Below are 109,510 nucleotides of genomic sequence, written 5' to 3'. Positions count from 1 at the left end.
TCATCTCGTGCTCAGGGCTGAAAAATGCCATCTGACCGCTGTCGAGGCGACGCATTGCACGCTGGATCGGATGTGCATATTCGGTGACCGGGTAGACGAAGTCGGCATCCCGCTCCAGGCATAGCCGCAGCGCGCGCTCCATGTCGTCGCCGCTGAGCAGTGGCACGCAAGGATAGATGCAGCACGCATGTTCGACTGGCCAGCCGAGGTCGCGGCAGGCCTGCACCGCGTGAGCGATCACCGGCACGGTTGGCGTGAGATCGTCGGCGAGGTGGGCCGGCCGGACGAACGGCGTCTCGGCGCCGGCCTCGCGCGCGGTTTCGAGGATTTCGGTGTCGTCGGTCGAAACCACCACGTGCTCGAACAGGCCGCTCTGCAGCGCCGAGGCGATCGTGCGTGCGATCATCGGAACGCCGTAGAAGGGTTTGATATTCTTGCGCGGGATGCGTTTGCTGCCGCCGCGCGCGGGAATGACGGCGATCCTCATACCTCGATCTGTCCCACTTGCTCGCCGATCAGCCGCTTGAGCTGATCGATGCTGAGGTAGTCGGGGTTGCTGCCGCTGTTGTAGGCGAAGCCCGGCTCCACCACGCGTGCATTGAACGCTTCGCAGTACTCCCCGAGCGTGAACGCGCCGGCGGAAGGCAGGATCGCGTAGTAGCCGCCGAGGTCGACGGTGTTCGGACTGTCGCTGGAGGTGATCATTTCCTCGTGGATTTTTTCACCAGGACGGATGCCGATGATTTCCTGGCGGCACTCCGGCGCGATCGCTGTGGCCACGTCGGTGATGCGGTACGACGGGATCTTGGGCACCAGCACTTCGCCGCCCCAGGCGCTTTCGAGCGACCACAGGACCATGTCAACGCCTTCCTGAAGCGAGATGTTGAAGCGCGTCATGCGCGCATCGGTGATGGGCAGCACGCCGGTCTTGCGCCTGTCAAGGAAAAACGGAATCACCGAACCCCGGCTGCCCATGACGTTGCCGTAGCGCACCACGCTGAAGCGGATGTCGCGGTCGCCCTTGATGTTGTTGGCCGCGATGAACAGCTTGTCCGAGCAGAGCTTGGTGGCGCCGTACAGGTTGATGGGCGCGGCGGCCTTGTCCGTGGAGAGCGCCACCACGCGTTTCACGCCGTTGCTCAGGCAGGCTTCGATCAGATTCTGCGCACCCAGGACATTGGTCTTGATGCATTCGAAGGGGTTGTACTCGGCCGCGGGCACCTGCTTGAGCGCGGCGGCATGGATCACGATGTCGATGCCTTCGAGCGCCCGGCGCAGGCGGGCTTCATCCCGGATGTCGCCAATGAAATAGCGCAGCCCCGGGTGTTCGCGCTCCGAGAAGGTCTGGGCCATTTCGAACTGCTTGAGTTCATCGCGGGAGTAGATCACGAGGCGCTTGATGCCCGGGTACCGGGCCAGAACGGTCCGGACAAAGGCTTTTCCGAATGAGCCGGTGCCGCCGGTGATGAGGATGGACTTGTCTATCATGGTGTGAAGTAGCACAGGCAACCGCCCTTGCGCAGGTATTATCAATGACCGAGGACGTTTTCCCCTCTGGTTCCTCAGAACAAGACTTTCGATGCGTTCCCGACCGTTAATTTTGCCCGCCCTGGACCTGCTGCTCGTGGCATGGGCCTGGCTGCTGGCGTTCTGGTTCCGGTTCAACCTGGATATCCCGGAGGAATTCCTCGACCTGCTGCTGGCCACGATCTACTGGCCGGTCGGCGCCTATGGCGTCGGCCTCGCGGCCTTTCGCGTTCATCGCCAGATCTGGCGCTACACCAGCGTGACCGATCTGAACCGGCTGGCATTCGCGATCTCCTCGGCCGCGCTCTTCACGGCGGCGGCGATCCTGATGATGCGCTACCCCTCGTTTCCGCGCTCGGTGCTGCTGCTGCACCCGCTGCTGGTGGCGCTGCTGCTGGGCGCGGCGCGCGCGGGCTGGCGGACCTGGAATGACCGCGGCAACCAGGCGGCCGCCGATGGCAAGCCTCTGGTCGTCATCGGCTCCATCGCGGATGTCGCCGCGACCTTGGGGACCTTGCGGGCCTCCCGCCAATGGGCGCTGGTCGGCATCGTGTCGCCCGATCCGCTGGAGACGGGCCGGTCGCTCCAGGGGCTGCCGGTCCTGTCCCGTCTGCAGGATCTGGGCGATGCGATGCGCAAGACCATGGCCACCACGGCCGTGGTGGCGGCGGCGCCCGGATCCGCCGCGCGGCGCGAGGCCCTGATGCGCGCAAGCGACCTCGGCGTTTCGTTGCTGACCTTGCCACGCCCCGACGAATGGCTGCATGCACAGGGCTCCACCGAGCCCCGCAAGGTCGAGCTGGAGGACCTCCTGGGCCGCCTGCCGGTGCAGCTCGACGTGGCCGGCCTGGCGGATCTGTTCTCGGGCCAGACAGTGCTGGTGACCGGCGCCGGCGGTTCCATCGGCTCGGAACTGTGCCGCCAGATCGCCCGCTTCGGTGTGGGGCGGCTGGTTTGCGTCGATGTGTCGGAATTCGCGATCTACCAGCTGGAGCAGGAGCTGCGCGCGGCGCATCCGCAGATGCAGGGCCTCTACTACACCGCCAACGTGCGCGAAGCGGCGCGGCTGGGGGCGATCGCCCAGCGGCACCGGCCGGCCGTGGTGTTCCATGCCGCCGCGTACAAGCACGTGCCGCTGATGGAGGACCTCAACGAGATCGAGGCGCTGCGCACCAATGTGCTGGGCACGATGAACGTGGCGCGCATGGCGGGGGAGTGCGGTGCCAGCCGCTTCGTGCAGGTGTCCACAGACAAGGCCGTCAATCCGACCAACGTCATGGGCGCGAGCAAGCGGCTTGCCGAGCTGGTGGTACAGGGCGTGGCGCGCGAATTCGCGGCAACGCAGTATGTCTCGGTGCGCTTCGGCAATGTGCTGGGGTCCAGCGGTTCGGTGGTGCCGCTGTTCACAAACCAGATCGCGCGCGGCGGGCCGGTGACGGTCACGCACCCCGACATCGTGCGCTACTTCATGACCATTCCCGAAGCCGCGCAACTGGTGCTGCAAGCCGGGCTGATGGGGCAGTCGGGCCAGATCTTCGTGCTGGACATGGGCGAGCCCGTGAAGATCGTGGAGCTGGCGCGCATGCTGATCCGGCTGAGCGGCAAGACCGAGCAGGATGTGCCGATCACCTACAGCGGCCTGCGGCCCGGCGAGAAGCTGTTCGAGGAGTTGCTGGCCAACGACGAGACCACCGAGCCGACGCCTCATCCCAAGCTGCGGGTCGCGAAGACGAACGGCCAGCAGGCGGTCGAGATGGCGGCCCTCGTGCACTGGATCGCCGAAGCCGGCCCTGCGCCCTCGGGCACCGAGCTGCGCGCCTGGCTGCGTGCCCAGGTCCCCGAGTACGTGGCGCGCTGATTTTTCAGTCAAACAGCCCGGAGGTCCAGGCCGGGTGGTCGAAGGTTGCTCTGCTTTTGATAGCGCCCGGGTTCAGCCGGCGCCCGCGATACCGGTGCGCCCCAGCACATCATTGACCAGCTCGAGCCGCACCAGCGGGTTCTCCAGCTCCATCAGCCGCTGCTTGAGCTCGGCCGGCAGCGGCAGCAGCTCGCACCAGCGGTTGGCCACCCAGCCGCTGTCGTCGAGCCGGTAGGGGCCGGCCAGCGGCATCTGGTCTTCGGGCTGCTGGCGGGCCTGCAGCGACTCGATGAGCTTGCGCAGGGCGTCGGCGGCACCCTGCAGGTCGGCCGGGATGGGCACGTGGCGGTCGTCCTCGATGCGCTCGACCTCCGCCACCCACAGGCCATGCCGCAACTGCTCGCTGGCGGCGATGCGAAAGCGCTGCGCGCCGCTGCAGCGGATCATCATCAGGCCGGGCTGGGGTGTTTCCAGGGCCGTGATGGTGGCGAGCGTGCCGACGGCGCTGAAGGACTCGGCGCCCGCGCCCGGCAGGCGCACTTCGGCCCCCTTTTTGAGCGTGACCACGCCGAACGGCGCCCCGGCCTTGTGGCATTTGCCGATCATGTCGAGGTAGCGCACCTCGAAGATCCGCAGCGGCAGCAGCCCGCCCGGAAAAAGCACGGTCCCCAGCGGAAAGAGGGGGAGGGAAGAAAGGGTAAGGGGGTTCGGGCGCATGAAAAAAGGCGTCTGCCCGCTATCATCCCACGACACGCTTGACCCGCACCCATGCTCTACCAAATCATTTCCTTTCTGCTCGACGTGGCGGCCGGCCTGCTGGGCGGCGCCTGCCTGCTGCGGCTGTACATGCAGCACCAGCGCGTGCCTTTCGGCAACCCGCTGGGTCGCCTGGTGTTCGCGCTGACCAACTGGCTGGTGCTGCCGCTGCGCCGCATCGTGCCGGCGGCCGGGCGCTGGGACACGGCGAGCCTGCTGGCGGCCTTTCTGGTGCAGCTCGCGCAGTTCGTCCTGCTGTGGCTGCTGACCGGTGCTGGCGCCGGCTGGACGATGCTGCCGGTGCTGGCAGCCTTCGGCCTCGTGCGGCTGGCCATTTCAGGGCTGACCGGGCTGCTGATCGTGTATGCCGTGCTGTCGTGGGTGCAGACGTCTTCGCCGCTGACGGGGGTGATCGATCGCCTGTGCGAGCCGCCGCTGCGGCCGATCCGCCGCATCATCCCGCTGGTGGGCGGGGTGGACCTGTCGCCGCTGGCTCTGCTGGTGCTGCTGCAGGTGGCGGCCATCGTGCTCGGCTCGCTGCAGTCGGCGCTGCTGCGCTAGCGCGGTTTTTGGCCCCGGGGCGCTGAATTTTCAGTCAAATGACCCCGATGTCCGCATCGGGTGGTCATTGTTTGCTATTGATTTTATAGTGACGACGGTCAGTCCACCGCGTCGGCGGGCTGGCGCTGCAGCATGGCGAGCGTGCTGGCCACCGTCTTGCGCAACTCACGGCGATCGCAGATGAAATCGATGGCGCCCTTGGTTTGCAGGAACTCCGCACGCTGGAAGCCTTCGGGCAGGGTCACGCGCACTGTCGACTCAATCACGCGCGGGCCGGCGAAGCCGATCAACGCCTTGGGCTCGGCAATCACCACGTCGCCCACGAACGCGAAGCCGGCGCTCACGCCGCCCATGGTCGGGTCGGTCAGCACGCTGATGTAGGGCAGGCCCTTCTTGGCCAGGCGCGTGAGCGCGGCGTTGGTCTTGGCCATCTGCATCAGCGACAGCAGGCCTTCCTGCATGCGCGCGCCGCCGGTGGCGGTGAAGCAGACGAAGGGCACCTTCTGCTCGATGGCGGCTTCCACGCCGCGCACGAAGCGCTCACCGACGACCGAGCCCATGCTGCCGCCCATGAAGTCGAACTCGAAGCAGGCGGCCACCAGGCTGATGCTGTGCACCGCGCCGCCCATCACCACGAGCGCGTCGGTCTCGCCGGTGTTCTCCAGCGCTTCCTTGAGGCGTTCGGGGTACTTGCGGCTGTCCTTGAACTTGAGCGCGTCGACCGGCAGCACTTCCTGGCCGATCTCGTAGCGGCCCTCGGCGTCGAGGAACGCGTTCAGGCGCGCACGCGCGCCGATGCGGTGGTGGTGGCTGCAGGTCGGGCAGACGTTCTGGTTCTGCTCCAGGTCGGTCTTGTACAGCACGGTGTCGCAGCTCGGGCATTTGACCCACAGGCCTTCGGGAATGCTGCGGCGCTCGGTCGGGTCGGTTTGCTGGATCTTCGGGGGAAGCAGTTTTTCTAGCCAGGACATGGGGTGCTCCTTGGAATCGGGGCCATGGCGGGCCGGGCCCGCCACGGGATGGGTCACATTATGCGTCGAGCGCGGCGCGGATTTCCCGCAGGAAGGCGGCGGCCGCGGCCACCACCTGGCCGCGCGGCTGGTTCTCGATCAGCTGGATGATCTTGCTGCCGATCACCACCGCATCGGCCACCCGGCCGATGGCCCGGGCCGTGGCCGCGTCGCGGATGCCGAAGCCCACGCCCACCGGCACGCTCACGTGGCGGCGGATGCGCGGCAGCATGGCTTCCACCGCGCCGGTATCGAGCGTGCCGGCGCCGGTCACGCCCTTGAGCGAAACGTAGTAGACGTAGCCGCTGGCCACGCGCGCCACCTGCTGCATGCGCTCGTCGGTGCTGGTGGGGGCCAGCAGGAAGATCAGGTCGAGGCCGTGGCTTTTGAGCTGGGCGGCGAAGTCCTCGCATTCCTCGGGCGGGTAGTCGACGACCAGCACACCGTCCACGCCGGCGGCAGCCGCGTCGCGGATGAAGGCGTTGCTGCCATGGACCAGGTCGTAGCGCTCCACCGGATTGGCGTAGCCCATCAGCACCACGGGCGTGGTGCTGTTGCGCTGGCGGAATTCGCGCACCATGGCCAGCACCTGCGCGGTGCCGATGCCCAGAGCCAGCGCCCTGTCGCCGGCCTTCTGGATCACCGGGCCGTCGGCCATCGGATCGGAGAAGGGCACGCCGAGCTCGATGATGTCGGCACCGGCCTCGACCATGCCGTGCATCAGCTCCGGCGTGATGTCGGCGAACGGGAAGCCGGCCGTGACGTAGGGAATCAGGGCCTTGCGGTTGCGCGCCTGGAGGGCGGAGAGGGTGGATTGGATCCGGCTCATGCCTGCGCTCCCTTCACTTGCAGGCCGCGCCTCGAGGGCCGGTCGTAGAAGTCCACGCCCGACAGGTCGGCCACGGTGCCGATGTCCTTGTCGCCGCGGCCGGACAGGTTGACCAGCAGCGTCTGCTCGGGCGTCATGGTCCTGGACAGCTTCATGGCGTAGGCCACGGCGTGGCTCGATTCGAGCGCAGGGATGATGCCCTCGGTGCGGCACAGGTAGTGGAAGGCCTCCAGCGCCTCGGTGTCGGTGATGCCCACGTACTCGGCGCGGCCGATGTCCTGCAGGAAGGCGTGCTCGGGGCCGACGCCGGGGTAGTCCAGGCCGGCGCTGATGCTGTGCGTCTCGGTGATCTGGCCGTTGTCGTCCTGCAGGATGTAGGTGCGGTTGCCGTGCAGTACGCCCGGGCTGCCGCGCTGCAGCGAGGCCGAGTGTTTTCCGCTGTCCAGCCCCTCGCCGGCCGCCTCCACGCCGATCAGGCGTGTGCTCTCGTGCGGGATGTAGGGATGGAAGATGCCCATGGCGTTGCTGCCGCCGCCCACGCAGGCGATCACGGCGTCGGGCTGGCGGCCGCCCGTCATCTCGGGCATCTGCGTCAGGCATTCCTCGCCGATCACGCTCTGGAAGTCGCGCACCATCATCGGGTAGGGGTGCGGGCCGGCCACGGTGCCGATGATGTAGAAGGTGTTGTCCACGTTGGCCACCCAGTCGCGCATGGCCTCGTTGAGCGCATCCTTGAGCGTGCGGCTGCCGGACTCCACCGGCACCACCGTCGCGCCCAGCAGCTTCATGCGGTAGACGTTGGGGCTCTGGCGCTTGATGTCCTCGCTGCCCATGTAGACCACGCATTCGAGGCCATAGCGCGCGCAGATGGTGGCCGTGGCCACGCCGTGCTGGCCGGCGCCGGTCTCGGCGATCACGCGCGGCTTGCCCATGCGCCGGGCCAGCATGGCCTGGCCGATGGTATTGTTGACCTTGTGCGCGCCGGTGTGGTTGAGGTCCTCGCGCTTGAGGTAGATCTGCGCGCCGCCCATTTCGCGGCTCATGCGCGCGGCGTGGTAGATCGGCGAGGGGCGGCCGACGAAGTGCTTGAGCTCATGGTGGAATTCGGCGAGGAATTCCGGGTCGTGCTGGTAGCGGGCGTAGGCCTCGCGCAGCTCGTTGATGGCGTGGGTCAGCGTCTCGCTGACGAAGCTGCCGCCGTAGATGCCGAAATGGCCCCGGGGGTCAGGCTGGTGGTACTCGTACATGATGGTTCTCTGCAAGTTGGGGGTCGGCGGCCCGCACGGCCGCGACGAACCGATGGATCTTTTCCGCGTCCTTGATGCCCTTGAGGGTCGTCCCTCCGCTGGACACCTCGACGCCGGAGCTCACATCAACGGCCAGCGTGGTGCAACGCGGCCGCACTTGCAGGATGCCATCGGTCACGTTTGCAGGCGTGAGTCCACCAGACAAAACGAGATGACAGTTGACGCTTGGTGGAAGACGTGACCAATTGAATGCTTTTCCGCCGCCGCCGTAACCCTCGACGTGGGCGTCGAGCAGGATGGCCTGGGCACTTGAATAGTCCGAAGCGAATTTTACCAAGTCGAACGGCGCGGCCCCGTCGCCCAGCGGAATGCGTGCGGCGCGCAGGTAGCGGCGCTGCGCGGCCCGGGCGGCGGTCTCGCAGTCCTCGGGCGTTTCTTCGCCATGGAACTGCAGCAAGGCCCCGGGGATGTGGGCGCTGGCAGCGGCGATTCTGGCTGCATCCTCATTGACGAACAGCAGCACCGGCGTCACGAACGGCGGCAGGCGGCGCGCCAGTTCGCCGGCGCGCTTGGGCGTCACGTGGCGCGGGCTTTTCTCGTAGAGCACGAAACCCACGGCGTCGGCGCCGGCGGCCACGGCCGCGTCCACGTCCTGCTCGCGCGTCAGGCCGCAGATCTTGATGCGGGTGCGGGAAGCCGAATTCATTTCATTTCACGTTGCATGGGCCAGGAACACCGCGGGACCGGCTCTGCCGGGCCGCAGGTGTTGCCCCCGGTCGGGGGAGGCGCAGCGAAGCGAAGCCTGGGGGTGAGGGTCATGGAATCCAATCATACGCAGCCGTGCGCTCGGGCAGGCCCCAGTGGGCGTCATACACCGGCCCGAGGAAGTACAGGCCGTCCGGCGAAAACGTGGGCGCCGCGGCGTCGCGGCGGCGCGCGGCCAGCACCTGCGCCATCCAGCCGGGGGCCTGCTGTCCCTGGCCGATGGCCACCAGGCAGCCCATGATGTTGCGGATCATGTGGTGCAGGAAGGCATTGGCCTCGAATTCGAAGCGCCAGTAGGCGCCGCGCCGGTGCAGGTCGAGCCGGTGCAGGGTCTTGACCGGCGTGCGGGCCTGGCACTCGGAGGCCCGGAACGAGGTGAAATCGTGCTCGCCGATCAGATGGGCCGCCGCTTCGCGCATGGCGTTTTCGTCCAGCGGGCGGAACACCCAGCCGACGCGCCCGGCATCCACGCTGGGCCGCACCGGCGACTCCCGCAGCACATAGGCGTAGCGGCGCGCGGTGGCGCTGGCGCGTGCATGGAAGGCCTCGGGAACCTCGTGCGCCCACTGCACGGCGATGTCGGGTGGCAGGAAGCGGTTGGTGCCGCGAATCCAGGAAAAGGGCTCGCGCCGCAGCGGCGTATCGAAATGGACGACCTGCATCAGGCCGTGCACGCCGGCATCGGTGCGGCCGGCGCACAGCGTCGAGACGGGAGCGGTGGTGAACTGCGCCAGCGCGCTTTCCAGGTGATCCTGCACCGTGCGGCCCGACGGCTGGCTCTGCCAGCCGTCATAAGCCTGCCCGTTGTAGCTGATGCCGAGCGCCAACCTCACTGCAGAACCAGAGGAAATGAGGCGGCCGGCGTGCGGGCCGGGGCTCAGCCGAGCTCGGACAGGAAGCGCTGCGCCTTGGCCTTCAGGCTGCCAGAGGCCTCGGCAACGACTTCCTGCACCAGGCTGCGCGCGCCGTCGGCATCGCCGATGGCGTGGAATTCCTGCGCCAGCGCGAGCTTGGTGGCCAGCGGGTCGTCGGTGGAGTCGAGCGCCGCACCGGCCGTATTCGGGGACTCCGTGTCCGGGGACTCCGTGGTGGGGCCGAGATCCAGCGACAGGGAATCGAGATCGAATTCGAGCATGCCGGGGTCTGCCGCGGGGGCCATGGCAGGCGCAGAGGCGATGATGATGGGTTCGGGCTCGGGCGTGAAGCTCAGGCCGTTGTCGGCATGGGACGGAGTCTCCACGGCGGGCAGCGGCAGGTCGAAGTCCATGTCCAGGTCGGGCATCGGCGGTGGAGTCCGGAACGCGATCGTGGGTTCCGGGGCGGCCCCGGAGGCGCTGGCGGACAGGCTGGCCACTGGAGGGGTGGTCACCGGCTCGTCGCCGAGCGAGAAGTCCAGGTCGAGGTCCAGGTCGGCAGAGGCGGGCGCTGGCGCGGTTTCCGGGTGGGCCAGCTGGGGGATGGTGCTCACGGCGAAGCCGGCTGCGGCCGTACCGACGGTCGCCAGTCCGATGGCGCCGCTGGGCTGGCCGCCGGGCCGGTACATCGGGTTGGCGGCATCGAGCTCGTGCCCGAGTTCGCAGATGCGCTCCCACTCCGGGCCTTCGCCCCGGGTCAGGCCGTAGGCTTCGGTGGCGACCAGCTCGAAGGCCTTGGCATCGCGCCGCTTGGCATAGATTTCGAGCAACTTGCCGTGGATGGCCACGCGCGACGGGTTGGTGCGCATGGCCTCCTTGAGGATTTCCTCGGCCTGCAGGTCGCGGCCGTAGGCCAGGTAGACGTCGGCCTCGGCCACCGGGTCCACATCACCCGCCGCGTCGAGCTGGCTGGGGGAATAGACCATGGACGAGCCCGTGGCGGCACCGGCGTCGTTGGTGTCGATGTGCTGGCCGCCGCTGGCGCCGAAGAAGGAGTCGGGCTGCAGCCGGCTTTCGAGGAACGAGCTGTCGACCTGGGTGGCCTTCTTGCGCTGGCGCAGGCGATAGAAGCCGAAGCCGCCCAGCAGCGCGAGCAGGCCGACGGCGGCGGCCGGGATGACCGGGTTCTCGATCAGGTCGTCGACGAAGCTGGGCTCCGGCAGCGGGGCGGCGGCCGGCTTGGCGACGACGGCAGGCTTGGGCGCCGAGGCCGGCGCGGCACTGGCCGCAGCCACCGGCTCCGCCACGGCGGCAGCCGAGGCAGGGGAGGAAGCCGCTGCCAACGGGTCGGCTGCGGCTGAAGCGGCCATCGAAGGCGCGGCCGCAGCGGTGGCGGCCGAGGCAGCCGCGACGGTCGCCGTGGCCGCAACAGGAGCGGTTGCCGCCGCGGAGGCGGCGGCTGCCGGCTTGGCTGCGCTGGCGACAGCGGCCGACGCCAGCGCACCGGCCGGCACCGTGACACTGCCCGGCGCCGCGCTGGCGGGGCTGGCCGGTGCCGCGCTGCTGCCGGTGGAAGCGGTGCCGAGCTTGTTCAGTTCGGTGATGTTCTTGGATAGCTCGGCCACGCGGTCGGAGGCTTCCTTGGCCTGGCGGTCCTTGGCGATCTTGTCTTCCGAGGCCTTGGCCTGCACGGCGCCCTTGGACAGGGTCAGCTTGTCGGGTGTCGCGGTCGATGGCTTCTTGTCCTCGACCCGGGCCTGCAGCTTGCCGGCGGCCTGCCGGTCGGCGGCCGCGAGCTGGGTGGCGGGCGCGCCTTCGGCCAGCTTGCGGCGGAATTCGTTGAAATCCTTGCTCTGTGCCACCACGGTCTGCGTGGCTTCGCCGGCGCCGATGGCCGAGGCCTGTTCGGCGCTGGGAATGTCCAGCACGGCGCCGGATTTCAGCCGGTTCACGTTGCCGCCGATGAAGGCTTCGGGGTTGGCGCGCAGCAGGGCCACCAGCATCTGGTCCAGCGACACGCTGGCGGGCTTGTTGGCCGCTGCGATCCTGCCGGCCGTGTCGCCGGCATGCACGGTCACCTGCTGGCCGCCGGCCGCGGAGGCCGGCTTGGCCGCCACGGGAGCGGGGCGCGCCGGAACTGCCTGGCGCGCCGGGGCCGGGCTGGCGGGCGCGGTAACCGGTGCCGCAGGCCGCACAGCCACGGCAGGCGCCGGCAGGGGCGCAGGCGCCGGGGCGGCCGACACCATCGGCGCGGTGGGGCTGGCGGGCTGCCGCATGCTGGGCGGGTCGAACAGCATCGTGTAGTCGCGCACGATGCGGCCGGAAGCCCAGTTGGCCTCGAGGACCAGATCGATGAAGGGGTCGTTGACGGCGCGCGGGCTGCTCAGGCTCAGGTACATGGTGCCGTCGGCGCGGCGCTGCAGCGAGATCTGGAGATTGGCGACCGATGAGTTGTACTCCAGCCCGGCAGCGCGGTAGGCGCTGGGCGGGGCCACCGTGGCCTTGAGGCTGCCGGCTTCGTCCGCGTTGATCTCGGGGATGTCGATCTCGGCGCGCAGGGGCTCACCCAGCATGGACTGGATCGTGATGCGGCCCAATGCCAGCGCGTTGGCGTCAGAACCGTGGAGGCCCAGCACAACCGTTGCCGCGACCGCCAGAGCGGATGCCTGCCAACGTGGTGTTTTCCCCATCAATTTATGAGCCTCCAATGCGCGGGCGGCGGGCAAATTTTTTCTCATCATGCGGACAAGCGCCTCGACGCTGAATTTTGAAAAACGAACATAACATCAATGTCTTAGCCTGACAAGCTAAGGAAGCTCTTAACTTCCCGGGCCTTGCCGAGGCGGGTGTTTGCGCGTTCTTCTCTGTTGCCTGACGACAACGGCCTGTAACCCTGGGTTACAGGCCGTTATCGAATGCATCCGGCGTGGCTCAGGCGTCGAGCAGGATGCGCAGCATGCGGCGCAGCGGTTCGGCGGCACCCCAGAGCAACTGGTCGCCGATGGTGAAGGCGCCGACGTACTCGGGGCCCATGGCCAGCTTGCGGATGCGGCCCACCGGGATCGTCATGGTGCCGGTCACGGCCACGGGCGTCAGGTCCTTGAGCGTGGCTTCCTTGGTGTTGGGCACGACCTGCACCCAGGCGTTGTCGGCCGCGATCATGGCCTCGATGTCGGCCACCGGCACGTCCTTCTTCAGCTTGAAGGTGAGGGCCTGGCTGTGGCAGCGCATGGCGCCCACGCGCACGCAGAAGCCGTCCACCGGCACCGCCTGCGGCGAGTTCTTGCCGAAGCCTTCGCCAAAGCCGAGGATCTTGTTGGTCTCGGCCATGCCCTTCCATTCTTCCTTGGACATGCCGTTGCCCAGGTCCTTGTCGATCCAGGGGATCAGGCTGCCGCCCAGCGGCACGCCGAAGTTGGCGGTTTCGGCGGCAGAGAGGGCGCGCTGCTTGGCGATCACCTTGCGGTCGATTTCGAGAATGGCGCTCTTGGGGTCGTCCAGCAGGGACCGGACCTCGGCGTTCAGCGTGCCGTACTGCGTGAGCAGCTCGCGCATGTGCTGGGCGCCGCCGCCGCTGGCAGCTTGGTAGGTCTGGGTGCTCATCCACTCGACCAGGCCGGCCTTGTAGAGCGCGCCCACGCCCATGAGCATGCAGCTCACGGTGCAGTTGCCGCCGATCCAGTTGCGGCCGCCGTCCTTCAGCGCCTTCTGGATCACGGGCAGGTTGACCGGGTCGAGCACGATGACGGCGTCGTCCTTCATGCGCAGCGTGGAGGCCGCGTCGATCCAGTGGCCGTTCCAGCCGGCGGCGCGCAGCTTGGGGAAGACTTCGGTGGTGTAGTCGCCGCCCTGGGCCGTGATGACGATGTCGCACTTCCTGAGCGCGTCGACGTCGTAGGCGTCCTTGAGCGTGGTTTCGTTCCTGGCCTGCGCCGGGGCCTTGCCGCCAGCATTGGAGGTGGAGAAGAACACCGGCTCGATCAGGCCGAAGTCGCCTTCCGCCTGCATGCGGTCCATCAACACCGAGCCGACCATGCCGCGCCAGCCGACCAACCCTACCAACTTGCTCATTTCAACGCCCTTTCGATGTGAAAACAGTATCCGACCGGACTGCTCGCCTGGCTCGTCTGGCCAGGAGGGGCGCACGACGAACCAGGCTGGATCAGCCCTTAATGGTCGTGGTTTTGGTGATGGTTGCGCGCGCGGCCACGCCTGCCAAAGGGGCAGCGGCGGTGTTCGGGGCGAACGGGCGGGCGGCAAACATAGGCGGATATTGTAGCGGATGCGGGTTTGCCGGGGTTTGCGCGGAAGAAGGCCGCCAGCAAGGCGTCCCGCGGACCGAGCGTGCCGGCCGTCCGCAGTCACCCTGGCATGAAACGCCCCATGAAAAAAGCAGCCCCGCGGACTGCTTTTTTCCTGCCGAGGCGGCGCTTTGCAGCGCCGCCGGCATCACCCCAGCGCCTTCACCACCGCATCCCCCATCTGCGCTGTGCCCACCTGGGTGGTGCCTTCGCTGTAAATGTCGGGGGTGCGCAGGCCTTGGGCCAGCACCTTCTGCACGGCGGTCTCGATGCGGGCGGCGGCTTCTTCCTGGTTCAGGCTGAAGCGCAGCATCATCGCGGCGCTGAGGATGGTGGCCAGCGGGTTGGCCACGCCCTTGCCGGCGATGTCGGGCGCGCTGCCATGGCTGGGCTCGTACAGGCCCTGCTTCTTGTCGTTCAGGCTGGCCGAGGGCAGCATGCCGATGGAGCCGGTGAGCATGGAGGCCTCGTCCGAGAGGATGTCGCCGAACATGTTGCCGGTGACCACCACGTCGAACTTCTTGGGCGCCTTCACGAGCTGCATGGCGGCGTTGTCCACGTACATGTGGTCGAGCGCGACGTCGGGGTACTCCTTGCCGACCTCGGTGACCACGTCCTTCCAGAACTGGAAGGTTTCGAGCACGTTGGCCTTGTCCACGCTGGTGACCTTCTTGCTGCGCTTGCGGGCCGCCTCGAAGGCGACGCGCGCGATGCGCTCGATCTCGGGGCGCGAGTAGCGCATGGTGTCGAAGGCTTCCTCGGCGCCGGGGAAGTGGCCGTCCACCGCCGTGCGGCGGCCGCGCGGCTGGCCGAAGTAGATGTCGCCGGTCAGCTCGCGGATGATCAGGATGTCCAGCCCGGCCACGAGTTCGGGCTTGAGGCTGGAGGCGCCCACCAGCTGCTCGTAGCAGATCGCGGGGCGGAAGTTGGCGAACAGGCCCAGGTGCTTGCGCAGGCCCAGGATGGCCTGCTCGGGGCGCAGCGGGCGGTCGAGCTTGTCGTATTTCCAGTCGCCGACGGCGCCGAACAGCACGGCGTCGGCGGCCTGGGCCAGCTTGAGGGTGAACTCGGGCAGCGGATGGCCGTGGGCCTCGTAGGCGGCGCCGCCGACCAATGCGCTTTCCATCTCGAAGGAGAGGCCCAGCGCCTTGAGGACCTTGACGGCCTCGGCCACGATTTCGGTGCCGATGCCGTCACCGGGAAGAACTGCGATTTTCATGGTTGCTCTTTTTTTGATAGCTAGAAATGACCGCGCCACCTGGACCTGGAGGCGTTTTGATCTGAAAAATGGCTCAGCCGGCCAGCGTGTGGGCCAGCCAGGGCTTCTGCACCAGGCGCTCGGCCTCGAAGGCCCGGATCTTGTCGCTCTGGCGCAGCGTCAGGCCGATGTCGTCGAAGCCGTTGAGCAGGCAGTACTTGCGGAAGGCCTGCACCTCGAACGGAATCTCCTCGCCCTGGGGCTTGACCACCACCTGGCGTTCGAGGTCGATGGTGAGCGCATAGCCGGGAAACGCGGCTGCCTCGTCGAACAGCTGCGACACCGTGGCCTCGGGCAGCACGATGGGCAGCAGGCCGTTCTTGAAGCAGTTGTTGAAGAAGATGTCGGCGTAGCTGGGCGCGATCAGGGCGCGAAAGCCGTACTGGTCCAGCGCCCAGGGCGCGTGTTCGCGGCTGGAGCCGCAGCCGAAGTTCTTGCGCGCCAGCAGCACCGAGGCGCCCTGGTAGCGCGGCTGGTTCAGCACGAAGTCGGGGTTGGGCTTGCGGCTGGCCGGGTCCTGGCCGGGCTCGCCGTGGTCCAGGTAGCGCCATTCGTCGAACAGGTTCTGGCCGAAGCCGGTCTTGCGGATCGACTTGAGGAACTGCTTGGGGATGATGGCGTCGGTGTCGACGTTCTCGCGGTCCATGGGGGCGACGAGGCCCTTGTGCACGGTGAATTTCTGCATGGCGTTCTCAGGCGAATTTTCGAATGTCTACAAAGTGGCCGTGCACTGCCGCAGCGGCAGCCATGGCCGGACTCACGAGGTGGGTGCGCCCGCCGGCGCCCTGGCGGCCCTCGAAGTTGCGGTTGCTGGTGGAGGCGCAGCGCTCGCCGGGCTCGAGGCGGTCGGCGTTCATGGCCAGGCACATCGAGCAGCCGGGCTCGCGCCACTCGAAGCCGGCGGCCTTGAAGATCTCGTGCAGGCCTTCGCGCTCGGCCTGTTCCTTGACCACGCCCGAGCCGGGCACGACCATCGCGAGCTTGACGTTCCTCGACACCTTCTGGCCGAGCTTGCGCACCATGGCCGCGGCCTCGCGCATGTCCTCGATGCGGCTGTTGGTGCAGGAGCCGATGAACACCTTGTCGATGGTGATGTCTTCCAGCGCCTTGCCGGGCTGCAGGCCCATGTAGGTGAGCGCGCGCTCGATCGCGCCGCGCTTGCTGGCGTCCTTTTCCTTGTCGGGGTCGGGCACGTGGCCGTCCACGCCGAGCACCATCTCGGGCGAGGTGCCCCAGGTGACCTGCGGGATGATCTGCGCGGCGTCGAGCTGCACCACGGTGTCGAACGTGGCGTCGGCATCGGACTGCAGGGTCTTCCAGTAGGCGGCGGCCAGGTCCCATTCGACGCCGGTGGGCGCCAATGGGCGGCCCTTGACGTACTCGATGGTCTTCTCGTCCACCGCCACCAGGCCGGCGCGCGCGCCGGCCTCGATGGCCATGTTGCAGACCGTCATGCGGCCTTCCATCGAGAGCGAGCGGATCGCCGAGCCCGCGAACTCGATGGTGTAGCCGGTGCCGCCGGCGGTGCCGATCTTGCCGATGATGGCCAGCACCACGTCCTTGGCGGTGACGCCCCTGGCGAGCGCGCCGTCAACCCTGACCAGCATGTTCTTGGCCTTCTTGGCCAGCAGCGTCTGCGTGGCCAGCACATGCTCGACCTCGCTGGTGCCGATGCCGTGCGCCAGCGCGCCGAAGGCGCCGTGGGTGGAGGTGTGCGAGTCGCCGCAGACCACGGTCATGCCGGGCAGGGTGGCGCCCTGTTCCGGGCCGATCACGTGCACGATGCCCTGGCGCTTGGACAGGAACGGGAAGAATGCCGCCGCGCCGAACTCGGCGATGTTGCTGTCCAGCGTGGTGACCTGTTCCTTGCTGATCGGGTCGGTGATGCCGTCGTAGCCGCGCTCCCAGCCGGTGGTGGGCGTGTTGTGGTCGGCCGTGGCGACCACCGAGCTGATGCGCCAGACCTTGCGGCCGGCCTGGCGCAGGCCTTCGTAGGCCTGCGGGCTGGTGACTTCGTGCACCAGGTGGCGGTCGATGTAGAGGATGGCGGTGCCGTCTTCCTCGGTGTGGACGACGTGTTCGTCCCAGATCTTGTCGTAGAGGGTGCGTCCCATGGTGGTCCTTCGTGGCTCTGTGATTTTAGGTGGGTGGGGAGGAACTGTTGGCTGCGAGGTGATCGACCAGCAGGCGGGCGGTCACGGGCAGGGTGGAGAAGTCGCGCGCCACCAGCTGGAGCTGGCGCAGCGCCCAGGCGTCGGTGAGCGCCACGGATTCGAGGTCGCCCACGCCATGCATGAGCTCGAAGGCGCGCTGCGGCATGACGCCGACGCCCAGGCCGTTGTGGATCATGCGGCACATGGCGTCCAGGCCGGTGACGTGGATGCGCAGCCGGATGGTGCGGCCTGCTTCGGCGGCAGCGGCGCGCATGGCCAGGTAGATCGAGCTGTTGGCGTGCAGGCCGACCTGGTCGAACTCCAGGCTGGCGGCAAAAGGGACGGCGGCTTCGGCGGCCAGCGCGTGGCCGCGCGGCACGATCAGCACCAGCCGGTCTTCGCGGTAGGGCAGGGCCTGCAGCTCGCCGATGCCGACTGCCGTGTTGCAGATGCCGAGGTCGGCCGCGCCCTCCTGCACGGCGCGAACCACCTCGGTGGAAAGGTGCTCCTCCAGGTCGATCTTGACCTGGGCGTGCTCGCGGATGAAGGCGCCCAGGTCCTCGGGCAGGAACTGCACGATGGCCGAGATGCTGGCGTGCACGCGCACATGGCCGCGCACGCCGTCGGCGTATTCGCTGAGCTCGCCCTGCATCTTCTCCAGGCTGAACAGCACCGAGCGCGCATGGTGCAGCAGGCTCTCGCCGGCCGGCGTGAGGTCCACGCCGCGGGTGTGGCGGTACAGCAGCGGGGTGTCGAGCGCGGCTTCGAGATCACTCAGGCGCTTGCTCACGGCCGAGGCCGCGATGAACTCGCGCTCGGCCGCACGGCCGATGCTGCCGAGCTCGCACACCGCCACGAACAGTTGCAGCGAGGTGAGGTCGATCCGGCGGGCGAAGTTGCGTTCGGAGCTTTTCATGGTGGGGCGGGAATCCAGGGCTTCAGGCCCTGGGCATCGCGTTTCACGATGCATCGGTATTTTCGCCCTTATAAAGCCTTCTTGTCATCGCAAACCGAGATGATGGGCTTGCCGAAGGGGGAAACACGCTCCAGCCGTGCGCCAACGGGCTTTTTGAGAGCCTTTTAGGGCCAAGGTCCAGGTGCAGCAGTCGTTTGATGCTATGAAAAAAGGAGCAGTGCGATCAATCGGCGATCAAGGCCGGGTCGAGCGCGCGCACCCGGTGATCGACGTAGTAGCCGCCGAACTCGGTGTAGCGCAGCAGGTGGCGGTGGCACTGGCCGCAGCGCCACAGGTCGCAGCGGTTGTAGGGGAAGAACGAGACGGCCACCGGGGCGGCGGGCGAGTCGTAGCGGGTGCCGCCGGGATGGTGCTCTTCGAAGCTGGGCTCGTCGAGGGCGGGGTCGCGCAGCGTGGCGAGCCGGGCCATCTGCGCGGCGGGCCAGCGCTCGTCGGTCACGCTCTCCCAGCCGGGGCAGGGGCCGAGGCTGCAGCGGCAGGCCTGCGGCGGCGGGCCGTCGGCGGCGGTCTGCCGCAGTTCATCGGCGCTCTGGATCAGTTTCATGGGGCGGGCCTTGATGAAAAAAGCCCGCCGGCAGGGCTGCCAGGCGGGCGTCTTGCGGTGCCGTCGGGACGGATCAGCGTTCTGCGAGGGGCTTGACGTCGCGCTTGACCGAGCCGGTGAAGAGCTGGCGCGGGCGGCCGATCTTGTACTCGGGGTCGCCGATCATCTCGTTGAGCTGGGCGATCCAGCCGACGGTGCGGGCCAGCGCGAAGATCGCGGTGAACAGGCTCACCGGGATGCCGATGGCGCGCTGCACGATGCCGGAGTAGAAGTCCACGTTCGGGTAGAGCTTGCGCTGCACGAAGTAGTCGTCTTCCAGGGCGATCTTCTCAAGCGTCTTGGCCAGCTTGAACAGCGGGTCGTTGCCCAGGCCCAGCTCGTCGAGCACCTCGTTGCAGGTCTGCTGCATCAGCTTGGCGCGCGGATCGTAGTTCTTGTACACGCGGTGGCCGAAGCCCATCAGCTTGACGTTGGAGTTCTTGTCCTTGACCTGCTTGATGAACTCGCCGATCTTCTCGATGCCGCCGTTGCGCTGGATGTCTTCCAGCATGTTGAGCGCCGCCTCGTTGGCGCCGCCGTGGGCCGGGCCCCACAGGCAGGCCACGCCGGCCGCGATGGCGGCGAACGGGTTGGTGCCGGAGGAGCCGCACAGGCGCACGGTGGAGGTGGAGGCGTTCTGCTCGTGGTCGGCGTGCAGGATGAAGATGCGGTCGAGGGCCTTCTCGATCACCGGGCTGACCTTGTATTCCTCGCAGGGCGTGCCGAACATCATGTGCGTGAAGTTGCCGGCGTAGGACAGCGAGTTCTTCGGGTACATGAAGGGCTGGCCGATGCTGTACTTGTAGGCCATGGCCACGAGCGTGGGCATCTTGGCGATCAGGCGGATCGCGGCGATCTCGCGGTGCTCGGGATTGTTGATGTCGGTGCTGTCATGGTAGAAGGCCGACAGGCCGCCCACCAGGCCCGTCATCACGGCCATCGGGTGCGCATCGCGGCGGAAGCCGCGCAGGAAGAACTGCATCTGCTCGTTGACCATGGTGTGGTTGGTCACGAGCTTGGTGAAGTCGGCCTTCTGCGTCGCGTTGGGCAGCTCGCCGTACAGCAGCAGGTGGCAGGTTTCGAGGAAGTCGCAGTTCACCGCGAGCTGCTCGATCGGGTAGCCGCGGTACAGCAGCTCGCCCTTGTCGCCGTCGATGTAGGTGATGGCCGACTGGCAGGACGCCGTGGACAGGAAGCCCGGGTCGTAGGTGAACATGCCGGTCTGGGCGTACAGCTTGCGGATGTCGATCACATCCGGACCGATGCTGCCCTGGTAGACCGGCAGCTCGACGCTGGGGCTGCCGTTACTGAACGACAGGGTGGCTTTGTTGTCAGCAAGTTTCATTTCTACTTTCCTTGAGTGATTTGCCCATCATCCGGTGGCTTGCGGCTTCTTCGGCGCCTGGCGCGTCAGGCCCGCAACATCCCCAGCACTTCACGTACGTCGTGTGTATTCATGTCGCCCTGCGGTTCCTGGCGCCGAAGCAGCAGGTCCAGCAGGTCGTTGTCTGCCAAATCCATTAAAGCATTCAAGCCTTGTGCCTGCCTGACCGTCAGGGCGGACTCATGGCGTGCGAAGAACTTCTCGATGAACAGGTCGTTTTCCAGCAGGCCGCGGCGGCAGCGCCACTTGAGCTTGCTCAGTTCCCGTTCACCCAGGCGTTCTTCAGCCATGTTCGTTGCCCTGGCCGGTCAAACGGCCCGGCGGACCATCAGTTCCTTGATTTTGCCGATGGCCTTGGTCGGGTTCAATCCCTTGGGGCACACGTCCACGCAGTTCATGATGGTGTGGCAGCGGAACAGGCGGTACGGGTCCTCGAGGTTGTCCAGGCGCTCGGCCGTGCCTTCGTCGCGGCTGTCGGCGATGAAGCGGTAGGCCTGCAGCAGGCCGGCCGGGCCGACGAACTTGTCGGGGTTCCACCAGAAGCTCGGGCAGCTCGTGGAGCAGCTCGCGCACAGGATGCACTCGTACAGGCCGTTGAGCTCCTCGCGCTCCTCGGGCGACTGCAGGCGCTCGCGCTCCGGCGCCGGGGTCTCGGTGATCAGGTAGGGCTTGATCGAGTTGTACTGGTTGAAGAACTGCGTCATGTCCACGATCAGGTCGCGGATCACCGGCAGGCCGGGCAGCGGCTTGAGCACGATGGTGCCCTTGAGCGTGTTCATGTTGGTGAGGCACGCCAGGCCGTTCTTGCCGTTGATGTTCATCGCGTCGGAGCCGCACACGCCTTCGCGGCAGGAGCGGCGGAACGAGATCGACGGGTCCTGTTCCTTGAGCTTGACCAGCGCGTCCAGCAGCATGCGCTCGTGGCCGTCGAGTTCGATCTCGATGGTCTGCATGTAGGGCTTGGCGTCCTTGTCCGGATCGTAGCGGTAGATCTGGAATGTGCGTTTTTGCATGTTTCTTCTCTCGTGAGGCTACTGGTCTGAATCAGAACGTACGGACCTTCGGGGGGACGCTGTCCACCGTCAGGGGCTTGAGGTTGACCGGCTTGTAGTCCAGGCGGTTGCCCTCGCTGTACCACAGCGTGTGCTTGAGCCATTCCTTGTCGTTGCGGCCCAGCGGGAACTCGGCGTGGTCGGCCGGGTGCTCGTAGTCGTACACCGTGTGGGCGCCGCGGCATTCGGTGCGGGCGGCCGCCGACACCATGGTGGCCTGGGCCACCTCGATCAGGTTGTCCACTTCCAGCGCCTCGATGCGGGCCGTGTTGAACACCTTGGACTTGTCCTGCAGCGTGACGCTGCCCACGCGCTCGCGGATGGCGGCGATCTTCTGCACGCCCTCGTCCATGCTGGCCTGGGTGCGGAACACGCCGGCATGCTGCTGCATGGTGGCGCGGATGTCGGCCGCCAGGGACTGCGAATAGGTGCCTTCGCTGGACTGCTCGAGCTGGTTCAGGCGGGCCAGCGTGCGCTCGGCGGCGTCCTTGGGCAGGGGCTTGTGCTCGCGGTTCTTCTCGTTGAACTCCACGATGTGGCGGCCGGCGGCCTTGCCGAACACCAGCAGGTCGAGCAGCGAGTTGGTGCCCAGGCGGTTGGCGCCGTGCACGCTCACGCAGGAGCATTCGCCCACCGCGTACAGGCCGTTGACCACGGCGCTGTTGTTGCCGCCCTGCTGCGAGACGACCTGGCCATGGATGTTGGTCGGCACGCCGCCCATCTGGTAGTGGATGGTCGGCACCACGGGAATCGGCTCCTTGGTGATGTCGACGTTGGCGAAGTTGACGCCGATCTCGTACACCGAGGGCAGGCGCTTGTGGATGGTTTCGGCGCCCAGGTGGTCGAGCTTGAGCAGCACGTAGTCCTTGTTCGGGCCGCAGCCGCGGCCTTCCTTGATCTCCTGGTCCATCGAGCGCGAGACGAAGTCGCGCGGCGCCAGGTCCTTCAGCGTGGGCGCATAGCGCTCCATGAAGCGCTCGCCGTTGCTGTTGAGCAGGATGGCGCCTTCGCCGCGGCAGCCTTCGGTCAGCAGCACGCCGGCGCCGGCCACGCCGGTCGGGTGGAACTGCCAGAACTCCATGTCCTGCAGCGCGATGCCGGCGCGCGCGGCCATGCCCAGGCCGTCGCCGGTGTTGATGAAGGCGTTGGTGGAGGCCGCGAAGATGCGCCCGGCGCCGCCGGTGGCCAGCAGCACGGTCTTGGCCTGCAGCACGTACAGGTCGCCGGTTTCCATCTCCAGCGCGGTCACGCCGACCACGTCGCCGTCGGCGTCGCGGATCAGGTCCAGCGCCATCCACTCGACGAAGAAGTTGGTCTTGGCCTTGACGTTCTGCTGGTACAGCGTGTGCAGCATGGCGTGGCCGGTGCGGTCGGCCGCGGCGCAGGCGCGCTGCACCGGCTTCTCGCCGTAGTTGGCGGTGTGGCCGCCGAACGGGCGCTGGTAGATCGTGCCGTCGGGGTTGCGATCGAACGGCATGCCGAAGTGCTCCAGCTCGTACACGACCTTGGGCGCCTCGCGGCACATGAACTCGATCGCATCCTGGTCGCCGAGCCAGTCGGAGCCCTTGATGGTGTCGTAGAAATGGTAGTGCCAGTTGTCCTCGGACATGTTGCCCAGCGAAGCGCTCACGCCGCCCTGCGCGGCCACGGTGTGCGAGCGGGTGGGGAACACCTTGGAGAGCGAGGCCACGTTGAGGCCAGCGCGGGAGAGTTCCAGCGCGGCGCGCATGCCGGAACCGCCGGCCCCGACGATGACGACGTCGAACTTGCGCGTGGTGATGTTGGCGTTGGTGTAGCTCATGTTGACTGCCTCAGGAATTCGGACGCAGCATCAAAGACGCCACAGAACTTGGATCGCCCAGCCCGCGCAACCCACGAGCCAGACGATGGTGACGATTTGCAGGGCCAGGCGCACGGCGACGGGCTGGACATAGTCCATCCAGATGTCGCGCATGCCGACCCACACGTGGTAGAGCAGGGCCAGGATGACCGTGAAGGTCAGCACCTTCATCCACTGGGCGGCGAAGATGCCGGCCCACTTGTCGTAGCCGATCGGGCCGCTGGTGAAGATCACCTGGGCCAGCACGATCACGGTGAAGAGCGCCATCAGGGCACCGGTGGCGCGCTGGGCCAGCCAGTCGCGCAGGCCGTAGTGGGCACCGACGACGGTGCGCTTGGAGCCGTAGTTCACGGACATGTTTCTTGCTCCTTCGATTTTTAGTACAGGCCGAACAGCTTGGCGCCCAGCACCACGGTCAGGCCCAGGCTCAGCACCAGCGTGACGATGGCCGAGGACTTGCCGAATTCCTTGCTCACCGCGGCGTGGCTCACGTCCATCCACAGGTGGCGCAGGCCGGCGATGAAATGGTGCAGGTAGGCCCAGATCAGCGCCAGCGCCACCAGCTTCAGGAACCAGCCCGGCAAAAAGCCAAGGCCGCTGTTGAAGGCGGCTCTGAACTTGGCGAACGAGATTTCGGAGGAGACGGAGGTGTCGAACATCCAGATGATGAAGGGCATCAGCAGGAACATGACGGCCCCGCTGGCGCGGTGCAGGATGGACACCCAGGCGGCCGGGGCCATGCGGTAGGTGGTCAGATCCTTGAAGGCGTTGATGTTGCGGAACTCAGGCCGCTTTTTGGCAAGCTCGGTCATGGGGGGCTTTCTTGGAAGGAGGTAACCGCTTTGTAATTCGAAAAATGCAAACAACCCAAAATTCTATTGCAACGCAGCAGATCGGCGCGGCGGATGCTACTTATCCGAGCAAACAGGTCAAGGCACGCGAGCCCGGCGCGCCGCGCATGGCCGCTCAGCTGAGCTCGTTGCGGTAGTGGTGCGTGTCGGTGCGGTAGAGGCCGCGGCGCAGCTCCATGGGCACGTCGTTGTAGGTGTAGGCGACGCGCTCCACGCTCAGCAGTGGCGTGCCTTGCTCTGTTTTCAATAGCAGGCTTTGCCCGCTGTCTGCGGACACCGCGCGGATTTTCTCCTCGGCGCGGACCATGCGCACGCCGAAGTCGAGCTCGAACATCGCATAGGTCGGGCCGTGGTAGTCGGCCATCTGCTCGGCCGTCAGCCCCTTGAAGGCGTTGCCCGGCAGCCAGAGGTCTTCCAGGATCGCGGGGGTGCCGCCGAACGACAGCACGCGGCGCACCTGCAGCACGGCGTCGCCCGGCCGCATGGCGAGCGCGCGGGCCACGTCGGCGCTGGCGCGCACGCGCCGGCACTCGATGATGTGGCGCTGCGCCGGGCCTTCGCTGTCGAGGTCGCCGCTGTCGGGCACCAGCTTCAGGAAGCGGTACTGCACATGCTGCTCGGCATGGGTGGCGACGAAGGTGCCCTTGCCCTGGCGGCGCACCACCAGGTTCTCGGCCGCCAGCTCGTCGATCGCCTTGCGCACCGTGCCCTGGCTCACGCGAAAGCGCGCGGCCAGCTCCATCTCGCTTGGAATGGCTTCGCCGGGCTTCCATTCGCCGGCCTGCAGGCTTTGCAGGATCAGCCCCTTGATCTGCTGGTACAGCGGGCTGAAGGCCGGCGTCGGCGACGCGCCGGCCGCGGGCGGCGCCCGGTCGACGCTGGCGGCGGGAAGGGGCTGGGGCGAGGGCATGGGCGGGTGGGCGTGGGAGGAGGTGAAAACTGCTTCGATCATATCTTATATAAGACATAAGACAAGTTGACGGCCCCCGGGTTTCGAGAGTAAACTCGAAGGCTGTTTCGCAGTGTTCGGGCTCCCGTGCGGAGCCTACCGCACCCTCGGTTTTACATCACTTCTTCGGAGATTTTTCCATGAGCAAAAAGCCCGTCCGCGTTGCCGTCACCGGCGCCGCAGGTCAAATTGGTTACGCCCTGCTGTTCCGCATTGCCTCGGGCGAAATGCTCGGCAAGGACCAGCCGGTCATCCTGCAACTGCTTGAAATCCCCGACGAGAAGGCCCAGAAGGCGCTCAAGGGCGTGATGATGGAGCTGGACGACTGCGCCTTCCCGCTGCTGGCCGGCATGGAGGCCCACGGCGACCCGATGACCGCCTTCAAGGACGCCGACTACGCGCTGCTGGTCGGCTCGCGTCCGCGCGGCCCCGGCATGGAGCGTGCCGAGCTGCTGGCCGTCAACGGCGCCATCTTCACCGCCCAGGGCAAGGCCCTGAACGCCGTTGCCAGCCGCAACGTCAAGGTGCTGGTGGTCGGCAACCCGGCCAACACCAACGCCTACATCGCCATGAAGAGCGCGCCCGATCTGCCGCGCAAGAACTTCACCGCCATGCTGCGCCTGGACCACAACCGTGCCGCCAGCCAGCTCGCCGCCAAGACCGGCAAGCCGGTGGCCGACATCGAGAAGCTCACCGTCTGGGGCAACCACTCGCCCACGATGTACGCCGACTACCGCTTCGCCACCATCAACGGCGAAAGCGTGGCCAAGATGATCAACGACCAGGAATGGAACGCCAACGTGTTCCTGCCCACCGTGGGCAAGCGCGGCGCCGCCATCATCGATGCGCGCGGCCTGTCGTCGGCCGCCTCGGCCGCCAACGCCGCGATCGACCACATGCGCGACTGGGCCCTGGGCACCAACGGCAAGTGGGTCACCATGGGCATCCCGTCGGACGGCCAGTACGGCATTCCCAAGGACGTGATGTTCGGCTTCCCCGTGACCTGCGAGAACGGTGAATACAAGCTGGTCGAAGGCCTGGCCATCGACGCCTTCAGCCAGGAACGCATCGACAAGACGCTCAAGGAACTGACCGACGAGCAAGCCGGCGTCGCCCACCTGCTCTGAGTCCACGCAACCGGCGCCTCGCTCCATCCTCTCCATGGCTGACTGGAATCCCGATCTCTACCGGCGCTATGAGGACGAGCGCACGCGCCCGGCGCGTGACCTGCTGGCGCAGGTGGCGCTGGATGCGCCGCGCCGGATCGTGGATCTGGGCTGCGGCCCGGGCAACTCCACCGAGCTGCTGGTGCAGCGCTTCCCGCAGGCGCAAGTCACCGGCACCGACAATTCCGAGCCCATGCTGGCCAGCGCGCGCGAGCGCCTGCCCGGCGTGGCGTTCGAGCTGAGCGACATCGCCACCTGGCAGCCGGCCGAGGCGCCCGACCTGATCTACGCCAATGCCGCGCTGCAATGGGTGGGTGGGCACGAGGCGCTGATCCCGCGCCTGTTGGCCGCGCTGGCGCCCGGCGGCGTGCTGGCCATCCAGATGCCGGACAACCGCGAGGAGCCTTCGCACCGGCTGATGCGCGAGGTGGCGTCCGAGGCACCGTTCTCGTCCCACATCGCCGATGCGCGCGCCATGCGCACCGCCATCCTGCCGCTGGCCGGCTACTACGACCTGCTGGCGCCGCAGGCGGCCGCCATCGACGTCTGGCACAGCATCTACCAGCACCCGATGGCCTCGGCCGCCGCCATCGTCGAATGGGTGCGCGGCACCGGCCTCAAGCCCTTCGTCGAGCGCCTGCCGGCCGAACTGCAGCCGGCATTCCTGGCCGAGTACGAGCGCCGCATCGACGGCGCCTATGCGCCGCGGGCCGACGGCCGGCGGCTGCTGGCGTTTCCGCGCCTGTTCATCGTGGCGCGGCGCAAGGCATGAGTCTCGCCGCGGCTCCCCGCCACCCGCGCGAAGCCCTGCTGGGCGCCCAGGCCGGCGCCGTGGTGCTGCCGGTGTGTGACCACTACAGCGGCGTCGAGGTGCGCATGCGCAAGAGCCTGCAGCTGCAGGCCGAGATGACCGAGGAGTTCGGCACCTGCATGTTCGACGTGACGCTCGACTGCGAGGACGGCGCGCCCGTGGGCGGCGAGGCCGACCATGCGGCGCTGGTCATGACGCTGGCGCTGCTGGCCGACGAGAAAGCCCGCGTCGCGGTGCGGGTGCACCCGGTCGACCATCCGGCGTTCGAGCAGGACATCGCCACCATCGCCGGCAAGGCCGGGCACCGGCTGGCGCACGTCATGATTCCCAAGGTGGAGTCGGTCGACGACGTGATTCGGGCCGAAAAAGCCCTGGAGTCCGCGTCGGCTGGTCATTTGCCGCTACAAGTTTTGATTGAATCGCCGGCCGCGGTGCAGCGCGCCTTCGACATCGCGGCCCATCCGCGGGTGCAGTCGCTGAGCTTCGGCCTGATGGATTTCGTGTCGGCCCATGGCGGCGCGATTCCCGCCGACGGCATGAGCGCCGCGGGCCAGTTCACCCACCCGCTGGTGGTGCGTGCCAAGCTTGAAATCGCCGCGGCCTGCCATGCCGCGGGCAAGGTGCCCTCGCACTGCGTGGTCACGGAATTCAGCGATGCGGCAGCCATGCAGGCAGCGGCCGGCAAGGCGGCCCGCGAGTTCGGCTACACCCGCATGTGGAGCATCCACCCGAGCCAGATCCGCCCCATCCTGGAGGCCTTCGCGCCGCCGCCGCGCGAGATCGAAGTGGCTTCCCGCATCATCGCCGCCGCGGCCCAGGCCGACTGGGCACCCATCAGTTTCGAAGGCCAATTGCACGACCGCGCCAGCTACCGCTATTTCTGGCAGGTGCTGGAGCGTGCGCACCAGACCGGACGGGCCCTGCCCGACGAGATGCAGGCCTACTTCCTTCAGGCGTACCGCCGCCCATCCCTCACGGAGACCATCACCCCATGAAACGCATCCTCACCGCCACCCTGGCCCTGCTGGTGTCCAGCCTGCTCATGGCGCAGACCGACGCGCCCGCCAAGGCCCCGGCCAAGAAAAAGCCCAAGCCCAGCGCCAGCCGCGTCGAGATCAAGAGCACGGCCAAGAACATGGCGGCCGGCATCCAGGCCGCCGAAGCCGCGCTGACGCCGGCCGAACTGGCGATCGCCGAGCGCGTCTACGTGGGGCGCATGCCTTGCGAGCTGGGCGCCTCGGTGACGCTGACGCCCGACCCCAAGTCGCCCGGGTATTTCGACGTGCAGACCAAGAACCTCAAATATCGCATGTTCCCGGTCGAGACCAAGACCGGCGCCATCCGCCTGGAGGACCCGCAGGCCGGCGCCGTGTGGCTGCAGATCGCCAACAAGTCCATGCTGATGAACCACAAGCTGGGCCAGCGGCTGGCAGACGAGTGCATGAGCCCGGCCCAGGTGGTCGTGGCCGAAGCCCTGAAGAAGAACCCCGCGCCCAGCGTGCTCGAGCCGCTGCCGTCGGCGCCCGCGGCTGCGGCCGCCGCGCCGGCTGCCTCGGCCGCGCAGTGACCGCGCACCCCCCGATTGCCCACGATTTTTGAATGACAGGAGAAAAAAGATGTTGAAAGCCTACCGTGACCATGTGGCTGAACGCGCCGCGCTCGGTATCCCGCCCCTGCCGCTGTCGGCCAAGCAGACCGGCGAGCTGATCGAACTGCTGAAGAGCCCGCCCGCAGGTGAAGAGGCAGCCCTGGTGGAGATGATCACGCACCGCGTGCCCGCCGGCGTGGACGATGCGGCCAAGGTCAAGGCTTCCTACCTCGCCGCCGTGGCGCATGGCACCGAGAAGTGCGCGCTGATCAGCCGCGCCAAGGCCACCGAACTGCTGGGCACCATGCTCGGCGGCTACAACATCAGCCCGATGGTCGATCTGCTGGACGACGCCGAAGTCGGCGCAGTGGCCGCCGATGGCCTCAAGAAAACCCTGCTGATGTTCGACCAGTTCCACGACGTCAAGGACAAGGCCGACAAGGGCAATGCCAACGCCAAGGCCGTGCTGCAGAGCTGGGCCGATGCCGAGTGGTTCACCAGCCGCCCCGAAGTGCCGCAGAGCATCCAGCTCACCGTGCTCAAGGTCACCGGCGAGACCAACACCGACGACCTGTCGCCCGCGCCCGACGCCTGGAGCCGCCCCGACATCCCGCTGCATGCGCTGGCCATGCTCAAGAACAAGCGCGACGGCATCACGCCCGAGGAAGACGGCAAGCGCGGCCCGATCAAGTTCATCGAGGACCTGCGCGCCAAGGGCAACCTCGTGGCCTACGTGGGCGACGTGGTGGGCACGGGCTCGAGCCGCAAGTCGGCCACCAACTCGGTGCTGTGGTTCACCGGTGAAGACATCCCCTTCGTGCCGAACAAGCGCTTCGGCGGCGTCTGCCTGGGCGCCAAGATCGCCCCGATCTTCTACAACACCATGGAAGACGCGGGCGCGCTGCCGATCGAGCTCGACGTGAGCCAGATGAACATGGGCGACACCGTCGAGCTGCGCCCCTACGAAGGCAAGGCCCTGAAGGACGGCAAGGTGATCGCCGAGTTCACCGTCAAGAGCGATGTGCTGTTCGACGAAGTGCGCGCCGGCGGCCGCATTCCGCTGATCGTCGGCCGCGGCCTCACGGCCAAGGCGCGCGAGGCGCTGGGCCTGCCGGTGTCCACGCTGTTCCGCCTGCCGCAGAACCCCAAAGCCACGGGCAAGGGCTTCACGCTGGCGCAGAAGATGGTCGGCCGCGCCTGCGGCCTGCCCGAAGGCCAGGGCGTGCTGCCCGGCACCTACTGCGAACCCAAGATGACCTCGGTCGGCTCGCAGGACACCACCGGTCCGATGACGCGCGACGAGCTCAAGGACTTGGCTTGCCTGGGCTTCAGCGCCGACCTCGTGATGCAGTCGTTCTGCCACACCGCGGCCTACCCGAAGCCGGTGGACGTGAAGATGCACCACGAGCTGCCCGAGTTCATCAGCAACCGCGGCGGCATCTCGCTCAAGCCCGGCGACGGCATCATCCACAGCTGGCTCAACCGCATGCTGCTGCCCGACACCGTGGGCACGGGCGGCGACAGCCACACCCGCTTCCCGATCGGCATCAGCTTTCCCGCCGGTTCGGGCCTGGTGGCCTTCGCCGCCGCCACCGGCGTGATGCCGCTGGACATGCCGGAATCGGTGCTGGTGCGCTTCAAGGGCACCATGCAGCCCGGCGTCACGTTGCGCGACTTGGTGCACGCGATCCCGCTGTACGCCATCAAGGCCGGCCTGCTGACCGTCGAGAAGAAGGGCAAGAAGAACATCTTCTCGGGCCGCATCCTGGAAATCGAAGGCCTGCCTGATCTGAAAGCCGAACAGGCCTTCGAGCTGTCCGACGCTTCGGCCGAGCGCTCTGCCGCTGGCTGCACGATCAAGCTCAACAAGGAGCCGATCATCGAGTACATCAACAGCAACATCGTGCTGCTGAAGAACATGATCGCCCAGGGCTATGCCGACAAGCGCACCATCGGCCGCCGCATCAAGGCCATGGAAGCCTGGCTGGCCAATCCGCAATTGCTGGAGGCCGACAAGGACGCCGAGTACGCGGCCGTGATCGAGATCGACCTGAACGAGATCACCGAGCCCATCGTCTGCTGCCCGAACGACCCGGACGATGCCAAGACGCTGTCCGACGTGGCCGGCGGCAAGATCGACGAAGTCTTCATCGGCTCCTGCATGACCAACATCGGCCACTTCCGCGCAGCCTCCAAGCTGCTCGAAGGCAAGCGCGACATTCCGGTCAAGCTGTGGATGGCGCCGCCCACCAAGATGGATGCGCAGCAGCTCACCGAGGAAGGCCACTACGGCGTGTTCGGCTCGGCCGGCGCCCGCATGGAAATGCCCGGCTGCTCGCTGTGCATGGGCAACCAGGCACAGGTCAAGGAAGGCGCGACGGTGATGTCCACCAGCACCCGCAACTTCCCCAACCGCCTGGGCAAGAACACCAACGTGTACCTGGGTTCGGCCGAGCTCGCCGCGATCTGCTCCAAGCTGGGCCGCATCCCGACGCGCGAGGAGTACCTGAGCGACATCGGCGTGATCAATGCCAACAGCGGCAAGATCTACCAGTACATGAACTTCGACCAGATCGAGGAATTCAAGGACGTGGCAGACGCCGTGGCCGTCTGATCCCGGTAAGCCATCTCGCGCAAAGCGGCCTTCGGGCCGCTTTTTTTCTGGAAGCTCAATCAGGCCGGCGCGAGCTGCACCGGCACGCCGCTGAGCACGGCGTTGCCCGAGAGCGGGTCGCGCCAGTCCTCGTCGAGCAGGGCGTTGAGGTTCACGCCGGGGCGCGCGGCCGCCAGCGAGAGGCGGGTACCGGGCAGGCTGTGGCCCCAGCCGTGCGGCAGGCTCACCACGCCGGGCATCATCTCGTCGCTGAACTGCACCTGGGCCTCGATGCTGCGGCCTTGGCGGCTGATGCGCGCGGGGGCGCCGTCGGCCAGGCCCAGGCGCCGCGCATCGGCGGGGTTCACCAGTGCCGTGCAGCGCATCGGCCCCTTGGCGAGCACCGGCAGGTTGTGCATCCAGCTGTTGTTGGAGCGCACGTCGCGCCGGCCGACGATCACCATGTCGGGCACCGGCTGCGCGAGGTCGGCGGCGGCGCGCTGCAGGTCCTGCAGCAGCGAGGGCGGTGCGAGCTCGATCCTGCCCGAGGGCGTGCGCAGCAGCTCGGGGATGCGCGGGCCCAGTTCGCCCAGGTCGATGCCGCCGGGCGCGGCCTTCACCTGGGCCAGCGTCAGGCCTTGTGCCTTGCGGCCGAACTGGTCGCCGTAGGGGCCGGTGCGCAGCGCGAGCTCGAGCCAACGGTCCGGCCCGCTCAGGCCCTGCGTGGCGGCAACCATGGCCGGCGCGTGCTCGCCGAACAGCTTCCTCGCATCCTCGGCGAAATTCTCGCCGTCGATCTCCCGGGCATCTGCCGCCGCGCCTCTGCCCTGCACGATGGCTGCGAGCTTGAGCAGGGTTTCCCATTCCTGAAGCTGGCCTGCCGGCGCCTCGAACACCGGCGCGCTGTAGCGCGCATGGTTGCGCCACGAGAGCTGCGGAAACGCCATGTCGTAGTGCATGTCTTCCAGCGGCGACAGGCCGGGCAGGATCACGTCGGCGTGGCGCGTGGTCTCGTTGAGGTAGATGTCCATGCTGACCATGAAGTCCAGGCGGTCGAGCGCGCGGGCCAGCCGCGCGCCGTTGGGCGAGGACAGCACCGGGTTGCTGGCGATGGTGACCAGCGCGCGCACCTGGCCCTGGCCTGGCGTTTCGATCTCCTCGGCCAGGCAGGTCATGGGCAGCTCGCCGAACACCTCGGGTGCGCCGCTGACGCGGCTGTGGTGGCGCCCGGTCGCGATGCCGCGGCCGCGGCCCGGCGGGCCGGCCGTGTTGTGCGCGAACGCGGCGGCCCGGGGGAACATGGCGCCGCCCGGCTCGTCGAGGTGGCCGGTCAGCACGTTGAGCACGTCGACCAGCCAGCTCGCCAGCGTGCCGTAGGCCTGCGTGCAGGTGCCCAGGCGGCCGTAGACCGCGGCGCGCGGCGCCCGCGCCAGTTGGCGCGCCAGGTCGCGCAGCGTGGCGGCCTCGATGCCGCAGCGCAGCGCCACGGCTTCGGCGGCGAAGGGCTGCACGGCGGCCTGCAGCTGCGCCACGCCGCTGGTGAATTCCGCCAGGCGGCCGAGCCGCACGAGCTGCTCGTCGAACAGCGTGTGCACCAGCCCCAGCAGCAGGAAGACGTCGCCGCCGGGGCGGATGAAGTGGTGCGCATCGGCCATCGCGGCCGTCTCGGTGCGGCGCGGGTCGATCACTACCAGCTTGCCGCCGCGCGCCTGCATGGCCCGGGCCTTGCCCTTGAAGTCGGGCACGGTCCAGAGGCTGCCGTTGCTGGCCAGCGGGTTGGCGCCCAGCATCAGCAGGAAGTCGCAGCGCGCGATGTCGGGCACGGCAATGCTGAGCCAGTGGCCGAACATCAGGCCGCTGGACAGCTGCTTGGGCATCTGGTCCAGCGTGGAGGCTGAGAATACGTTGCGCGAGCCCAGGGCCTTGGCCAGGCGCGAGAAGTACAGCAGCAGGCCGATCTTGTGCGCCGAGGGATTGCCCACGCTGATGGCCGCCGCGTCGCGGCCGTGCGCGGCCAGGATCGGCGGCAGGCGGCGCTCGATTTCGGCAAAGGCCTCGTCCCAGCTCGCCTCGACGAACTCGCCGTTGCGCTTGATCAGCGGCGTGCGCAGCCGGTCGGGGTCTTCGTGCAGGTCCTTCAGTGCCACGCCCTTGGGGCAGAGGTAGCCGGCGCTGAAGACGTCGGCCTCATGGCCGCGGATGCTCACGACCCGGCCGTCGCGCACCTTCAGTTCGAGCCCGCAGCAGGCCTCGCACAGGGGGCAGATGCGGTGGTGGACGGTGTCGGTCATGGCGTATAGGTCTCCTGGGCTCTGCATGCTGAGCGAAATACCGGGGCCGCGCGATCACGCGGGCGACAGCAGCCGGCGCAGCACCTCGCCGGTGAAGGCGTCGCCGGGGAAGAAGGTCTCCAGCATCAGCTCCTGCAGCGTCACGTCCACCGGCGTGCCGAAGATCGTGGTGGTGCTGATGAAGCTCAGCACGCCATGCTCGGTGCGAAACAGGAAGGGCATGGCCACGCCCAGGTGCTCGCCCTGCAGGTGCAGCTCGTCCGCGCCCTCGGGCAGGGGATAGCTGCGCAGCTCTTCCAGCAGATCGGCCAGCACCGGGTCGGCGGTGGCGGCGATCTGCTGGCGCAGGCGCTCGAACAGGTGGTTGCGCCACTGAGCCAGGTTGGCGATCTTCCCGACCAGGCCGCGCGGATGCAGGCTCAGCCGCAGCACGTTCACGGGCGGCTTCAGCAGTTCGGGGTCGGCGCCGGCCAGCAGGTAGGGCAGGGCGGCATTGCCGGCCACCACGTTCCAGTGCCGGTCCAGCGCCAGCGCCGGAAAGGGTTCGTGGCTCTTGAGGATCAGCTCCACGGCCTGGCGGGCCGAGGCCAGCGCCGGGTCGTCCAGCGGCCGCTCGCGGTACATGGGCGCATAGCCGGCCGCCACCAGCAGGGTGTTGCGCTCGCGCAGCGGGATGTCCAGCCGCTCGGTCAGGCGCAGCACCATCTCGCGGCTGGGCACGGAGCGGCCGGTTTCCATGAAGCTCAGGTGCCGCGTCGAGATGTCGGCCTCGTCGGCCAGCGCCAGCTGGCTCAGGCGGCGGTGCTGGCGCCAGTGGCGCAGGTGCTCGCCGAAGGGCTGCGCCGCGGCGCGCGGCGTGCGCGAGGGGGTGGAAGAAAGGTCCATCATGGCTGCATCGTAGGGGCATTCCGGCCCCTTGCCCATGACCTCGCAGGTCATGGACGGGCGGCCGGGGCGCGGGAATCATGGGCTGCGGTGCTGTCCCGGTTGTGTGCCGCGGCGGTGTTTCTTCCCCCTTGTTCAAGGAGCTCTCCATGTCCCTGCTGTCTTCCCCCCATTTCCTGCGCAACGTGCTGTGGGCCGATGCCGTTTCCTGCCTCGCCACGGGCCTGCTGCAGGTGCTGTTCACCGGCGCGGCGGCGCAATTGCTCGGTCTGCCGGCGGCCTTGCTGGCCTGGAGCGGGCTGTTCCTGCTGGCCTATGCGGGCGCAGTGGCCTACCTGGCCACGCGCAAGCCGGTGCCGCGCGCGGCCGTCTGGGCCATCGTGGCCGGCAACCTGGGCTGGGCCGCGGGCTGTGTGGGGCTGCTGGCCGGCGGCTGGCTGGCGCCGACGCTGCTGGGCCAGGCGTATGTGGTGGTGCAGGCCCTCACGGTGGCGGTGCTGGCCGAGCTGCAGTTTTTCGGGCTGCGCAAAGGGGCTGCGCGCGCGGCCTGGTGAAGATTTGGCGGGACGCTGCCAGAATAGGCCTCGTTGAACCCATTCAAGGAGTCCCCCATGGCTAACCAGGCCCCCCACGCTTTTGCCTCCACCCTGAAGAGTTTCAAGACCGCCTCCGGCAAATCGGGCAAGCTCTACTCGCTGCCGGCGCTGGCCCGGCAGTTTCCCAATGTGTCGCGGCTGCCGGTGTCGATCCGCATCGTGCTGGAGTCGGTGCTGCGCAACTGCGATGGCAGGAAGGTCATGCCCGAGCATGTGGAGCAGCTGGCCAACTGGCGCCCCGGCGCCGTGCGCACCGACGAGATCCCGTTCGTGGTGGCGCGCGTCGTGCTGCAGGACTTCACCGGCGTGCCGCTGCTGGCGGATCTGGCCGCGATGCGCAACGTGGCCGCGCGCATGGGCAAGAACCCCAAGGCGATCGAGCCGCTGGTGCCGGTGGACCTGGTGGTGGACCACTCGATCATGATCGACCACTACGGCAATAACCGGGCGCTGGACCTGAACATGAAGCTCGAGTTCCAGCGCAACCGCGAGCGCTACCAGTTCATGAAATGGGGCATGGACGCGTTCGACACCTTCGGCGTCGTGCCCCCGGGCTTCGGCATCGTGCACCAGGTCAACCTGGAGTACCTCGCGCGCGGCGTGCACCAAGCCAAGAACGGTGTCTACTACCCCGACACCCTGGTCGGCACCGACAGCCACACCACCATGATCAACGGCATTGGCGTGGTCGGCTGGGGCGTGGGCGGCATCGAGGCCGAGGCCGGCATGCTGGGCCAGCCGGTGTACTTCCTCACGCCCGACGTGGTGGGCTTCGAGCTGACCGGCCAGCTGCGCGAGGGCGTGACCGCCACCGACCTGGTGCTGACGGTGACGGAAATCCTGCGCCGCGAGAAGGTGGTGGGCAAGTTCGTCGAGTTCTTCGGCCCCGGCACGGCCACGCTGGCCTTGCCCGACCGCGCCACCATCGGCAACATGGCGCCCGAGTACGGCGCCACCATGGGTTTCTTCCCGGTGGACGGCAAGACCATCGACTACTTCAAGGGCACCGGCCGCACACCGGCCGAGATCGAGGCCTTCGAGGCCTACTTCAAGGCACAGGGCCTGTTCGGCGTGCCGCAGGCCGGCGAGATCGACTACACCCAGGTGGTCAAGCTCGACCTGGGCAGCGTGACGCCCTCGCTGTCGGGCCCCAAGCGCCCGCAGGACCGCATCGAGATCGGCAGCGTCAAGAGCCGCTTCACCGCCCTGTACAGCCAGCCTGCGGCCGACAACGGCTTCAACCAGCCGGCCGACAAGCTGGGCCGCCGTTTTCCGCTGAACGGCGCCGGCGAGGCGCCCGCGGCCCCGCCGCTGCCGCTGGGTTCGTCCCGGGCCGTGGTCGAGATGGTGGGCAACCGCTCCACGCTGGAGGCGGCGCGTTCGGGCCATGAGGTGAGCATCGGCAACGGCGACGTGCTGATCGCGGCCATCACCTCGTGCACCAACACCTCCAACCCGAGCGTGATGCTGGCGGCCGGCCTGCTGGCCAAGAAGGCGGTGGAGGCCGGCCTCAAGGTGCAGCCGCACATCAAGACCTCGCTGGCGCCCGGCTCGCGCATCGTCACCGAGTACCTCGAGAAGACCGGCCTGCTGCCCTACCTGGACAAGCTCGGCTTCAACCTCGCGGCCTATGGCTGCACCACCTGCATCGGCAACGCCGGCGACCTGACGCCCGAGATCAACGAGGCGATCACCGCGAACGACTTGGTATGTGCCGCCGTGCTCTCGGGCAACCGCAACTTCGAGGCCCGCATCCACCCGAACCTCAAGGCCAACTTCCTGGCCTCGCCGCCGCTGGTGGTGGCCTATGCCATCGCCGGCACCGTGCTGCGCGACCTGATGACCGAGCCGGTCGGCAAGGGCCGGGGCGGCAAGGACGTCTATCTCGGCGACATCTGGCCCACGAGCGAGGAAATCCACGCGCTGATGAAGCACGCCATGAACGGCAAGGCCTTCAAGAGCAACTACGACAAGGTCAAGACCGATCCAGGCCCGCTGTGGGAGAAGATCCAGGGCGTGAAGGGCAACGTCTACACCTGGCCGCACAGCACCTACATCGCCGAGCCGCCGTTCTTCCAGGACTTCACGATGGAGCCCGCCGTGAGCCTCCCGGGCGTGAAGGGCGCGCGCATCATGGGCCTGTTCGGCGACTCCATCACCACCGACCACATCTCGCCCGCCGGCTCCTTTCGCGAGACCTCGCCGGCCGGCAAGTACCTGCTGGAGCACGGCGTGATGAAGGCCGACTTCAACAGCTACGGCTCGCGCCGCGGCAACCATGAGGTGATGATGCGCGGCACCTTCGCCAACGTGCGCATCAAGAACCTGATGATCCCGCCGAGGGCCGACGGCTCGCGCGAGGAAGGCGGCCTCACGCTGTTCCAGCCCGGCGGCGAGAAGATGGCGATCTACGACGCCGCCATGAAGTACGTGGCCCAGGGCACGCCCACCGTGGTGTTCGGCGGTGAGGAATACGGCACCGGCTCCAGCCGCGACTGGGCCGCCAAGGGCACGCAGCTGCTCGGCATCAAGGCCGTGGTGGCCAAGAGCTTCGAGCGCATCCACCGCTCCAACCTGGTGGGCATGGGGGTGCTGCCGCTGCAGTTCAAGGGCGGCGATTCCTGGGAAAGCCTGGGCCTGAAGGGCGACGAAACCATCGACGTGGTGGTTGGCGGCGACCTGCGGCCGCAGGCCGACGTGACACTGGTGATCCACCGCGCCGACGGCCGGCGGCAGGAGGTGGCCGTGCGGCTGCGCATCGACACGCCGATCGAGGTGGACTACTACCAGCACGGCGGCATCCTGCCCTTCGTGCTCAGGCAACTGCTCGCGGCCTGACCCAGGTCAAGCCCGTGTAAAGAAACCGGCGTCGAGCCGGTTTTTTCATGCCCATCATGGCAGGAGGGGGCTTTTTCGAGAATAATTCTCATTACTAAATCGCCGAACCTCGCAACCCATGTCCGCTTCCCCTCCCGTTCCCGGCGCCCCGTCCTCGGTGGGCCTGGACCAGCTGGCGCGCCACGCCGTGGCCACGGTGGTGGGCATGCAGGCGCCCGCCGCCGAGCATGACCGCGAGCTCGTGCTGCGGCTGCTGGAAATCGGCTTCCTGCCCGGCGAGCGCGTGCGCGTGATCGCGCATGGCTACCCCGGCGGCGAGCCGGTGGCGGTGCGCCTGGGGCATACCACCTTTGCGCTGCGCCGCCACGAGGCGGCCTTCATCCGCGTGGTGCCGGAAGGGCGGCCCGCATGAACAATGCATCGGCACCGGCCCTGCGCATCGCCCTGCTCGGCAACCCCAACTGCGGCAAGACGGCGCTGTTCAACCTGCTCACGGGCAGCCGCCAGAAGGTGGCCAACTACGCGGGCGTGACGGTCGAGCGCAAGGAGGGCAGCCTGCGCACGCCGGCCGGGCGCCGCGTGCAGGTGCTCGATCTGCCGGGCGCCTACAGCCTGAATGCGCTCAGCGCCGACGAAGCCATCACGCGCGACGTGGTCACCGGCCAGCGCGCGGGCGAGCCGCTGCCCGACCTGCTGGTGTGCGTGACCGATGCCACCAACCTCCGGCTCAACCTGCGCCTGGTGCTGGAGGCGCGCCAGCTCGGCCTGCCGATGGTGATGGCGCTCAACATGAGCGACATGGCGCTCAGCCAGGGCATTGCCGTCGACCGCGCGGTGCTGGCGCGCGAGCTCGGGCTGCCGGTGATCGAGACCGTGGGGGTGCGCCACGACGGCGCGCGCAGCCTGCTGGCGGCGCTGGACGCCCATGTGCCGCCGGGCCCTCCCGCGCTGCAGCCCTGGCGCGCACCCGGCGTCGACGACGTGCTGGCCACCCAGGCCGAGGTGCGCCGCATCCTGGCGCTGGCAGTGCACGAGCCGGCGATGGACCTGCACGTGGACGACGCCATCGACCGCGTGGTGCTGCACCCGCTGTGGGGCATGGCGGTGCTGGCGGTGACGCTGTTCCTGATGTTCCAGGCCGTGTTCAGCTGGGCCGAGGTGCCGATGGACGCGATCAAGGGCGGCATGGACTGGCTGGGGCAGGCGGTGCAGGCCCACATGGGCGAGGGCCTGCTGCGCAGCCTGCTGGTGGACGGCATCATCGCCGGCGCGGGCAGCGTGCTGGTGTTCCTGCCGCAGATCCTGATCCTGTTCCTGTTCATCCTAGCGCTGGAGGATTCGGGCTACCTGCCGCGCGCGGCCTTCCTGCTGGACCGCGTGATGGGCACGGTGGGCCTGTCGGGCCGCTCCTTCATTCCGCTGCTGTCGAGCTTCGCCTGCGCCATTCCCGGCGTGATGGCCACGCGCACCATCACCAACTGGCGCGACCGGCTGGTCACCATCATGATCGCGCCGCTGATGACCTGCTCGGCGCGCCTGCCCGTGTATGCCCTGCTGATCGGTGCCTTCATCCCGGCCCGCACGGTGGGCGGCGTGTTCAACCTGCAGGGCCTGGTGCTGTTCGCGCTCTACCTCGCGGGCATCCTGTCCGCGATGGGCGTGGCCTGGGTGTTCAAGCGCTGGCGCGGCGGCGCCGGCCCCACGCCGTTGCTGATGGAGCTGCCCACCTACCGCTGGCCCAACCCGCGCAACCTGGCGCTCGGCCTGTACGAGCGCGCCATGATCTTCCTCAAGCGCGTGGGCACCATCATCCTGGCGTTGATGGTGCTGCTGTGGTTCCTCTCCACCTTTCCCGCGCCGCCCGAAGGCGCCACCGGCCCGGCCATCCAGTACAGCCTGGCCGGCATGATCGGGCGCGCGCTGGAGGTGGTGTTCGCACCGATCGGCTTCAACTGGCAGATCTCCATCGCACTGGTGCCCGGCCTGGCGGCGCGCGAGGTGGCCGTGGGCGCTTTGGGCACGGTGTACGCGCTGTCGGCCACGGGCGATGACGTGGCGGCGCAGCTGAGCCCGATGATCGGCGGCAGCTGGCCGCTGGCCACCGCGCTGTCGCTGCTGGTCTGGTATGTGTTCGCGCCGCAATGCATCTCCACGCTGGCCACGGTCAAGCGCGAAACCAATTCCTGGCGCTACGCGCTCATCATGGCCGGCTACCTGTTTGCGCTGGCCTATCTCGCGAGCTTCGTCACCTACCGCGTGGCGCTGGCCTGGAGCGGGGGCTGACCATGGGCCAGCAACTCGCCGTGGGCCTGATCGTGCTGGCGGCCGCGCTTTACGCGCTGTGGCACTGGATGCCGGCGCGCTGGCGCCGCGCACTGGCCGCACGGCTGGCCAGCGGCTCGCGCCGCCTGGGCGTGCAGGAAGAGCAGGCGCAGCGCATGGCGGCCGCGCTGGGCAGCACGCCCGGCTGCGGCGCCTGCGACAGCTGCGGCAGTTGCGCCACGCCCGGCGCGCCGCCGGCGCCGCCGGGCGAGCCCCGCATCGTGCAGCCGCCGCAGCCGCACCGGCCGCGCCACTGACCCCCGCCTTCGTGCAAAAAAAGGCGTTCACGCGAAGGCACAATCGCGTGAATGCAAAAGCAGTTTCTTGTGGCGGGTGGCGGCATCGGCGGGCTGGCGGCGGCGCTGGCCTGCACGCGCGCGGGTTGGCAGGGCCGGCTGTTCGAGCAGGCCGAGGCGTTCAGCGAGGTCGGGGCCGGGCTGCAGCTCGGCCCCAACGCCACCCGGCTGCTGCAGGCCTGGGGCCTGGACGGCGCGCTGGCGCAGGTGGCGGCGTTTCCCGACCAGCTTCGCGTGCGCAGCGCCCTCGATGGCCGCGAACTGGGCCGCCTGCGGCTCGGTGAAACCATCCGCGCCCGCTACGGCGCGCCCTATGCCACGGTGCACCGCGCCGACCTGCATGCCCTGCTGCTGGCGGCGGCCGGGTCGGTGGTCAGCCTCAACCCCGGTACCCGCATTGCCGGGGTCAATGCCTCCGAGCATGCCGTGGTCTTGCGCACCGCCGCCAACAAGGAGGTGGAGGGCGAAGCCCTGATCGGGGCCGACGGCCTGTGGAGCACCGTGCGCCGCGTGGTCTGGGGCGACGGGCCCGCGCAGCCGACCGGCCACCTGGCCTACCGCGCGCTCGTGTCGCAACAGGCGCTGCCTGCTGCCTTGCGCAGCACCCAGGTCACGGCCTGGCTCGGGCCGCAGCTGCATGTGGTGGCTTACCCGGTGCGCCAGGGCGACGCGCTCAACGTCGTCGCCATCGTGGAGCGCCGGCCCGGTGGCGAGGCCGCCGCGGCGGCCGAGAGCTGGGACCAGGCGGGCACGGCCGCCGAGCTGCTGGCCGCCCTGGGCGAGATGTGCGCGCCGCTGCGCGAGCTGGTGCAGGCCATGCCTGGCTGGCGCCTGTGGGCGCTCAACGACCGGCCGCCGCTGCAGCGGCCCGAGCAGATGGTGCGGGGCCGCGTGGTGCTGCTGGGCGATGCGGCGCACCCGATGCGGCCCTACCTCGCGCAGGGCGCGGGCATGGCGCTGGAAGATGCCTTCGAGCTGGCGCACCTGCTGGCGATGGAGGCGCTGGACGTGCCGACGGCGCTGCGCCGCTACGGCCTCAACCGCTGGCAGCGCTGCGCGCGCGTGCAGGCGCGCTCGCAGCGCAATGGCCGTATCTTCCACGCCGCCGGCCCGCTGGCATGGGGCCGCGATCTGGCGATGCGCGCGCTCGGCGAGCGCCTGCTGGATCTGCCCTGGCTGTACCGGGGCGCACCGTGGAGCGGCTGATCCGACGCTCTTGTTTTGATAGCATGAAATGACCGTGCGACAAGGACATCGGCCGGATTTCTTTTGAAATTCTCAGAAAATGGGCGCTGCGAAGCGGCTGCAGGCCTTCGGGAGAAGGCGAGGCCCGGTGTTCAGAGCCAGCGGCGCACGCGGCGCAGGTACCCGGCGTAGTCCGCACCAAAGAGTTCGGCCAGCACCCGTTCCTCGGGCCGTATCTGGAACCGCGTGATGTAGGGGACGAAGACGAGCGGGCCCGCCAGCACCAGAGGCGACGCCAGCCAGACGCTCCAGGCAATGAGCACGAACAGCAGGCCCACGTACATCGGGTTGCGCGTGACGCGGTAGACGCCCGAGGTGACCAGCGCCGAGGCCTTGCGGGGCTCCAGCGGGTTGACGGTCGTGTGCGCACGGCGAAAGGCCATCGCGCCGCCGACGCTGAAGACCGCGCCGATGAGCGCCACCGCCAGGGCGGCACCCAGGCGCACTTCGAAGCCCAGCGGCACGGACGGCAGATGCCTTGCCGCCCACCCCATCGCCAGCGCCAGCAGCAGCGCCACCAGCGGGGGCGGGATTTTGAGTTCGAGGCGGTCCATGGGGGCATGGTACGCCGGGAACTGCGGGCTGTGGAAGCGGGCTGCGGCGGCCGGGGTCAACGTCTGGCCAGGCCCTCCGGTGCTGTTTTCATCGCTACCATTGGAACGATGAGCCAGTTTGCCTCGTGGGATGCCAGCAGTGCCCTGGCTGCGGGTTGGGCCGCCGCTGCCGGGCCGGGCGCGGCGATGCGGGCCGGCGCGGGCGCCCTGATCTATGCGCAGGGCGATGTGGACCCGCGGTTCTACCTCATCCGCAGCGGCTTCGTGCAGGCCTCCATCGAGCGGCCCGACGGCCAGCCGCTGCTGCTTGAAATCTTCGGCCCCGGCACCTTGTTCGGCGAAGGCGCGGCCTTCGACGGGCTGCGCCGCTATGTGACCACCACGGCCGTCACCGAGTGCGAGCTCGGCGTGTACGAGGCCCCCGCGATCCAGCGCCGCATGGCCGCCGAGCCGGCCCTGGCGCTGGAGCTGATCCGCATCATGAGCGCCAAGCAGCGCACCCTGGCGCAGAAGCTGGCGGGGGTGACGGCGGCGCTTCCCGCCGACCGGGTCTGCGAGCTGCTGCGGCGCATCGCGCGCATGCCGGGCCGCGGCGCCGGCGGCTGCCACGTCGACCTGACCCACGAGGAGATCGGCGCCATGACGGGGCTGTCGCGCGTCACCGTGACGCGGGTGCTGCGCCAGCTCGCGGCGCAAGGCCTGGTCGTCACCGGCCTGCGCCGCATCGACATCCCGCCGGGCAGCGCGCTGCTTGGTATCGCCAGATACTGACAGCCGGTGCCGGCGGGGCCATGATGGGCGCCATGACCCACCATCAACGCAAGGTGTTCGCCACCCTGGGGCCGGCCGGCAGCAACCACGACCTCAACACGCGGCGCTACATCGGCTTCCACGGCCTCGACGCGGACATCCGCTACGTCGAGCATTTCTTCGACGCGCTGAGCTTGATGCGCGAGGGCGTGGTGGACTTCACCATCCAGGTCTGCGCGCATCCCGACGTGGCGCTGACCATCGAGCGGCACCATCGCGAGATCTTCCTCATCGACAGTTTCATCGGCCCGACCCGGCCGATGGGCGTGCTCACGCGCAAGGACGTGGAAAAGCCGCGCAGCCTGGGCTACATGGTCGCGACGCGCGGCTACTTCGACCCCGGGCAGTGGGAGACGCGCACCGAGGTCATCTCCAACTCGCGCGTGGCGCAGGGGCTGCTCGCGGGCGAATACGACTCCGGCTTCACCTCGACCGACCTGGCGCAGGAATACCCCGACCGATTCCGCATCGACCAGGTGATCGGCGAGGTGGACGTGGTGTGGCTGGTCTACGGCATGCAGCGTGTGCGCACGCAAGAGCTGCTGGCCTGGAAGGACGCCCCCGCCGCCCGGCTGCTGCGGGCCTGAGGCCGTGCCATGCACCGGCTGACCGCCTGCGAGATCGCCGCCCAGGTGCGGCAGCGCCGCATCAGCGCGCTGAGCACGATGGCGCATTTCCTCGACCGCACCGCGCGGCACGAGCCGCAGCTCAACACCTATGCGGCGCTGGACGCCGAAGGGGCGCTGGCGGCCGCGCGCGAGATCGACCGGCGCATCGCTGCCGGAGAAGACCCGGGGCCGCTGGCCGGCGTGCCCGTTTCGGTGAAAGACCTGATCGCGGTGCAGGGCCTGCCGCAGGCCTTCGGTTCGCGCCTGTTCGCCGGCAGCCTGGCCGCGCACGACGCGCCCTCGGTGGCGCGCATCCGGCAGGCCGGCGGCTGCATCGTCGGCAAGACCACCACCAGCGAGCTGGGCTCCAAGGCCGTCGGCAGTTCGCCCCTGACCGGCACCACGGTCAACCCCTGGCGCCCGGCCCACACGCCGGGCGGCTCCAGCGCGGGGGCGGCGGCGGGCGTGGCGGCCGGGCTCGTGCCGCTGGCGCTGGGCACGGACGGCGGCGGCTCCATCCGCATCCCCGCATCGTTTTGCGGGCTGGTGGGCATCAAGGGCTCGTATGGCCGCGTGCCGGTGTGGCCGGCGTCGGCCACGCCGGGCCTGGCGCATGTGGCACCGCTGGCCCGCACCGTGCGCGATGCCGTGCTGCTGTTCAGCGTGGTCGCCGGCCCGCACCCCGGCGATCCGTCCTCCGAGGGGTTCGCGCCGCTGCGCTGGGAGGAGGGCGCGCATGCCACGCCGGGGCTGCGCCTGGGCTGGTGCGAGGATTTCAGCTACGGCTGGGCCAGCGGCGAGGCGCGCGCCGCGGCCTGGCACGCCGCCGGGGTTCTGGGCGCGGCACTGGGCGCCGCGACGAGCCGCTGGCAGGGCCTCGCCGACGATCCGGTCGAGGCGTGGTCCACCGAGTTCTACCGTGGCATCGCGCAGCGCGTGGGCGTGGCCGATGGCGCGGACCGCGCCATCGAAGCGCAGCTCGACCCCGCGCTGGCCGCGCAGATCGCGCTCACGCGCGAGCGGGGCCGGCAGGGCCTGCGCGAGGCGAGCGAGGCCCGGCAGCGCTGCATCGCCGACATCGACCGGGCTTTCGAGCGCTTCGACCTGCTGCTCATGCCCACCACGCCGGTGGCCGCCTTCGAAACCGGCCGCGATGCGCCGGCGGGCCGCGAGGCCTGCGGCGCGGTGGGCTGGAGCTATTTCACCTACCCGTTCAACCTGGCCGGCCATCCCGCGGCGTCGTACCCGATCGGGCTGGACTGCGGCGGCCTGCCCCTCGGGGTGCAGCTGGTGGCGCGCCGGGGCGATGAAGCCCTGCTGTTCGACGCGCTGCTCGCGCTGGAGCGCGCCGCACCGCCGCCACCTCTGCCGTCTTTCTGATCGACGCAATGGAGTCCATGGAGTACCTATGAAACGCATCTTCCTCAAGGCCGTGCTCGCGGCCGCCGCCGCGGGATTGTCGGTGTGCGCGCTGGCGCAGGACTACCCGCTGGCCAAACCCGTCACCGTGATCGTGCCCTACGGCGCCGGCGGCGGCACCGACGCGCTGGCCCGGCTGGTGGCCAAGGAGCTCGGGGCGCGCATGAACCAGTCGTTCGTGGTGGAGAACGTGGCCGGCGCCGGCGGCGTCATCGGAACGCAAAAGGCGATGGCCGCCCCCGCCGACGGCTACACCCTGCTGGTGGGCAGCGGCAGCGAGCTGGAGATCACGCGCCTGACCGACCCCGCGGCCGTGCCGGGCCGGTGGACGCCGCTGGCGGCGCTGGGACTGATCGGCACGCAGCCGATGGTGCTGGTCGGCAAGGCCGCGCTGCCCTTCAACACCACCGACCAGCTGATCGAGCACCTGCGGCAGCACCCCGGCTCGCTCAGCTACGCCTCGGCCGGCGTGGGGACGCAATTGCACCTGCTGGGCGAGCTGACCCAGCAGGTGGGCGCGTTCGGCATGGTGCATGTGCCCTACAAGAGCGGCGCGCAGATCGCCACCGACCTCGTGGGCGGGCATGTGGACCTGGCGGTGATGGTGCTGCCCACGGTGCTGGCACAGATCAAGGCCGGCAAGGTCAAGGCCTTCGGCGTCAGCGACAACGTGCGCTCGGCCGCGGCCCCGGAGGTGCCCACGCTCAACGAGAGCCGCTATCTCGACGACGTGGACATGAAGGTCTGGTATGGCCTGTTCGCCCCGGCGGGCACGCCCCCGGCCGTGGGCCAGGCCATCGCGCGGCAGATGGTGGCCGTGCTGCAGGCGCCCGAGGTCAAGGCCAAGCTGGCGGACCTGGCGATCACGCCGGCGGCAGACACCTCGCCGGCCGCGCTGGCCGCGCTGAAACAGTCGCAGCTCGCGCGCATCGGCAAGGTGATCGAGGCCACGAAGCGGGCCTCGCCTTCGACAACAAAGTAGCGATGGAGCTCGACCGCGACCTACGCATCGAGCAGGAGGTCGCGGCCGATGCGTGCCGTTGAGGTGACGCCCAGCATCGCCATGTCCCGCGACACCTCGTCTCGCAACAAGGCGATGCCTCTGCGCACCCCGGCTTCTCCGGCCACCGCCGCTGCATAGTTGAACGGGCGGCCGACAAACACGAATCTGGCGCCCAGAGCCAAGGCCTTGAGCACGTCCGTCCCCCTGCGAAAGCCGCTGTCGATCATCACCGGCACTTCGGGGCAGGCCTGCACGATATCGGGAAGCACACGCATCGGCGATGTGGTGCCATCGAGCTGGCGGCCGCCGTGGTTGGACACGATGATGCCGTCCGCCCCGGCGGCTACGGCCGTCCGCGCGTCGCGTACGTCCAGAATGCCCTTGAGGATCATCTTGCCGGGCCACATCTGCCGGATCATCCGGATGTCAGCCCAGCCCAGGTGCCCGCGGTCCGAGAAGTCGCGCAGCACGTTGGCCGACAGGATCGGTGCTCCGCGGTGCGCATGGTTGTTCTCGAAATGCGGCATGCCGTGCCGCACGAGCGTCCTGAGGAACGTGCCCAACAGCCAGCGAGGATGGGTGAGGCCCTGCCATGCCAGGCGTGCGCTGGGCCGCAGCGGGGTGGAGAACCCGGCGCGGACGTTGTTCTCCCGGTTCGCGGCGATGGAGGCGTCGAGCGTGACAACGAGCGTGCCGTAGCCCGCGGCCTTGACTCGGTTGACCAGGGCCACGATGTCCTCCTTCCTGCCCGGCAGGTAGGCCTGGAACCAGGCGTTGGGGTTGGCCTGGGCGATCTCCTCCATCCGGATGAGCGAGGAGCCGCTCATGATCATCGGAACGTTCTCGTTCGCTGCTGCGCTCGTGAGCACCAGGTCGCCGCGGTAGGCCGACAGGGCCGAGATGCCCATCGGCGCGATGCCAAAAGGCGCGGACCACGTTTTACCCAATAGAGTGGTGTCGGTGGAACGCTTCGACGTGTCCACGAGCACCCGGGTCACGAACTCGTGCTTCTCGAAAGCCGTGGCATTCGCCCGGAGCGACTGATTGCGCTCCACACCTCCCGCGACGTAGGCAAACACGGGGGCCGGCAGGTGCCGGCGCGCCGCCGCCTCGAAATCGTCAAGACAAAGAAAATGGCCCAGCGAAGGCCGAGCCTTGGATCCGCCGCTCATCCGCAGCTTACTTGTCGGTCCAGGGGTTGGCCTGCCACAGCTTCTTGAACTCCGCCTCGCCGTCTTTCAGTTCCGTGGCGTAGGCGGTGGGAGCGAGGTACCGGATGGGCGCAAAGTAGCCGGCGGCCTTCTGCCGGAACTCGGGATCGTTCACGGCCTTGTGCACGGCGTTCACCAGTTGCTCGCGGATGGCCGGCGGAAGGTTCTTCGGGGCGGCGACGCCGCGCAGGGAGGCCATGATCACATCGAAGCCCTGCTCCTTGAACGTGGGCACGTTCGGTGCGAGCGTGGACCGCTTGTCGCTCATCTGCCCCAGATGGCGCAGGGGCGTGCCGCCCTTTTCGTACTGGAGCGCTTCGCCGATGTTCATCGCGGCCAGCATGATCTGCTTGCTGGCGATGGCGTTGTGCACCTCCGCCGCTCCCTTGAACGGCACGTGCGTGAGTTTCACGCCCGCGGCCCGCTCGAACATCAGGGCCGCAAGATGGTCGTCCGAGCCGATGCCCGTCGTGCCATACGTGACCTTGCCGGGATTCGCCTTGGCGTAGGCGACGAGATCCGCCAGGTTCTTGATGGGCGTATCGGCATGCACGGAGAAGTTGCCCGGGTCATCGACGATGTTGCCGATGAGGTCGAAGTTCTGCCAATGGAAGCTGGACTTGCGCTCGATCGGGATGGTGAGCACGTTGGGCGTGTTGATGAAGCCGATCGTGTAGCCGTCGGGCTTCGCATTCGTCAACTCGGTGAACCCGATGCCGCCGCCGGCGCCGGGGCGGTTGATGACCACGATGGAGGCGTCGCCGCCGAGGTGCTTCTGCGTGTACTGCGCCAGCAGGCGCGCGGTGATGTCCGTACCGCCTCCGGCGGCGTAGGCGACGATCATCTTGATCGGCGCTTCGGGGTAGGCGGCACTGGCCAGTCCGGGCGCCATGGCCGCGGCGCACAGGGCGAGCGCCGGCAGGAGCCTGCGAAGGAACGAAGAGGGGCGATGCATGGGAATGTCTCCTTGAATGGATGGGGTGGTCAGGCGTGCCCGAGAATTCGGGCGCGCCGCTGCTCGAATGCGGGCCAGGCCTCCGGGTTGATCAGGCGCGGCGGGCGTTCGCCACGCAGCACGCCGGCGATCTGTTCCGCGCTGATGGCAGCGATGTTGCGGCGTCCTTCGTGCGTGACGCCTGCGGTGTGGAAGGTGGCAAAGACGTTGTCCATGGCCAGCAGCGGGTGGTCGAGCGCGGGCGGCTCCTGGTCCCAGACGTCGATGCCGGCGCCTGCGAGATGGCCCGCCTTCAGCGCCTCGACGAGCGCGCTTTCGTCGTGGATGCCGCCGCGCGCGGTGGTGATGAAGATGGCGCCCCTCTTCATGCGGCCGAAGGTCTCGGCATTCATCATCCTGAGGGTCGTGGCGTCACGCGGGCAGTGCAGGGAGACGAAGTCCGACGCCGCGAGCAGCTCGTCGAACGGCACGGCCCTGGCGCCGCGCTGGGCGATCTGCTCCGCTGACAGCAAGGGGTCCGTGGCGATCACTTCCAGGCCAAAAGCGCGCGCAAGCGCGGCAACGCGTGTGCCGATGTGCCCGATGCCGACCAGGCCCAGCGTCTTGCCCTGGATCTCGTGGCCCATCACGTCCTCGCGCGCGTAGCCGGTCTCGCGGCGCATGCGGCGGTCGCCCTCCAGCATCCTGCGGGAAATGCCCAGCATGAAGCCGAGGGTGTGCTCGGCGACCGAGACGGCGTTGCCGCCCGACTGGTTCACCACGATGATGCCGGCCGCCGTGCAGGCCGCCACGTCGACGGTGTCGTAGCCCGCACCGCCGGCCGAGACGCAAAGCAGGTCGGGACAGCGGGCGATCAGATCGGAGCGCACGAACCATTCCTTCGGCAGCTCGTCCTTGGCGGCGGACACGTGGTAGACATGCGCTTGGGCGAGCGCATCCCACGCCACAGAGGGATTGCCTTGCACGGTGAAGACGCTCAGCGACACACCGGGTTCACGAGCCAGCCGTTCGTCGAACGCCCGATCGATCCACAGGTCCGACCGGACCACTCGTTTTTCGATAGCCATCACTTCGGCTCCGTGTTGCAGCCGAGGCGCTGGAGCGCCGCGTCGATCCAGGACGTATCGAGCTGGCCTGCCGCGATGTCCGCCAGCATCTTCTTCTCGGCCTCCATCTTGCGATGCGTGGCTGCCAGGATGTCCTCGGCGTCGTCGAACGGCACGCACAGAAGCCCGTCGGCGTCGCCGAGGATCAGGTCGCCGGGATGAATCACCATGCCGTCGATCGAAATCGGGACGTTGATCTCCCCGGGGCCGTCCTTGTAGGGTCCGCGGTGCGTGACGCCCGCGGCATACAGCGGAAACTCGCCCTGGCCGATCTCTTCGGCGTCGCGGACCGCGCCGTTCAGCACCACGCCGGCCACGCCGATCTTCACCGCCGTGGCGGTCATGATCTCGCCGAAAAGCGAATTGGTCAGGTCGCCGCCCGCGTCGACCACGATCACGTCGCCCGGTTGCGCCATCGTCAGCGCCTTGTGGATCATCAGGTTGTCGCCCGGGCGTGTCTTCACCGTGAGCGCCGGCCCGGCGAGATAGGCAGACTTGTGCATCGGGCGAAGGCGCGCGCCGGCGGACGTCATGCGCGCCATGCAGTCGCTGACGTTGGCGACGGGCAGGCCCTTGAAGGCCTGCACGAGTTGCGGCGAAACTTCGCGGCGCCGCTTGAGAATCTGGAGTCCGACCATGGCTGGAGTGGAGGGTTGGTAATGGGAGGGAGGAAATGTACAATAAAAAAACAAAATGGTCCAGAATGGGCTTCAAGGGTTATTGTGTACAGAGGAAAATGAACCCTGCATCTCATCGGTAACGTACAAAATAGGAACAAACCAGGAGCAAACATGGCTGCCGCATCCGACAAGGCCTATGAGACGCTGAAGCAGCGGGTGGTCGGGGGGACCTACGCCCCCGGCGAACAGCTCAAGGAAGAGCGCCTGGCCCGCGAACTCAACATCAGCCGCACGCCGGTGCGCGCGGCCCTCAAGCGCCTGGTCGACGACGGGTTGGCCACGGCCGACCCGAACCGGGGGGTTCGCGTGGCCGAGTGGACGGAGTTCGACATCGAGGAGACGTTCGACCTCCGAGGGCTGCTGGAAGCGCATGCGGCCGAACTGGCGGCGCGGCGGGGCGAGGAGGCGCTGGCGGACAGGCTCGACGCCTTGAACGACGAGATGGGCCGTGCGATCGCCAAAGGGGGGGCAGAGCTGGCGGAGCGGCTGCAGAAGATCAACTCCGCCTTCCACTGGGCCATTCTCGAAGGCAGCGGATCGCCGCGGTTGCGCAGCATGCTGGCCAGCCTGATTGACATGCCCATCGTCATCCGGTCGCACTTCATCAGCACGCGGCAGGACAAGCTGCAAAGCATGCAGCACCACCGCGACCTCGCCGCCGCGATCCGTGCCGGCGATGGAGAGCTCGCCCGCCAGGTGATGCAGCTGCATCTGCGCGTGGCGGCCCATCGGTTCAAGCGGCAGCGCATCGAGTTCGGCGGATCGCGCGCCGGCGGGGGGCGTTCGTGATTCCTGCGCTCCACGCCGGCGAAAGCCCGCCAACGATCCTCTCGGAGTACCTTGCCGAACTGCGCCTGCGCGGCTTCGAAGGCGACATGGCGTCGTCGCACGCCGATCGCACGGTCTTCTCGACCGACAACTCGATCTACCAGGTGCCGCCCCAGGTGATCCTGTTTCCGCGCCACGACCAGGACGTGGTGCGCATCGCCAAGCTGGCGGGCGAATCCCGATTCCGCGCCCTGCAGTTCACACCGCGCGGCGGCGGGACGGGAACCAACGGCCAGTCCCTCACGGCGGGTCTTTCAGTCGACCTGTCGCGCTACATGAACGCCATCCTCGAGCTGAATCTGGAGGAAGGCTGGGCGCGCGTCCAGGCCGGGGTGGTGAAGGACCAGCTGAACGCCGCGGTGGCTGCCAGCGGCCTGTTCTTCGCCCCCGAGCTGTCGCCCTCGAACCGCGCCACCATCGGCGGCATGATCGCGACGGATGCCTCCGGGCAGGGCTCGGTACTGTACGGAAAGACCCGCGACCACGTGATGGAGCTGCGGGCGGTTTTCATCGACGGCACTGAATGGCAGTCGCGCCCTCTGAACGCCGCGGAGCTCGAAGCCGCCAAGGGCCGCAGCGACCGCGTGGGCCACGTGCTGCGGGTGCTCGACCGCATCCGCCAGGACGACGCCGAGCTCATTGCACAGCGCTTTCCCAGGCTGAATCGCTGCGTCACCGGGTACGACCTGGTGCACCTTTGCGATTGCAACGGGCGCTTCGATCTGAGCTCGGTCATCTGCGGCGCCGAGGGGAGCCTCGCCTTCGTGACGGAGGCGAAGGTCCGGCTCACGCCCGTCCCGCGCTTTACCGGCCTGCTCAACATCCGCTATGCGACGTTCGACTCCGCGCTGCGCGATGCGGGCGTGCTGATGAAGCTGGAGGCAGCGTCCAGCGAGACCGTCGACGCCACCGTTCTGGCCCTTGCGCGGCAGGACGCCATCTGGCTGAAGGTCCGCGAGTTCTTCCCTGAAGATCCAGAGGGGCCGGCCGAGGGCGTGAACATCGTGGAGTTCGTGGCGGCCGACGAGGCGGAGCTCGAAGCCAAGCTGGCGCGCGTCGAGCGTGCGCTGGCCGGCGGCGGCGCGGGCCGCCGGGGCTACACCGTCGCGCGTGGCTCGGCCGCGGCGGCAGCGATCTGGTCCATGCGCAAGAAATCGGTGGGGCTTCTGGGCAACATGCAGGGCGAGCGGCGACCCATGCCGTTTGTGGAGGACACCGTGGTGCCCCCCGAATGCCTGGCGGACTACATTCTCGAGTTTCGCGCGGCGCTGGACCGCCGCGGGCTGGTGTACGGGATGTTCGGCCACGTGGATGCAGGCTGCCTGCATGTGCGGCCGGCGCTCGACATGAAGGACCCCGAGCAGGAAAAACTCGTGCGCGAGATCTCGGACGAGGTCTTCGCGCTCACGCAGAAGTACAAAGGCGTGCTCTGGGGAGAGCACGGCAAGGGCTACCGGTCCGAGTACGCCGCGGAATTCTTTGGCCCGCTGTACCCGCGCATGCAGGAGATCAAGGCCGCATTCGATCCGCACAACCAGCTCAATCCCGGCAAGATCGCGTCTCCGCCCGGCCTCGCGCTGACGCGGCTCGACGAGGTGCCGACCCGGGGCCGGTTCGACCGGCAGATTCCCATCGCCGTGCGGCGCGCGAACGAGGATTCCCTGCATTGCAATGGCAACGGCGCCTGCTTCAACTTCGACCCTGACGATGCGATGTGCCCCTCGTGGAAGGCCACGCGAGACCGCAGGCATTCGCCCAAGGGCCGGGCCTCCCTCATGCGGGAGTGGCTGCGGCTCCTGGCCGAAGCCGGGGTGGACCCTGCATCCTCGTCACGTGGCACATGGCTGGAGATGCCCGCGCGCGCAGTGAACACGTGGAAGGCGAGGCGAGCGGGCGGCGACTTCTCCCATGAAGTCAAGGAAGCCATGGACGGCTGCCTCGCGTGCAAGTCCTGTGTGGGGCAGTGTCCTGTCAAGGTCGACGTCCCTGCCTTTCGGTCCCGGTTCCTCGAGGCCTATCACGGCCGCTACCTGCGGCCGGCGAGGGACTACCTGGTCGGAGGCTTGGAGGCGATGCTGCCCTGGGCCCTGAAGACCCCGCGGCTCGCCAATGCGCTCACGCACAGCCGCCTGGGCCACCGCGTGGCGCGGAGTCTGGGACTGGTGGCGCTGCCGGCGCTTGGAACGAGCGATTTGCGGCAGGCGCTGCAGGCGCGTGGCGTTCAGGTTGCGACGGCAGCAGCGCTGCGCGCACTTTCCGGGGACGAGCGCCGAAAGAGCGTCGTGGTGGTCCAGGACGCGTTCACGACGCACTACGACACGCGCGTTGTGCTCGATTGGTTCGAGCTCCTGGAACGCCTGGGCTTCCGGCCGTGGCTCGCACCTTTCTTGCCGAATGGCAAGCCGCAGCATGTCCTGGGGATGCTGGGCACCTTCGGGCGCACTGCGCGCCGCAACGCCGGCATGCTCAATGCGTTGGCCGAGACGGGCGTGGAGCTCGTGGGCATCGATCCCTCGATGACGCTGGCGTATCGCGCCGAATACCGGGCCGCACTGGGTGCGGACGCGGCACCGAAGGTCGCGCTGCCCCAGGAGTGGCTGGCCGGGAGACTCCGCGACCTCCCGCAGCGACGCGCAGGGGACGGGGCCGAATGGTCACTGCTTCCGCATTGCACCGAGCGCACCAATGCCCCGGCTGCGACCTCCGAGTGGGTGCGGGTGGCGCGGCATCTGGGGGTGAACCTGCAGGTCGTCGCGAGCGGATGCTGTGGCATGGCGGGCCTCTATGGACACGAGCGGGCGCACCGGGCCACCTCGGAGGCGATCTACGGCCAGAGCTGGAAACCGATCCTGGCGGAGCGTGGCCGTCTCGGCCGCACGGTTGCGACGGGGTATTCGTGCCGCTGCCAGGCCTCCATCGTCGATGGGCTGGACCTGATGCATCCCGTGCAGCTCCTGCTTCGTGCGGTGAAGTCCGAGCCGCCCCCACTGAGAGCGTCCCACGCCGCGTTGGCGCTGCGCACGGCGCAGCATGAGGCGCTCTGAGCTGGCGGGCGCCTGCCTTGGGGCGGCACGCGCGTCGTGAAGCGGCCGGTTCATTGCTCTTGTTTTGATAGCAAGAAATGACCGTGAGACAAGGACATCAGCCTGTTTTTTTTCGAAAATCTTGGAAAATAGGCGTTGCGACACGGTTGCAGGCTTGTGAGCAAGCCGCTGGACTGAGGTGCTTGGCCCGGGAGGCGCGCACAAGGTCTGCGAGGGCGATGGGGGCACATTCCATTGCGGCGTTCAGGGCGCGCGGCTGGCGCGGGGCGCGGGCCGGCGCTCCGGCTCGTTGAGCCACTGGATCAGCGAGCAGCCCGCGGGGCCGGGCGGCGCGTCCTTGCGGTGGACCGCGCGCATGGACAGCACCTGCATCCGCGCAGGCGCGCCTTCGACCCGGATCTTCACGAGGCTGCCCAGGCGGATGTCGCTGTCCACGAGATGCCGCGGCATCTGCCCCCAGCCGAACCCCGCCTTCAGGAAGGCGTGCTTCGACCCGAGGTCGGACAGGCGCCAGGTCCTCTTGGAAAGCACGCCGAAATTGTGGCCCTGCGACAGCTCCGTGGGATCGGTCAGGACGAGCTGCACATGCTTGATGATTTCAGACTCGGGCACGACCCCTTTCCAGCTCGACAGCGGATGCGTCGGCGCCACGACGCTCACGAACGGGATGTCGAGCGAGGGCGCCGACTGGAGCTGATCGGGGATGGTCGGCAGCGTGCCCACGATGCCGACGCGGCAGCGCCCGTCGAGCACGAGCTGCGCCACGCCGCCCAGCGCCTGCACATAGAGCCGCAGCGGCGTGTTCGGATAGCTGGCCCTGAACCGGCCCACGGCCCTGGTGAGAGCGGCCATCGGATAGACCACATCGACCACCACGGAAAGCTCCGGCTCCAGTCCCTCGCGCATGGTGCGGGCGCGCGCCTTGAAGGTGTCGATGTGGTCGGCCACGCCGCGCGCCGCGAGCAGAAGCTCCTTGCCCTGCGCGGTCAGGCGCGGATAGCGCGAACTCCGGTCGAACAGGGGCACGCCGATCTGCGCCTCGAGGTTCGCGAGCGTGTGGCTCACCACCGACTGCGCCCGCCTGAGCTTGCGGCCGGCCGCGGAGAAGCTGCCTTCTTCGGCGGCGGCGATGAAAGTGCGCAGCTGGTCCAGGGTGAGGCCGTCGAGCATCTATCAATCCTGACGATGGAATCCATCGAATGATATCGGCTTCCGGCTATGGAATCGAGGGCGCATTCTCGGCCTCACCTCAACCCCCCAACGGAGACAAGCCCATGGAAACACAGCACAACCCGAAGGCCGGCCTGCAGGCCATGCTCACGCCGGACAACTGCGTTCTCATCCTGATCGACCACCAGCCGTTCCAGTTCGCGGGCCTGCGAAGCCATGACACGCAGACGGTCATCAACAACGTCGTGGGGCTGGCCAAGTCCGCCAAGGCGTTCAACGTGCCGACCCTGCTCACGACGGTGGTCGAGGACAAGGGCGGGCTGCTCCTCAAGCAGCTGCAGGACGTCTTTCCGGAGCAGAAGCCGATCGACCGCACCTTCATCAACACCTGGGAGGACGAGCGCGTCGTGGCCTGGGTGAAGAAGACCGGGCGCAGGAAGATCGTGATGGCGGCGCTGTGGACCGAAATCTGCCTGGCGTTCCCCGTCGTCCACGCGCTGGGCGACGGCTACGAGGTGTACTTCGTCACCGATGCGTCCGGCGGCGTCAGCCTGGAGGCGCACGAGATGGCGGTGCAGCGCATGATCCAGGCCGGCGGCGTGCCGCTCACCTGGACGGTGTTCGCCTCGGAGCTGCAGCGCGATTGGGCCCGCACGGCAACCGTGCCCGCGCTCGGGCAGATGCTGGTCGAGCACATGGGCAACGTTGGTACCAGCCTGTTGTGGGAGCAGCAGTTGCTCAATACCCCGCGGGCGGGCCAGTCATGAAGATCGGCGTCATGGGGGCGGGCGGCATCGGACAGGCCTTTGCGGGCCATGCCGCGAGGGCCGGCTACGAGGTGATCCTCAGCAACAGCCGGGGCCCCGAATCGCTGGCCGCTGCCGCGCGCGAGATGGGGCCGAACGCCCGGGCCGGCACGCGCGAGGAAGCCGCTGCGGCCGACGTGGTGTTCCTGGCGGTGCAATGGCCGCAGGTGCCGGAAGCCCTGGCCGGCCTGCCGGCCTGGAACGGGCGTGTGCTGATCGACGCGACGAATGCCGTCGGCCCGGGGTTCTCCACCCTGGACCTGGGCGGCAAGAATTCGAGCGAGGTCGTCGCCTCGCACGCGCCCGGCGCGCGCGTCGTGAAAGCGGGCAATACGCTGGTGCGCGCCATGCTGGCTGCCGACCCGCAGGTGGCCGGCGGGCGCCGCGTGCTCTTCCTCTGTGGCGACGACGTTGCGGCAAAACAGGCCGTCGGCGAGATCCTCGGCCGCTGCGGCTTCGCCACCATCGACCTCGGAACCCTGGCCAGTGGCAGCCCGCTTCAGCAGTTTCCGGGGGGCGTGCTGCCCACCTTGAATCTGGTCAAGCTGGGCTGAAGGCGGAGCAGGCACATGCCCACCCCATTCGAAGGCAAGGTGGTCCTGGTCACGGGGGCAGGATCCGGCATCGGGCGCGCGGCGGCGCAGCTATTCGCCGCGCGCGGCGCGCTCGTCTATTGCGCCGGGCGGCAGCAGGCGAAGCTGGCACAGACGCAGGCGATGATCGAGGCCGCCGGCGGCCTGGCACGCATTGCGGCGGCCGATGTCTCCCGCGAAGAGGAGGTTGCCGCACTGCTTGCGCGCATCGACCGCGAACAGGCCCGGCTCGACGTCGCCTTCAACAATGCCGGCATCACCGGCGGCGCGCATCGCGTCGAGGACTACCCGGTGCCGGACTTCGACGAGGTGATGCGCGTGAACCTCACGAGCGTCTTTCTCGGCATGAAGTACGAGCTGCCGCTCATGAAGAAGACCGGTGGCGGTGCGATCTGCAACACCGCTTCGGTCGCCGCGCTCACGGGGCCGGGCGGCATGTGCGCCTACGCCGCCTCCAAGCACGGGGTGCTGGGCCTGACCCGCGTGGCGGCGATGGAAAACGCAGCCCACGGCGTGCGGGTCAACGCACTGGCACCGGGCTGGACCGAGACGCCCATGGTCGCCGCCAACAGCGCGCAGAACCCGGCCTTTGCCAGGCTGGCGCTGTCGGCGATTCCGGCCCGACGCGGTGCGCGCGCGGAAGAGGCGGCGGCCGCCGCGGTGTGGCTGTGCTCGCCGGAGGCCAGCTACGTCCTGGGGCAGATGCTGGTCGTCGACGGCGGCATGACCATTGGCGGCTTCGAGTTCTGAGGGCGCACAGCGGCGGCCGCTGACAGGCGCAGGCGATGAGGCAAGCCACTCGCGTCGTCATCGTCAGCGACAGCTCCCGGCCGCCGTATTACCAGGAAATCCAGTGCGGCCGCCACGCGCTGGTCGCGGACGAGCCGGTGGATCGTGGCGGTCTCGATGCCGGGCCCTCGCCGTTCGCCTTGCTGCTGTCGAGCCTGGGGGCGTGCACGGCCATCGCGCTTCGCAGGCATTGCGAGCGGAGGGCCTGGCCGCTCGAGCGCCTGATGGTCACGCTCGAGCTGCGGGGCGCGCCGCGTTCGGCGCACATCGCCCGGGAGATCCACATCCTCGGCGCGTTGACCGACGCGCAATGCGCGCGGCTGGCCGCGGTGTGCGAGCGCACCCCGGTCACGCTGGCGCTCAAAGGCGGCATCAGAATCAAGACCCAGCTGCTGGTGCGGCCACTGGCGTTGTAGAGGGTGCTCGGAGCTTCCGAGTCACAGATCCGTGCGCAGCTTCCATATTTCCGGGAACAGCACCACGTCGAGCATCTTGCGCAGGTAGCCCACGCCGCTGGTGCCGCCGGTGCCGCGCTTGAAGCCGATCACGCGCTCCACCGTGGTCACGTGGCGAAAGCGCCAGAGGCGGAAGGCGTCCTCGAGGTCGGTGAGTTCCTCGCCGAGCTGGTACAGGTCCCAGTACTGCTGCGGGTTGCGGTAGGCCACGAGCCAGGCCTGCTCCACCGCATCGCTGCTCTCATAGGGCCGGGTCCAGTCGCGCTGCGTGTGGCTGGCGGGCACGGGCAGGCCGCGACGCGCCAGCAGGCGCAGCGCCTCGTCGTAGAGCGAGGGGGCCTCGTAGGCGGCCTGCACCTGGGCCAGCAGGTCGGAGCGGTGCGCATGCGGCTTGAGCATGGCCGCGTTCTTGTTGCCCAGGGCGAACTCGATGCAGCGGTACTGCGCGCTCTGGAAGCCGCTGGAGTTGGCGAGGTAGGGCCGGATGGCGCTGTACTCGGGCGGCGTCATGGTGGCCAGCACGTCCCAGGCGTGCACGAGCTGCTCCATGATCCGGCTCACGCGCGCCAGCATCTTGAAGGCGCTGCCCAGCTCGTCCTGCGCCACGCAGCGGACGGCGGCATGCAGCTCGTGCAGCATCAGCTTCATCCAGAGCTCGCTGGTCTGGTGCTGAATGATGAACAGCATCTCGTTGTGGTCGGGCGAGAGCGGCTGCTGGGCGTTCAGGATCGCGTCCAGGTGCAGGTAGTCGCCATAGCTCATCGAGCGGCTGAAGTCGAGCTGGGCCTTTTCGTCGCGGACGATGTCCTCGGGTTTTGGCGATGTCATGTCAGGTCACCGCCTGTTGTTGGTTGAATTCAGGTTGGCGCCACTCGCCGGTTTCGAGCACCTGGCGCAGGTGCTCCACCGCGTGCCACATGTCCTCGAAGCCGATGTACAGCGGCGTGAAGCCGAAGCGCAGGATGTCCTTGTGGCGGCCGCCGTCGCCCGCGCGAAAGTCGCCGATCACGCCGCGCGCGATCAGCGTCTGCACGATGGCATAGGCGCCGCTGCCGGCGCCGTCCACGCCCGCGCCGGGCTCGCGCGTGAGGCAGGCCTGCGAGCCGCGCCGGGCCGGGTCGCGCGGCGTGGCCAGGCCCAGGCCGTGGCCGGCGCAGCGTTCCTCGACGAGGCGGATGAACAGGTCGGCCAGGGCCAGCGACTTGCTGCGCAGCGCGGCCATGCCGCCCAGTGGCGCGGCGGCCAGCAGCGTGTCCAGCCCGCAGTCGAGCGCCGCCAGGCTCATGATGGGCTGGGTGCCGCACAGGTAGCGCGCGATGCCCGGCGCGGGCCGGTAGTCGGGCGTGAACTCGAACGGCGCGGCATGGCCCCACCAGCCGGCCAGCGGCTGCCAGAAGCGGTCGGCATGGCGCGGGTGCACCCAGACGAAGGCCGGCGCGCCGGGGCCGCCGTTGAGGTACTTGTAGCCGCAGCCAACGGAGAAGTCGGCATCGGCGCCGTGCAGGTCCACCGGCACGGCGCCGGCGCTGTGCGCGAGGTCCCACACCGTGAGCACGCCGGCCGCATGGGCCGCCGCCGTGACGGCCGCCATGTCGTGCATGGCGCCGGTGCGGTAGTTGACATGGGTGAGCATCAGCACGGCCACCTCGGGCGTCAGGGCGCCGGCGATCTCCTCGGGCTCGACCAGCCTGAGCGTCAGGCCGTGCTGGCGGCACAGGGCCTGGGCGATGTACAGGTCGGTCGGGAAGTTTGAGCGCTCGGAGAGCACGCAGGTCCGCGCCGGGTGGTCTTCTCTTGCTATCAAAATTGCAGCGCTGAGCACCTTGAAGAGGTTGACCGAAGTGGAGTCGGTGGCCACCACCTCGCCGGGCCGTGCCCCGATCAGGCCGGCGATCTTGTCGCCCACGCGCTGCGGCAGCTCGAACCAGCCGGCCGTGTTCCACGAGCGGATCAGGCCTTCGCCCCATTCGCGCTGCACCACCTCGGCCACGCGCTGCGGCGTGGCCCGGGGCAGCACGCCGAGCGAGTTGCCGTCAAGATAGATCACCCCTTCGGGCAGGGCGAACAGCTGGCGCAACTCGCGCAGCGGGTCTTGCGCATCGAGGGCGCGGCAGTCTTGCAGGGTGGTCATGGCGTGGGGCGAAAAGGAGGGTTCGGTGGCGCGGCGCTCAGGCGAGGGCGCGCAGCACGGCGCGCACCGGCGAGGCGTCGGCCGTCATCAGTTTCAGGGGCAGGGCGATCAGCTCGTAGTCGCCCTCGGGCACGTCGTCGAGCACCAGGTTCTCGAGCACGCGCAGGCCGTGGCGCCGGATCACCTGGTGGCTGTCCAGCGTCTTGCTGTCGGCCGGGTCGATGCTGGCGGTGTCGATGCCGATCAGCGTCACGCCCAGCGCGGCCAGCCGCGCCACGGTGTCGGGCGCGTAGGCCGCGAGCTGCGGGTCCCAGCGGTCCACCGGCATGCGGTCGTAGGTGCGCACCAGCACGCGCGGCGGCAGCTGGTGCAGCGCGTGGGCCAGGTGCACCCAGCGCACCAGCGGGCCGCAGCCGATGGCGTGGATCACGCGGCAGCGGCCGAGGTAGGGCGACAGGTCCACGCTGCCGATGGCGGCGCCCTGCGGGTCGTAGTGCAGCGGCGCATCGGCGTGGGCGCCGACATGGGGCGACAGCGTGAGCGCGCTGACGTTGACGGGGCAGCCGGGGCCGAGGGTGGCGCTCCATCGCTGCGTGTACGGAGTGTCACCGGGAAAGACGGGGCTGCCCGCCAGCACAGGCGGCGAGATGTCCCAGACGGTGAGGGCGGTGCTTGGCATGACGCAAAGGTAGCACCGCGAAAAAAGCCATGGTGTCGGTTATTTCCAACACCCATGAAAATACTTGAAACCTAAAGAATTTTGTCGTCCAGCGGCGGCAGCCCGTGGCGGCGGCGCGCAACGCCGCAGGCATCGCTGCCGGCTTCGAATTCGCGGCAGGGCGACGGGCGCCATTCGTAGATGCCGCAGGCCACCGGCTGGCCGATCCGGCCGGTCAGGGCCGCGCAGCGGGCCGGCGCGTGGTCCGTGCCCCGCATGCGGCAGAGGCTGTCGTTGAGCGCCACGGCCAGCCCGGCCGGCACGGCGCCGCCCCGGTCGTCGAGCTCATGCACCGAGAAGTCGACGCGAAAGCTGGCGCAACAGGCGCCGCAATGCTGGCAGGGGGAGAGGGCGGGCATGCGTGGGTTCAAGCGGGCGGGTTGGGCAGGAGCCGGAATGCTAACGAGAAATCCCAATCCCAGGCCTTCTTTGGCGGCGCTGGAGCAGGGATGCGCCACAATGCGCTGCTTTCTGCATGCATGGCATGAACGTCGAGGGAGGCTTTTTCATGCGTTTGGAGTTTCTGTTTTCGCCGGCCCGAAGCGGGGCGGCGGGCGAGCGGCCGGCTGCGCGGCGCGCCGAGTGGCCGCTGCGCGAGATGCTGGTCACCACCGTGCTGACGCACGCGGTCGCGGCCTCGGCGCAGGGCATGCCCGATGAGCGCGGGGCTTCCGATGCGCCGCAGCTCGAGGCGGTGACGGTCACGGCGCGGCGCTCGATCGAGCAGCGCTTCTTCGCGACCGGTTCGCTGGTGGTGGTGGACCGCAAGGACATCGAGAACCTGGGCGCCTTCTCGGTGGCCGACGTGCTGCGCCAGCTGCCGGGCGTGCAGGTGACGCCCACCGCCGACGGCGGCGTGGAGATCCGCATGCGCGGCATGGACCGCAATGCGACGCAGCTCTTGATCGATGGCCAGCGCGTCGCCAGCGGCAAGTCGCAGCTGCCCATCGACCAACTGCCGTCGGAGCTGATCGAGCGCATCGAGGTGGTTCGCGCCCCGACGGCCGAGTTCTCGGGCGCCACTGGCGGCACGCTCAACATCGTGCTGCGCCAGGCCACCATCCAGCGCGAAACCGTGATCCGCCTGACCGACAACCATGTCTGGGGCCGCAATGCGGGCCAGGCTTTCTTCTCGAAAACCGGGCCGCTGGGTGGCGGCGGCGCTGTGCCTGCGTTGCGGGCGGCACCGGCGGCCCCAGCGCCCGCAGCACCCGCGCCGAAGGCCGCCGAGGCGCCGGCTGCTGCTGCCGATTCCGGCGCACCGGCCACGGCCCAGGCCGAGGAGCGCGCCCCGGCCGCAACGGACACGGCGCCGGCGGCAGCCCTGCCGTCGCTGCCGGCCGATGCGCAGCCCTGGTCGTACTTCCTGGCGGTGTCCAGCACGGGCTACGTGGTGGGCTCCGACACGCACCGGCGCACCGTGGATGGCGGCAGCGTGGTGGCCGAGTCCGACGCCAGCGGGCGCTACCGGCGCTCGGACTTCTCGCTGGTGCCGCGGCTCAACGGCCGCCTGAGCGCCTCGGACCAGCTGGCGCTGCGCGCCACCATCACGCGTGGGCGCTTCTCCGGGCGCTACGACAGCCAGGGCACGGGCGTCGATGCCGGCGGCGCCTACAACGCGCTGACGGCCGAATCCTACGGGTACGAGCGGCGCTACCTGCAGGCCGGCGCGGACTGGACGCACCGCTTCGCGGACAGCAAGCTGGAGACCACGCTGTCGGGCAGCCAGTCCCGGGACGAGGTCGACCGCGCGGGTAGCTTCACCCAGAGCTACGGCGCGGCCTCGGCCACCAGCCCCTACAGCTTCCTGGACAACCGCCAGGAAGACCTCTGGTCGCTCAGCAGCAAGCTCACCGGCACCAGCAGCGCCCTCCTATGGAGCCTGGGCGCGCAGGCCGAGTACCGCAGCCTGGGCGTGAACACGCTCAGCAGCGGCGCGGCGCCGGTGAGCCTGAATGTCGACATGAAGCGCCATGTGGTCTGGGGCCAGAACGAATGGGAGCTGCCGGCCAACACCACGCTGACCGCGGGCCTGCGCGCGGAGACGCTGCTGATCCAGGGCGCCGATGCCGGCCTGCCGGACGGCCGGCGCATGAGCTTCCTGCAGCCCTCGCTGCACACGCGCACGCCGATCAACGACGACCTGCAGTTTCGCGTCAACCTGGCCCGCGTGACGCGCAACCCGAGCATCTGGAGCCTGATCGACCGCAGCACGCCGAGCCAGGGCAGCAACAGCATCAGCAACCCCGACACGATCGGCAACCCGAACCTGCGCTCCGAGGTGGCCTGGACGCTGGACGCGGGCTTCGAGCGCCGCCTGGCGCCCCAGGGCCAGGTGGGCGTGAACCTGTTCGTGCGCAGCGTGAAGGACACCATCGCGGCCCTGACGACGCTGGTGGGCAACCGCTGGGTCGAGCAGCGCAGCAACGTGGGTGACGCCACGGTGTGGGGCCTGGAGGCGGACGCCAAGACCGGCCTGGGCTGGCTGGGCCTGGGCAGCGACTGGACGCTGTCCACCAACGCCAGCCTGCTGCAGTCGCGCATGACCAGCGGCCCGAACCAGGGCAGCCGCATTCCCGGCCAGGCCCGCTACACCGCGAGCATGAACGTGGCCAAGCCGATGCGCCGCACCGGCGGCCTGTTCGGCGGCGTGGCGCTGTCGCTGACCGGCCCCGCGCAGCTCAACACTTCGCCGGGCATCACGGGGCGCGACAACGCGCGCGCGATGCTGGATGTGTACCTGGGCGGCGTGGTGCCCAAGCTCGGCTACTGGCGCATCGGTGTCTACAACATCGGCAACGCCCGCTACGACCGCGAGCGCAGCTACCCGGACGGTGCCGGCGGCTTCGCGCAGAACAGCTCGGTCATGACCCTGACGCCGCGCGTGTACCTGACGGTGGGGACTCAGTTCTGAGCGTCCTGGGCCCGGCCCGGCGTTCTCTTGAGCGGGTTTCAGCAGTTTTTCAAGAAGAATCGCGCCAATGTCCAGGTAAGGCGGTCATTGTTTGCTATCAAATTTGAAGCAATCACCGTGGCCGCCCGGGGCACGGGTGCGCCGGCCCTCAGCGGGCGGCTCTTGCCAGCGCGGTTTGCCGGATGCGCCTCAGCAGCCGCAGGCGGATCAGCCCGCTGACGGGCCGTATCAGGTACCAGTAGGGCGTGAAGCGCCGCAGCATGGCCGCATCGGGGCAATGCACGCGGGTCTGGGTTTCGAGCCAGCAGCCCGCGCCGCGGGGGCTGGCCGTGAAATTCATTACCAGGCGGGGCTGATCGTTCCTGTCGCGAAAGGCCTGGGCGTCGGGCAGGTGCACCAGTCCGTAGTCGGCCTGCCAGAAGCAGCCCGCCAAGCCGAACGCGATTTCGCGGTCGCCATCGCGGCCCAACGCGACAAGGTCGGCCGGGCTGAAGGCGCGTTTGGGCAGCCGGGACCGCCCTCCCAGGCGGGCCAGCAGGCGTGCGGGGAGTTCGCGCAGCGCGATGAAGAAACGGGCCAGCGGGTCGGAGGCGAGCAGCGCGGGTGCGATGGCGTCCAGCACCTGTGCCGGCGGCACGGGCACCTCGATGGCGTGCCGCTCGGCGAACTGGTAGTGCGGCAGGTAGCTGTCGATCAGCGCCATGGAGCGGCGGTCAGAGCCGTCCCAGCAGCAGGTACTCCATCAACGCCTTCTGCACATGCATGCGGTTCTCCGCCTCGTCCCACACCACCGACTGCGGGCCGTCGATCACGTCGGCCTCGACCTCCTCGCCGCGGTGGGCGGGCAGGCAGTGCATGAACAGCGCATCGGGCCGGGCGGCCTTCATCATGTCGGCGTCCACGCACCAGTCGGCGAAGGCTTTTTTGCGCGCCTCGTTCTCGGCCTCGTAGCCCATGCTGGTCCAGACGTCGGTGGTCACGAGGTCGGCACCGGCGCAGGCCGCCATCGGGTCCTTGAACACCTTGTAGCTGTCGCCCGAGCGCAGGCCGGCCACGGCCTGGTCGACCTCGTAGCCGCTGGGCGTGCTCAGGTGCACCGTGAAGCCCAGCAGCTCGGCGGCCTGCAGCCAGGTGTTGGCCATGTTGTTGCCGTCGCCGACCCAGGCCACGACCTTGCCCTTCAGGGAAGCCGGGTCCGGCTTCCCTTCCGAGTTCGTGCCGCGGTGCTCGAGAAAGGTGAAGATGTCGGCCAGGATCTGGCACGGGTGGAACTCGTTCGTGAGGCCGTTGATCACCGGCACGCGCGAATGCTCGGCGAAGCGCTCGATCTTGTCCTGCCCGTAGGTGCGGATCATCACGAGGTCGACCATGCGGCTGATCACCTTGGCGCTGTCCTCGATCGGCTCGGCGCGGCCGAGCTGGCTGTCGCCGGTGGTCAGGTGCACCACCGAGCCGCCGAGCTGGTACATGCCGGCCTCGAAGCTCACGCGCGTGCGCGTGCTGGCCTTCTCGAAGATCATCGCCAGCGTGCGGTCGGCCAGCGGGTGGTGCTTCTCGTAGGCCTTGAACTTCTTCTTGATGAGGGCCGCGCGCTCGAACAGGTAGGCGTATTCGTCGGCGCTGAAGTCGCTGAACTGGAGGTAATGCCGGAGTGCCATGGTCATGCCGCTTCTGCGAGGAACTGCCGGATCAGCGGCGCCAGCAGGGCCACCACCTCGTCGGCCTCGGCGGCCGTCATGATCAGCGGCGGCAGCAGGCGCACCACGCTGTCGGCCGTCACGCTGATGAGCAGGCCCGCGTCGGCGGCGCGCTGCGTCAGCACGTTGCAGGGGCGCGCCAGCTCGATGCCGATCATCAGCCCCTGGCCGCGGATTTCCTTGACGCCGGCCAGGCCCGCCAGCTCGCGCTCGAGCGCGGTGCGCAGGTGCGCGCCCACCGCGGCGGCATTGGCCAGCAGGCCGTCTTCTTCCATGATGCGGATGGTTTCCACCCCGGCGCGCATGGCCAGCGGGTTGCCGCCGAAGGTGGTGCCGTGGTTGCCCGGCTGGAAGATGCTGGCGGCCCTGGGGCCGGCCACCACCGCGCCGATCGGCACGCCCGAGCCCAGGCCCTTGGCCAGCGGCATCACGTCGGGCACGATGCCGGCCCACTGGTGGGCGAACCACTTGCCGGTGCGGCCCATGCCGCACTGCACTTCGTCGATCATCATCAGCCAGTCGTTGGCGTCGCACAGCGCACGCACCTGCTGCAGGTAGTCCACGCGCATCGGGTTGATGCCGCCTTCGCCCTGGATGGTCTCGAAGAACACGGCCACCACGTTGGGGTTGCCCTGCGTCGCCTTCTTGAGGGCCTCGATGTCGTTGAGCGGCACGCGGATGAAGCCCTCGACCAGCGGGCCGAAGCCCTTTTGCACCTTCTCGTTGCCGGTGGCCGACAGGGTGGCGATGCTGCGGCCGTGGAAGGCATGCTCGTAGACCACGATCTCGGGCCGCTCGATGCCCTTGTCATGGCCGAACTTGCGCGCCAGCTTGAGCGCGGCCTCGTTGGCTTCGAGCCCGGTGCAGCAGAAGAACACGTTGCTCATGCCCGACAGCTCCACCAGCTTGGCGGCCAGCTTTTCCTGGTTGGGCACGTGGTAGTAGTTGCAGCTGTGGATGATCTGGGCCACCTGGTCCTGCAGCGCGGGCACCAGGCGGGGGTGGTTGTGCCCCAGCGTGTTGACCGCGATGCCGGCCAGCGCGTCCAGGTAGGGCTTGCCGTTGACGTCCCACACGCGCACCCCCTGGCCACGCGACAGCGCAATGGGCAAGCGCCCATAGGTGTTCATGGTGTGCGGCGAGGCGGCTTCGATGAAGGGGGACACGGCAGCGTTCATACACTCTCTCCTGAGAACTCAAAACAAAGCGGCCCAACGAAAGGTTGAGCCGTTGAAGTACGATTTTAGGCGCAGAGCCAGCCCGGTTTTTTGACAATTCCGCATCACTGCAATGCCCCCGGATGGCCGAGGCCAGGTCTTATATAAGATAGAATACTTGTGCAATGCAGCAATCAGTGATCCTGATGCGCAGCCACCCTGAAAGCACCGCCATCCGATGGTTTCATCCACTGCTAAAGAAGTCTTCATCCAGGGCATCACCCGGGACGGCAGGACCTTCCGCCCCAGCGACTGGGCCGAGCGGCTGGCCGGGGTGATGAGCTCCTTTCGCCCCGGCGGGCCCCAGCCCGGCAGCCACCTGGGCTATTCGCCCTGGTGCATCCCGACCACGCTCAACGGCGTCAAGTGCGTGGTGGTGAACCGCGAGCTGCGCGACTACGAGCCCATGGCCTGGGATTTCTGCATCAATTTCGCCAAGGACAACGACTTGCAGGTGGCCGAGGCCTGCCTGCTGCCTGAACTGCCTCGGCAGGGGTGATTTCCAAGAGAAATCGGGCGGATGTCCTTGTCGGGTGGTCTTTCCCTGCTATCAACTTAGGAGTTCCTGCTCTTTGGCCTGGATGGCTGGCTTGCAGGCCATCCGACCCGGCCATTCAAGCAGCAGGAAACTCCTGAATCGATAGCAAGAAACGACCGCAGGACAAGGACATCTGCCCGATCCAAGCTAGAAACCAGCCGGAAGCCAGCCCTCGGCCAGCTCCCGGCTTATTCGTTCAGGCCACACGTCCCCCCATCGCCTCGGCCATGCGCGCAGGCACGACCGCATAGTGGTCGAACTGCATCGTGAAGCTGGCGCGGCCCGAGGTCATGGCGCGCAGCTGGCCGATGTAGCCGAACATCTCCTGCAGCGGCACATGGGCCTCGATCACGGAGCCGCTGCCGCGCAGCTCCTGGTGCCGCACATGGCCGCGCCGGCGGTTGATGTCGCCGATGCAGTCGCCCACATGCTCGGTGGGCGTGATCACCTCGACCGCCATCACCGGCTCGATCAGCGCCGGCGCGGCCTCGCCCGCGGCCTCGCGGAAGGCGGCGGCCGCGGCGTACTCGAACGCCATGGTGGACGAGTCGCGCTCGTGGAAGCTGCCGTCCTCCAGCGTGGCCTTGAAGTCCACGCAGGGGAAGCCCGCCAGCACGCCGGCCTGGGCGGCCCGGCGGATGCCGGTCTCGACCGAGGGGATGTACTCGCGCGGCACGGCGCCGCCCGTGATGCGGCTCTCGAACACGAAGCCCGCGCCGCGCTCCAGCGGCTCCAGCAGCAGAACCACCTCGGCGAATTGGCCGGGGCCGCCGCTCTGCTTCTTGTGCAGGTAGCGCACGCGGGCGGGCCGCGTCAGCGTCTCGCGGTAGGCGACCTGCGGCTTGCCCACATGGACCTCGACCTTGTAGCGCGTGCGCAGCTTCTCCAGCGTGACTTCCAGCTGCAGTTCGCCCATGCCGGACAGGATGGTCTGGCCGGCTTCGGCGTCCTGGCGCAGATGCAGGCTCGGGTCTTCCTCGAGCAGCGCGTGCAGGCCCTTGAGCAGGTTCTGCTGATCGGCCTGCGTGAGCGGCTCGACCGCGACGTCGATTACCGGCTCGGGCGCCACGATCTGCTCCAGCACCAGCGGATGCGCCGGGTCGGCCAGGGTCTGGCCCGTCACCGTGGCCTTGAGGCCCGCCACCGCGACGATGTCGCCGGCCACGGCCACCTCGCGCTCCTGCTTGCGGTTGGCGTGCATCTCGTACAGCCGCGAGACCCGCTCGCGCTTGCCGGTGATGGTGTTGAGCACGGTGTCGCCGGTTTCCAGGCGCCCGCGGTAGACGCGCAGGAAGGTCAGCATCCCGTGGTCGTCATGCACCACCTTGAAGGCCAGCGCCGCGAACGGGCCGGCGGGGTCGGCCTCGACGTCCTGGCGGGGCACCTCCTCGGGCGCCGGCAGGTAGGCCACGACCGCATCCAGCAGGGGCTCCACGCCCTTGTTCTTGAACGCGGAGCCCAGCAGCACGGGCACGAAGGCGCCGGCCAGGGTGCCGCGGCGGATCGCCGGGCGCAGTTCGGCGGCCGACAGCGGCTGGCCTTCGAGGTATTTGCCGAGCAGGGTGTCGTCCTGCTCGGCCGCGGCCTCGGCCAGCCGCTGGCGCCAGGCTTCGGCCTGGGCCTGCAGCTCGGCCGGGATCGGCAGCACCGCGGGGGGGCTGGTCTCGCCGTTGTGCCAGACCAGGGCGTGCATCTCCAGCAGGTCCACGAGGCCCGTGAACCCGCCTTCGGCCCCGATGGGCAGCTGCAGCACCAGCGGCGCGATGCCCAAGCGCTGGCGGATCATCTCCACCACGCGCAGGAAGTCCGCGCCCACGCGGTCCATCTTGTTGACGAAGCACAGGCGCGGCACGCCGTACTTGTCGGCCATGCGCCAGTTGGTTTCGGTCTGCGGCTCCACGCCGGCCACGCCGTCGAACACCACCACCGCGCCGTCGAGCACGCGCAGCGAGCGGTTGACCTCGATGTTGAAGTCGATGTGGCCGGGCGTGTCGATCAGGTTGATCTGCGTGCCGCGCCAGAACACCGTGGTGGCCGCGCTGTTGATGGTGATGCCGCGCGCCTGCTCCTGCGGGTCGAAATCCATCGTCGCGGTGCCCTCGTGCACCTCGCCGAGCCGGTAGTTCTCGCCGGTATAGAAGAGGATGCGTTCGCTGGTCGTGGTCTTGCCTGCATCCACGTGCGCAATGATGCCGATGTTTCTGAGTTTTCTTGTTTCCATGATGTGCTGCCCCAAAAGACAAAACCCTGGCGCGGGCAAGCCGGCCAGGGTCGTCGTGACGTGAACCCTTCGAAAAGGCTATGCCGAATCTTGCGAGGCGGTGCGGGACGCATGCAGCGCACGCGGGCCGGACACCGCAACTCCGCCAAAGGACGGGCGCAAGCCCCCGTTCCCCTGGCCGGAGTGAATCGTGGCGATCAGCTTGTCGTAGGTACGCATGGCAGGCTCCTGCACGGGCAATCAAAAAACAAAACCCCGGTGGGGGCCTGCCCAGCGGGGTTTGATTGCGGTCCCCGGAAGGCAGTGGCCTCCCGGAGGGTGAGTCCGGAAGGTCAGCGGCGGAACGCCAGCAGCGCGTGCCTGCCCCTGGGGCTGCGGGCGCGCATGTCGGTCTGGCGGATCTGTCGGTTCATGTGGGGTTGGATTGTACGCAATTCAATGCCGGCGCGCAGCAGCCGCGCAGAAACGAAAAAACCGCCCGAAGGCGGTTTCTCGCTTTTTGCTGACAGCGCACCCGTTGCAAACGGCGGGTTGGTTCGTTGGACGAATCAGCCCGGGCGGTTTGCCTGACTCGGTCAGGCGGCTGCGGTGGCCAGGGCTTTCACCTTGGCGGACAGGCGGCTCTTGTCGCGAGCGGCCTTGTTCTTGTGGAAGATGCCCTTGTCGGCGACGGTGTCGACGACGGCCTGCATCTTGCCGAACAGTTCGGCGGCTTTGGTCTTGTCACCGGCTGCGACGGCCTTCTCGACGTTCTTCACAGCGGTGCGGTACTTGGAGCGCAGGGACGTGTTGGCTGCATTCAGCTTGACGTCCTGGCGTGCGCGTTTACGGCCCGACGCGAGGCGCGGGTTCTTTTTCTTGGGTTTGGCTGAGGCCATGTTCGTGTTCCTTGGTGTCTGAGGATGTTGTCAGCAAAGCCGAATATTATAGCTCGCCCCCAGGCTGCGCGCACTTTGTGCGCTGCGCCTCCCCCGGCCGGGGGCGATGCCGATGGGCCGGCGGAGCCGGTTCCATGGCATCCCTGGCGGGGCACGGCGGACCGGCGTGGCCGGGTCCGCCGTGCTTTTGGGGAGGCATGGCCTGATGGGTTCGGGTGGGCGCGGGGCCGGAAGGTGGGGTTCGGCTGCCACTACACTCGCGGCGTGTCCCTGTTCAAATCTGCTTCCACGGTCTCCCTGCTGACGCTGGCCTCGCGCATCACCGGCCTCGTGCGCGAGCTGCTGATGGCCTCGGTGTTCGGCGTCAGCGCGATGACCGACGCCTTCAACGTCGCCTTCCGCATTCCCAACCTGTTCCGGCGGGTGTTCGGGGAGGGCGCGTTCAGCCAGGCCTTCGTGCCGGTGCTCGCGGCCTGCCGCACGGAGCGCGGCGAGGAGGGCGCCCGGGCGCTGATCGACCATGTCGGCACCCTGCTGACCTGGACGCTGGTGCTGCTGTGCGTGGCAGGCGTCGCCGCCGCGCCGCTGATGGTCTGGGCCATGGCCAGCGGCCTGCAGCAGACGCCGCAGGGCGGGTATGACGCGGCGGTCGTCATGACGCGCTGGATGTTCCCCTACATCGGCTTCATGTCGCTGGTCGCGCTGGCCGGGGGCATCCTCAACACCTGGCGCCAGTTCGCCGTGCCGGCGGCCTCGCCGGTGCTGTTGAACCTGGCGCTGATCGTGTCCATCGTGCTGGGCGCGCCCTGGTTCGCGCGCTGGGGCATCGAGCCGATCTATGCCCAGTGCGTGGGCGTGATGGTCGGCGGCGTCCTGCAACTGGGCCTGCAGCTGCCCGCGCTGAAGCGGCTGGGCCTGCTGCCGCGCATCGGCCACAGCCTGTCGGCCCTGCGCCGGGCCTGGGCCGACCCCACCACGCGCCAGGTCACGCGGCTGATGCTGCCGGCGCTGCTGGGCGTCAGCGTGGCGCAGATCTCGCTGCTCATCAACACCCAGATCGCCTCGCACCTGGCCTCCGGCAGCGTGAGCTGGATCGCCTATGCCGACCGCCTGATGGAGTTCCCCACCGCCCTGCTGGGCGTGGCCCTGGGCGTGGTGCTGATGCCGCAGCTTGCCGCGGCGCGCGCCGGGCAGGACGATGCGCGCTACTCGGCCATGCTGGACTGGGGGCTGCGCCTGGTGGTGCTGCTGTCGGTGCCGTGCGCGGTGGCGCTGCTGGTGTTCTCGCAGCCGCTGGTGGCGGTGCTCTACCACTACGGCGCCTTCAGCGACCTCGACGTGCAGCGCACCACCGCGGCGCTGGTGGGCTATGGCGTGGGGCTGCTGGGCATCGTGGCGGTCAAGGTGCTGGCGCCGGGCTTCTACGCCCGGCACGACATGCGCACGCCGATGCGCATCGCGGTCTGCGTGCTGGTGTTCACGCAGGTGCTCAACTACTTCCTGGTGCCGCTGTTCCAGCATGCGGCGCTGACGCTGTCGATCAGCATCGGCGCGCTGGTCAACGCCCTGTGGCTGCTGGTCGGGCTGGTGCGCCGCGGCAGCTTCAGGCCGGCGCCGGGCTGGTGGGCATTCCTGCTGCAGGTGGTGGCCGCCAGCGCGCTGCTGGCGGTGTTTCTGATGTGGGCGGCCGGCGCGGTGCCCTGGCTCGCGATGCGCGGCCAAGGTTTCACGCGCATCGGGATGCTGGCCCTGGTGCTGGCGGCTTCGGCTGCTATCTATTTCGTAGCATTGTGGGCCGCGGGTGTCAAGCTCCGGCAGTTTGTGCGGCGCTGAGCCGGGCCTGCTTGACGCCCGGGCGGACGTCCATTACAAAGCTTCATGCAGTTCAGTTTTCGTGCCTCCACCCCGCTCGAATACTTCGCCTCGCTGGTCCAGAGCGACGAGCACTTTCCCTTGCTGGAGGCCGCCGCCAGCCTGGCCCAGGACGAGTACCCCGAGCTCGACATGCAGCAGGTGCTGGGGGACGTGGACCAGCTGCTGGCGCGCCTGAAGCGCCGTCTGCCGGGCGACGCCACGCCGCTGCACCGGCTGCGCATGCTCAACCAGTTCTTCTTCCGCGACCTGAGCTTCGGCGGCAACATCAACGACTACTACGATCCCGACAACAGCTACCTCAATGCCGTGCTGCGCACCCGCCGCGGCATTCCGATCTCGCTGGCCGTGCTGTGGATCGAGCTGGCCCAGGGCCTGGGGCTGAACGCCCGCGGCGTGGGGTTTCCGGGGCATTTCATGGTCAAGGTCAACCTGCCCAAGGGCCAGGTGGTGATCGATCCGTTCAACGGCCAGTCGCTGAGCCGCGAGGAGCTGGGCGAGCGGCTGGAGCCCTACAAGCGGCGCAGCGGGCTGGTGGATGAATTCGATGTGCCGATGGGCCTGTACCTGCAGGCCGCGCCGCCGCGCGACATCATCGCCCGCATGCTGCGCAACCTCAAGGAAATCCATCGCACGCAGGAAGACTGGCAGCGCCTGATCGCGGTGCAGAACCGCCTGATCGTGCTGCTGCCCGAAGCCTGGCCCGAGTACCGGGACCGCGGTCTGGCCCACGCGGAGCAGGGCAGCGCCGCGCTGGCGGTACCCGACCTGGAAACCTATCTCGCGCACGCGGAAGACGCGCTGGACATCGACGCCATGGCCGACCGCGTGGCCGAACTGCGCCGCGCCAAGAACTGAGAGCCTGTCGGTGGCCTGAAGAGGCGCCTCAGGCGCCGCGCCTGAGGAAGTGCGGAATGCCCGGCCCTGCGCCGCCCGGCAGCAGGCTGCGCGGGAGCGCCGCCCTCGTGGTGGTGGCGGGTGGCGCGCTCGCCGCCGCAGGCACGGCCAGGCGCCCGCCATGCACCAGCGATTCCTGCGCCGGCATCAGGCTGTTCGGGCGTGAGCTGCCGAGCCGGCCGGGCGGGACCGGCTCGGCGGGCGACGGGTCGTTGGCGGCCTGGGCCGCAGAGAGCAGCGGCGCCAGCCACGCCAGGATGGGCTGCCACTGCGCGAGGTCGGCCGCGGCCTGCGAGGCCGGCAGGTCGAAGACCGTCAGGCCGCGCTCCAGGCTGCGCACGTAGAGCTGCGTTTCGCGCAGCACGCCCAGAAAGGGCAGGTTCAGCGCCTCGCTCCAACTGCGCAGCGCCTGCGCGGCATGGGTGCGCGCGTCGATGCGCATGCCCACTGTGGCGAGGCGGCAGCGGCCGCTGGCCACGCGCGGCAGCGTCATCAGCTCGGCGTGGCAGGCCGCGGCGGATTCGCAGTCGAACATCGAATGGCACACCGGCATCAGGATGGCGTCGGCGAACATCACCACGCGGGCCAGCTCGAAGCCCTGCAGGCCGCCGGGTGTGTCCAGCACCACATGGGTGATGCCGGTGGGCACGCGCAGCATGTTCTTCTGGTCGAGCGCCCAGGGGGCGATGGCGGGCAGGGCCGGATCGCGCCGGCGCAGCCAGGCGCGGGTGGATTGCTGGCGGTCCACGTCGCCCAGCATCACGGCGCTGCCGTTGCGGGCGCACCAGGCCGCAACGTGGGCGGCCAGCGTGCTCTTGCCACTGCCGCCCTTGCGGTTGACGACTGCGATCACCGGCATGAGGGCTCCAAAACCTGGGGAGAGTTGCAGTTTGATGCAAAAAGGGCCGGAAGTCCAGGTCCTGCGGTCATCGGGTGCTAGTATTTTTGTAGCAAACCAGTGCGGAGGCCGCGGCGCGCCGCGGGCCCGATCCGTTGCGGAGTGGGCGCGCGATGCGCTATGCTGGCCCGCCGCCCGCGCCGCGCGTGCGCCATTCTCCTTGCCACGGGCTCTCGACCACCGGTGTCTGCCGCACTGATCAACCGCAACGACGACTTCCTGCCGCGCAGTCCATTCTGGATCCGCGACCAGGCGACCGCCGTCGGCCAGCCGCCGCTGCACCGCCACGAGTATTTCCAGATCTACGTGAACTTCGCAGGCCGCACCGAGCATGTGCTCGGCGCCGTGACCCGGCCGATCGTTCCCGGCACGCTGAGCTTCATCATGCCGTTCCGGGTCCATTGCCTGCGCCATGCCGAGCCCGCCGAATTCTTCGTCATCAATTTCAGGCATGACTTCCTGAGGCCCGGCTCGCGCGTGGACGCGCTGGAACTCGAGGAGGTGCCGATCAGCGCGATGCCCGAGCTGGCGCCCTTCCTGTTCCAGGAGCACCTGGATTTCGTGCTCGGCGGCGCCGATCTCGCGGCGGTGCGCGAGCTGTGCCTGCGCCTGCAGGCCGAGCACCGCGGCGGCGGCTTCTACGCCACGGAATTCATCCGCGCCGACCTGTTCCGCCTGATCGGCCTGGTGTGCCGGCGCCACCAGGACGAACTGCAGGCGCTGGCGCAGGCCAACACGCTGCGCGGCAGCCGCCGCGCTTCGCTGGCGCGGGTGAGCCGCTACATGCGCGAGCACCTGGGCGAGCCGATCACGCTGGCCGATGCCGCCGCGGCCGCCTTCCTCTCGACGAACTACCTGGCCCATCTGCTGAAGAAGGAAACGGGCCGCACCTTCGTGGACATCCTGACCGACCAGCGCATGGACCTGGCCTGCCGGCTGCTGCTGGGCTCGAGCCGGCCGATCGCCGAGATCGCCGCCCGCGTCGGCTTCCAGGACGAGGCCTATTTCGCCCGGCGCTTCCGCCGGCTGCAGGGCATGAGCCCGAGCGGCTACCGCAGCGCCGGGGCGAAAGGCGGCGGCGCGCCGCCCCCCGCATAGGCGCACCAAAAAAATCCAAATTGCGGCCAATCCAGTCCATGTTCTTCGCGCGGCCCGCTTCCTATACTTTTCAGCACCGGCCCGCGAACGAACCGCTCCTGCCGGCCATTTGACAAGGGGATTCCATGGACTCTTTGCTGCGCCGCCTGGGGGCCGCCCTGTGCATCGCCATGTGCGGTGCGGCAACCGGGGCCTTCGCCGCCGACGACTACCCGAGCCGGCCGATACGCATGATCGTGCCCTACGGGCCGGGGGGCAGCACCGACCTGCTCGGCCGCATGCTGGCGCAGCGCCTGGGCACGGTGCTCGGGCAGCAGGTCGTCATCGAGAACAACGGCGGCGCCGGCAGCACCATCGGCACCGGCGTGGTGGCGCGGGCCCAGCCCGACGGCTACACCCTGGGCCTGCTGGACACCGCCTTCGCGATCAATCCGAGCCTGTACGCCAAGCTGCCCTATGACAGCCTGCGCGACTTCGACTTCCTCTCGGTGGTGGCCACGGCCACGGGCGTGCTGGTGGTGAATGCCCGGCGCGTCAAGGCGAGAACGGTGGCCGAGATCGTGGCCCAGGCCAAGGCCAATCCCGACCAGCTCAACTTCGCTTCGGCCGGCGCCGGCACCGTCATCCACCTGCACGGCGAGACCTTCAAGACGGCCGCCGGCATCAAGCTGTTGCACGTTCCCTACAAGGGGGCCGGCCCGGCCACCGCCGACCTGCTGGGCGGCCAGGTCGACATGATGTTCTCGCTGCCGGGGCTGGTGGTCCAGCAGGTGCGCACCGGCGTGCTCGCGCCGATCGCCGTGACGGGCAACCGCCGCTCGCCGCTGATGCCCGAGGTGCCCTCGTTCGCCGAGGCCGGCTACCCCAGTGTCGACGCGGTCTCGCTGTGGGTGGTCGCGGCGCCCAAGGGCTTGCCGAAGGAGCGCCACGACCGGCTGGTCGAGGCGATCGGCAAGGCCCTGGAGGGGCCGGACATGCAGGCCAGGCTGGCCGAGAGCGCCTTCGAGCGCACGGTCGTGCCGCATCCGCAGAGCGTGGTGTTCGTGCAGCAGCAGATGAACAAGTTCGCGGCCGCGGTCAAGGCCTCGGGCGCCACCGCCGAATAAGCCATGCGCATCACCCGCATCGTCGAGCGCGCCGTCCCCTTGCAGACGCGGCTGTCCAACGCCCGGTCCGATTTCAGCCAGATGACCACCACCGTGGTCGCGGTGGTGTCGGACGTGATCCACGAGGGCCGGCCCCTGGTGGGCTACGCCTTCAACTCCTTCGGGCGCTACGCCTGCGGCGAGCAGATCCGCGAGCGCATCGCGCCGCGCATCCTGGCGGCCGATCCGGACAGCCTGCTGGACGAGGCGGGCGAGAATTTCGATCCGGCCGCCATCATGGCCTGCGGCCAGCACCGCGAGCGGCGCGGCGGCTATGCCGAGCGCGCGATCCCGATGGGCACGGTCGACGTGGCCGTGTGGGATCTCGTGGCCAAGGTCGCGCAGCAGCCCCTGCACCGGCTGCTGGCCGAGCGCTACAGCGGCGGGGCGGTGCGCGAGCGCGTTCCCACCTATGTCGGCGGTGGCTGGTACTTTCCCGGGCAGACCGCGGACGATCTCAGGGCCGAGATGGCGCGCCACCGCGAGGCCGGCTACACCATGGTCAAGATGAAGGTCGGCGGCCTGCCGGTGGCCCAGGATTGCCGGCGCATCGAGGCCATCCTGAGCGTGATGGGGGAGGGTCGCAACCTGGCCGTCGACGCCAGCTGCTCCTTCGGTCACGAGGCGGCGCACGCCTACGCCCGGGCCATCTCGCCCTACGGCCTGCGCTGGTTCGAGGAGCCCTGCGATTCGCTCGAGTACGGAACCTATGCCGCGCTGGCGCAGGCCTACGAGGGGCCGCTGGCCACCGGCGAGAACATGGCCTGCGCGCTCGAACTCGATCATTTCCTCACCTACGGCGGCTTTCGCCCCGACCGCGACATCATCCAGATCGACCCGCCGCTGGCCTTCGGCATCACCGAGTACCTGAAGGTGGTCGCCGTGGCCGAGGCGCACGGCTTCACGCGCCAGTCCCTGTACCCGCACGGCGGCAACATGATGTGCCTGCATCTCGCGGGCGGCCTCGGGCTGGGGGCCTGCGAGTCGTATCCGGACACCTTCGGCCTCTTCAGCGGCTTCAGCGACGAAGTCCGGATCGCCGACGGCCAGGCCAGCCTGCCCGAGACCCCGGGCATCGGCTTCGAGCGGCAGCCGGCCCTGTACGAGGTGATGCGGGACCTCGCCGCCTGAGGGCGGCCCGGCGCCCCTGTCGCGGCCCCGGCCCCGGGCCGCTCTCCATCCAACCAACCATCCAACAACTCAAGGAACGGGTATGAAAATAGCGCGCATGGCCACGGTGGCCGGCCCTCACGTCTGCGTGATCGAACAGGACCGCGTCGTCGACCTCGCGGTCGCGGCCTGCGAAAGCGGCCTGGACTGGATGGCGCCCTGGTTCCGCGACCTGCGGCTGTTCCTGGCCGGCGGCGACCCGGCGCAGCGCGCCGCCAGGCAACTGGCCGTGGCCGGCCGGGCCCGCAGCCTGCCGCTGGAGGCGGTGAAGCTGCTGGCGCCCATCGAGCCCGGCTCCAAGATCCTGGCCCATGTCGTCAACTATGCCGACCATGGCGCCGAGGGCAAGCTCATCCCGCCCGAGCAGCCCTTTTTCTTCACCAAGCTGCCCGGCACGACCGTGGCCCACGGCGACCCGATCTGCGGCCACGATTTCTCGCACAAGCTGGACTACGAGGTGGAGCTGGCCGTCATCATCGGCCGCGAGGGCCGCGACATCCCGGCAGCCGACGCCTACGGCCATGTGGCCGGCTACACCATCTGCAACGACATCAGCTACCGCGAGCTGCAGGCCAACGAGGCCGCGCCGACCCTGACCGGGCGCTACGGCCAGAACTGGCTGCAGGGTAAGAGCCTGGACCGCTCCTGCCCGCTGGGCCCGGCCATCGCCCTGGCCGACGAGTTGCCCGATCCCTATCCGCTGCAGATCGTCTGCCGGGTCAACGGCGAAGTGCGGCAGAACGCGTCGACGCAGCAGATGATCTTCAGGATTCCCGAACTCATCGCCAACATCTCGCGCGCCATGACGCTGTACCCCGGCGACGTCATCGCCACCGGCACGCCCTCGGGCTGCGGCGTGGCCGACGGCCGCTACCTGCAGCCGGGCGACGTGGTCGAATGCGAGATCGAGAACATCGGCAAGCTGGTCAATACGGTGATGCGGCCCGCCTGACGGCCCGCCTGACGGCCCGCCTGACGGCCCGCCGGCCCGGCCTTTTCGCCTCACCGGACGGAGCTGGCCGGGCGCGCGGTGCGCCTCAAAACCGCCGAGGCCGGTGTCCGCACCGGCGGAATCGGGGCGATGGAAGGGTTCCCGGCGTCTGGCCGGCCGGATGAGGCCGCCCGGCCCGATAGAATTTGCCCCTTGGCTTCAAGGGCCGCCCCCCAACCACCGCATGGAATTCACCACCGCTCAAAAACGCGCCGCCGCCTGGGGCCTGATCGCCATGCTGGTGGCGCTCGTGCTGTGGCTGCTCGGGCCGGTGCTCACGCCCTTCGTGGTGGCGGCAGTGCTGGCCTATGCGCTCACGCCGCTGGTCAACTGGCTGGACGACCTGGGCCGCGGGCGGATACCGCGCGTGGTGGCCGTGCTGCTGGTCGAGCTGCTGTTCATCGTGGCGCTGCTGAGCGTGCTGCTGCTGATCGTGCCCATCCTGGCCAAGGAGCTGCCGCTGATGCGCGAGCAGGTGCCGATCCTGGCCGACCGGCTCAACGCCTGGCTGTCGCCGTGGCTGGCGCAGTACGGCTTCAAGGTGTCGCTCGACGTGGCCAGCATCAAGACGTTCGTGCTCAAGTACCTCAATGCCAATTTCGAGGACGCCTTCGGCTCGCTGATGTCCTCGCTCAAGCTCGGCGGCAGCGTGGCGCTGGCCGTGATCGGCAACGCGGTGCTGATTCCGGTGGCGCTGTTCTACCTGCTGATGGACTGGGACTCGTTCGTCGGCCGCGTGCAGGCGCTGGTGCCGGTGCGCCTGCGCGGGCCTTACGAGAATTTCACCCAGGAAGCGGACCTGGTGCTCGGCCAGTACCTGCGCGGCCAGTTGCTGGTGATGCTCACGCTGGCGGTGTTCTACAGCGTCGGCCTGGCCCTGTTCGGGCTGGACGTGGCCCTGCCGGTCGGCGTTTTCACGGGCCTGGCGGTGTTCGTGCCGTACCTGGGCTTCGGGCTGGGCCTGACGCTGGCCACGCTGGCCGGGCTGCTGCAGTTCGCCTCGCTCAAGGCGGTGGTCATGGTGGCCGTGGTCTACGGCCTGGGCCAGGTGATCGAGAGCCTTTACCTCACGCCGCGCCTGGTGGGTGAGCGCATCGGCCTGCACCCGCTGGTGGTGATTTTTGCCCTGCTGGCCTTCGGCCAGCTGTTCGGCTTCGTCGGCGTGCTGGTGGCGCTGCCGGCCAGCGCCGTGCTACTGGTGGCGGTGCGCCGCCTGCAGGCCGGCTACATGGCCAGCCGGCTGTACCAGGGCTGAGTGCAGGGTGACTGGAAGACGACGTTGGCGGGCATGAAACAGATCGCACTCGACATCGGGCTGGCCACGGGGCCGACGCTGTCCCGTTTTTTCGCCGGCCCGAACGAGGCCGCCCTGAAGCACCTGCAGCTGTGGGCGGGCAATCCGACGCGCTCGCCGGTGCCCACCTACCTGTGGGGCGCCGGCGGCAGCGGCAAGACGCACCTGCTCAAGGCCGCCCGCGAGGCCCTGCGCGAGCAGGGCGCCACGGTGGGCTGGCTGGACGCCGGCACGCACGAGCCGCCCGAGTTCAACGAGGCCTGGGCCGCCGTGCTGCTGGACGAGGTGCACCTGTACACCGCCGTGCAGCAGCACACCGCCTTCAACTGGTTCGTCAACGCGCAGACGCACCAGCGCTGGGTGCTGGCCGCGGGCGAGCTGCCGCCGGCCGACCTCAGGCTGCGCGAGGACCTGCGCACCCGGCTGGGCTGGGGCCATGTGTTCCACCTGCAGGTGCTCAGCGAGCCCGAGCGCCGCGCGGTGCTGCGCCAGGAGGCCGATGCGCGCGGCGTGTTCCTGGGCGACGAGGTGATGGATTTCATGCTCACGCGCTTCTCGCGCGACCTGGGCAGCCTGATGCAGCTGCTGGACCAGCTCGACGGCTATGCGCTGCAGACCAAGCGCGCCATCACCATTCCGTTGATCAAATCGATGCTGGAGAACGAGTGAGCCAAGGCAAACTGACACTGGCGCTGTTCGACCTCGACCACACGCTGCTGCCGATCGATTCCGACTACGCCTGGGGCGTGTTCACCACCACCATCGGCTGGACCGACCCGGTGGCGTTCGCGCAGCGCAACGACGAGTTCTTTGCCCACTACAAGGCCGGCACCCTCGACATCCACGACTATGTGCGCTTTGCCACGGACGCGCTGCGCCAGCAGGGCGCTGCCAACGCGGCCCAGGCGCACGACCGCTTCATGGACACGGTGGTGCGGCCTGCCATCCGGCCCGAGGCGCTGGCGCTGGTGCGCCGGCACCAGCAGGCCGGCGACGCGGTGGTGATCGTCACCGCCACCAACGAATTCGTCACCCGCCCGATCGCCGGCGCCTTCGGCGTGGACGAACTGATCGCCGTGGAGCTGGAGCGCGGCCCCGACGGCTGGATCAACGGCGAAATCCGGGGCGTTCCCTCGGCCCGCGAGGGGAAGGTGGCCCGCGTGGAACAATGGCTGGCGGCGCGCGGCCTGGGCTGGCGCGACGTGGAGAGCACTTTCTACACCGATTCCATCAACGACCTGGCCCTGATGGAGAAGGTGGACCATCCGGTGGCCACCAACCCCGACGACCGGCTGCGCGCCGTGGCCGCCGGGCGCGGATGGCGCATACTGGACCTGTTTCCTAAAATCAGCTGAGGACGCGGCCTGTCCGGACCTGCCCGGGCCCATGGCAGCCAGCCTTTCAAAGTTTCATGATCAAAAAATTCATCGACAAGCTGCTGGGCAAGACCGCAGCGGCTTCCAGGGGCAAGGCGCCCAGGTTCGGCAAGCGCGAGGAAATCGGCCCCGACGTGCACGGCATCGACCCGGCGCTGGTGGACGAACGCGCGCTCAACGTGGTGCACACCCTCAAGCAGGCCGGCCATGAGGCCTACATCGTCGGCGGCGCCGTGCGCGACCTGCTGCTGGGCCTGAAGCCCAAGGATTTCGACGTGGCCACCAAGGCCACGCCCGAGCAGGTCAAGGGCCTGTTCCGCCGCGCCTTCATCATCGGGCGGCGCTTTCGCATCGTGCACGTGGTCTACGGCCGCGGCCGCGAGCACGAGGTGATCGAGGTGTCCACCTTCCGCGCCTACCTCGACAATGCGGCGGCCGAGCAGGTGGCCGGCAACGAGAAGACCAGCAAGAGCGAACTCGCCGGCATGAAGCACGCGGTGGATTCGAGCGGCCGCGTGCTGCGCGACAACGTCTGGGGCCCGCAGGACGAAGACGCCACGCGGCGCGACTTCACCATCAATGCCATGTACTACGACCCCGAGACGCAGATCGTGGTCGACTACCACGGCGGCATCAAGGACGCCAAGAAGAAGACGCTGCGCATGATCGGCGACCCGGTGGCGCGCTACCGTGAAGACCCGGTGCGCATCATCCGCGCCGTGCGCTTCGCCGCCAAGCTCAGCCCGCTGGGCTTCAAGCTCGAGGCCAAGACCGCCGCGCCGCTGGTCGAGTCGCAGGCGCTGCTGGCCGATGTGCCGCAGAGCCGGCTGTTCGACGAGATGCTCAAGCTGCTGCAGACCGGCCATGCGCTGGCCACCATCGAGCAGCTCAAGAAGCTGGGCCTGGCGCGCGGCATCTACCCGCTGCTGGACGTGGTGGTGGAGCGTGCCGAGCAGACCTTCGTGAAGGCCGCGCTGCAGGACACCGACCGCCGCGTCGGCGAGGGCAAGCCGGTGGCGCCGAGCTTCCTGCTGGCCTGCGTGCTGTGGGCCGACGTGCGCGACGGCTGGGCGGCGCGCCTCAAGCAGCGCCAGCATTCGTTCCCCGCGCTGCAGGACGCGATCGACGACGTGTTCAACGCCCGCATCGGCGACGTCTCGGGCCGAGGCAAGCTGGCCGCCGACATGCGCGAAATCTGGATGATGCAGCCGCGCTTCGAGAAGCGCACCGGCAGCACGCCGTTCAGCCTGGTGGATCAGCCGCGCTTTCGCGCCGGCTTCGACTTCATGCGCCTGCGCGCCGATGCCGGCGAAGTGGACGAGGCGCTGGCCGACTGGTGGCAGGAGTTCAGCACCGCCAGCGACGCCGGGCGCGAGGACCTGGTGCAGCAGGCCAAGGCCGGGCAGCCCCGGGCGCCGGCCAGGGCGGCGCGCGAACCTCGCGAGCCGCGTGAACCCCGCGTGCACCGTGTGCCTGCCGACCCCGCTGCCGGCCCGGCGCCAGAGGCCGGCGAGCCGCCCGCCACCGAAGGTGACGCACCGGCCCGCAAGCGCCGCCGCCGCCGGCGCAAGCCGGGCGGCGGCGAGGGCGCAGGCGCCGGCAGCGAGCCGGCCTGACGCCAGAAGCCGGGCGAGGGCGGTGCCGTGCATCGGCCGGACCCGCCGCCCATTCCCTCCATGACCCGCATGCCGCCGCGCGTTCCCGTCACCGCCTACGTCGCCCTGGGGGCCAACCTGGGCGACGCCGCCGCCGCGGTGCGGCAGGCGCTGCAGGCCCTTGGCACGCTGCCGGCCACGCAATGCACGCGGTGCTCGTCGCTCTACCGCACGGCGCCGGTCGATGCCGGCGGCCCCGATTTCATCAACGCCGTGGCCGAGGTGTCCACCGGCCTGAGCGCGCCCGAGCTGCTGCGCGCGCTGCAGGCGCTGGAGCAGGACGCGGGCCGCGAGCGGCCCTACCGCCACGCGCCGCGCACGCTGGACCTCGACCTGCTGCTGTACGGCGACGGCCGCATCGACAGCCCCGCGCTCACGCTGCCGCACCCGCGCATGGGCCAGCGCGCCTTCGTGATGGTGCCGCTGGCCGAGATCGCGCCGCACTGGCGGGCGGCGGCCCGCGATCCGGCGCTGGCCGGCCAGCGCATCGAGCGGCTCTGATCCGGCGGCCGCAGCCGGTGCTGCGGCGGCTCCGGGCGCCGTCCGGCGGCTTTTTCTCCTTTTTTTGAATCAAATAGCCCCGATGTCCTTGTCGGGTGGTCATTGTTTGCTATTGATTTTGTAGCGATGGGTGTACCGCCCCGAGTCTGGCCCCGTCGCGAGCGGATGGTATAAACACAGACGCCCTGGCCGCGTGCCGGCCGCCTGCCTTCACCCCCGTCCCAAGATTTGCCGCGCGCATGCGATTCGTTCTTGCCTTTCTCCTCGCCTGGCAGCTCGCCGCGCCGGCCGCCGCGCAGGACCGCGTGGTGTCGGTCACCATCGACGACCTGCCCTTTGCCACGGCCGCGCCGGCCGGCTCGCTGGCGCAGGCCGGCAGCGCAACGCAGGCGCTGCTGGCGGCGCTCTCGCGCAACAAGGTGCCGGCAGACATCTTCATCACCGGCAGCCTGGTGGAGGTCGAGGGCGAGGCGCCGGCGCGGCGCGCGCTGCTCCAGGCCTGGGCCGACGCCGGGCACCGCCTGCACAACCATGGCTACGGCCACTCGCGTTTCAGCGCCATGCCGGCGGCCGACTACCTCGCGGACGTGCGCCGCGGCCAGGCCGTGGTGGCCGAGCTGCGCCGGGCCGGCGCGGGCGGGGTGGCCTATGACGGCTTCTTCCGCGCGCCCTACAACGACCTGGGGCAGACGGCCGACGACCGCAAGGCCCTGCTCCACGTCCTGGCGGCGGACGGCGTGCGGCTTGCGCCCTTCACCGTGGAGCACCAGGACTGGCTGTTCGATCAGGCCTACCAGCGCGCCCTGGGCCGGCAGGACGAGGCGCTGGCCAAGCGCATTGCCGCCGCCTACCTGGCCCAGCTCGACGCGGCGCTGGCGTTCGCCGAAACGCTGTCGGGCGATACCTTCCAGCGCCATGTGCCGCAGGTGCTGCTGATCCATGCGAACCGCCTCAACGCCGACTACCTGGACGTCATGCTGGCCTGGCTGCGCGCGCGCGGCTACCGCTTCGTGACGCTGCAGGACGCGCTGTCGGACCCGGCCTATGCCAGCACCGACGGCTATGCCGGCAAATGGGGCTTCTCGTGGCTGCACCGCTGGCGCATGGCGATGGGCCTGAAGAACCGGCTGCGCGACGAGCCCGAGGCGCCTGACTGGGTCGGCGCCGTGGCCGAGGGGCGCGAGTAGCCGCGCCGGGGGCGGCGGATAATCGAGCCACCATGCAAGCCCTCCAGTCCCTGCCGGTCCTGCTGCAGACCGTTCTCCTGCTGATCGCCAGCAACGTGTTCATGACGTTCGCCTGGTACGGCCACCTGAAGAACCTGGCGGCCTCGCCCTGGTACGTGGCGGCGCTGGTGAGCTGGGGCATCGCGCTGTTCGAGTACCTGCTGCAGGTGCCGGGCAACCGCATCGGCTACACGCACTTCAACGTGGGCCAGCTCAAGATCCTGCAGGAGGTGATCACACTGAGCGTGTTCGTGCCGTTCGCGGTGTTCTACCTCGACCAGCCGCTCAAGTGGGACTACCTGTGGGCCGGGCTGTGCATGGTGGGCGCGGTGTACTTCATCTTCCGCGGCGCCTGAATTTTTCCGGCGCGGGGCTCGCCGCAAAGCGGGCGGTTAAACTCCCGCCTGTCACAAAAACGTCACATTCCCGACATAACTCCCCCAGGAGCGATTGATGCTGTTTGGCAAGCTGTTGCCGCGCGAAGGCAATTTTTTCGAGATGTTCAACCAGCACGCCGACCGCATCGTGGAGGCGGCGCGAGCCTTCTCCCAACTGGTGGCGAACTACAACGACGCCCATCTGCGCGAGCAGTACAACCGCGATGTGGACAACGCCGAGCGCGCCGCCGACCGCGTGACGCAGGAGGTCAACCGCCTGCTGCACAAGACCTTCATCACGCCGATCGACCGCGAGCAGATCCACTCGCTGATCAACACCATGGACGACGTGGCCGACCTGATCCAGGACTCGGCCGAGACCATGGCGCTGTACGACGTGCGCCACATGACCGACGAGATCACGCGCCTGACCGACCTCAGCGTCAAGTGCTGCGAGCGCGTGAAGGATGCCGTGCGACTGCTCGACAAGATCGCCGATCCGAGCACGGCCGAGGCCGCGCTCAAGACCTGCGAGGAGATCGACCGGCTCGAATCCGACGCCGACCGCGTGATGCGCGCGGCCATGAGCAAGCTGTTCCGCGAGGAGCCGGACGTGCGCGAGGTCATCAAGCTCAAGGCGATCTACGAGCTGCTGGAAACCATCACCGACAAGTGCGAGGACGTGGCCAACCAGATCGAGGGCATCGTCCTCGAGAATTCCTGAAGAACATGGCTTGGGCGCCCGCCGCTGCGCGGCCTTCGCGGATCCCCGTTGGGGCCGCGCATGGCCTGGGGCGGCCCGGCGCGGCGTTCGAGCGAGGCTGAATTCCTATGCAAACTGTGCAAGTCGCCCTGTGGGTTGTGGTGGTGCTGGTGTTCCTGGCGCTGGCCTTCGATTTCATGAACGGTTTCCACGACGCGGCGAACTCGATCGCCACCGTGGTCTCGACCGGCGTTCTCAAACCCACCCAGGCCGTGCTGTTCGCGGCCTGTTTCAATTTCATCGCCATCTTCATCTTCCACCTGAGCGTGGCCGCCACCGTGGGCAAGGGCATCGTGCACCCGGGCGTGGTGGACGTGCACGTGGTGTTCGGCGCGCTGGTGGGCGCCATCACCTGGAACGTGGTGACCTGGTACTACGGCATCCCGAGCAGCTCGTCGCACGCGCTGATCGGCGGCATCGTGGGCGCGGTGATCGCCAAGGCGGGCGCCGGGGCGCTGGTCGCCGGGGGCATCTGGAAGACCGTGGCCTTCATCTTCGTGTCGCCGCTGCTCGGCTTTCTGCTCGGCTCCGTGATGATGGTGGCCGTGTCCTGGGCCTTTCGCAGCGCCACGCCCTCGCGGGTGGACCGCTGGTTCCGCCGGCTGCAGCTGGTGTCCGCCGGCGCCTACAGCCTGGGCCACGGCGGCAACGACGCGCAGAAGACCATCGGCATCATCTGGATGCTGCTGATCGCCACCGGCTACGCGGCCGCGGGCGAGAGCACGCCGCCGCTGTGGACCATCGTGAGCTGCTACATCGCCATCGCCGCCGGCACCATGTTCGGCGGCTGGCGCATCGTCAAGACCATGGGCCAGAAGATCACCAAGCTCAAGCCAGTGGGCGGCTTCTGCGCCGAGACCGGCGGGGCGCTCACGCTGTTCCTGGCCACGGCGCTGGGCATTCCGGTGTCCACCACCCACACCATCACGGGCGCCATCGTCGGCGTCGGCTCCACGCAGCGCGCCAGCGCGGTGCGCTGGGGTGTGGCCGGCAACATCGTCTGGGCCTGGATCTTCACGATCCCCGCCAGCGCCTTCGTGGCGGCGATCGCCTACTGGGTCAGCCTGCAGGTGTTCTGAGGCGCAGCCTCAGCCCGCCAGCGTCGGCGGGTTCGGGTGCAGGCGCGCCATCGAGAGGCTGTCCACGTAGCGGCCATGCTTGAGCGCATAGCCCCTGTGGCGGCCTTCCTCGACGAAGCCCAGGCTGCGGTAGAGGGCCGCCGCGCGCTCGTTGTCGGCATGCACCTGCAACTCGATGCGCAGCACGCCGGCCCAGTGGTCGGCCCAGTCCAGCAGCCGCACGATGAGCTCGCGGCCCAGGCCCCGGCCCTGCCAGCCGGGCGCCAGGCCAATGGCCAGGCTGCGCACATGGGCGCGCCGCAGGCTCGGTTGCGGCGAATGCAGGCTGGCCATGCCGATCACCTGGTCGCTAGCCACCGCCACGAGCCTGCAGCCTGAGGAGTCAACCCGCTGCAGCATCTCCAGGCGCGAGGCGATGGGCATGTCGGGCAGCTGCAGCGTGCCCTCGAAGGTGCCGGGCTGGCCCAGCAGCGCGGACATCGCCGCCGCATCGGCCGGTTCGGCGCTGCGGATCAGCCATGCCGGGGTGCTTGCCGGGTGGGCGGTCTTCTCCATGTCGGTCCTTCGGGGCAGGTCAGGGGCGGGCGGTGGCCCTTATTGTGAGATCTTGCGCGCTTCCTCGATCTGGTATTCGAAATAGCGCTGGAAGCTGAACACGATGCTGGCCATCAGCACGCCTGCGCCGACCATCAGGGCGAGCACGAGCGCGCCGACGGTGAGCCAGTTGGTTTGGCCCGGTGCCGCGTCCGGCGCCGCGGTGGGATTGAATTTCGCGTTCCATTTCTCGGGCGTCATGAGCCCGTAGAGGATGGCCGTGAGCGCGCAGCCTGCGAAGGTGAAGCCCAGCAGGGGGATCAGCACCCAGCTGAACTGGTCGTCCAGCCCGAACTGCTGCACGCGCTGGATGCCATACACCCCCAGCGCGGTGGGGATCGGCAGCAGCCAGCCCGGCAGGTCGCCCAGGCCGTAGAGGTAGAAGCGGTGCAGGCCCAGCGGGCCGCCGAGAAATGCCAGCCAGGCGGCGACGGTCTTGTTTTTCATGAGAGGGATTCCCGGGTTATTGCAGCGGCGGGCGGCTGTCGCCGGCGCCCAGCGCTTTTTCCATCAGCACCACGTCGCGCCACTGGCCGAATTTCCAGCCGCAGGACTTGAGCACGCCCACCGAGGTGAAGCCCGCCGAGCGGTGCACGCCGATCGAGCCCGCGTTGGCCGAGTCGCCGATCACGGCGATCAGCTTGCGGATGCCGGCCGCCTCGGCGCGGGCCGACAGTTCGGCCAGCAGCGCGCGGCCCAGGCCGCGGCCATGCGCGTCGGGCGCGAGGTAGATCGAGTCTTCGGCCGAGAAGCGGTAGGCCGGGCGCGGCTTGAACCAGTTGCAGTAGGCAAAGCCCAGCAGCCGGCCGCCGTCCTCGGCCACGAGGTAGGGCAGGCCCTTGGACAGCACGTCGGCGCGGCGGGCGGCCATGTCCTCGGGGGAGGGCGCTTCGGTTTCGAAAGAACCCGTGCCATGCAGCACGTGGTCGGCGTAAATGGCGGCGATGGCGGCAATATCTTCGTCGCGACTGGGGCGGATGATGGTCATAAAGACTTAAAACGATATAATGGAAAGCTTTTCAGCGTGTCGCTGGCCGGGTGGCCATGTCGCGTGTCTCAACGTTGGAAGAAAACTGCTGGAAGAAATTCCACCACCCGAAGGATAAATCATGGTCGTCATTCGACTCTCCCGCGGCGGCTCCAAAGGTCGTCCGTTCTTCAACATCGTTGTGTCCGACAAGCGCGTGCGCCGTGACGGCCGCTTCATCGAGCGCATCGGTTTCTACAACCCGATCGCCAAGGACAACGAGGAAAGCATCCGCATCGCCCAGGACCGCCTGACCTACTGGAAGGGCGTGGGCGCCCAGGCCTCCCCCACGGTGGACCGCCTGATCAAGCAAGCCGCCGCCAAGGCCGCCTGACTGCACTGATGCTGCCCGGCCTCGAAGCCGCCGCATTGCCGGCGGATGCCATCGAAGTCGGGCGCATCGCCGATGCCTGGGGCATCAAGGGCTGGTTCAAGGTCCTGCCCTACAGCGCCGATCCCGAGGCGCTTTTTTCATCCAAGCGCTGGTACCTGCTGCCGGCCGAGAAGGGCGCCAAGACCTTCGCCGGCACGGCCCTGTTGCGCGTGCGCGAAGCCAAGACGCATTCCGACACCGTGGTCGCCAGCGCCCATGAGGTGGACGACCGCGCCGCGGCCGAAGCCCTGAAGGGCGCGCGCATCTTCATTCCCCGTTCGAGCTTTCCCACGGCAGCGCCGGACGAGTACTACTGGGTCGACCTGCTCGGCCTGGACGTGGTCAACCGCGAAGGCGTGGCGCTGGGCCGGGTCCGGGACCTGCTGTCCACCGGCCCGCAGACCGTGCTGGTGCTCGACTATGCGGGCGAGGACGGCAAGGCGCTGGAGCGCATGATCCCGTTCGTGTCCGCCTACGTGGACGGCGTGGACCTCGCTGCCCGCCGCATCACGGTCGACTGGCAGGCCGACTACTGAGCCGCAGCCGGCCCAGCCGGCCCGCGCCCTGTTTACCATTGCGCCATGCGCTTCGACGTCGTCACCCTGTTTCCTGAACTGTTCGAGCCGTTCCTCGCAAGCGGCGTGACGCGCCGCGCCTACGAGACCGGCCTGGTGCAGGTGCGGCTGTGGAACCCGCGCAACTTCGCCCAAGGCAACTACCGTCGCGTCGACGACCGCCCCTTCGGCGGCGGGCCGGGCATGGTGATGATGGCCGAGCCGCTGGCGCTGTGCCTGCAGGCGATCCGCGCCGAGCGGGGCGACGCAGCGCCCGTGGTGCTGTTCTCGCCGATCGGCCGCGCGCTGGACCATGCGGGCGTGGCGGGCTGGTCGGCCAGCGCCGGCGCCGTGCTGGTGTGCGGCCGCTACGAGGGTATTGACCAGCGGTTCATCGACGCCCATGTGGACCTGCAGATCAGCCTCGGCGATTTCGTGCTGTCGGGCGGCGAGATCGCCGCCATGGCGCTGCTCGACGCGGTGGCGCGGCTGCAGCCCGGCGTGCTCAACGACGAGGGCAGCCACCAGCTCGACAGCTTCAACCCGGCCCTCGACGGCCTGCTGGACTGCCCGCACTACACGCGCCCGGAAACCTGGAAAGGCCAGAAGGTGCCCGAGGCGCTGCTGTCGGGCCACCATGCCCAGATCGAGCGCTGGCGGCGCGACCGGCGGCTGGAGCTCACGGCGCGCCACCGACCGGACCTGATCGCGGCCGCGCGGGCCGCCGGCCGGCTCGACCGCGCCGACGAGGCCACACTGGCCCGCGCCGGCACGGCTGGCCACGAGCGCGCGTAACTTGTTATAATCAAAGGCTTTTCGATCCTCTGGCCGGCCGCCGGCACCTCTGGGTGCAGGCCTTTTGCGTAGCGCGGACATGATCATCTGAGGAAACCATGAACCTGATCCAGACCCTCGAGCAGGAAGAAATCGCCAAGCTCGGCAAGAAAATCCCCGAATTCGCACCCGGCGACACGGTCATCGTGAACGTCAACGTGGTCGAAGGCACGCGCAAGCGCGTGCAGGCCTACGAAGGCGTGGTGATCGCCAAGCGCAACCGTGGCCTGAACAGTGGCTTCACCGTGCGCAAGATTTCCAGCGGCGAAGGCGTGGAGCGTACGTTCCAGACCTACAGCCCGCTGATCGCCAGCATCGAAGTCAAGCGCCGCGGCGATGTTCGCCGCGCCAAGCTGTACTACCTGCGTGAGCGCAGCGGTAAGTCGGCCCGCATCAAGGAAAAACTGACCCTCAAGGCCACGGCGCCGGCAGCCCAGTAATCCACGCTGCCAGCCCCTGTCCGCAGACCGCCACAGCTTGATGCTCGTGGCGGTTTTTTCGTTGTGGAGCCCATGACTTCTTCGCCTTCCCAACCCGTCGTCTCGCTGTCGAAGCTGCCGAATTTCGATCCGCGCCGGATTCCGGTGATCGGCACCGACGCGCACCTGCCGAAGGTGGAGCGCGAGGCGCTCGGGGCCGAGGCGCTGCGCCAGCGCTTCGCCCACCCGCCGCGCTGGCAGCCCGAGGTGGTGCTGGAGAAGAAATTCGCCGACCGCCAGCCCGCCCACGCCTCGGTGCTGGTGCCGCTGGTGATGCGCGAGCAGCCGACGGTGCTGCTGACCGAGCGCACCGCCCACCTGTCCACCCATTCCGGGCAGATCGCCTTTCCCGGTGGCAAGGCCGACGAGAGCGATGCCGACGACGCCGCCACCGCGCTGCGCGAGACGCAGGAGGAGGTGGGGCTGGACGAGCGCTTCATCGAGGTGATCGGCACCTTGCCGATCTACGTCACCGGCACCGCCTTCATCGTCACGCCGGTGGTGGCGCTGGTGACGCCGGGGTTCGAGCTGCACCCCAACCCCGACGAGGTGGCCGACGCCTTCGAGGTGCCGCTGGCGTTCCTGATGGACCCGGCCAACCACCACCGCCATGCGTTCGAGTGGGACGGCATGCGGCGCGAATGGTTCTCCATGCCCTACCTCGACCATGGCCGGGAGCGCTTCATCTGGGGCGCCACGGCCGGCATGCTGCGCAATTTCTACCGCTTTCTTTCGGCCCGCTGAGCGGGCCCGGCCGGCCACCGGGTGGAGCGAGCCGGGGCGTGGCCGCTATCATCACGGGATGAGCTTTCTAGCGATCCTGTTCGCCCTGCTGATCGAGCAGGCCCGTCCGCTGGCCCGCAGCAACCCGATCCATGCCTCGCTGCGTGCCTGGGCGCGCTGGGTCAGCAGCAATTTCGACGCCGGCCGGGCGCACCACGGCTGGGTGGCGTGGGTGCTGGCCGTGGGCGTGCCCTCGCTCGGCGCGCTGGCCATCCACTGGACGCTGGCGCTGACGCTGGGCTGGCCGTTCGCGGTGCTGTGGAGCGTGGCCGTGCTCTACGTCACGCTGGGCTTCCGGCAGTTCAGCCACCATTTCACCGACATCCGCGATGCGCTCAACGCCGGCGACGAGGCCCAGGCGCGCGAGCTGCTGGCCGAGTGGCAGCAGGTCGACGCGAGCGAGCTGCCGCGCAGCGAGATCGTGCGCCACGTCATCGAGTATTCGGTGCTGGCGGCGCACCGCCATGTGTTCGGCGTGCTGGCCTGGTTCTCGGTGCTGGCGGCGTTCGGCTTCGGCCCGGCGGGCGCGGTGCTCTACCGCATGAGCGAGTTCGTGGCGCGCTACTGGAAGTACCGCAGCAAGGCCAAGAACCACCCGGCCAGCGCCGCGCTGCAGGGCGCCGCGGCCAGCGCCTGGACCGTGATCGACTGGCTGCCCGCGCGCATCACGGCGCTGGGCTTCGCGGTGGTGGGCAGCTTCGAGGAAGCGATCGACTGCTGGCGCAACCACGCGCAGCGCTTTCCCAATGACAACGACGGCGTGATCCTCGCTGCCACCTCGGGCGCGGTGAACGTGCGCCTGGGCGGCGAGGCGCTGAAGGCGGCCTACACGCCCAACACCTCGCAGAGCTTCCAGGCCGGCGTGATCGGGCAGGACAGCGAGTCCACCCCGGGGCGCGAGCCCGAGCTGGCGCATCTGGCGCAGATCGTCGGCCTGGTCTGGCGCTCGGTGGTGATGTGGATGGTGCTGCTGGCACTGCTCACGCTGGCCCGCCTGCTGGGCTGAAATTTTCAATCAAAAGCGGCTGATGTCCGCGTGCAGCGGTCATTGGGCGCTATCTATTCAGGAGCATGACGTTGCGCTCGGATGAATCCTTCTGGAGCCCGCAGGTCCGCCAGCTGGTGCCCTATGTGCCCGGCGAGCAGCCGAAGATCCCCCACCTGGTCAAGCTCAACACCAACGAGAACCCGTACCCGCCGTCGCCGCGCGTGGTGCAGGCCATCGCGGCCGCGGCGCAGCAGGGGCTGCAGCTCTACCCCGATCCCGAATCCACGGCGCTGCGCGAGGCGGTGGCCGCGCACCATGGCCTCGACGCGGCGCAGGTGTTCGTGGGCAACGGCTCCGACGAGGTGCTGGCGCATGCCTTCTTCGCGTTCTTCCGGCAGGACCGGCCGCTCCTGATGCCCGACATCAGCTACAGCTTCTACCAGGTGTACTGCGCGCTGTATGAGATCCGCTGCGAGCCGGTGCCGCTGGATGCGGCGCTGCGCATCGACGTGGCGGCCTATGCGCGCCCCGCTGGTGGCGTGGTGGTGGCCAACCCGAACGCGCCCACCGGCGTCGGCCTGCCGCTGGCCGCCATCGAGCAGCTGCTGCGCCTGCATCCGCGCCAGGTGGTGCTGGTGGATGAGGCCTATGTGGACTTTGGCGGCGACAGCGCCATCGGCCTGATCGGCCGCCATCCGAACCTGCTGGTGGTGCACACCCTGTCCAAGTCGCGCTCGCTGGCCGGCTTGCGCGTGGGCGTGGCCTGCGGCCAGCCGCACCTGATCGAGGCGCTGGCGCGGGTCAAGAACAGCTTCAACTCCTACCCGCTGGACCGCCTCGCGCAGGCCGGCGCGGTGGCGGCCTATGAGGACCGCGCCTACTTCGACGAAACCCGCCGCGCCGTGATGCACAGCCGCGAGGGCCTGGCGCTGGCGCTGGAAGACCTGGGTTTCGAGGTGCTGCCTTCGCAGGCCAACTTCGTGTTTGCACGTCACCCGCGGCATGACGCGGCGGCGCTGGCCGCGGCCCTGCGCGAGCGCGGCGTGCTGGTGCGGCATTTCCGCCAGCCGGCGCGCATTGCGCAGTTCCTGCGCATCAGCGTGGGCACGCCGGCGCAGTGCGAGGCGCTGGTGCAGGCGCTGGGGCCGCTGGTGGCTCAAGCCGGCGCCGGGCCGGCCTGAGCAGAGCGCTGGCGGCGGCGCGGCGCCGCCGCCGTTCGCCCGCGTCTTACTTCCAGTAGACGCTGCCGCCGAGGACGGCCGTGGGGGCGGGCCGGCTGGTCGTGGTGCCGTCGCCGAGCTGGCCGGCACCGTTGCCGCCCCAGCAGGCCGCGGAGCCGTCGGCCTTGAGGGCGCAGGTGTGGCTGGCGCCGGTGGCCACGGCCGCCACGCCGCTCACGCCGGCTACCGCGACGGGGGCGGTCTGGTTCGCGGTGTTGCCATTGCCAAGCTGGCCATTGAAGTTGAAGCCCCAGCAGGCCAGCGTGTTGTCGGACTTCAGGGCGCAGCTGTGGGAGTAGCCGCTGCTCAGGGCGATGGCACCGCTCAGGCTGGACACCGCCACCGGCGTGCCGCTGTTGGTGGTGGTGCCGTTGCCGAGCTCGCCGTTGCGGTTGTAGCCCCAGCAGGCGATGCTGCCGTCGGCCTTCAGCGCGCAGCTGTGGGAGTCGCCCAGCGCCAGCGCGATGGCGTTGCTCAAGCCGGTGACGGCCACGGGGGTCGAGGCGGTGGTCGAGCCGGTGACGCCATTGCCCAGCCGGCCATACAGGGTGGTGCCCCAGCAGGCGACGGTGCCGTCGGACTTGAGTGCGCAGCTGTGCGAACTGCCCACGCGCAGCGACACGACGCCGCTCAGGCCGGTCACGGCGACCGGCGCGGACTTGAGCACCTGCGTGCCGTCGCCCAGCTCACCGTTGCCGTTGCTGCCCCAGCAGACCACGGTCGCATCGGACTTCAGGGCGCAGGTGTGGTTGCCGTTGGCGTCCAGCGCCACGGCATCGGTCAGGCCGGTGACGGCCACGGTGCTGGTCCGGTCCACCACCGAGCCATTGCCGAGCTGGCCTTGGGTTCCCGCGCCCCAGCAGGCCACGCTGCCGTCGCTCTTCAGGGCGCAGCTGTGGACGAAGCCGGCCGCCAGGGCCGTCACGTTCGTGAGGCCTGCGACGGCCACCGGGGTGCTGTTGTTGTTGGTGTTCGTGCCGTCGCCGAGTTGCCCGCGGTAGTTGTTGCCCCAGCACGCCACAGTGCCGTCGGGCTTCAGGGCGCAGGCGTGGTCATTCGTGCTGCTCACCGGCTCGCTCACGACCACGGTGGTCCGCGTGCCGGTGAGGGCGGTGCCATTCACCACGGCGCTCAGGCTGCTGTTGAAGCTGCCGGCCTTGGACCAGACATGCGTGGCCGGGTTGGTGGTGCCCGCTGCGCTGCCGTCGCCCCAGTTCCAGGTGATCGAGGTGGCCGTGCCGCTGCTCAGGGAGGCGCTGTTGCTGTGGACCGTGTTGGCCACCACGCGCGCCGGTGCGCTGACGGTGATGGTCGGGGTGGTCACGGTGGGGGTGGTCGGGCCCGGCGGGATGGGGTTGCCGGGCGCCAGCAGCGTGCCGTCGCTCCCGCCGCAGGCGGTCAGCGCCGCGGCGAGAGACAGGTTGAGGAGGAGGAAGGCAGAGTGCCTGCGAAGGAAAGAGAGTTTCATATGGTTGGAAACTTTATGTAAAAAACGACAGCGGATTATGGAAGGGCGCTGTGTCTTCATGGGGGTGTATGCAGGAATTTGCGGTATTTGCCACAAATGGGGCCCGCGCGATGCCGATCGGTCTTGACAAGACCCGATGCCCTCGTTCTCGCGGCACTGGCTGCCGCCGGCGGCATCAGTACGCGGGGCGCGACAGCTCGGCGAACAGGTCGCTGTAGATCTTGTAGCGCCTGGCGCTGATGCTGCCCGGACTGTCGGCAGACTGAACCTCGGCCCTGACGCCGCAGCCCGGCTCGTGCAGGTGGGTGCAGTTGTAGAACCTGCAATTCGCCACATGGGGCCGCAGGTCGGGCATGCAGGCGGCGAGCTGCATCGGGTCGATGTGGTGCAGGCCGAACTCCTGGAAGCCGGGCGAGTCGATCAACGCCGTGCTGCGCGCCGCGTCCACCCAGTACCAGGTGGTGCTGGTGGTGGTGTGCTTGCCCGAATTGAGCGCCTGCGAAATCTCGCCGGTCTGCGCCGTGGCGCCCGGCACCAGCAGGTTGATCAGCGTGCTCTTGCCGGCGCCCGAGGGGCCGAGCACCAGCGTGGTTTTGCCCTGCAGGTGCTGCAGCAGGTGGGCGTGGTCCACGTCCCTGGACAGGCGCAGCGACAGCGGCAGCACGCCGTAGCCCATGCGCTGGTAGGGCAGCAGGCGTTCCCAGGCGCGCTCGAAGGGCTCGACCAGGTCGCTCTTGTTGAGCGCGATCAGCGGCGTGATGCGTTCGGCCTCGGCCGCGATCAGCGCGCGAGAGAGCTGGCTTTCGGAGAATTCGGGCTCGGCCGCGATCAGGATCAGCACCAGGTCCAGGTTGGCCGCGAACGACTTGGTGCGGATCTCGTCCTGCCGGTAGAACAGGTTGCGCCGCTCCTCGATCTTCTCGATCGTGCCTTCGTCCTGCGAGGCCTGCCACAGCACCCGGTCGCCCACCACCACCTGGCTTTTCTTGCCGCGCGGATGGCAGATCACGCGCTGGCCTTCGGGCGTCTCCACCAGGCAGTGGCGGCCGTGGCTGGCGACCACCAGGCCAGGGTCGAGCGTGGCGCGCTCAGTCAAGCGGCCGCCCCGGGCTCAGCGGCATCAGGCCAGCAGCGCATCGATGTGCGAGGCGCAGTCGATATCGGTCACGGAGATGCCCTTCACGTCGTGCGTGTTGAAGCGCACCACGCAGCGGTTGTAGTGCACCGAGAGGTCGGGGTGGTGGTCCTGCGCGTTGGCGATGAAGGCCACGGCGTTCACGAACGAGATGGTCTCGTAGTAGTTGGCGAAGCGATAGGTTTTCTCGATGGCGACGTCGGCGCCGTCGCCGCTGAGCGTCCAGCCCTCCAGCCGGGCCAGGGCCGCAACGACCTCGGGCGCGCTCAGGGCCCGCCGCGTCTGGGTGGACCAGTCTTTTGTCTTCAGCATGGTGCTCATGGGGCCATCCTTGCCAGCCGTTCCGAGGCCGGCGGGTGCGAGTAGTAGAACTTGACGAACAGGGGGTCGGGCGTCAGCGTCGAGGCGTTGTCCTCGTACAGCTTGAGCAGGGCGGTGGACAGGTCGCGCCCGCTGGTCTGCGCCACGGCATAGGCGTCGGCCTCGAACTCGTGGCGGCGCGAGAGCTGCGCGAACAGCGGCGAGACGAAGAACGAGAACACCGGCACGGCCAGCAGGAACAGCAGCAGCGCCAGCGCATCGTTGGGCGCGCCCATGTTGGGCCGCACGCCCAGGCCGGTGTAGAACCAGGTCTGCGTGGACAGCCAGCCCAGCAGCGCGAAGCCCGCCAGGCTCATCGCGAACAGGCTCACGATGCGCTTGATGATGTGCCTGTGCTTGAAGTGGCCGAGTTCGTGCGCGAGCACCGCATCCACTTCGCCGGGCGAGAGCTTGGCCAGCAGCGTGTCGTAGAACACCACGCGCTTGGCCGCGCCGAAGCCGGTGAAATAGGCATTGGCGTGCGCGCTGCGCTTGCTGCCGTCCATCACGAACAGGCCCTTGGCCGCGAAGCCGCAGCGCTGCATCAGCGCCGTCACGCGGGCTTTCAGCGATTCGTCTTCCAGCGGCTGGAACTTGTTGAACAGCGGCGCGATGAACGTGGGGTAGATCAGCAGCAGCAAAAGGTTGAAGCCCATCCAGACACCCCAGGCCCACAGCCACCAGAGGCCGCCCGTGGCGCCCATCAGCCAGAGAATCAGCGCGGCGATCGGCAGGCCGATGGCGGCACCGACCAGCGTGGACTTGAGCAGGTCGGCCAGCCACAGCCGCAGCGTCATCTTGTTGAAGCCGAAGCGCTGCTCGATCACGAAGGTCTGGTAGAGCGTGAACGGCAGGTCGATCAGGCCGCCGATCAGCGCGAAGGCGGCCAGCAGGGCGAGCTGCTGCACCATGCCGCCGCCGAGCCACGCCAGCAGCGCCTGGTTCAGCGCGTCCAGGCCGCCCAGCAGCGTCCAGCCCAGCAGCACGGCCGTGCCCAGGGCCAGCTCCAGCAGGCCGAAGCGCGACTTGACCACGGTGTAGTCGGCGGCTTTCTGGTGTGCCGCCAGGGTGATGGTGTCGGCGAACGCGGCGGGCACGGTATCGCGGTGGCGCGCCACATGGCGGATCTGGCGCGTGGCCAGCCAGAACTTGAGGGCCATGCCGACCACCAGGAAAGCAGCGAACGCCAGCGTCAGGACATCGGGGGAAGACATACGGCCAAGTTTAGGCGCAATTCAGGGGGCTGCCGCGGCATGGGCGACAATCCCTCGCATGCCTGATGCCATTGCCACTCTCCCCAAATCCGACCAGAACCTGGTCTGGCTCGACTGCGAAATGACCGGCCTCGATCCCGAGAAGGAACGCCTGATCGAGATCGCCGTGATCGTGACCGGCCCCGACCTCACGCCGCGCATCGAGGGCCCGGTGCTGGTGATCCACCAGAGCGACGAGCAGCTCGACAGGATGGACGCCTGGAACAAGGGCACGCACGGCCGCAGCGGCCTGATCGGCAAGGTGAAGGCGTCCACGCTGACCGAGGCCGACGCCGAGCAGCAGCTGCTCGACTTCATCAAGCAGTACGTGCCGAAGAACGGCTCGCCCATGTGCGGCAACACCATCAGCCAGGACCGGCGCTTCCTGGTGAAGTACATGCCCAGGCTCGAAGCCTTCTTCCACTACCGCAATCTCGACGTCAGCACCCTCAAGGAACTGGCCAAGCGCTGGCGGCCCGAGGTCTACAACGCCTTCAAGAAGCAGCAGAAGCACACGGCGCTGGCCGATGTCCATGAGTCCATCGACGAGATGGCGCACTACCGGGAGCACTTCCTCAAACTGGGGAATTAGGTAAAAACCCGAATCCATGCGATAATCGCAGGCTGCGCTGCCAAGGGGCGGCACATTTGCACATCTCCCTTCACACACCGGACTCCACGATTCGAGTCCACCGCGCCGGCCCAAGGCGCCGGCTCCGTTTGATGGTTGATGTTTTTTAACCATTGACGGAGCGGCCGCACACCCTGTTGCGGCGCTCGCGTGTGAGTACTTCTCATGACTGACGCTTTCGACGCGAAGGGCGAGGCTTTGCCTTCCCAATCCTTTGACGAATCCTTTTCCGAGCCGGCCGAGATGCTGGCCGTGAACCCCGCGGACACCGAGGCCGCGCCGGCCGTGCCCAACGGCTTCGTGAAGCTCGGCCTGGCGGCCGAACTGCTGCGCGCCGTGGAAGACCTCGGCTACACCCAGCCCACCCTGGTCCAGGAGAAGGTGATCCCGCTGGCCCTGCCGTCGGACGACAGCGCCGGCCAGGGCGCCGCCAGCTACACCGACCTGATGGTCTCCAGCCAGACCGGCAGCGGCAAGACCGCGGCCTTCCTGCTGCCCGTGCTGCACACGCTGCTCACGCAGCAGGCGCAGGCCGAGGCCCGGGAGCGCGCCGATTTCGATCGCGCCGTGGCCGAAGCCGCCGCCAAGGGTGAGCCGGCGCCCAAGCGCCCCAAGCGCAAGGACCCGACCAACGCCCGCAACTTCAAGGCCGCCACGCCCGGCGCACTGATCCTGTGCCCGACGCGCGAGCTCGCGCAGCAGGTGGCGCATGACGCCATCGGCCTGGTGCAGCATTGCCGCGGCCTGCGCATCGCCAGCGTGGTGGGCGGCATGCCCTACCAGCTGCAGATCGCCAAGCTGCAGAACGCCAACCTCGTGGTGGCCACGCCCGGCCGCCTGCTCGACCTGCAGCGCTCGATGCAGATCAAGCTCGACCAGGTGCAGTTCCTGGTGGTCGACGAAGCCGACCGCATGCTCGACCTGGGTTTCTCCGACGACCTGGCCGAGATCAACCAGCTCACCATCGAGCGCCGCCAGACCATGATGTTCAGCGCCACCTTCGCGCCGCGCATCCAGCAGCTGGCCGCGCGCGTGATGCGCCAGCCGCAGAAGGTGCAGATCGACAGCCCGCAGGAAAAGCACGTCAACATCAAGCAGGTGCTGTTCTGGGCCGACAACGCCCAGCACAAGCGCAAGCTGCTCGACCACTGGCTGCGCGACGCCTCGATCAACCAGGCCATCGTGTTCGCCAGCACCCAGGTGGAGTGCGACGGCCTGGCCAACGACCTGCAGCAGGACGGCTTCAGCGCCGTGGCGCTGCACGGCGCCCTGAGCCAGGGCCTGCGCAACCGCCGCCTGATGGCGCTGCGCAACGGCCAGGTGCAGATCCTGGTGGCCACCGACGTGGCCGCGCGCGGCATCGACGTGCCCACCATCACCCACGTCTTCAACTTCGGCCTGCCGATGAAGGCCGAGGACTACACGCACCGCATCGGCCGCACCGGCCGCGCCGGCCGCGACGGCATCGCCGTGACCTTCGCCGAGTTCCGCGACCGCCGCAAGATCTTCGACATCGAGGGCTACAGCCACCAGCAGTTCAAGGCGGAAGTGGTGCCGGGCCTGGAGCCGCAGCAGCGCTTTTCCGACGCGCGCCCCCCGCGCGGCAACTTCGGCGGCCACCGCGACGGCCAGTCGCGCGACCGCAAGTTCGGTGGCGGCAACCGCGGCGGCTTCGGTGGCGGCTTTGGCGGTGGTTTCAATGACAGAAATGCCAGGGGTCCGCGTCAGGTGGGCGCCGGCAGCTATCAAAACAATAGCGGCGGTGATTTCGCCGCGCGCGACGACCGGGGCGGCGAGCGCCGCGAGGGCTTCAGCTACGAGCGCAAGGGCGGCTTCAACGACCGCTTTGCCGGCGCTCCGCGCAACGAAGGCTTCGCACCGCGCGGCGACTTCGCCGGCCGTGGCGGCAAGCCCGCTTTCGGCAAGCCGGCGTTCAGCAAGCCCGCCAAGCCGGGCGGCGGCGGCAAGGTGTTCGTGCCGCGCGACGCCAAGAAGCGCGTGGCCCGCTCCGACCGCTGACCGATCACGCCGCCGGCTGCCCGCCGGCGACGGCAACGCCCGCCCAGCCCTCAGGCTTGGCGGGCGTTGTGCTTTTGAGGAGGCCGGTTCGGCCTACTGCGCGATGGCCCGGCCGATGTCCGGCCAGCGGCGATGCAGCCAGACCCAGGCCACCAGGCCGATGCACATCATCAGCAGCGACCCGAGTGCCAGCCAGAGCGTGGAGTGCATGATCAGCGGCGCCACCACGCCGGCCACCACGCCGTTGGCGGTGGAGCCGATGAAGGCCTGCAGCGACGAGGCCATGCCGCGCCGCTCGGGGTAGAGGTCCAGCACCAGCAGCGTGACCACGGGCACCATCAGCGCCCAGCCGAACGCGAACACCGCGATCGGCAGCAGCGACCAGGCCGGGTGCGGTGGCAGCAGCAGGTTGGCCACCACGTTGACCAGCGAGACCGACAGCATGATCACGAAGCCATGGCGGATCTGCTGCTTGGGCACGACCCGGCCCGCCATGCGGCCGCTGGCCCAGGCGCCCGCCATGATGCCCGCGATGGTGAGCAGGAAGAACCAGAAGAACTGCGTGGGCTGCAAGGCGAGGTGGTCGCCGAGGAAGGCCGGCGCGGCCAGCACGTACAGGAACATGCCGTTGAACGGCACGCCGCTGGCCAGCGCCAGCAGCAGAAAGCGCGGGCTGGAGCCCAGCTGCCAGTAGCCCCGCATCAGGTGCCGCACCTCGAAGGGCTGGCGCTGGTCAGGGTGCAGGGTTTCCGGCAGCAGCTTGTAGTTGGCGCTCCACAGCAGCACGCCCACGCCGGTGAGGAACCAGAAGATGCTGTGCCAGCCGGTGTGCACCAGCAGCCAGCCGCCCACGATGGGCGCGATGGCGGGCGCCACGCCGAAATAGATCGTGACCTGGCTCATCACCTGCTGCGCCTGCGCCGGCGGGAACATGTCGCGGATCACGGCGCGCGACACCACGATGCCCGCGCCGGTCGACAGGCCCTGCAGCGCGCGGAAGAACACCAGCTGGCCCACGCTCTGCGACAGCGCGCAGCCGGCCGAGGCCAGCGTGAACACCGCGATGCCCCACAGCACCACGGGGCGGCGGCCGAAGCTGTCCGCCAGCGCGCCGTGGAACAGGTTCATGAAGGCAAAGCCGAACAGGTAGGCCGACAGTGTCTGCTGCATCTCCACCGGCGTGGCGCCGAGCGAGTGCGCGATGCCCGAGAAGGCGGGGATGTAGGTGTCGATCGAGAACGGCCCGAGCATGCCCAGCACGGCCAGCAGGGCGGCCAGGGCCCAGCGGGGCGCACGCCACAGGGTGTCGGCATCAGGATTCATGAAGCCTCCCAAAACGAAAGGGACTTGACCTCGCGGCCAAGTCCCTGTGAAGGTGGTGGGTCCTGTAGGATTCGAACCTACGACCTACGGATTAAGAGTCAGAATTTTCCACGGGTGATGCTGGTTGATTTTCTCGTCCTTCAGCGGGAGCCTGTTGAAGTTTTCGCAAGTTTTGATAATTACCGGTAAGCTTCACTCCTACGCCAGCCACTTCGCCGATCAGCGCGAAGGAGGCGCGGCGGAGGAGCAAACATGGCCTTTCTTGAGAAAAAACTGACTGACTCTGTCGCGCGTGGCGTCAAACTGCCAACAGCGGGCGAGGTGCTTTGGTGGTGTCCAGAGACACCTGGGCTGGGGCTGCGGGTCTCTGCCACGGGCGTCAAGTCGTACATCATGGAGCGATACATCGCCGGCAAAAACAAGCGCCGCACGCTCGGCCGCGCTGTGGGCGCGGCGGCCATCTCGGCGGATACGGCGCGCAAGCTCCAGATCACGTTCTCGAGCGAATTGCAGTCGGGTGTGGATCGCGTTGTAGACGCCAAGGCTGCTCGCAAAGTGGCGCCGGCCGAGGCGACCACGTTGGCCGAGGCTGTCAAAGTTTACGTGCGCGACAAACGGCGCGCCAAGGATGGGCTGCAGCTTTCGGCTCGCACCAAGGCGGACTATCTCGACATGGTCAAGAAGGGTGGGACGAACAAGAGCGGCGAGCCTTTCATGGATGGCTACCTGTACACGATGGCTCAAAAGCCGCTGACCAAAATCACTGCCACGCAGATCCGCGAGCTGAATACGCGCTTGGCCGCAACGCGCGGCGAGCGGGGACGCCTTTACGCGTTGCAAGTTCTGCGCGCCGTCCTTCGGTGGCACGGAGTCAAGATCCCGGACTCGCCGCTGGACAAGGACACCGCGGGTCGGGATCGGATCGCGATTCCACAAAATAAGGGCAATCCCACACCCATTCCGCCCGAGAGTCTGGGCGCGTGGTGGGCCGCCGCATCGAGCCTTGACGGTGACGTGACGGCTGACGCCTTGCGCTTCCAGCTGCTTACGGGCACCAGGCCCGGCGAGCTTTTCGGAACTAAGCATGACCCTGACGGGCTGCTAGTGCGAGACGTCGACCTCGCCAAAGGCCGTGTTTTTCTTGAGGACACGAAGAACCGAACGAACCACACCATCATGCTGTCGAAGCAGGCAGCTGCAATTGCGGCTCGCCATTGCGAGGGAAAAAAGCAGGGGCAAAAGGTTTTCAAGACCAGCACTGCCAAGAACGTACTCGCAAAGATAAATCTAGTCGCCGAAGTCAAAGGCATCACGCCTCACAAACTGCGCCACACGTTTGCATCCATTGCTGATGATCTCGTGTCCGCCAGCTCGGTCAAACGCATGCTTAACCACGCCACCGCGGGCGATGTGACGGCAAACAGCTACATAGGCAAAAGCGAAAATCAGCTTCGCGCCGCATGGCAAACCGTGGCAGATTTCATAGAAGAGAGCAGCAAGACTGCATAAATTTCTAGAAACCTTGCTATATTCCAGCTACGCCACCTTCCGAGATCGCCTGGACAACCCAGCACACGGGAGGGAACTTGTGGGCAGCAATGCCTGATTGATTTGAGGACCCGCCGGGGCATAGCCTACGTCCCGGCCAGGTACAGATCAGTTTCTGAGAACAGCCTAACGGCTGGGGTGGCGAGTCGGCCTTTGAGCGTTGATCTTTTTCAGCGCAAACCACAAAGGCCTTCCCATGCCCGAAGCATTTGCAGTTGAAGCTGCCCCCATCGCCGTCGACGAAGTACAGGCCGCCAAAGCGATCAGCCTGTCGGTCCACTGGCTTCGTATGGACCGCCGGACAAAACGGCTCATTCCGTTTTACAAGGTCGGCGGTGCCATCCGGTACAACCTCACCCGTGTTCGCGAAGCGCTCGCCGCGCTCGAGGAGGGCGGACCGCCCAAGCAAAAGCGCACACCCTCACACCGGGCGGGGTGAGCCATGGCACCAACCGAAAATGTTCAGATAACAGGGCAAAGCGCGGACCGCCTGGCGCGGATGCGCGCGATGTTCGAAACGCCGGTCGTCTGGCCCGCGGTGCGCAACTTCCCGGCGCTGACCTTGAGACAGCTCGCCGCGCTGTCAGTCGGCCTGTCGCCCCTGTACGTCGCGCAGGTCAACGACTGGAACGCGCTCGATCCTTCTATGACGGCCGAGGAGCTCAATGAGTTCTTGGCCGACGGCCTGATGGAGGATGCACGCGTGGACGAAGCTAACCACAGGCTGCGCGTGGCTGTGATGAACACCGCACCACTGGGCGCGCTGACCGCAGTCGACGCGGCCGCGCTCGGGCCCGCCGCGGTAGTGCGCGTGGTGGACTTTATCCGGTGGGCGCGGGCGATGGACTGGGTGATGCCAGCCGACTTCATCGGGCTGGCCGCGCCGGCCCCGGTAGCCGCAAAGGACCTGGGCCCCCGCCAGCACACCACCTACCTGAACACCATCGCGGTCCTGCTGGAGATGGTCCTGAGCCCCCGCCCAGGGCGTGACAGCGAGGCCGCGGTCATCGCGGAGATGGTGAACAACTACCCGGACAAGCAAGGCATCTCCACTCGCACCCTTGCTGAGAAATTCGGCAAAGCTAAGCAGAGCCTGCGCGCCGATTGATTCTGCAATTGCACTCGGCAACGGGGCAATTGCAGTGCGCTTACTCCCTGTCGCCACGACATTCACTCCATTGCAACAGCGTCCAAGGACGTACAGGAGTGACCAAGAATGTCCATACTCAGAATGTCGGCCGTGCAGGCGGAGACGGGGTACCGTAGCCGCACCAGCATCTACAACGCCGTCGCCGCCGGCACGTTCACGAAGCCCGTGCACATCGGGCCGCGGTCGGTGGGATGGCCATCGAGTGAAGTGCGCTCGATCAACGCCGCACGCATCGCGGGCAAGTCGAACGAGGAGCTACGCATCCTCGTCACAGCGCTCCACGAAAAGCGCACGCAGGAGGTGGCGTGATGCTCACCCCTACCCTCACCGAGAAATGGGCCGGGCTGGGCGCCTGGAGCCCCTTGGCTGCGCTGAAACGCGTTGGCGAGACCAAGTGGCTTGTCGACGGCATCGTTCCCGCAGGCTCGATCAACTGGATGGTGGCCGCCCCCGGTTCGTTCAAAACGTTTCTTGCCTTGGACATGGCCTCCTGCGTGGCGGGCGGCCGAGCGTGGCACGGGCGTGAGACAGATCAGGCGGTCGTGGTCTACCTCGCAGCGGAGGGTGGCAACGACATCCACGTGCGGAGAGCCGCTATTGACTTGGCTGCGGGCGACACCGGGCCCCTGGCGATCGTTCAATGCCGTCCACGGCTAGATGAAGCTCACGGGCTTGCCTCACTGCTCGGCTACGTCAACGGTGCCGCAGGCGGCCCTCTGGGCGGTCTGCCGTTTCCGGAAATGCATGGCGTGAGCGGTGACCTCGGCCGGAAGTACCTCACCCCAGATGAGATTGCGCACGTCGATGAACTTGAGGCGGACGAGGTCACTTTCGACGATGCCTATGATTTCATCGAGAAGGTTGGCCGGCCGCGTTACAACGCATGGGACGAGGCGATTACCCTCGCTTACGAAAATTGTGCCCACTGGGGGCAGTTCGCGACAAATGTGTTTCTCGTCGTCGACACGTACAGCCAGACCAGCGCCGACGATGCCAAGGGCACAGTCTCACGGTACATCAAGACCCTGCGCGATCTTCAGGACAAGGCGACCGCGCTAGGCGGGACCGTGACGGTCCTAGTCGTGGACCACACCACAAAGTCGGGCGACAGCTACATGGGCAGCTTGGCCAAAGAAGGCGACAGCGACACCATGATCGAGGTGGACAGGCCGGGCGACGGCTACTCGGTGACAGTCAAGTGCGCAAAGATGAAGGGGGGCATCCCCTTCGCGCCGATCCACCTGGACATGAAGCCGGTCGCGCTCGATGGGTTCACCGATGCGCTGGGCCGGCCGCTCACCAGCCTAGTGGTCACCGACGGCGAGCAGTCGCACAAGGTGCGCGCCGTCGCCGGCGCCGATAAGGATACGTCGGCTGCCGTTGTTCTCACCGTTCTCACCAGCGCCGGGCCGTGTGGCAAGGACACGCTGAAAAGGCACTTCCTCGCCCACGGTGCCAACGCAGGGAAAAACCCGGCCACCGCAGCGCGCAATTTTTTGCGCGGACTCCAAAACCTCAAAGATGAAGGCGTCATTGCGGAGCAAGCGGATGGGCTGATCGCGCTCGCTGAAGGTGTCGACCTCCCAGCTTCAGACATCGGACACCACCCCCTTTCGTAGAAAGAGGGCGTGTCTGTCTGCCTTGTCGTGTCCGTCTCCAGTGAGCGGACACATCGGACACGACAGGCAGACAACATGTCCGAATTCCAACCTGCAAATGACAACAGATTCATACCCACAGGAACGAACATGCAAAAAATTACGTTTGGGCCAGAGTTGACCAAAGCCATCAACCGCACGGCGCAGGCCTTGGTGACGCAAGCCTTTGCCGCGGTGCGTGCTGACCTTCAAAAGCAAGCGCGCGAAATGTTGACGGCTGGCAAGAGCCGAGCAGAGGTCGAGACCTTCATGGTGCGCGAGGGCCTTCCGCGAGTGTTTCGCCCGCCTGAGGAGCCGTGTGACCTGGCCTGATCGCATTTCCGATGCCATCGCCCGGGCGCGCGCGTGCACGCGCGCGAGGCTTGAGCTTCGCCGTTTACCGAACAGTACGCATTACGCGCGCTCGCATACGCACGCGAGGAGCGTACTCGATGGCGACACGTCGTGCACAAAACTGACACCTGACAAGCACTGCAGTTTTCCGTCGTTCACCGAGCCTAGTGCGGCGCGCAAATTTGACACTGATAGCTGGTTTTCTGACACATCGCCCGGGCGCGCGTACACGCGCACGCGAGGCGCCGGCTCGATCACCGCTGAGTTTCCGCAAGCATCGCGCGTGAGCCCCTCGAGAGGGGTGTGCATAACGCCCGGTCCACGCACGACAGTTCAATCCGTACACCTAAAAGGAGGCACTTTCCATGCCTGTAGCTCTCGACGACATTCCCGTGATCCGTACACCCAACCCTCCGGTTTGTTCATTTCTGCCACCGGACGCAAGGGCGGCCCTGGTGCGCGCCGCCAATACACCGATTGACGGCGACCCGATGGCCAGGGTGAAGGCGATCGAGGCGGTGACAGCACGTGTGAAGCTGCTGCATTCGGAGTTTTTCCAAGCGCCACCTTTGGAGGAGTGAGGGTAGATCGCGCGGGGGCGCGACTTTCATTGCGGCAGCGGCGGGCCCCGCGTGCCCACGGGCTCAGGGCCATCGTAGAGGTGTAGCACCCACGTATGGCCGTACCGCAGCTCGTCGTTTTCAGCAAATCCCTCGACGACTTCCACGCCAGTGATCACCATCCGGTTTTCATCGCAAAAGATGACGTGAGCGTCCTCCAGCGGCGCAGGATCGTCATGCTCGGTGAGCGGGGGCGTGCACTCAAACCTAGCAGTCAAGCTGGGCCGGCACAGAGACATGGAGTTCAACGTGCCGATCCTCAGGATGCCGCGGACCGCCCGTAGGCGCCCCGCCTGCCACCTGGGCACTGTTTTGCCCCCTTGGCGCGCCCGCATCATGTCCCAGATCAACACTTTTTCCATCGACGGAAGGATACTGGATGTATACCCAGTACACTACGACAATCGGCAGGCCTTTACTGCAGGAGACTGCGGTGTGCACACTCGAAAGGGGATGTATGGACGATGTCAACCCGCCAGCACCGCTGCTGGCAGATTTGCGAACCTGCGTGGAGCCAGCTGCGGGTGCGCGGTTCGTAGGCTTTGTCGTGGCCCGGCGCCGCGGCGAGGACGGGCGATACAGTAGGTTCGCTCAGCGCTTCGATGCTCCAGGTCTGCACGCGTCCGAGCGAGCAGCGAAGCAAGCCGCGGAAGACCTCGTATTGCCCATCAGTCGAGGCGAGGTCACAGTGCCAGCTCAATACGCACAGAAAAAATTCGAGGGCTACCGGCTGCGTGCCCATGCCCTGTACGACATCGGGACGATGAAGTGGCAGGGGCGGCTCGAGATCAAAAAGCTTGAGCCGCCAAGGCAAGGTGACGTGCAGCACGTCGGTGGGGAGGGGTCGCCCTTCGCCGCCAACCAGTTCGCCCAGCGCGATCGCGCCATTGGCTTCGCTATCGAGCACGGCGAGCGCATGGTGCTCGGCCTCGTTCAAGGGCTCAAGCAGTAGTGTCGATAGGCAGCTTCACCAGCCGCGTGGGGTCCTCGGCCTGGTGCAGGTAGTGCTCCACCGGCGGCAGATTGGGCGTTGCCATGGCCGCCCGTGGAGGAGTGAGGCACGTCCGCTTGACAGGCTCAAATCAAAAGACTGTCGATCAACTCGCGCGTAAGCTTTATGGCGGCGGCCACATCATCACGGCCGAACTCATCCCACTGAGCGTGTGTAGCTTTCGTCCTTACGCCAGCGGCTGCACGGGCACGCTTAGCTTTGATTTCAATCAACACGCCAGTCTTAACGAGTGTGGAAATCAACTGTTCAAGTTCCACTCCTTTTTGCGGGATCTGCCTCTTTTCGCATGCCTTCCGAATCGTGTCCTCAAACACCACGCCGGCAATGACTCCAGCCTGGGCTGTCTTGTTCCCTTGGAGGTAGTGCTCAGCCTGATCGAGAAAGTCGTCAAAGACCTCAGCCCGAACAGCGTCCGCAACCTTGTTCACAACTCCTGCTTTTACGTCAATGAGTAAGGCGACCAAAATTGCCGTGAGCTTCCCCACTTTGTCGGCCTCACCGTTGGTTGCGAGAGCAAAGATGGCCATTTGCTGATACGACGACGTCGGGTCCGGATAGATGACCTTAATCAAATTCGTTGCTGAAGCAATCCACCCTGAGCACTCTTGGATCATCTGGCGGCCCGAATGGTCCAGGTATTGCGGCGTTGAGGCGCCGATTACTTTGCCGCGCTCGATCAACGCGTGTGCTCTGTCTAAAACCGATTGCTCAACGGACATCCAGCCACCTCAAAAGTTGTTGACGCGGAAACGATACGGCCGTCAAGTTTAAGCCGTGCCATTGCGGACGGTTCAGGCGGACCACCCCCGCCCCCTATGCGCTCCCGCTGGTGCATGAGTCACCTCAGGGGGCTGTCGTTGTGCGAGGGGTGCGCGTAAGTGTGCGAGGGCGGGCGATAGTGAGCCGGGGTGCACGTAACAGCGCACACCGCTGCGACAGTTGCCGAAGGGGTGCAGGTAAGCGGCCCCATCCAACCGAACATCATGCCCATGGTCAAAACAGAAACGCACATCGACCCATTCATTCCGCGCGCCGTTGCACGAGCGAAGTTCCTTGGTGGCATCTCGCGCACGACGCTGCGCAAGTGGGAAGCCTCTGGAGTTCTGCCGCCGTGCATCCGCCTTTCGCAATGCACCCAGGGCTGGCGGCAATCCACACTCGAATCATTCCTCGCGGCAAAACAACGAGACGCGCAACCGTGAACGATAACTCTCCCCCCATCAAAACTGCCTGGCAATGGCAGCGAGCGCCCAGCCGATCTGAAATCCTGGCAGATGCCCAAGCCCGCGCCACCGCAGACGCAGTGCGCGCGACGTTCGGCGCGAGGCCCGGTGCGCCATTGAGCGTACCGCAACCGGAGCTGGATGCTCACCTCGAGGCGCGAGCTGCAATCGATCGCATTGCTGGAGCCCGCAATGCCTAAGGTTCCCAGCTACGACAACTTCCAGAGCCAGGTATCCGCGCAGCCGGCGCCCTTGCTGTCGGCACCCACGGGCCCAGCGGCAGGCGCCATCGCCGCCGACCAGGCCAGCAACATGGGCGCGGCTCTTTCGCGCACCGGGGGCGCGGTGGCCCGACTCGCCCTGGATGCAGATGAACAAGCGAACCAGGTCCGCGTCAATGACGCGATGAACCAGTTGCACGCCGCAGCGCAGAGCCTTGCATACGACACGCAGAACGGCTACACACAGCGCCGCGGCAAGGCTGCGCTCGATCCGGACGTCGACGGGCGGCCACTTGATCAAGTTTACGGTGACCGCCTGAAAACACGGGCATCCGAGCTTGCGATGTCATTGGGCAACGAGGCACAGAAGCGGGCATTCAACATGCACGCCGGTACGCTCGTCACGCAGTTTCACGGCGAGGTTGGCCGGCACATGACGAAAGAGTTCGGCGTCTACAACGACAAGGTAGACGACGGTACGGTAGATCTGGGCACGAACGACGCAATGGTGCACTGGGACGACCCCGACTACATCAACGGGCGGCTTGACCCAGCAACGGGGTCAAGGGGACCTGGCGTGATCGCAGCGATCAAGGCAGCCGTCATGAACAAGGCTCAGCGCGCAGGGCTGA

Annotated in this window: 110 protein-coding genes (2 of these 110 running past the window's edge); 59 read left to right on the top strand and 51 right to left on the bottom strand. The window is 68.1% G+C overall.

What is annotated here, in order from left to right; all coding sequences use genetic code 11:
- On the bottom strand, positions 1-487 hold the 5' portion of the coding sequence (gene pseF / locus MMF98_RS13725) for a pseudaminic acid cytidylyltransferase (RefSeq protein WP_243306857.1). Its footprint begins 209 nt before the window's first position; the window shows 487 of its 696 coding nt (coding positions 1-487); its start codon is at positions 485-487; its stop codon lies beyond the left edge, outside the window.
- Positions 484-1,488, bottom strand: coding sequence for a UDP-N-acetylglucosamine 4,6-dehydratase (inverting) (gene pseB, locus MMF98_RS13720; protein WP_243306856.1), 1,005 nt, complete (start codon positions 1,486-1,488; stop codon positions 484-486). The genes pseF and pseB overlap by 4 nt, the downstream gene beginning before the upstream one ends.
- A gap of 91 nt (positions 1,489-1,579) precedes the next feature.
- On the opposite strand from pseB, the gene MMF98_RS13715 reads away from it, so the two are divergent.
- Entirely contained in the window at positions 1,580-3,385 is a 1,806-nt protein-coding gene (locus tag MMF98_RS13715; protein ID WP_243306855.1) for a polysaccharide biosynthesis protein, read from the top strand.
- A gap of 72 nt (positions 3,386-3,457) precedes the next feature.
- Here MMF98_RS13715 and MMF98_RS13710 read toward each other — a convergent pair whose 3' ends face one another.
- Positions 3,458-4,102, bottom strand: coding sequence for an LON peptidase substrate-binding domain-containing protein (locus tag MMF98_RS13710; RefSeq protein ID WP_243306853.1), 645 nt, complete (start codon positions 4,100-4,102; stop codon positions 3,458-3,460).
- 51 nt (positions 4,103-4,153) lie between these two features.
- Here MMF98_RS13710 and MMF98_RS13705 point away from each other — a divergent pair, with 51 nt between their 5' ends.
- Positions 4,154-4,702, top strand: a complete 549-nt coding sequence (locus MMF98_RS13705) for a YggT family protein (RefSeq protein ID WP_243306852.1) — start codon at positions 4,154-4,156, stop codon at positions 4,700-4,702.
- Positions 4,703-4,800: 98 nt separating this feature from the next.
- Here the strand turns inward: MMF98_RS13705 and accD are convergent, their stop codons facing one another.
- The 19 genes from accD to MMF98_RS13610 form a co-directional block, all read right to left on the bottom strand.
- Complete coding sequence (gene accD, locus MMF98_RS13700; protein WP_243306851.1) at positions 4,801-5,673, bottom strand: acetyl-CoA carboxylase, carboxyltransferase subunit beta; 873 nt, start codon at positions 5,671-5,673, stop codon at positions 4,801-4,803.
- Between the two features lie 58 nt (positions 5,674-5,731).
- Complete coding sequence (gene trpA, locus MMF98_RS13695) at positions 5,732-6,541, bottom strand: tryptophan synthase subunit alpha (RefSeq protein WP_243306850.1); 810 nt, start codon at positions 6,539-6,541, stop codon at positions 5,732-5,734.
- Positions 6,538-7,788: a tryptophan synthase subunit beta gene (gene trpB, locus MMF98_RS13690; RefSeq protein WP_243307396.1), complete on the bottom strand. Its 1,251-nt coding sequence runs from the start codon at positions 7,786-7,788 to the stop codon at positions 6,538-6,540. Before trpB ends, trpA begins: the two co-directional genes overlap by 4 nt.
- Positions 7,766-8,494, bottom strand: coding sequence for a phosphoribosylanthranilate isomerase (locus tag MMF98_RS13685; protein ID WP_243306849.1), 729 nt, complete (start codon positions 8,492-8,494; stop codon positions 7,766-7,768). The genes trpB and MMF98_RS13685 overlap by 23 nt, the downstream gene beginning before the upstream one ends.
- 109 nt (positions 8,495-8,603) lie before the next feature.
- Positions 8,604-9,386 carry a tRNA pseudouridine(38-40) synthase TruA gene (truA, locus tag MMF98_RS13680; RefSeq protein WP_243306848.1) on the bottom strand — a complete coding sequence of 261 codons (783 nt, stop codon included), beginning with the start codon at positions 9,384-9,386 and terminating at the stop codon, positions 8,604-8,606.
- 44 nt (positions 9,387-9,430) lie between these two features.
- Entirely contained in the window at positions 9,431-12,097 is a 2,667-nt protein-coding gene (locus MMF98_RS13675) for a FimV/HubP family polar landmark protein (RefSeq protein ID WP_243306847.1), read from the bottom strand.
- A gap of 241 nt (positions 12,098-12,338) precedes the next feature.
- Positions 12,339-13,478, bottom strand: a complete 1,140-nt coding sequence (gene asd, locus MMF98_RS13670; protein ID WP_243306846.1) for an aspartate-semialdehyde dehydrogenase — start codon at positions 13,476-13,478, stop codon at positions 12,339-12,341.
- Between the two features lie 378 nt (positions 13,479-13,856).
- Positions 13,857-14,927, bottom strand: coding sequence for a 3-isopropylmalate dehydrogenase (gene leuB / locus MMF98_RS13665; protein ID WP_243306845.1), 1,071 nt, complete (start codon positions 14,925-14,927; stop codon positions 13,857-13,859).
- Positions 14,928-15,000: 73 nt separating this feature from the next.
- Positions 15,001-15,651, bottom strand: a complete 651-nt coding sequence (leuD, locus tag MMF98_RS13660) for a 3-isopropylmalate dehydratase small subunit (RefSeq protein WP_243306844.1) — start codon at positions 15,649-15,651, stop codon at positions 15,001-15,003.
- A 7-nt stretch (positions 15,652-15,658) separates the two neighbouring features.
- Positions 15,659-17,080 carry a 3-isopropylmalate dehydratase large subunit gene (leuC, locus tag MMF98_RS13655; RefSeq protein WP_243306843.1) on the bottom strand — a complete coding sequence of 474 codons (1,422 nt, stop codon included), beginning with the start codon at positions 17,078-17,080 and terminating at the stop codon, positions 15,659-15,661.
- Positions 17,081-17,105: 25 nt separating this feature from the next.
- On the bottom strand, positions 17,106-18,035 hold the full coding sequence (locus MMF98_RS13650; protein WP_243306842.1) for a LysR substrate-binding domain-containing protein: 930 nt from the start codon (positions 18,033-18,035) through the stop codon (positions 17,106-17,108).
- Between the two features lie 223 nt (positions 18,036-18,258).
- Entirely contained in the window at positions 18,259-18,639 is a 381-nt protein-coding gene (locus tag MMF98_RS13645) for a hypothetical protein (protein ID WP_243306840.1), read from the bottom strand.
- 73 nt (positions 18,640-18,712) lie between these two features.
- On the bottom strand, positions 18,713-20,023 hold the full coding sequence (locus MMF98_RS13640; protein ID WP_243306839.1) for a citrate synthase: 1,311 nt from the start codon (positions 20,021-20,023) through the stop codon (positions 18,713-18,715).
- A gap of 65 nt (positions 20,024-20,088) precedes the next feature.
- The gene (locus MMF98_RS13635; protein ID WP_243306838.1) at positions 20,089-20,352 is read right to left on the bottom strand and encodes an FAD assembly factor SdhE; all 264 of its coding nucleotides are present in this window, start codon (positions 20,350-20,352) and stop codon (positions 20,089-20,091) included.
- An 18-nt stretch (positions 20,353-20,370) separates the two neighbouring features.
- The gene (locus MMF98_RS13630; RefSeq protein WP_243306837.1) at positions 20,371-21,075 is read right to left on the bottom strand and encodes a succinate dehydrogenase iron-sulfur subunit; all 705 of its coding nucleotides are present in this window, start codon (positions 21,073-21,075) and stop codon (positions 20,371-20,373) included.
- A 31-nt stretch (positions 21,076-21,106) separates the two neighbouring features.
- Positions 21,107-22,915 (bottom strand): succinate dehydrogenase flavoprotein subunit, encoded by a 1,809-nt coding sequence (sdhA, locus tag MMF98_RS13625; protein WP_243306836.1) that lies wholly within the window; start codon positions 22,913-22,915, stop codon positions 21,107-21,109.
- A gap of 30 nt (positions 22,916-22,945) precedes the next feature.
- Complete coding sequence (gene sdhD / locus MMF98_RS13620) at positions 22,946-23,311, bottom strand: succinate dehydrogenase, hydrophobic membrane anchor protein (RefSeq protein WP_243306833.1); 366 nt, start codon at positions 23,309-23,311, stop codon at positions 22,946-22,948.
- A gap of 20 nt (positions 23,312-23,331) precedes the next feature.
- The gene (sdhC, locus tag MMF98_RS13615; RefSeq protein ID WP_243306832.1) at positions 23,332-23,766 is read right to left on the bottom strand and encodes a succinate dehydrogenase, cytochrome b556 subunit; all 435 of its coding nucleotides are present in this window, start codon (positions 23,764-23,766) and stop codon (positions 23,332-23,334) included.
- Between the two features lie 154 nt (positions 23,767-23,920).
- Positions 23,921-24,715, bottom strand: a complete 795-nt coding sequence (locus MMF98_RS13610) for a GntR family transcriptional regulator (protein WP_243307395.1) — start codon at positions 24,713-24,715, stop codon at positions 23,921-23,923.
- A 179-nt stretch (positions 24,716-24,894) separates the two neighbouring features.
- Between MMF98_RS13610 and MMF98_RS13605 the strand changes: the two genes are divergently transcribed.
- The 5 genes from MMF98_RS13605 to acnB are packed head-to-tail and all read left to right on the top strand — an operon-like array spanning position 24,895 to position 30,933.
- Positions 24,895-25,881: a malate dehydrogenase gene (locus MMF98_RS13605; protein ID WP_243306831.1), complete on the top strand. Its 987-nt coding sequence runs from the start codon at positions 24,895-24,897 to the stop codon at positions 25,879-25,881.
- A gap of 34 nt (positions 25,882-25,915) precedes the next feature.
- Complete coding sequence (gene tam / locus MMF98_RS13600) at positions 25,916-26,692, top strand: trans-aconitate 2-methyltransferase (protein WP_243306830.1); 777 nt, start codon at positions 25,916-25,918, stop codon at positions 26,690-26,692.
- Positions 26,689-27,726, top strand: a complete 1,038-nt coding sequence (locus tag MMF98_RS13595; protein ID WP_243306829.1) for an HpcH/HpaI aldolase/citrate lyase family protein — start codon at positions 26,689-26,691, stop codon at positions 27,724-27,726. The genes tam and MMF98_RS13595 overlap by 4 nt, the downstream gene beginning before the upstream one ends.
- On the top strand, positions 27,723-28,298 hold the full coding sequence (locus tag MMF98_RS13590; RefSeq protein WP_243306828.1) for a hypothetical protein: 576 nt from the start codon (positions 27,723-27,725) through the stop codon (positions 28,296-28,298). The genes MMF98_RS13595 and MMF98_RS13590 overlap by 4 nt, the downstream gene beginning before the upstream one ends.
- Before the next feature lie 49 nt (positions 28,299-28,347).
- Positions 28,348-30,933 (top strand): bifunctional aconitate hydratase 2/2-methylisocitrate dehydratase, encoded by a 2,586-nt coding sequence (gene acnB / locus MMF98_RS13585; RefSeq protein ID WP_243306827.1) that lies wholly within the window; start codon positions 28,348-28,350, stop codon positions 30,931-30,933.
- A gap of 59 nt (positions 30,934-30,992) precedes the next feature.
- Here the strand turns inward: acnB and MMF98_RS13580 are convergent, their stop codons facing one another.
- Positions 30,993-33,203: a molybdopterin oxidoreductase family protein gene (locus MMF98_RS13580; RefSeq protein WP_243306826.1), complete on the bottom strand. Its 2,211-nt coding sequence runs from the start codon at positions 33,201-33,203 to the stop codon at positions 30,993-30,995.
- Between the two features lie 54 nt (positions 33,204-33,257).
- A complete protein-coding gene (locus MMF98_RS13575; RefSeq protein WP_243306825.1) occupies positions 33,258-34,091 on the bottom strand; it encodes a helix-turn-helix domain-containing protein in 834 nt (277 codons plus the stop codon).
- A 146-nt stretch (positions 34,092-34,237) separates the two neighbouring features.
- Between MMF98_RS13575 and MMF98_RS13570 the strand changes: the two genes are divergently transcribed.
- The 6 genes from MMF98_RS13570 to MMF98_RS13545 all read left to right on the top strand — a co-directional run bounded on the left by MMF98_RS13570 (position 34,238) and on the right by MMF98_RS13545 (position 41,346).
- Entirely contained in the window at positions 34,238-34,642 is a 405-nt protein-coding gene (locus MMF98_RS13570) for a hypothetical protein (protein WP_243306823.1), read from the top strand.
- Between the two features lie 57 nt (positions 34,643-34,699).
- Entirely contained in the window at positions 34,700-37,522 is a 2,823-nt protein-coding gene (gene acnA, locus MMF98_RS13565; protein ID WP_243306822.1) for an aconitate hydratase AcnA, read from the top strand.
- Between the two features lie 118 nt (positions 37,523-37,640).
- The gene (locus tag MMF98_RS13560; protein WP_243306820.1) at positions 37,641-37,934 is read left to right on the top strand and encodes a FeoA family protein; all 294 of its coding nucleotides are present in this window, start codon (positions 37,641-37,643) and stop codon (positions 37,932-37,934) included.
- On the top strand, positions 37,931-39,805 hold the full coding sequence (gene feoB / locus MMF98_RS13555; protein WP_243306818.1) for a ferrous iron transporter B: 1,875 nt from the start codon (positions 37,931-37,933) through the stop codon (positions 39,803-39,805). Before MMF98_RS13560 ends, feoB begins: the two co-directional genes overlap by 4 nt.
- A gap of 2 nt (positions 39,806-39,807) precedes the next feature.
- The gene (locus MMF98_RS13550) at positions 39,808-40,101 is read left to right on the top strand and encodes a DUF6587 family protein (protein ID WP_243306817.1); all 294 of its coding nucleotides are present in this window, start codon (positions 39,808-39,810) and stop codon (positions 40,099-40,101) included.
- Positions 40,102-40,152: 51 nt separating this feature from the next.
- The gene (locus MMF98_RS13545) at positions 40,153-41,346 is read left to right on the top strand and encodes an FAD-dependent monooxygenase (protein WP_243306816.1); all 1,194 of its coding nucleotides are present in this window, start codon (positions 40,153-40,155) and stop codon (positions 41,344-41,346) included.
- A 131-nt stretch (positions 41,347-41,477) separates the two neighbouring features.
- Here the strand turns inward: MMF98_RS13545 and MMF98_RS13540 are convergent, their stop codons facing one another.
- A complete protein-coding gene (locus tag MMF98_RS13540) occupies positions 41,478-41,939 on the bottom strand; it encodes a methyltransferase family protein (protein ID WP_243306815.1) in 462 nt (153 codons plus the stop codon).
- Positions 41,940-42,047: 108 nt separating this feature from the next.
- Between MMF98_RS13540 and MMF98_RS13535 the strand changes: the two genes are divergently transcribed.
- The 4 genes from MMF98_RS13535 to MMF98_RS13520 are packed head-to-tail and all read left to right on the top strand — an operon-like array spanning position 42,048 to position 45,758.
- Positions 42,048-42,710 carry a Crp/Fnr family transcriptional regulator gene (locus MMF98_RS13535; RefSeq protein WP_243306814.1) on the top strand — a complete coding sequence of 221 codons (663 nt, stop codon included), beginning with the start codon at positions 42,048-42,050 and terminating at the stop codon, positions 42,708-42,710.
- Between the two features lie 32 nt (positions 42,711-42,742).
- Entirely contained in the window at positions 42,743-43,336 is a 594-nt protein-coding gene (locus MMF98_RS13530) for a hypothetical protein (RefSeq protein ID WP_243306813.1), read from the top strand.
- 9 nt (positions 43,337-43,345) lie between these two features.
- Positions 43,346-44,737, top strand: coding sequence for an amidase (locus tag MMF98_RS13525; RefSeq protein ID WP_243306812.1), 1,392 nt, complete (start codon positions 43,346-43,348; stop codon positions 44,735-44,737).
- Positions 44,738-44,765: 28 nt separating this feature from the next.
- A complete protein-coding gene (locus MMF98_RS13520) occupies positions 44,766-45,758 on the top strand; it encodes a Bug family tripartite tricarboxylate transporter substrate binding protein (protein WP_243306811.1) in 993 nt (330 codons plus the stop codon).
- A 20-nt stretch (positions 45,759-45,778) separates the two neighbouring features.
- Here MMF98_RS13520 and MMF98_RS13515 read toward each other — a convergent pair whose 3' ends face one another.
- Genes MMF98_RS13515 through MMF98_RS13500 form a run of 4 tightly spaced genes read right to left on the bottom strand, consistent with a single transcriptional unit; the run spans position 45,779 to position 49,689 of the window.
- Positions 45,779-46,951: an alpha-hydroxy acid oxidase gene (locus tag MMF98_RS13515; RefSeq protein ID WP_243306808.1), complete on the bottom strand. Its 1,173-nt coding sequence runs from the start codon at positions 46,949-46,951 to the stop codon at positions 45,779-45,781.
- Positions 46,952-46,958: 7 nt separating this feature from the next.
- Positions 46,959-47,945 carry a tripartite tricarboxylate transporter substrate binding protein gene (locus tag MMF98_RS13510; protein WP_243306807.1) on the bottom strand — a complete coding sequence of 329 codons (987 nt, stop codon included), beginning with the start codon at positions 47,943-47,945 and terminating at the stop codon, positions 46,959-46,961.
- A 29-nt stretch (positions 47,946-47,974) separates the two neighbouring features.
- A complete protein-coding gene (locus MMF98_RS13505; protein WP_243306806.1) occupies positions 47,975-49,012 on the bottom strand; it encodes a hydroxyacid dehydrogenase in 1,038 nt (345 codons plus the stop codon).
- Complete coding sequence (locus MMF98_RS13500; protein WP_243306805.1) at positions 49,012-49,689, bottom strand: RraA family protein; 678 nt, start codon at positions 49,687-49,689, stop codon at positions 49,012-49,014. Before MMF98_RS13500 ends, MMF98_RS13505 begins: the two co-directional genes overlap by 1 nt.
- Positions 49,690-49,842: 153 nt before the next feature.
- On the opposite strand from MMF98_RS13500, the gene MMF98_RS13495 reads away from it, so the two are divergent.
- Together MMF98_RS13495 and ydiJ are read left to right on the top strand one after the other, a co-directional pair.
- Positions 49,843-50,520 (top strand): GntR family transcriptional regulator, encoded by a 678-nt coding sequence (locus tag MMF98_RS13495; RefSeq protein ID WP_243306804.1) that lies wholly within the window; start codon positions 49,843-49,845, stop codon positions 50,518-50,520.
- A complete protein-coding gene (gene ydiJ / locus MMF98_RS13490) occupies positions 50,517-53,603 on the top strand; it encodes a D-2-hydroxyglutarate dehydrogenase YdiJ (protein WP_243306803.1) in 3,087 nt (1,028 codons plus the stop codon). Before MMF98_RS13495 ends, ydiJ begins: the two co-directional genes overlap by 4 nt.
- Before the next feature lie 243 nt (positions 53,604-53,846).
- Here ydiJ and MMF98_RS13485 read toward each other — a convergent pair whose 3' ends face one another.
- Positions 53,847-54,773: a LysR family transcriptional regulator gene (locus MMF98_RS13485; protein WP_243306802.1), complete on the bottom strand. Its 927-nt coding sequence runs from the start codon at positions 54,771-54,773 to the stop codon at positions 53,847-53,849.
- Between the two features lie 104 nt (positions 54,774-54,877).
- Between MMF98_RS13485 and MMF98_RS13480 the strand changes: the two genes are divergently transcribed.
- From MMF98_RS13480 to MMF98_RS13465, 4 genes are read left to right on the top strand one after another with little or no spacing between them, the layout of a single operon-like run.
- Positions 54,878-55,540 (top strand): hydrolase, encoded by a 663-nt coding sequence (locus MMF98_RS13480; RefSeq protein WP_243306800.1) that lies wholly within the window; start codon positions 54,878-54,880, stop codon positions 55,538-55,540.
- Entirely contained in the window at positions 55,537-56,133 is a 597-nt protein-coding gene (locus tag MMF98_RS13475; protein WP_243306798.1) for an NADPH-dependent F420 reductase, read from the top strand. The genes MMF98_RS13480 and MMF98_RS13475 overlap by 4 nt, the downstream gene beginning before the upstream one ends.
- Before the next feature lie 15 nt (positions 56,134-56,148).
- Positions 56,149-56,922 carry an SDR family NAD(P)-dependent oxidoreductase gene (locus MMF98_RS13470; protein ID WP_243306797.1) on the top strand — a complete coding sequence of 258 codons (774 nt, stop codon included), beginning with the start codon at positions 56,149-56,151 and terminating at the stop codon, positions 56,920-56,922.
- Between the two features lie 35 nt (positions 56,923-56,957).
- The gene (locus MMF98_RS13465) at positions 56,958-57,377 is read left to right on the top strand and encodes an OsmC family protein (protein WP_243306795.1); all 420 of its coding nucleotides are present in this window, start codon (positions 56,958-56,960) and stop codon (positions 57,375-57,377) included.
- A gap of 21 nt (positions 57,378-57,398) precedes the next feature.
- On the opposite strand, the gene kynA is transcribed toward MMF98_RS13465, so the two are convergent.
- From kynA to MMF98_RS13445, 4 genes are all read right to left on the bottom strand, one after another.
- Positions 57,399-58,244, bottom strand: coding sequence for a tryptophan 2,3-dioxygenase (kynA, locus tag MMF98_RS13460; RefSeq protein WP_243306793.1), 846 nt, complete (start codon positions 58,242-58,244; stop codon positions 57,399-57,401).
- 1 nt (position 58,245) lies between these two features.
- On the bottom strand, positions 58,246-59,547 hold the full coding sequence (gene kynU, locus MMF98_RS13455; RefSeq protein ID WP_243306792.1) for a kynureninase: 1,302 nt from the start codon (positions 59,545-59,547) through the stop codon (positions 58,246-58,248).
- Positions 59,548-59,584: 37 nt separating this feature from the next.
- On the bottom strand, positions 59,585-60,226 hold the full coding sequence (kynB, locus tag MMF98_RS13450; protein ID WP_243306791.1) for an arylformamidase: 642 nt from the start codon (positions 60,224-60,226) through the stop codon (positions 59,585-59,587).
- 71 nt (positions 60,227-60,297) lie between these two features.
- Positions 60,298-60,624 (bottom strand): YkgJ family cysteine cluster protein, encoded by a 327-nt coding sequence (locus tag MMF98_RS13445; RefSeq protein ID WP_243306790.1) that lies wholly within the window; start codon positions 60,622-60,624, stop codon positions 60,298-60,300.
- Positions 60,625-60,773: 149 nt separating this feature from the next.
- Between MMF98_RS13445 and MMF98_RS13440 the strand changes: the two genes are divergently transcribed.
- Positions 60,774-63,179, top strand: a complete 2,406-nt coding sequence (locus tag MMF98_RS13440; RefSeq protein ID WP_243306789.1) for a TonB-dependent receptor plug domain-containing protein — start codon at positions 60,774-60,776, stop codon at positions 63,177-63,179.
- Positions 63,180-63,327: 148 nt separating this feature from the next.
- On the opposite strand, the gene MMF98_RS13435 is transcribed toward MMF98_RS13440, so the two are convergent.
- From MMF98_RS13435 to MMF98_RS13425, 3 genes are read right to left on the bottom strand one after another with little or no spacing between them, the layout of a single operon-like run.
- A complete protein-coding gene (locus MMF98_RS13435) occupies positions 63,328-63,882 on the bottom strand; it encodes a hypothetical protein (protein ID WP_243306788.1) in 555 nt (184 codons plus the stop codon).
- 10 nt (positions 63,883-63,892) lie between these two features.
- Entirely contained in the window at positions 63,893-64,837 is a 945-nt protein-coding gene (gene argF / locus MMF98_RS13430) for an ornithine carbamoyltransferase (RefSeq protein WP_423837623.1), read from the bottom strand.
- A gap of 2 nt (positions 64,838-64,839) precedes the next feature.
- Positions 64,840-66,042, bottom strand: coding sequence for an aspartate aminotransferase family protein (locus tag MMF98_RS13425; RefSeq protein ID WP_423837622.1), 1,203 nt, complete (start codon positions 66,040-66,042; stop codon positions 64,840-64,842).
- Between the two features lie 229 nt (positions 66,043-66,271).
- On the opposite strand from MMF98_RS13425, the gene MMF98_RS13420 reads away from it, so the two are divergent.
- A complete protein-coding gene (locus tag MMF98_RS13420; protein WP_243306784.1) occupies positions 66,272-66,592 on the top strand; it encodes a DUF3579 domain-containing protein in 321 nt (106 codons plus the stop codon).
- A 235-nt stretch (positions 66,593-66,827) separates the two neighbouring features.
- Here the strand turns inward: MMF98_RS13420 and fusA are convergent, their stop codons facing one another.
- The 3 genes from fusA to rpsT all read right to left on the bottom strand — a co-directional run bounded on the left by fusA (position 66,828) and on the right by rpsT (position 69,730).
- A complete protein-coding gene (fusA, locus tag MMF98_RS13415) occupies positions 66,828-68,852 on the bottom strand; it encodes an elongation factor G (RefSeq protein ID WP_243306783.1) in 2,025 nt (674 codons plus the stop codon).
- A 78-nt stretch (positions 68,853-68,930) separates the two neighbouring features.
- Entirely contained in the window at positions 68,931-69,071 is a 141-nt protein-coding gene (locus tag MMF98_RS13410; protein WP_243306782.1) for a hypothetical protein, read from the bottom strand.
- Between the two features lie 356 nt (positions 69,072-69,427).
- The gene (rpsT, locus tag MMF98_RS13405; protein WP_243306781.1) at positions 69,428-69,730 is read right to left on the bottom strand and encodes a 30S ribosomal protein S20; all 303 of its coding nucleotides are present in this window, start codon (positions 69,728-69,730) and stop codon (positions 69,428-69,430) included.
- Positions 69,731-69,994: 264 nt separating this feature from the next.
- Between rpsT and murJ the strand changes: the two genes are divergently transcribed.
- The gene (murJ, locus tag MMF98_RS13400; RefSeq protein ID WP_243306780.1) at positions 69,995-71,563 is read left to right on the top strand and encodes a murein biosynthesis integral membrane protein MurJ; all 1,569 of its coding nucleotides are present in this window, start codon (positions 69,995-69,997) and stop codon (positions 71,561-71,563) included.
- 45 nt (positions 71,564-71,608) lie between these two features.
- Positions 71,609-72,460, top strand: coding sequence for a SirB1 family protein (locus MMF98_RS13395; protein ID WP_243306779.1), 852 nt, complete (start codon positions 71,609-71,611; stop codon positions 72,458-72,460).
- A 28-nt stretch (positions 72,461-72,488) separates the two neighbouring features.
- On the opposite strand, the gene MMF98_RS13390 is transcribed toward MMF98_RS13395, so the two are convergent.
- On the bottom strand, positions 72,489-73,358 hold the full coding sequence (locus MMF98_RS13390; RefSeq protein WP_243306778.1) for a ParA family protein: 870 nt from the start codon (positions 73,356-73,358) through the stop codon (positions 72,489-72,491).
- Positions 73,359-73,580: 222 nt separating this feature from the next.
- Here MMF98_RS13390 and MMF98_RS13385 point away from each other — a divergent pair, with 222 nt between their 5' ends.
- The 13 genes from MMF98_RS13385 (at position 73,581) to MMF98_RS13325 (ending at position 86,072) form a co-directional block, all read left to right on the top strand.
- On the top strand, positions 73,581-74,495 hold the full coding sequence (locus MMF98_RS13385; protein WP_243306777.1) for a helix-turn-helix transcriptional regulator: 915 nt from the start codon (positions 73,581-73,583) through the stop codon (positions 74,493-74,495).
- Positions 74,496-74,620: 125 nt separating this feature from the next.
- Positions 74,621-75,601 (top strand): Bug family tripartite tricarboxylate transporter substrate binding protein, encoded by a 981-nt coding sequence (locus MMF98_RS13380; RefSeq protein WP_243306776.1) that lies wholly within the window; start codon positions 74,621-74,623, stop codon positions 75,599-75,601.
- Between the two features lie 3 nt (positions 75,602-75,604).
- Positions 75,605-76,771 (top strand): enolase C-terminal domain-like protein, encoded by a 1,167-nt coding sequence (locus MMF98_RS13375; protein ID WP_243306775.1) that lies wholly within the window; start codon positions 75,605-75,607, stop codon positions 76,769-76,771.
- Positions 76,772-76,853: 82 nt separating this feature from the next.
- A complete protein-coding gene (locus tag MMF98_RS13370) occupies positions 76,854-77,762 on the top strand; it encodes a fumarylacetoacetate hydrolase family protein (protein WP_243306773.1) in 909 nt (302 codons plus the stop codon).
- Positions 77,763-77,985: 223 nt separating this feature from the next.
- Positions 77,986-79,056 (top strand): AI-2E family transporter, encoded by a 1,071-nt coding sequence (locus MMF98_RS13365; protein WP_243306771.1) that lies wholly within the window; start codon positions 77,986-77,988, stop codon positions 79,054-79,056.
- Positions 79,057-79,089: 33 nt separating this feature from the next.
- Entirely contained in the window at positions 79,090-79,764 is a 675-nt protein-coding gene (gene hda, locus MMF98_RS13360) for a DnaA regulatory inactivator Hda (RefSeq protein ID WP_243306770.1), read from the top strand.
- Positions 79,765-79,775: 11 nt separating this feature from the next.
- Positions 79,776-80,450 (top strand): HAD family hydrolase, encoded by a 675-nt coding sequence (locus tag MMF98_RS13355; protein WP_243307394.1) that lies wholly within the window; start codon positions 79,776-79,778, stop codon positions 80,448-80,450.
- Positions 80,451-80,506: 56 nt separating this feature from the next.
- The gene (gene pcnB, locus MMF98_RS13350; protein ID WP_243306769.1) at positions 80,507-82,087 is read left to right on the top strand and encodes a polynucleotide adenylyltransferase PcnB; all 1,581 of its coding nucleotides are present in this window, start codon (positions 80,507-80,509) and stop codon (positions 82,085-82,087) included.
- Between the two features lie 60 nt (positions 82,088-82,147).
- Positions 82,148-82,627 carry a 2-amino-4-hydroxy-6-hydroxymethyldihydropteridine diphosphokinase gene (gene folK, locus MMF98_RS13345; RefSeq protein ID WP_243306768.1) on the top strand — a complete coding sequence of 160 codons (480 nt, stop codon included), beginning with the start codon at positions 82,148-82,150 and terminating at the stop codon, positions 82,625-82,627.
- Positions 82,628-82,866: 239 nt separating this feature from the next.
- Entirely contained in the window at positions 82,867-83,814 is a 948-nt protein-coding gene (locus MMF98_RS13340) for a polysaccharide deacetylase family protein (RefSeq protein WP_243306767.1), read from the top strand.
- Positions 83,815-83,846: 32 nt separating this feature from the next.
- Entirely contained in the window at positions 83,847-84,209 is a 363-nt protein-coding gene (locus MMF98_RS13335; RefSeq protein ID WP_243306766.1) for a DMT family protein, read from the top strand.
- A 97-nt stretch (positions 84,210-84,306) separates the two neighbouring features.
- Positions 84,307-84,954 (top strand): DUF47 domain-containing protein, encoded by a 648-nt coding sequence (locus MMF98_RS13330; protein WP_243306765.1) that lies wholly within the window; start codon positions 84,307-84,309, stop codon positions 84,952-84,954.
- A gap of 107 nt (positions 84,955-85,061) precedes the next feature.
- Complete coding sequence (locus tag MMF98_RS13325) at positions 85,062-86,072, top strand: inorganic phosphate transporter (RefSeq protein ID WP_243306763.1); 1,011 nt, start codon at positions 85,062-85,064, stop codon at positions 86,070-86,072.
- Positions 86,073-86,081: 9 nt separating this feature from the next.
- Here MMF98_RS13325 and MMF98_RS13320 read toward each other — a convergent pair whose 3' ends face one another.
- Genes MMF98_RS13320 through MMF98_RS13310 form a run of 3 tightly spaced genes read right to left on the bottom strand, consistent with a single transcriptional unit; the run spans position 86,082 to position 87,654 of the window.
- On the bottom strand, positions 86,082-86,627 hold the full coding sequence (locus MMF98_RS13320) for a GNAT family N-acetyltransferase (RefSeq protein WP_243306761.1): 546 nt from the start codon (positions 86,625-86,627) through the stop codon (positions 86,082-86,084).
- A gap of 39 nt (positions 86,628-86,666) precedes the next feature.
- On the bottom strand, positions 86,667-87,113 hold the full coding sequence (locus MMF98_RS13315; protein WP_243306760.1) for a TM2 domain-containing protein: 447 nt from the start codon (positions 87,111-87,113) through the stop codon (positions 86,667-86,669).
- Positions 87,114-87,129: 16 nt separating this feature from the next.
- On the bottom strand, positions 87,130-87,654 hold the full coding sequence (locus MMF98_RS13310) for a GNAT family N-acetyltransferase (protein WP_243306759.1): 525 nt from the start codon (positions 87,652-87,654) through the stop codon (positions 87,130-87,132).
- A 121-nt stretch (positions 87,655-87,775) separates the two neighbouring features.
- Here MMF98_RS13310 and rpsP point away from each other — a divergent pair, with 121 nt between their 5' ends.
- The 7 genes from rpsP (at position 87,776) to hisC (ending at position 92,885) form a co-directional block, all read left to right on the top strand.
- Positions 87,776-88,027, top strand: coding sequence for a 30S ribosomal protein S16 (gene rpsP / locus MMF98_RS13305; protein ID WP_243306758.1), 252 nt, complete (start codon positions 87,776-87,778; stop codon positions 88,025-88,027).
- Between the two features lie 8 nt (positions 88,028-88,035).
- The gene (gene rimM, locus MMF98_RS13300) at positions 88,036-88,602 is read left to right on the top strand and encodes a ribosome maturation factor RimM (RefSeq protein ID WP_243306757.1); all 567 of its coding nucleotides are present in this window, start codon (positions 88,036-88,038) and stop codon (positions 88,600-88,602) included.
- A 45-nt stretch (positions 88,603-88,647) separates the two neighbouring features.
- Positions 88,648-89,415 carry a tRNA (guanosine(37)-N1)-methyltransferase TrmD gene (gene trmD, locus MMF98_RS13295; protein ID WP_243306756.1) on the top strand — a complete coding sequence of 256 codons (768 nt, stop codon included), beginning with the start codon at positions 88,648-88,650 and terminating at the stop codon, positions 89,413-89,415.
- A 98-nt stretch (positions 89,416-89,513) separates the two neighbouring features.
- Complete coding sequence (gene rplS / locus MMF98_RS13290; protein WP_243306755.1) at positions 89,514-89,894, top strand: 50S ribosomal protein L19; 381 nt, start codon at positions 89,514-89,516, stop codon at positions 89,892-89,894.
- 72 nt (positions 89,895-89,966) lie between these two features.
- Positions 89,967-90,677: a CoA pyrophosphatase gene (locus tag MMF98_RS13285; RefSeq protein ID WP_243306754.1), complete on the top strand. Its 711-nt coding sequence runs from the start codon at positions 89,967-89,969 to the stop codon at positions 90,675-90,677.
- 58 nt (positions 90,678-90,735) lie between these two features.
- Positions 90,736-91,722, top strand: coding sequence for a CobD/CbiB family protein (locus MMF98_RS13280; RefSeq protein WP_243306753.1), 987 nt, complete (start codon positions 90,736-90,738; stop codon positions 91,720-91,722).
- Positions 91,723-91,787: 65 nt separating this feature from the next.
- Positions 91,788-92,885, top strand: coding sequence for a histidinol-phosphate transaminase (hisC, locus tag MMF98_RS13275; protein WP_243306752.1), 1,098 nt, complete (start codon positions 91,788-91,790; stop codon positions 92,883-92,885).
- Between the two features lie 46 nt (positions 92,886-92,931).
- Here the strand turns inward: hisC and MMF98_RS13270 are convergent, their stop codons facing one another.
- The 4 genes from MMF98_RS13270 to MMF98_RS13255 all read right to left on the bottom strand — a co-directional run bounded on the left by MMF98_RS13270 (position 92,932) and on the right by MMF98_RS13255 (position 97,101).
- Entirely contained in the window at positions 92,932-94,392 is a 1,461-nt protein-coding gene (locus MMF98_RS13270) for an RCC1 domain-containing protein (RefSeq protein ID WP_243306751.1), read from the bottom strand.
- 175 nt (positions 94,393-94,567) lie between these two features.
- On the bottom strand, positions 94,568-95,488 hold the full coding sequence (gene rsgA, locus MMF98_RS13265; protein WP_243306750.1) for a ribosome small subunit-dependent GTPase A: 921 nt from the start codon (positions 95,486-95,488) through the stop codon (positions 94,568-94,570).
- Between the two features lie 24 nt (positions 95,489-95,512).
- The gene (locus tag MMF98_RS13260; protein ID WP_243306749.1) at positions 95,513-95,848 is read right to left on the bottom strand and encodes a 4a-hydroxytetrahydrobiopterin dehydratase; all 336 of its coding nucleotides are present in this window, start codon (positions 95,846-95,848) and stop codon (positions 95,513-95,515) included.
- Entirely contained in the window at positions 95,845-97,101 is a 1,257-nt protein-coding gene (locus tag MMF98_RS13255) for a M48 family metallopeptidase (protein ID WP_243306748.1), read from the bottom strand. The genes MMF98_RS13260 and MMF98_RS13255 overlap by 4 nt, the downstream gene beginning before the upstream one ends.
- A gap of 58 nt (positions 97,102-97,159) precedes the next feature.
- On the opposite strand from MMF98_RS13255, the gene orn reads away from it, so the two are divergent.
- Together orn and MMF98_RS13245 are read left to right on the top strand one after the other, a co-directional pair.
- A complete protein-coding gene (gene orn / locus MMF98_RS13250) occupies positions 97,160-97,732 on the top strand; it encodes an oligoribonuclease (RefSeq protein ID WP_243306747.1) in 573 nt (190 codons plus the stop codon).
- Between the two features lie 204 nt (positions 97,733-97,936).
- Positions 97,937-99,790, top strand: a complete 1,854-nt coding sequence (locus MMF98_RS13245; protein WP_243306746.1) for a DEAD/DEAH box helicase — start codon at positions 97,937-97,939, stop codon at positions 99,788-99,790.
- Between the two features lie 93 nt (positions 99,791-99,883).
- Here MMF98_RS13245 and MMF98_RS13240 read toward each other — a convergent pair whose 3' ends face one another.
- On the bottom strand, positions 99,884-101,113 hold the full coding sequence (locus MMF98_RS13240) for a multidrug effflux MFS transporter (RefSeq protein ID WP_243306744.1): 1,230 nt from the start codon (positions 101,111-101,113) through the stop codon (positions 99,884-99,886).
- A gap of 252 nt (positions 101,114-101,365) precedes the next feature.
- On the opposite strand from MMF98_RS13240, the gene MMF98_RS13235 reads away from it, so the two are divergent.
- The 7 genes from MMF98_RS13235 (at position 101,366) to MMF98_RS13205 (ending at position 106,383) form a co-directional block, all read left to right on the top strand.
- Positions 101,366-102,622, top strand: coding sequence for a tyrosine-type recombinase/integrase (locus MMF98_RS13235; RefSeq protein ID WP_243306742.1), 1,257 nt, complete (start codon positions 101,366-101,368; stop codon positions 102,620-102,622).
- Between the two features lie 235 nt (positions 102,623-102,857).
- A complete protein-coding gene (locus MMF98_RS13230) occupies positions 102,858-103,100 on the top strand; it encodes a hypothetical protein (RefSeq protein WP_243306741.1) in 243 nt (80 codons plus the stop codon).
- 3 nt (positions 103,101-103,103) lie between these two features.
- The gene (locus MMF98_RS13225) at positions 103,104-103,769 is read left to right on the top strand and encodes a hypothetical protein (protein ID WP_243306740.1); all 666 of its coding nucleotides are present in this window, start codon (positions 103,104-103,106) and stop codon (positions 103,767-103,769) included.
- Between the two features lie 108 nt (positions 103,770-103,877).
- Positions 103,878-104,120, top strand: coding sequence for a helix-turn-helix transcriptional regulator (locus MMF98_RS13220; protein ID WP_243306739.1), 243 nt, complete (start codon positions 103,878-103,880; stop codon positions 104,118-104,120).
- Entirely contained in the window at positions 104,120-105,430 is a 1,311-nt protein-coding gene (locus MMF98_RS13215) for an AAA family ATPase (RefSeq protein ID WP_243306737.1), read from the top strand. The genes MMF98_RS13220 and MMF98_RS13215 overlap by 1 nt, the downstream gene beginning before the upstream one ends.
- Before the next feature lie 75 nt (positions 105,431-105,505).
- On the top strand, positions 105,506-105,781 hold the full coding sequence (locus MMF98_RS13210) for a cytochrome c-type biogenesis protein CcmH (protein ID WP_243306734.1): 276 nt from the start codon (positions 105,506-105,508) through the stop codon (positions 105,779-105,781).
- A gap of 386 nt (positions 105,782-106,167) precedes the next feature.
- A complete protein-coding gene (locus MMF98_RS13205) occupies positions 106,168-106,383 on the top strand; it encodes a hypothetical protein (RefSeq protein ID WP_243306733.1) in 216 nt (71 codons plus the stop codon).
- Between the two features lie 26 nt (positions 106,384-106,409).
- Here MMF98_RS13205 and MMF98_RS13200 read toward each other — a convergent pair whose 3' ends face one another.
- On the bottom strand, positions 106,410-106,784 hold the full coding sequence (locus tag MMF98_RS13200) for a hypothetical protein (RefSeq protein WP_243306732.1): 375 nt from the start codon (positions 106,782-106,784) through the stop codon (positions 106,410-106,412).
- 95 nt (positions 106,785-106,879) lie between these two features.
- Here MMF98_RS13200 and MMF98_RS13195 point away from each other — a divergent pair, with 95 nt between their 5' ends.
- Entirely contained in the window at positions 106,880-107,374 is a 495-nt protein-coding gene (locus tag MMF98_RS13195) for a hypothetical protein (RefSeq protein ID WP_243306731.1), read from the top strand.
- A 125-nt stretch (positions 107,375-107,499) separates the two neighbouring features.
- Here MMF98_RS13195 and MMF98_RS13190 read toward each other — a convergent pair whose 3' ends face one another.
- Positions 107,500-108,153 carry a hypothetical protein gene (locus MMF98_RS13190; protein ID WP_243306730.1) on the bottom strand — a complete coding sequence of 218 codons (654 nt, stop codon included), beginning with the start codon at positions 108,151-108,153 and terminating at the stop codon, positions 107,500-107,502.
- A 264-nt stretch (positions 108,154-108,417) separates the two neighbouring features.
- On the opposite strand from MMF98_RS13190, the gene MMF98_RS13185 reads away from it, so the two are divergent.
- Together MMF98_RS13185 and MMF98_RS13180 are read left to right on the top strand one after the other, a co-directional pair.
- Positions 108,418-108,636 carry a helix-turn-helix transcriptional regulator gene (locus MMF98_RS13185; protein WP_243306729.1) on the top strand — a complete coding sequence of 73 codons (219 nt, stop codon included), beginning with the start codon at positions 108,418-108,420 and terminating at the stop codon, positions 108,634-108,636.
- Between the two features lie 213 nt (positions 108,637-108,849).
- On the top strand, positions 108,850-109,510 hold the start of the coding sequence (locus MMF98_RS13180) for a transglycosylase SLT domain-containing protein (RefSeq protein WP_243306728.1). The gene runs 1,571 nt beyond the window's last position; only the first 661 of its 2,232 coding nucleotides appear in the window; it begins with the start codon at positions 108,850-108,852; its stop codon lies beyond the right edge, outside the window.

Origin of the sequence: Variovorax terrae, assembly GCF_022809125.1 — a bacterium.
Classification (GTDB): Bacteria; Pseudomonadota; Gammaproteobacteria; order Burkholderiales; family Burkholderiaceae_C; genus Variovorax_A; species Variovorax_A terrae.
Note: the sequence above shows the minus strand (reverse complement) of the source record. Positions and strands in the feature narration are given on the sequence as shown.

Excerpts from the sequence above, each read along its gene's own strand:
- MMF98_RS13495 (WP_243306804.1), top strand. The coding sequence starts at position 49,843 with ATGGCTGCCGCATCCGACAAGGCCTATGAGACGCTGAAGCAGCGGGTG.
- MMF98_RS13325 (WP_243306763.1), top strand. The coding sequence starts at position 85,062 with ATGCAAACTGTGCAAGTCGCCCTGTGGGTTGTGGTGGTGCTGGTGTTC.
- MMF98_RS13530 (WP_243306813.1), top strand. The coding sequence starts at position 42,743 with ATGACCCACCATCAACGCAAGGTGTTCGCCACCCTGGGGCCGGCCGGC.
- MMF98_RS13285 (WP_243306754.1), top strand. The coding sequence starts at position 89,967 with ATGACTTCTTCGCCTTCCCAACCCGTCGTCTCGCTGTCGAAGCTGCCG.
- MMF98_RS13195 (WP_243306731.1), top strand. The coding sequence starts at position 106,880 with ATGGACGATGTCAACCCGCCAGCACCGCTGCTGGCAGATTTGCGAACC.
- kynU (WP_243306792.1), bottom strand. The coding sequence starts at position 59,547 with ATGACCACCCTGCAAGACTGCCGCGCCCTCGATGCGCAAGACCCGCTG.
- MMF98_RS13240 (WP_243306744.1), bottom strand. The coding sequence starts at position 101,113 with ATGAATCCTGATGCCGACACCCTGTGGCGTGCGCCCCGCTGGGCCCTG.
- MMF98_RS13410 (WP_243306782.1), bottom strand. The coding sequence starts at position 69,071 with ATGCGTACCTACGACAAGCTGATCGCCACGATTCACTCCGGCCAGGGG.
- MMF98_RS13595 (WP_243306829.1), top strand. The coding sequence starts at position 26,689 with ATGAGTCTCGCCGCGGCTCCCCGCCACCCGCGCGAAGCCCTGCTGGGC.
- MMF98_RS13320 (WP_243306761.1), bottom strand. The coding sequence starts at position 86,627 with ATGGAGAAGACCGCCCACCCGGCAAGCACCCCGGCATGGCTGATCCGC.
- MMF98_RS13420 (WP_243306784.1), top strand. The coding sequence starts at position 66,272 with ATGGTTTCATCCACTGCTAAAGAAGTCTTCATCCAGGGCATCACCCGG.
- MMF98_RS13185 (WP_243306729.1), top strand. The coding sequence starts at position 108,418 with ATGCCCATGGTCAAAACAGAAACGCACATCGACCCATTCATTCCGCGC.
- pcnB (WP_243306769.1), top strand. The coding sequence starts at position 80,507 with ATGATCAAAAAATTCATCGACAAGCTGCTGGGCAAGACCGCAGCGGCT.
- MMF98_RS13650 (WP_243306842.1), bottom strand. The coding sequence starts at position 18,035 with ATGAAAAGCTCCGAACGCAACTTCGCCCGCCGGATCGACCTCACCTCG.
- asd (WP_243306846.1), bottom strand. The coding sequence starts at position 13,478 with ATGAGCAAGTTGGTAGGGTTGGTCGGCTGGCGCGGCATGGTCGGCTCG.
- trpA (WP_243306850.1), bottom strand. The coding sequence starts at position 6,541 with ATGAGCCGGATCCAATCCACCCTCTCCGCCCTCCAGGCGCGCAACCGC.
- MMF98_RS13480 (WP_243306800.1), top strand. The coding sequence starts at position 54,878 with ATGGAAACACAGCACAACCCGAAGGCCGGCCTGCAGGCCATGCTCACG.
- MMF98_RS13560 (WP_243306820.1), top strand. The coding sequence starts at position 37,641 with ATGTCCGCTTCCCCTCCCGTTCCCGGCGCCCCGTCCTCGGTGGGCCTG.
- MMF98_RS13675 (WP_243306847.1), bottom strand. The coding sequence starts at position 12,097 with ATGGGGAAAACACCACGTTGGCAGGCATCCGCTCTGGCGGTCGCGGCA.
- MMF98_RS13380 (WP_243306776.1), top strand. The coding sequence starts at position 74,621 with ATGGACTCTTTGCTGCGCCGCCTGGGGGCCGCCCTGTGCATCGCCATG.
- leuB (WP_243306845.1), bottom strand. The coding sequence starts at position 14,927 with ATGAAAATCGCAGTTCTTCCCGGTGACGGCATCGGCACCGAAATCGTG.
- MMF98_RS13280 (WP_243306753.1), top strand. The coding sequence starts at position 90,736 with ATGAGCTTTCTAGCGATCCTGTTCGCCCTGCTGATCGAGCAGGCCCGT.
- MMF98_RS13330 (WP_243306765.1), top strand. The coding sequence starts at position 84,307 with ATGCTGTTTGGCAAGCTGTTGCCGCGCGAAGGCAATTTTTTCGAGATG.
- orn (WP_243306747.1), top strand. The coding sequence starts at position 97,160 with ATGCCTGATGCCATTGCCACTCTCCCCAAATCCGACCAGAACCTGGTC.
- acnA (WP_243306822.1), top strand. The coding sequence starts at position 34,700 with ATGGCTAACCAGGCCCCCCACGCTTTTGCCTCCACCCTGAAGAGTTTC.
- MMF98_RS13575 (WP_243306825.1), bottom strand. The coding sequence starts at position 34,091 with ATGATGGACCTTTCTTCCACCCCCTCGCGCACGCCGCGCGCCGCGGCG.
- MMF98_RS13545 (WP_243306816.1), top strand. The coding sequence starts at position 40,153 with ATGCAAAAGCAGTTTCTTGTGGCGGGTGGCGGCATCGGCGGGCTGGCG.
- MMF98_RS13630 (WP_243306837.1), bottom strand. The coding sequence starts at position 21,075 with ATGCAAAAACGCACATTCCAGATCTACCGCTACGATCCGGACAAGGAC.
- MMF98_RS13605 (WP_243306831.1), top strand. The coding sequence starts at position 24,895 with ATGAGCAAAAAGCCCGTCCGCGTTGCCGTCACCGGCGCCGCAGGTCAA.
- accD (WP_243306851.1), bottom strand. The coding sequence starts at position 5,673 with ATGTCCTGGCTAGAAAAACTGCTTCCCCCGAAGATCCAGCAAACCGAC.
- MMF98_RS13390 (WP_243306778.1), bottom strand. The coding sequence starts at position 73,358 with ATGCCGGTGATCGCAGTCGTCAACCGCAAGGGCGGCAGTGGCAAGAGC.
- rplS (WP_243306755.1), top strand. The coding sequence starts at position 89,514 with ATGAACCTGATCCAGACCCTCGAGCAGGAAGAAATCGCCAAGCTCGGC.
- MMF98_RS13225 (WP_243306740.1), top strand. The coding sequence starts at position 103,104 with ATGGCACCAACCGAAAATGTTCAGATAACAGGGCAAAGCGCGGACCGC.
- kynA (WP_243306793.1), bottom strand. The coding sequence starts at position 58,244 with ATGACATCGCCAAAACCCGAGGACATCGTCCGCGACGAAAAGGCCCAG.
- MMF98_RS13705 (WP_243306852.1), top strand. The coding sequence starts at position 4,154 with ATGCTCTACCAAATCATTTCCTTTCTGCTCGACGTGGCGGCCGGCCTG.
- pseB (WP_243306856.1), bottom strand. The coding sequence starts at position 1,488 with ATGATAGACAAGTCCATCCTCATCACCGGCGGCACCGGCTCATTCGGA.
- sdhC (WP_243306832.1), bottom strand. The coding sequence starts at position 23,766 with ATGACCGAGCTTGCCAAAAAGCGGCCTGAGTTCCGCAACATCAACGCC.
- sdhD (WP_243306833.1), bottom strand. The coding sequence starts at position 23,311 with ATGTCCGTGAACTACGGCTCCAAGCGCACCGTCGTCGGTGCCCACTAC.
- MMF98_RS13310 (WP_243306759.1), bottom strand. The coding sequence starts at position 87,654 with ATGACCATCATCCGCCCCAGTCGCGACGAAGATATTGCCGCCATCGCC.
- MMF98_RS13465 (WP_243306795.1), top strand. The coding sequence starts at position 56,958 with ATGAGGCAAGCCACTCGCGTCGTCATCGTCAGCGACAGCTCCCGGCCG.
- acnB (WP_243306827.1), top strand. The coding sequence starts at position 28,348 with ATGTTGAAAGCCTACCGTGACCATGTGGCTGAACGCGCCGCGCTCGGT.
- MMF98_RS13255 (WP_243306748.1), bottom strand. The coding sequence starts at position 97,101 with ATGTCTTCCCCCGATGTCCTGACGCTGGCGTTCGCTGCTTTCCTGGTG.
- MMF98_RS13710 (WP_243306853.1), bottom strand. The coding sequence starts at position 4,102 with ATGCGCCCGAACCCCCTTACCCTTTCTTCCCTCCCCCTCTTTCCGCTG.
- MMF98_RS13435 (WP_243306788.1), bottom strand. The coding sequence starts at position 63,882 with ATGGCGCTGATCGACAGCTACCTGCCGCACTACCAGTTCGCCGAGCGG.
- MMF98_RS13205 (WP_243306733.1), top strand. The coding sequence starts at position 106,168 with ATGCCTGTAGCTCTCGACGACATTCCCGTGATCCGTACACCCAACCCT.
- MMF98_RS13590 (WP_243306828.1), top strand. The coding sequence starts at position 27,723 with ATGAAACGCATCCTCACCGCCACCCTGGCCCTGCTGGTGTCCAGCCTG.
- MMF98_RS13475 (WP_243306798.1), top strand. The coding sequence starts at position 55,537 with ATGAAGATCGGCGTCATGGGGGCGGGCGGCATCGGACAGGCCTTTGCG.
- rpsT (WP_243306781.1), bottom strand. The coding sequence starts at position 69,730 with ATGGCCTCAGCCAAACCCAAGAAAAAGAACCCGCGCCTCGCGTCGGGC.
- MMF98_RS13270 (WP_243306751.1), bottom strand. The coding sequence starts at position 94,392 with ATGAAACTCTCTTTCCTTCGCAGGCACTCTGCCTTCCTCCTCCTCAAC.
- MMF98_RS13190 (WP_243306730.1), bottom strand. The coding sequence starts at position 108,153 with ATGTCCGTTGAGCAATCGGTTTTAGACAGAGCACACGCGTTGATCGAG.
- MMF98_RS13335 (WP_243306766.1), top strand. The coding sequence starts at position 83,847 with ATGCAAGCCCTCCAGTCCCTGCCGGTCCTGCTGCAGACCGTTCTCCTG.
- MMF98_RS13505 (WP_243306806.1), bottom strand. The coding sequence starts at position 49,012 with ATGGCTATCGAAAAACGAGTGGTCCGGTCGGACCTGTGGATCGATCGG.
- MMF98_RS13470 (WP_243306797.1), top strand. The coding sequence starts at position 56,149 with ATGCCCACCCCATTCGAAGGCAAGGTGGTCCTGGTCACGGGGGCAGGA.
- MMF98_RS13685 (WP_243306849.1), bottom strand. The coding sequence starts at position 8,494 with ATGAATTCGGCTTCCCGCACCCGCATCAAGATCTGCGGCCTGACGCGC.
- MMF98_RS13370 (WP_243306773.1), top strand. The coding sequence starts at position 76,854 with ATGAAAATAGCGCGCATGGCCACGGTGGCCGGCCCTCACGTCTGCGTG.
- MMF98_RS13535 (WP_243306814.1), top strand. The coding sequence starts at position 42,048 with ATGAGCCAGTTTGCCTCGTGGGATGCCAGCAGTGCCCTGGCTGCGGGT.
- rpsP (WP_243306758.1), top strand. The coding sequence starts at position 87,776 with ATGGTCGTCATTCGACTCTCCCGCGGCGGCTCCAAAGGTCGTCCGTTC.
- leuC (WP_243306843.1), bottom strand. The coding sequence starts at position 17,080 with ATGGGACGCACCCTCTACGACAAGATCTGGGACGAACACGTCGTCCAC.
- MMF98_RS13525 (WP_243306812.1), top strand. The coding sequence starts at position 43,346 with ATGCACCGGCTGACCGCCTGCGAGATCGCCGCCCAGGTGCGGCAGCGC.
- MMF98_RS13485 (WP_243306802.1), bottom strand. The coding sequence starts at position 54,773 with ATGCTCGACGGCCTCACCCTGGACCAGCTGCGCACTTTCATCGCCGCC.
- argF (WP_423837623.1), bottom strand. The coding sequence starts at position 64,837 with ATGGCACTCCGGCATTACCTCCAGTTCAGCGACTTCAGCGCCGACGAA.
- hisC (WP_243306752.1), top strand. The coding sequence starts at position 91,788 with ATGACGTTGCGCTCGGATGAATCCTTCTGGAGCCCGCAGGTCCGCCAG.
- MMF98_RS13610 (WP_243307395.1), bottom strand. The coding sequence starts at position 24,715 with ATGCCCTCGCCCCAGCCCCTTCCCGCCGCCAGCGTCGACCGGGCGCCG.
- MMF98_RS13315 (WP_243306760.1), bottom strand. The coding sequence starts at position 87,113 with ATGAAAAACAAGACCGTCGCCGCCTGGCTGGCATTTCTCGGCGGCCCG.
- MMF98_RS13645 (WP_243306840.1), bottom strand. The coding sequence starts at position 18,639 with ATGAAACTGATCCAGAGCGCCGATGAACTGCGGCAGACCGCCGCCGAC.
- MMF98_RS13445 (WP_243306790.1), bottom strand. The coding sequence starts at position 60,624 with ATGCCCGCCCTCTCCCCCTGCCAGCATTGCGGCGCCTGTTGCGCCAGC.
- MMF98_RS13510 (WP_243306807.1), bottom strand. The coding sequence starts at position 47,945 with ATGCATCGCCCCTCTTCGTTCCTTCGCAGGCTCCTGCCGGCGCTCGCC.
- fusA (WP_243306783.1), bottom strand. The coding sequence starts at position 68,852 with ATGGAAACAAGAAAACTCAGAAACATCGGCATCATTGCGCACGTGGAT.
- MMF98_RS13235 (WP_243306742.1), top strand. The coding sequence starts at position 101,366 with ATGGCCTTTCTTGAGAAAAAACTGACTGACTCTGTCGCGCGTGGCGTC.
- MMF98_RS13635 (WP_243306838.1), bottom strand. The coding sequence starts at position 20,352 with ATGGCTGAAGAACGCCTGGGTGAACGGGAACTGAGCAAGCTCAAGTGG.
- trpB (WP_243307396.1), bottom strand. The coding sequence starts at position 7,788 with ATGTACGAGTACCACCAGCCTGACCCCCGGGGCCATTTCGGCATCTAC.
- MMF98_RS13640 (WP_243306839.1), bottom strand. The coding sequence starts at position 20,023 with ATGAAACTTGCTGACAACAAAGCCACCCTGTCGTTCAGTAACGGCAGC.
- MMF98_RS13520 (WP_243306811.1), top strand. The coding sequence starts at position 44,766 with ATGAAACGCATCTTCCTCAAGGCCGTGCTCGCGGCCGCCGCCGCGGGA.
- MMF98_RS13210 (WP_243306734.1), top strand. The coding sequence starts at position 105,506 with ATGTCCGAATTCCAACCTGCAAATGACAACAGATTCATACCCACAGGA.
- MMF98_RS13395 (WP_243306779.1), top strand. The coding sequence starts at position 71,609 with ATGCAGTTCAGTTTTCGTGCCTCCACCCCGCTCGAATACTTCGCCTCG.
- folK (WP_243306768.1), top strand. The coding sequence starts at position 82,148 with ATGACCCGCATGCCGCCGCGCGTTCCCGTCACCGCCTACGTCGCCCTG.
- MMF98_RS13200 (WP_243306732.1), bottom strand. The coding sequence starts at position 106,784 with ATGGAAAAAGTGTTGATCTGGGACATGATGCGGGCGCGCCAAGGGGGC.
- leuD (WP_243306844.1), bottom strand. The coding sequence starts at position 15,651 with ATGCAGAAATTCACCGTGCACAAGGGCCTCGTCGCCCCCATGGACCGC.
- MMF98_RS13220 (WP_243306739.1), top strand. The coding sequence starts at position 103,878 with ATGTCCATACTCAGAATGTCGGCCGTGCAGGCGGAGACGGGGTACCGT.
- hda (WP_243306770.1), top strand. The coding sequence starts at position 79,090 with ATGAAACAGATCGCACTCGACATCGGGCTGGCCACGGGGCCGACGCTG.
- MMF98_RS13245 (WP_243306746.1), top strand. The coding sequence starts at position 97,937 with ATGACTGACGCTTTCGACGCGAAGGGCGAGGCTTTGCCTTCCCAATCC.
- MMF98_RS13500 (WP_243306805.1), bottom strand. The coding sequence starts at position 49,689 with ATGGTCGGACTCCAGATTCTCAAGCGGCGCCGCGAAGTTTCGCCGCAA.
- MMF98_RS13440 (WP_243306789.1), top strand. The coding sequence starts at position 60,774 with ATGCGTTTGGAGTTTCTGTTTTCGCCGGCCCGAAGCGGGGCGGCGGGC.
- MMF98_RS13715 (WP_243306855.1), top strand. The coding sequence starts at position 1,580 with ATGCGTTCCCGACCGTTAATTTTGCCCGCCCTGGACCTGCTGCTCGTG.
- kynB (WP_243306791.1), bottom strand. The coding sequence starts at position 60,226 with ATGCCAAGCACCGCCCTCACCGTCTGGGACATCTCGCCGCCTGTGCTG.
- rimM (WP_243306757.1), top strand. The coding sequence starts at position 88,036 with ATGCTGCCCGGCCTCGAAGCCGCCGCATTGCCGGCGGATGCCATCGAA.
- MMF98_RS13340 (WP_243306767.1), top strand. The coding sequence starts at position 82,867 with ATGCGATTCGTTCTTGCCTTTCTCCTCGCCTGGCAGCTCGCCGCGCCG.
- MMF98_RS13570 (WP_243306823.1), top strand. The coding sequence starts at position 34,238 with ATGTCCCTGCTGTCTTCCCCCCATTTCCTGCGCAACGTGCTGTGGGCC.
- MMF98_RS13515 (WP_243306808.1), bottom strand. The coding sequence starts at position 46,951 with ATGAGCGGCGGATCCAAGGCTCGGCCTTCGCTGGGCCATTTTCTTTGT.
- MMF98_RS13215 (WP_243306737.1), top strand. The coding sequence starts at position 104,120 with ATGCTCACCCCTACCCTCACCGAGAAATGGGCCGGGCTGGGCGCCTGG.
- MMF98_RS13550 (WP_243306817.1), top strand. The coding sequence starts at position 39,808 with ATGGGCCAGCAACTCGCCGTGGGCCTGATCGTGCTGGCGGCCGCGCTT.
- MMF98_RS13375 (WP_243306775.1), top strand. The coding sequence starts at position 75,605 with ATGCGCATCACCCGCATCGTCGAGCGCGCCGTCCCCTTGCAGACGCGG.
- feoB (WP_243306818.1), top strand. The coding sequence starts at position 37,931 with ATGAACAATGCATCGGCACCGGCCCTGCGCATCGCCCTGCTCGGCAAC.
- sdhA (WP_243306836.1), bottom strand. The coding sequence starts at position 22,915 with ATGAGCTACACCAACGCCAACATCACCACGCGCAAGTTCGACGTCGTC.
- tam (WP_243306830.1), top strand. The coding sequence starts at position 25,916 with ATGGCTGACTGGAATCCCGATCTCTACCGGCGCTATGAGGACGAGCGC.
- MMF98_RS13580 (WP_243306826.1), bottom strand. The coding sequence starts at position 33,203 with ATGACCGACACCGTCCACCACCGCATCTGCCCCCTGTGCGAGGCCTGC.
- MMF98_RS13260 (WP_243306749.1), bottom strand. The coding sequence starts at position 95,848 with ATGAGCACCATGCTGAAGACAAAAGACTGGTCCACCCAGACGCGGCGG.
- MMF98_RS13365 (WP_243306771.1), top strand. The coding sequence starts at position 77,986 with ATGGAATTCACCACCGCTCAAAAACGCGCCGCCGCCTGGGGCCTGATC.
- trmD (WP_243306756.1), top strand. The coding sequence starts at position 88,648 with ATGCGCTTCGACGTCGTCACCCTGTTTCCTGAACTGTTCGAGCCGTTC.
- MMF98_RS13540 (WP_243306815.1), bottom strand. The coding sequence starts at position 41,939 with ATGGACCGCCTCGAACTCAAAATCCCGCCCCCGCTGGTGGCGCTGCTG.
- MMF98_RS13230 (WP_243306741.1), top strand. The coding sequence starts at position 102,858 with ATGCCCGAAGCATTTGCAGTTGAAGCTGCCCCCATCGCCGTCGACGAA.